This window comes from Pseudomonas sp. m6p (genome assembly GCF_055760375.1).
On the sequence record NZ_CM147084.1, the window covers coordinates 4997370 to 5109256 of the forward strand.

A 111887-nucleotide genomic window follows, 5' to 3' on the forward strand; every position below is an offset into this window, starting at 1 on the left:
TGACCCGGGAAGCTTCGCGGGCGGCGCGACCCAATCGGGTCATGTAGTCAAGAACGGACTCAGTCATGGTCTGTTGGGGTCTTGGCAAAGAGGAAAGCGGCAGATTATAGCTGTCGCGTCCCGGGACTAACAGCGGTGACAGGCGGATGGTCGAAATGGACTGCAATTTGCCGACGTTCAGCCGTAATTAAGCCGCGGATTGTTATCATCACGACCTCCTTCGCCTGGATAAACACCGTTTGCCATGTCCAACCTGACCGTTCGCGCCACCGCCGAGCGCCTGCCACTGGGCCTTCCGGACAATTTTTTCGACCGTGACGCGCAAGTGCTGGCCCGCGATCTGCTCGGCAAAGTCATCCGCCACCGGGTCGGCGATCTGTGGCTCAGCGCCCGGATCATCGAAACCGAAGCCTATTACTGCGCGGAAAAAGGCAGTCACGCGTCTCTCGGCTACACGGAAAAGCGTAAGGCTTTGTTTCTGGATGGTGGACACATTTATATGTATTACGCCCGTGGCGGCGATTCGCTGAACTTCAGCGCTCAGGGGCCCGGCAATGCGGTGTTGATCAAATCCGCCTACCCGTGGGTCGATGAAATCAGCGGACCGGCGAGCCTGGCGCAAATGCTGCTGAACAATCCCGATGCCCAAGGCCGGCCGCGTCCTTCGCAAAAGCTGTGCGCCGGGCAGACACTGCTGTGCAAGGCGCTTGGGCTGAAAGTGCCGATGTGGGACGCCAAGCGTTTCGACCATGAACTGCTGCTGGTGGAAGACACCGGCCCGGCGCCGACGCAGATCATTCAGACCACCCGCCTGGGCATCCCCCATGGCCGCGACGAACACCTGATGTACCGCTTCGTCGACGCCGCGTATGCCCAGTGGTGCACGCGGAACCCGTTGCGCCGGGGTCAGGTCGAAGGGCGCGATTATTTCCTGTTGTAAACACGTAACCCTGTAGGAGCTGCCGCAGGCTGCGATCTTTGCTGTTAAAAGATCAAAAGATCGCAGCCTGCGGCAGCTCCTACAGGGATCATCAATGGTTTGGAGTTTTTTGGTATGGGCCCATGGCTCGATAGCGTAACCGGATGGCTGGCGGCCAATCCGCAGTGGCTGGCCGCTGCGGTGTTTATCGTCGCATTCGTGGAGTGTCTGGCCATTGCCGGAATAATCGTGCCCGGCACCGTGCTGTTGTTTGCCGTGGCCGTACTGGCCGGCAGCGGTGCACTGTCATTGAGTGAAACCCTGCTGCTGGGCTTTCTGGGCGGGCTTCTGGGCGATGCGGTGTCGTATTACCTGGGCCGCCATTTCCACCAGAACATCCGCCGCCTGCCGGGTCTGCGCCACCATCCGGAATGGATGGCCGGGGCCGAAACCTACTTCCAGCGTTACGGCATCGCCAGCCTGCTGGTCGGGCGCTTCATTGGCCCGCTGCGGCCGATGTTGCCGATGGTCGCCGGGATGTGCGACATGCCCTTCCCGCGTTTCGCCGCCGTCAGCCTGCTGGCCGCCGCTGGCTGGAGCGTCGCCTACCTGCTGCCGGGTTGGGCCACCGGCGCGGCGATCCGCTTGCCGCTGCCGGAAGGTTTCTGGCTGCAGGCCGGCATTGTTGCGGCCAGTATCGCAGTGATGGTCGGCCTGAGCGTCAACAGCAGCTTGCGCCAGCATCGCCGGGCGACAATCTGGATCAGCAGCATGAGCCTGTTGATTCTGATCGGCCTGTTTATTGGCTATCCGTATCTGCACGCCCTCGACCAGGGCGTGATGACCTTGGTGCAGGAACATCGGCAGTCGATGCTCGATGAAATCGCGGTGACCTTCACCCTGATCGGTGAATTCCGCAATATGTTGATGTTCAGCGCCCTGCTCACCGGTCTGTTGCTGCTGTGCCGGCAATGGCGCCAGGCAATCTTTGCCGGTGGCGTGCTGCTGTGCACCGCGCTCCTCAATACCGTCACCAAACAGTTTTTCGCCCGGGTCCGCCCGGAAGTGCTGACCGATCCGTTGACCAGCTACAGCATGCCCAGCGGTCATGCCTCCGGTTCGTTCGCGCTGTTTCTGGTGCTGGCGGTCCTCGCCGGTCGCGGCCAACCGCCGCGCATGCGCTTGACCTGGCTGCTGCTCGGCTGTATTCCGGCGCTGTCGATTGCTTTGTCACGAGTCTATCTGGGCGCGCATTGGCCGACAGATATTCTGGCGGGTGCGATGCTGGCGGCATGCGTGTGTGCAGCGGGCCTGTGGCTGAGTCAGCGCAAGGCGCCGCTCAACGCCATGCCGTTCAAGGTCTGGTGGCTGATTCTGCCGGCACTGCTGGTGCTGTTCAGCCTGTTCGTTCTGCGGCATCTACCGGACACGATGTTGCGTTACGCTTATTGAGAAGCAAAAGATCGCAGCCTGCGGCAGCTCCTACAGGGTTTTGATTTCACATGCGCACGATGGCGCGGGTATGAAATGAATCTCATGTAGGAGCTGCCGCAGGCTGCGATCTTTTTCGCTCAGGCGAACAGCTCGCCCTGCAGCTCATCGAGCAGCGCCTGGATCGCATCCAGTCGCTGCTGCGGATCGTCGAGTTGCAGCAGGTCGATCTTGTCTTCTTCGGCGAACGGCAACAGATACGCCAGTTGATTGGCCAGCGACTGCTGCCCCAGCGCTTCGGTGCCCATGTTCAGCGCCTCGACCATCGGGTGCTCGGCCAAGGCCTTGAGCAGCGCCACCAGATCGGCGTCTTCGTCCTGCAGCGGTTGCTCCGGTTCATCGTCCAGCCATTCGACGTCGGCGAGGATCAACTGATCGCGCTGCACTTCCGTGCGCAACACCTGAAAACGCCGCCCGCCCTGCACCCGGATCCCGAGCAGACCGTTGTCCTGTTGCTGAAAATCGGTGATCCGCGCCTCGCAGCCGACCAGGGCAAAGCCTTCGGGCGCGACGCCGACTTCGTGGCCGTCGAGGATGCACACTACGCCAAAGCCGCCACCCTGTTTCATGCAGCGGCCGATCATGTCCAGGTAGCGCGCCTCGAAGATCTGCAAGTCAAGGTTGCAGCCGGGAAACAGCACTGTGTTCAGCGGGAAAAGCGGCAGACTCATAGACATTTCCTTAGACCACCATCGACACCGCCAACGGCAGGAACACTGCCGTGGCCACGCCCATCAGACTCATCGCCAGCGCCGCGAAGGCGCCGCACTCATCGCTTTCCTGCAGCGCCACCGAGGTGCCGACCGCGTGTGCGGTCATGCCCAGCGCCATGCCCCGCGCTTCAGGACTGTGCACGCCGAGCCGGGTCAGCAACGCCGGGCCGAAGATCGCGCCAATCACCCCGGTGATCAACACGAACACCGCCGCCAGCGCCGCCACGCCACCGATCTGCTCGGCCACCAGCATCGCAATCGGCGAAGTCACCGACTTTGGCGCCATGGTCATCAAAATCATGTGCTCGGCGCCGAACCACCAGCCGAGCAACACGCCCATGCCCGTGGCGACTACCCCGCCTATCACCAGCGTAGTAAAAATCGGCCAGAACAATTGGCGGATGCGCTTGAGGTTCAGATACAACGGCACCGCCAACGCCACCGTCGCCGGGCCCAGCAGAATGCTGAGGATCTCGGTGCTCTTGCGGTACTCGGCATACGTCAGGCCGCAGCCGACCAGCACGCCGATCACCAACAGCATCGAGACCAGCACCGGTTGCAGAAAGATCCAGCGGGTTTTCTCGAACGCCGCCAGCACCAGTTGATAGGCACCGAGGGTGATGCCGATGCCGAACAGCGGATGATGAATCACCGAAGCCCAGGCACCTTGCCAATCGAAGAGCATCAAGCGTCCTCCGAGTTCGGTGCGTGACGCTTGACCAGCCGTTGCATCAGCACCCCGGCGAAGGCCATCGACAGGATCAACGACAGCACCAGCGCGCCGACAATCGCCCAGAAGTCCGCGGCAATGTCGCTCGCATACACCATCACGCCCACCGCCGGCGGCACCAGCAGCAACGGCAGATAACGTAACAGGCTGCCGGCGGCGAGGTTCAGCGGCTCGCCGACTTCACCACGCATGATCAGGAACACCAGCAACAGCAGCAGACCGATGATCGGCCCCGGCAGCACCGGCAACAGCAAATGGTTGAGTGCCGTGCCGAGCAGTTGAAACAGCACCAGCATGGTCAGGCCACGTAACAACATCAGACATCTCCCCCCGCAAGTCCTCGGCATTATAAGCACGGCGGCGCTATGGATCGGCATTCGCCAAAAGCATGGTCGGTTGACCGGAGCAAAACGCCATGATGATCTACAGTGGTTCGCAGGGCGGTCAAATCCCCCACCTGAAAAACTATAAAACCGATGAACCCAAGGAGAGTCTCAATGCCCTATGTTCCCGTTGCAGAGCTCAAAGATTATGTCGGCAAGGAACTCGGACGTTCCGAATGGCTCACCATCGATCAGGAGCGCATCAACCTGTTCGCCGAAGCCACCGGGGATTATCAGTTCATCCATGTCGACCCGGTCAAAGCCGCGCAAACGCCATTTGGCAGCACCATTGCACACGGTTTCCTGTCGTTGTCGCTGATCCCGAAACTGATGGAAGACATCCTCGTGCTGCCGCAAGGCCTGAAGATGGTGGTCAATTACGGTCTGGACAGCGTGCGTTTCATCCAGCCGGTGAAGGTCAATTCAAGAGTGCGCCTGAAAGTCGACCTGGCCGAAGTGACCGAGAAAAAACCCGGTCAATGGCTGCTCAAGGCCACCGCGACGCTTGAGATAGAAGGCTCGGACAAACCGGCCTATATCGCCGAACCGCTGTCGCTCTGCTTCGTTTGAGTCACCGGATGCGAAACAGCGCACGCTGTTTCGCATCCGCGCTGTTTTCCCGGCTGTATAAGGTCACATGGCTGCGGCATACTCGGTCGCCTAATTGCCCGGATCCCGCTATGCGCCCACTCGCTTCTCTTGCACCCCTTGCCCTGACCCTGATGCTCACCGCGTGCGGCGACGGCGAATCGCTGCTGCCCCCGGATGCACGCCTGCCGGACGGCGGACGCTATCGCGGTGAACTGGTCAACGGCTTGCTGCAAGGCCAGGGCCGCGTCGACTATCCCAACGGCAGTTGGTACGCCGGGCAGTTCGACAAGGGCCAATGGCATGGCCAGGGCGAATGGCACGGCAGCAACGGCGAGGTTTATCGCGGCCAGTTCCAGCAGGGCCTGTTCGACGGCCAAGGCAGTCTGACCACCAATGCCAGCAGTTACACCGGCGGTTTCAAGCAGGGCCGACGCGATGGCGAAGGCACGCTGAAAGAAAACGGCATGACCTACCGTGGCGAGTTCAAGGCTGACCAGTATTCCGGGCTGGGGCGTCTGGAAATGGACGACGGCAGCGCCTATCAGGGCCAATTCGCCCACGGCAAACCCAACGGCGAAGGCCAGCGCGGCGATGCCAGCGGCAACACCTTCAGCGGCCATTTCGTCAACGGCCAGCTCGAAGGCAATGGCACGTTCAACAGTGCCGATGGCGACATCTATGTCGGCGGTTTCAAGAACAGCCAACTGCACGGCAAAGGCCGCTATGAAAACGCCGACGGCGACGTGTGGCTCGGCCAGTTCAAGGAAGGCGCGCTGACCGGCAAGGGCGAATTGATCGGCGCCGACGGCAGCCACTACATCGGCTATTTCAATGACTGGCGCTTCAGCGGCCAGGGCCGTTTGAACCTGTCTGACGGCAGCTTCTACATCGGTGAGTTCGACAGCGACAGCTACGCCGGGCGCGGCACCCTGGTGCTGACCGACGGCACCGTGCTCAGCGGCACCTGGATCAACGGTCAGCGCGTGCGTGACGCCGACGGCAAGCTGCTGCCCGACACCCTCGAACTCGGTCTGCTGGCCCAGGGCCGCCTGCTCGAAAACGCGCTGGCCGCCGTGCCCGCCTCGACCCCGGCGGTGGAGCTGTACACCCTGACCCTCGGTGGCGACGGCAAGCAAAGCGTGTTCCTGCGCGAGTCCGACTACGTCGCCAACATGCTCACCACACGTTTCGGCGCTTTCGGCCAGATTCGTCTGGTCAACCACCGTGACCACCTCACCGACCGGCCAATGGCCACCCGCGAAAACCTGCGCCGCGCCGCGCAGACCCTCGCAGAGCGCAGCGGCCCGGAAGACCTGGTGTTCATCTACCTGACCAGCCACGGCACCGCCGAACACGAGCTGGTGCTCGACCAGCCGCGCATGGAGCTCGCCGACCTGCCCGCCGACGAACTCGCCACGGTGCTGGCGCCGCTGAAGAATCGCGACAAGGTGATCGTGATTTCATCGTGCTATTCCGGTGGTTTCATCCCCGCGCTGAAAGATGAGCGCACCCTGATCATGACCGCCTCGCGAGCCGACCGCGTGTCGTTCGGTTGCTCGGAAGAAGCCAACTTCACCTACTTCGGCGACGCCTTGTTCGCTCAGGCGCTGAACCAGACCGACGACCTCGAGCAAGCCTTCAAACTGGCCAAGGCCACCGTCGCAGAGCGCGAACTGGCGGACAACTTCGAAGCCTCGGAGCCGCAGATCTGGGCACCGAAAACCGTGCTGGCGCACTGGCAACTGCTGCGTAAGCAGCAGGCCAGAAAAGCGTTGCAGAGTGCTGCGTTGAACGACGGAGCCACAAACAGCAACTAAGCTGAACAGTATCAAGGGAGAAACACTATGTACTTGACGCCTCAGCACGTATTGCTTGCCGGAGCCACCGGACTGACCGGTGAGCACCTGCTCGACCGTTTGCTCAACGAGCCGACGATCACCCGCGTGCTCGCCCCGTCCCGCCGGCCACTGGCGGAACATCCGCACCTGGAAAACCCGGTGGGCGACCCGCAGGCGTTTCTGCCGCAACTCAGTGGTCGCGTCGATATCGCCTATTGCTGCCTCGGCACCACGATCAAACAGGCGGGTTCCGAAGCCGCGTTCCGCGCGGTGGATCTGGACATGGTCGTGGCGTTCGCCAAACGTGCGCGGGAGATGGGCGCGCGGCACCTGATCGTGATCAGCGCACTGGGCGCCGATCCGAAATCGTCGATTTTCTACAACCGGGTCAAAGGTGAGATGGAGCAGGCGTTGCGCGCGCAGGACTGGCCGCAACTGACCATCTGCCGACCATCGCTGTTGCTGGGCGATCGCACCGAGCCGCGCCTGGGCGAACAACTGGCCGCGCCGTTTTCCAAATTGATTCCCGGCAAATACCGCGGCATCGAAGCCTGCCAACTGGCCCGGGCGATGTGGCGTCTGGCGCTGGAAGAACAGGATGGGGTGCGGATCGTCGAGTCGGATGAGCTGCGCAAGCTCGGCAAATAATTCATAGCGCCTGGACGAAAGCTTTCGCGAGCAGGCTCGCTCCCACATGGGGACGCGGTGCAAATGTGGGAGCGAGCCTGCTCGCGAATGGAGTGCGCAGCACTCCCCTACAACCCACCAGTCGCCTGAAAGCTCACGCCAATCACGGTCAGCAAAGACAACGGCAACAGCAACGTATCGAGCAACGCACTCGCCGGCAGGTCCACCCCCGGATAGCTCGGCGCCTCGGCCCCGAAGCGATCCATCGCACAGCACCCGCCATTCATCGCATACAAATCCAGGCGCGTCCCGGAATACACCACTGGCGCGCCCGGTTTGGCTGCATCCAGCGTACGCGCGGTGGCGCAGCCGGCCAGTTGCAGCGCCAGCACAATCGTCAGCAGCTTATTCATCGCTGCTCAGATGATGCTCGCCCCAACGCGGCAGCATGTCCTGAGGAATGCCCAACAGATTGAGAATCCGCGCGACAACGAAATCGATCAGGTCGTCGATGGTCTGCGGCTGATGATAGAAGCCTGGCGACGCTGGCAGGATGGTCACGCCCATGTTCGACAGCTTGAGCATGTGTTCCAGATGAATGCTCGAATACGGCGCCTCGCGCGGCACCAGAATCAACTGGCGACGCTCCTTCAAGGTGACGTCCGCTGCGCGTTCGATCAGATTGTTGCAGGCACCGGTGGCAATCGCCGACAGGGTACCGGTGGAACACGGCACCACAACCATCGCCGCTGGCGCGCCGGAGCCCGAGGCCACCGGCGACATCCAGTCTTCCTTGCCGTACACGCGGATCTGCCCGGCGGCCGCCCCGGTGTATTCGGTAAGGAACGCCTGCATCATCTGCGGCTTGGGCGGCAGCGTGACATCGGTCTCGGTGGCCATCACCAGCTGCGCAGCCTTGGAGATCAGGAAGTGCACTTCACGATCTTCGCGCACCAGGCAATCGAGCAGGCGCAAACCGTACTGCGCGCCGGACGCGCCGGTCATCGCCAGCGTGATGCGCTCCGGACCGCCGCTCTGGGCGAACGTGTTCATTGCAGTGCCTCGGCGAGCTTGCCGTGCAGGCCGCCGAAGCCGCCGTTGCTCATGATCACCACGTGGGTGCCGGGTTGCGCCTGGCTCTTCACGCGTTCGATGATGCCTTCGAGCGAATCGCTGACAATCGACGGCACGCTGCACAGCGCCGCGGTGGCTGCCAGATCCCAACCGAGGTTGGCCGGGGCATACCAGATCACCTGATCGGCATCGACCACGCTGTCCGGCAGACCGTCACGGTGCGCGCCGAGCTTCATCGAGTTGGAGCGCGGTTCGATGATCGCGATCAGCGGTGCGTCGCCGATGCGCTTGCGCAAACCATCGAGGGTGGTGGCGATGGCCGTCGGGTGGTGGGCGAAGTCGTCGTAGATGGTGATGCCGCGCACTTCGGCGACCTTCTCCATTCGGCGTTTGACGTTCTTGAACGCGCTCAAGCCGGCGATGCCCATCGCAGGCACCACACCGACATGCCGCGCCGCTGCAAGAGCAGCCAAGGCGTTGGCCACGTTGTGCTGACCGGTCAATTCCCATTCAACGGTGCCTTGGGACTCACCTTCGAACAGCACTTCGAACGCCGAGCCATCGTCCTTGAGCAACTTGACCTGCCACTGACCGCCGGCACCGGTGGTTTGCACTGGAGTCCAGCAGCCCATTTCGATCACGCGCTGCAAGGCCGGTTCGGTGGTAGGGTGAATCACCAGACCTTCACTCGGAATAGTGCGCACCAAGTGGTGGAACTGCCGCTCGATGGCCGGCAGATCGGGGAAGATGTCGGCGTGATCGAACTCAAGGTTGTTAAGGATCGCAGTGCGCGGACGGTAGTGGACAAACTTCGAACGCTTGTCGAAGAAGGCGCTGTCGTACTCGTCAGCCTCGATCACGAAGAACGGCGTACCGCCTAGACGGGCCGACACCGAAAAATTCTGCGGCACGCCGCCAATCAGGAACCCCGGGCTCATGCCGGCGTGTTCCAGCACCCAGGCGAGCATGCTGCTGGTGGTGGTCTTGCCGTGCGTACCGGCGACCGCCAGCACCCAGCGCCCTTGCAGCACGTGATCGGCCAGCCATTGCGGGCCGGAGACGTACGGCAGGCCTTTGTTCAGCACATATTCCACCGCCGGGTTGCCGCGGGACATGGCGTTGCCGATCACCACCAGATCCGGCGCCGGATCGAGCTGGGCCGGGTCGTAGCCCTGGGTCAGTTGAATGCCCTGGGCCTCAAGCTGCGTGCTCATCGGCGGATAGACGTTGGCGTCGGAGCCGGTCACGTGATGGCCCAACTCTTTGGCCAGAACCGCCATCGAGCCCATGAAAGTCCCGCAGATACCCAGAATATGAATGTGCATAGTCGACCTCGTAAAACATGGCCGCAGGTTAGCGCAGGGAGGGGGAAATCGCACTCTTTAGCTGATCACCATCACTCCACCTGTAGGAGCTGACGAGTGCAACGAGGCTGCGATCTTTTGATCCTGTAAAGAACAAGATCAAAAGATCGCAGCCTTCGGCAGCTCCTGCGGGGGGATTTATGCGGTTCGGGCGATACCGTGTTTACGCAGCTTTCTGTAGAGGGTATTGCGGCTGACCCCGAGCTGCTGCGCGGTCTGGGTCATGTGCCAGCGCGTTTGCTCCAGCGCATCGAGCAACGCCAGACGTTCAGCGTCCTCCAGCGGATGCTCAGACTCAACCGACTTCAGCTCCAGCGGCGGCCGTACCTGCCGAATCATCGCCGGCAAATCGTCCAGCCCGATCCGCCCTTCATCGCACAACGCCGCCAGCGTGCGCAGAACATTGCGCAACTGCCGCACGTTGCCCGGCCAGTTGAACGCCAGCAACGCCTGACGGGCCGCCTCGTCAATCACGATTGTCTCGCCGCCGGCCTCCTCGGCCAGCAGGAAATCCAGCAACTGCGATTTATCACTGCGTTCGCGCAGCGCCGGCAGCGCAACTTCGAGGCCATTGAGCCGGTAATACAGATCTTCACGAAAACTGCCGTCTTCGACCCGCTCCAGCAAATTACGGTGGGTGGCGCTGATGATCCGCACGTTGACCGCTTCCGGCTCGCCGCCAATCGGCACCACCTGCCGGTCTTCCAGCACCCGCAACAACCGGGTTTGCAGCGCCAACGGCATGTCACCTATCTCATCGAGAAACAGCGTGCCGCCATCGGCCTGCTGCAGCTTGCCGCGCATGCCATCCTTGCGTGCGCCGGTGAAACTGCCGCCGCGATAACCGAACAGTTCGCTCTCGATCAGGCTTTCCGGGATCGCCGCGCAATTGAGGGCGACGAAGGCTTTGTTGGCGCGCTGGCTGGCGTGATGCACAGCCTTGGCGAAGGCTTCTTTGCCGGAGCCGGTTTCGCCATTGATGAGCAGCGGCACGTCGCGCTCGAACACCCGCAGCGCCTTGCGAAAATCCGCTTGCAGCGCGGCGTCACCGAGGCAGATGCCCGCCAGTGGCTGAGCTTTGGCCACGACCGGGGCCGGCATGATCTTCTCCGGTTTACGCGACTCGCCACGCAGCAAGGCAAACAGATGCCGCCCATCGCGGGTGCGCAGCGGCCAACTGGCGCTGGCATTGGCGCTGGCACGACCGAGCAGTTCATCCAGCGAGCAATCGAAAAACGCTTCCACCGGCTTGCCGAGCAAACCACCGCGAATATGCCCCAACAGGTTCAGCGCACTCTGGTTGACCGCGCTGATCCGCCCTTCGCCGTCAAACGCCAGCAGCCCTTCGCTGAACAAACCGACGGATTCGGCCTGAAGATGGAAACGCAGCAGCCACTGGTTATCGAAGCAGCGCAGGAAATAGCAGCTCTCGATCATCTTCGCCGACAGATTGACCAGCGCCATGGTGTGGAACTGGCTCTGGCGCGAAACGTCGTGGCGCGCCGAGGAGACGTCGAGCACCGCCAGCAATTCGCCGTGCGGGTCGAACACCGGGCTCGCCGAGCAGGTCAGGCCGGTGTGGCGACCGCGAAAGTGTTCGTCCTGGTGGATGGTCAGCGCCTGGCGCTCGACCAGGCAAGTGCCGATGCCGTTGGTGCCTTCGCAGGCTTCGCTCCAGTCGGCGCCGAGCCACAGGCCGGCACGTTCGAATATCTTGCGCTCGGCGGGTGCGGTGACGCAGTTGAGGATCACTCCTCGCGCATCGGTCAACAGCACCGCATGACCGGCGCCGGACAGTTGTTGATGCAGGCTGCTCATTTCGTTGCCGGCAATCTGCAACACCTGTTGCAGACGCTCGCGGCTTTCAAGCACGCGCCCGTGTTCGAGCACCGTAGGCGCCATGGTCAGGGCCGGATCGAGGTGGTAGTCCTCAAGACAGCGCAGCCACGAGCGGGCAATCGACGGATCGGCACCCGGCCCGTGCAGGTGCGGCTTGCCCTGACTGACGGTGAGAACCTGCTGGGCATGGCGACTCAAATGGTTGTCGTGCATTTCTTATTATTCTCCCCGAGATCAGTGCCGCCTCTTTATTGGCTGGCACATACCTTGTGGTGAGGGGATTTATCCCCGATCGGCTGCGCAGCAGTCGTAAATCCGGCATACGCGGTGAATCTGAGTCGCCACAATTTTTTTTGGGGCTGCTTCGCAACCCATCGGGGATAAATCCCCTCACCACAAGGGTGCATCTGGGCGATTGGCAGTCAGCATCCTCCAGCCATCGACGCATTGCAATGCTGGCAAGACCAGCCGGTCACAGGCTGTGCCAAAAGCGGTACAAACTGTCACCCCCTCTGTACCGAAACCAGCACAGGCTCCGTCCGCCCGTCCGACACAAACCACGCAAGGCCTTGATTTGCCTGCCCGGCGCGGCAATGGCCCGACCTTTGCTCTACGCTTATAGCAAGCGCACTTGCGCGTTTCTCTAATAAGTACAAAGCCAAGGAGAACAACATCATGCGTTACGCTCACCCCGGTACTGAAGGCGCCAAAGTCTCGTTCAAGAGCAAGTACGGTAACTACATCGGCGGCGAGTTCGTCGCGCCTGTCAAAGGTCAGTACTTCACCAATACCTCGCCAGTGAATGGCCAGCCGATTGCCGAATTCCCCCGCTCCACTGCCGAAGACATCGACAAGGCACTGGACGCCGCCCACGCTGCTGCCGATGCGTGGGGCGCGACCTCGGTGCAGGCGCGCTCGCTGATCCTGCTGAAAATCGCCGACCGCATCGAGCAGAACCTCGAAACCCTGGCGATCACCGAAACCTGGGACAACGGCAAAGCCATCCGCGAAACCCTCAACGCCGACATCCCGCTGGCGGCCGACCACTTCCGCTACTTCGCCGGGTGCCTGCGCGCTCAGGAAGGCAGCGCGGCCGAAATCGACGGCAACACCGTGGCCTATCACATCCACGAACCGCTGGGCGTGGTCGGCCAGATCATCCCGTGGAACTTCCCGCTGCTGATGGCCGCGTGGAAACTCGCTCCGGCACTGGCCGCCGGCAACTGCGTGGTACTCAAGCCTGCCGAGCAAACCCCGCTGGGCATCTGCGTGCTGATGGAGTTGATCGGTGATCTGCTGCCACCGGGCGTGCTCAACGTGGTGCAAGGCTTCGGCAAAGAAGCCGGCGAAGCACTGGCCACCAGCAAACGCATCGCCAAGATCGCCTTCACCGGCTCGACCCCGGTCGGCTCGCACATCATGAAATGCGCCGCCGAGAACATCATTCCTTCCACCGTGGAACTGGGCGGCAAGTCGCCGAACATCTTCTTCGAAGACATCATGCAGGCCGAGCCGAGCTTCATCGAGAAGGCTGCCGAAGGTCTGGTGCTGGCGTTCTTCAACCAGGGCGAAGTCTGCACCTGCCCGTCCCGTGCCCTGGTGCAGGAATCGATCTATGACGAATTCATGCAAGCGGTGATGAAGAAAGTCAGCCAGATCAAACGCGGCGACCCGCTGGACACCGACACCATGGTTGGCGCTCAGGCGTCCGAACAGCAATTCGACAAGATCCTCTCGTATCTGGAAATCGCCAAGGGCGAAGGCGCCGAGCTGCTGACCGGCGGCCAGGTGGAAAAACTCGAGGGCAATCTGGCGACCGGCTATTACATCCAGCCAACCTTGCTCAAGGGCACCAACAAAATGCGCGTGTTCCAGGAAGAAATCTTCGGCCCGGTGGTGAGCATCACCACATTCAAGGACGAAGCCGAAGCCCTGGCGATCGCCAACGACACCGAGTTCGGCCTCGGCGCCGGCCTGTGGACCCGCGACATCAACCGCGCCTATCGCATGGGCCGCGCGATCAAGGCCGGTCGCGTGTGGACCAACTGCTACCACCTGTACCCGGCGCACGCCGCGTTCGGCGGGTACAAGAAGTCTGGCGTCGGCCGTGAAACCCACAAGATGATGCTCGATCACTATCAGCAGACCAAAAACCTGCTGGTGAGCTACGACATCAATCCGTTGGGCTTCTTCTAAAACCCGGGGCAACACAGATGTTTCTGTGTTGCCCTCCCAATAGCTATCGCTGGCAAGCCAGCTCCCACAGGGATCTTTGCAGATCTCGATAACGGGCACACCACAGATACCTGTGGGAGCTGGCTTGCCAGCGATGGCGTCCTAAATGACACGACAAAAGGCCTGGCCGCTCTGGCACGGCCCTTGCGTACCCGTCATTCAGGTTTTGCAAAAAAACTGCCGCTGCGTGAACAGCTTCCATCCACCGCAACCGCTGCACCCGAAAGTCCAACAGATCGAACAATAAAAAACAGAGAGGACTTATGACTTCCACCACACAGCTCAAACCCACACTCGGCACCCTGCACCTCTGGGGCATTGCCGTCGGCCTGGTGATTTCCGGCGAATACTTCGGCTGGAGTTACGGCTGGGGCACGGCCGGCACCCTCGGATTTCTGGTCACGGCGCTGATGGTCGCGACCATGTACACCTGCTTTATCTTCAGCTTTACCGAACTGACCACCGCGATTCCCCACGCAGGCGGGCCGTTTGCCTACAGCCGCCGAGCGTTTGGCGAAAAAGGCGGACTGATCGCCGGCATCGCCACGCTGATCGAATTCGTCTTTGCCCCACCGGCGATTGCCATGGCCATCGGCGCCTACCTCAACGTGCAATATCCGGGACTCGACCCGAAAATCGCGGCGGTCGGCGCGTATTTCGTGTTCATGACCCTGAACATCCTCGGTGTCAGCATTGCCGCCACCTTTGAACTGGTGGTCACGGTGCTGGCGGTCGCTGAATTGCTGGTGTTCATGGGCGTGGTTGCGCCGGGCTTCAGCTTCAGTAACTTCGTGCTCAACGGCTGGTCGGGCGCCAACGAGTTCACACTGGGTTCGATCCCCGGGATCTTCGCAGCGATCCCGTTCGCCATCTGGTTCTTCCTCGCCATCGAAGGCGCGGCCATGGCCGCCGAAGAAGCCAAGGATCCGAAACGCACGATTCCCAGGGCTTATGTCAGCGGCATTCTGACTCTGGTATTCCTCGCCATCGGCGTGATGGTGATGGCCGGCGGTGTCGGCGACTGGCGCCAGCTGTCGAACATCAACGATCCACTGCCGCAGGCAATGAAAGCGGTAGTCGGCAACAACTCCTCGTGGATGCACATGCTGGTGTGGATCGGCCTGTTCGGCCTGGTGGCGAGTTTCCACGGGATCATCCTCGGCTACTCGCGACAGTTCTTTGCCCTCGCCCGCGCCGCTTACCTGCCGAAAAGCCTGGCCAAGCTGTCGCGCTTTCAGACCCCGCATCGGGCGATTCTGGCTGGCGGCGTGATCGGCATCGCGGCGATCTACAGCGACGGACTGGTCAACCTGCAAGGCATGACCCTGACCGCCGCGATGATCACCATGTCGGTGTTCGGCGCAATCGTGATGTACATCATCAGCATGCTCAGCCTGTTCAAACTGCGCAAAACCGAACCGAACCTGGAACGCACCTTCCGCGCCCCGGGCTACCCGGTGGTGCCGGCGATTGCGTTGTTTCTGGCGGTGGTGTGCCTGGTGGCGATGGCGTGGTTCAACACGCTGATCGGCTGCGTGTTCCTCGGCTTCATGGCCGCTGGCTACCTGTACTTCCAGCTGACCGCCAAACAACGCGCCGACGCCCCGGCAGACGCTATGCTCGAAGGTATCTGACTGCCATATAAAAGTGCACAGCGCCCATCCAGGCACTGTGCCGGAACCCTGTAAGAGCTGCCGGAGGCTGCGATCTTTTGATCTTGTTTTTAGAAAATCAAAGTCAAAAGATCGCAGCCTCCGGCAGCTCCTACAGGGGGTGTATCAATTACAGGAGGACAGCATGGCCGCATTTGCCCATTCCGTCGGCGCCCAGACCTATCGCTTCGACAGCCTCAAGGACGTCATGGCCAAAGCCAGCCCGGCGCGCTCGGGAGACTTCCTGGCTGGCGTTGCCGCGCTCAACGACGGTGAACGCGTGGCCGCGCAGATGGCGCTGGCCGACATCCCGCTCACGCATTTTCTGCAGGAAGCGTTGATTCCCTACGAAGCCGATGAAGTCACCCGACTGATCATCGACACCCACGACAAACAAGCATTCGCCGTGGTCAGCCACCTCACCGTCGGTGGTTTCCGTGACTGGCTGCTCAGCGATGCGGCGGACGAAACCAGCCTGCGCAAGCTCGCCCCCGGCCTGACCCCGGAAATGGTCGCCGCCGTGTCGAAAATCATGCGCGTGCAGGATCTGGTGCTGGTGGCGCAGAAGATCCGCGTGGTCACAAAATTTCGCGGCACCCTCGGCCTGCGCGGGCGCCTGTCGACCCGCCTGCAACCGAACCATCCGACCGACGAGCCGTCTGGCATCGCCGCGAGCATTCTCGACGGCCTGCTTTATGGCAACGGCGACGCGATGATCGGCATCAACCCGGCCACCGACAGCATCGCCTCGATCTGCGCGATGCTGGAGATGCTCGACGCGATCATCCAGCGCTACGACATCCCGACTCAGGCCTGTGTGCTGACCCACGTCACCACCTCGATCGAAGCGATCAATCGTGGTGTGCCGCTGGATCTGGTGTTCCAGTCGATCGCCGGCACCGAAGCGGCCAACGCCAGTTTCGGCATCAACCTCAATGTATTGCAGGAAGGCTATGACGCCGGGCTGAGCCTCAAACGCGGCACCCTCGGACAGAACCTGATGTATTTCGAGACCGGTCAGGGCAGCGCACTATCGGCCAACGCCCACCACGGTGTCGACCAGCAGACCTGCGAAACCCGGGCCTACGCCGTCGCGCGGCACTTCAAGCCGTTTCTGGTGAACACCGTGGTCGGCTTTATCGGCCCGGAATATCTGTACAACGGCAAGCAGATCATCCGCGCCGGCCTCGAAGATCATTTCTGCGGCAAGTTGCTCGGCGTGCCGATGGGTTGCGACATCTGCTACACCAACCACGCCGAAGCCGATCAGGATGATATGGACACCTTGCTGACGTTGCTCGGTGTCGCCGGGATCAACTTCATCATGGGCATTCCCGGTTCCGACGACATCATGCTCAACTACCAGACCACCTCGTTCCACGACGCGCTCTACGCCCGTCAGACTTTGGGCCTGAAACCGGCGCCGGAGTTCGAGCAATGGCTGGCGAACATGGGTATTTTCACCCAGGCGGACGGCAAGGTTCGCTTTGGCAACAACCTGCCGCCGGCCTTCCGCCAGGCGCTGGCGCAACTGGGATGAGTATGATGGAAAAACCGCCTGTGGACCCGCAAAACCCGTGGCTGGAGCTGCGTCGCCTGACCCCGGCGCGCATCGCTCTGGGCCGCACCGGTACCAGCCTGCCAACCCGTGCCCAGCTGGATTTCCAGTTCGCCCACGCTCAGGCGCGAGATGCGGTGCATCTGCCGTTCGATCATGCCGGGCTCAGCGCGCAACTGCGCGAACGCGGGCGCGACAGTTTGTTGCTGCACAGCGCGGCGACCGATCGCAACAGCTACCTGCAACGTCCGGATCTGGGGCGCAAGCTCAGCGACACCTCGGCTCAGGCCCTGCGTGAGCACGCGCAGGCCAATCCCGGCGGGGTCGACGTGGCGATTGTGGTGGCGGACGGTTTGTCGGCGCTGGCGGTGCATCGCCATACCTTGCCGTTTCTGACCCGTCTGGAGGAGCTGATGAGTACCGACGGCTGGTCACTTGCCCCCGTGGTGCTAGTGGAACAGGGTCGAGTGGCCATCGGTGACGAGATCGGTCAGTTGCTGGGCGCAAAAATGGTCGTGATGCTGATCGGCGAGCGTCCGGGCCTCAGCTCGCCCGACAGCCTCGGTGTGTATTTCACCTACAATCCAAAAGTCGGGCTGACCGATGCTTATCGCAATTGCATCTCCAACGTGCGGCTTGAGGGCTTGAGCTATGGCATGGCGGCGCATCGCTTGTTGTATCTGATGCGCGAAGCCTGTCGGCGGCAGCTGTCGGGGGTCAATCTGAAGGACGAGGCGCAAGTGCAGACGCTGGAGTCGGACACCGGTGCGGACATGAAGGGAAACTTCCTGCTTGATCCACCCGCAACCTGAACCGTTTCCGCATTGCGTTTCTGCGCTGCTTTAAGGCAGGATCGAAGCACGGCCGCAGGGTTTCCCATCGCCGTCAGAGCAGTTGAAGACAGCCACTTGAAGACGAGACCTATCATGCGGATTATTCAAGCGACCCTCGAACACCTGGATTTGCTGACCCCGTTGTTCGTCAAATATCGCGAGTTCTACGGTTCCCTGCCTTACCCGGATTCCTCCCGCGCGTTTCTCGAAAAACGCCTGCGACGCAAGGAATCGGTGATTTATCTGGCCCTGGCCGATGATGACGACAAGAAGTTGATGGGTTTCTGCCAGCTGTATCCGAGCTTTTCCTCGCTGTCGCTCAAGCGCGTGTGGATTCTCAACGATATCTACGTCGCCGAAGACGCCCGCCGCCAACTGGTGGCCGACAACCTGATCCGCACCGCGAAGAAAATGGCCAAGGAAACCCAGGCCGTGCGCATGCGCGTGTCCACCAGTGCGGACAATGAGGTGGCGCAGAAGACCTACGAATCCATTGGCTTCAAGGAAGACACCGAGTTCAAGAACTACGTGTTGCCGATCAGCGACGAGCTCTGAAATCAAAAGATCGCAGCCTTCGGCAGCTCCTACAGGGATAACGCATTCCAAAGGTAGGAGCTGCCGAAGGCTGCGATCTTTTTAGCCCCTCCCGTCATTCCTGACAATTCATCACACCCCGACATCCCTCGCTACAAAACCAACGCGCTTTTCACCTCTCAGACCGTATAATCCCGAGCTTTCCGGCTTGTAAGAAAAACTACACCCCGCTGTAGGCTTACACCCGAATCATCCGCACAGGCCTGCCGAGTCGGGCCGTCACCACAGGTGCCCCCATGGATTTCAACCCGCTTGACCTTATCCTGCATCTCGATGTGTACCTCGATTTGCTGGTCACCAACTACGGGCCGTGGATCTACGCGATTCTGTTCGCTGTCATCTTCTGTGAAACCGGTCTGGTGGTGATGCCGTTCCTGCCGGGTGATTCGCTGTTGTTCATCGCCGGTGCGGTGGCGGCGGGCGGTGGCATGGATCCGGTCCTGTTGGGCGGTCTGTTGATGCTCGCGGCGATCCTCGGCGACAGCACCAACTATGTGATCGGACGAACGGCGGGCGAAAAACTCTTCAGCAACCCGAATTCGAAAATCTTCCGTCGCGATTACCTGCAAAAAACCCACGATTTCTACGACAGGCACGGCGGCAAAACCGTTACCCTGGCGCGCTTCCTGCCGATCATCCGCTCGTTTGCACCGTTCGTCGCCGGCGTCGGGAAAATGCCTTATCCGCGTTTCTTCGCGTTCAGCGTGTTCGGCACCGTGCTGTGGGTCGGCGGTCTGGTGACCCTGGGTTATTTCTTCGGCAACGTACCGTTCATCAAAAAGAACCTGTCGCTGCTGGTGGTCGCCATCATCCTGCTGTCGCTGGTACCGATGATCATCGGTGTGGTGCGCAGCCGTTTCGGCGGCGCCAAAGTCGAAACCCACTGATCCGATGTGGTCACTGAGCGCCTGGCGTCGCCGGCGCATTCTGGCCAGGCACCCGATTGCCGACGACCTGTGGCAACGGGTGCGCCATCACCTGAGTTTTCTCGACGGCATCAGCGCCGCCGAAGACCAGTGGCTGCGTGAAGCCTGCGTGCTGTTCCTCGAAGAAAAACACCTGACCGCTCTGCCCGGCGTCGAACTGCATCAGGAACAACGCCTGCTGCTCGCCGCCCAGGCCCAGTTGCCGCTGCTCAATCTCGGCGACTTGAACTGGTATCAGGGTTTCCACGAAATCGTCCTTTATCCCGATGACTTTCTCAGCCCGCAACGGCATCGCGATGCCAGCGGTGTCGAGCACGAGTGGGACGGTGAACACAGCGGCGAAGCCTGGCAACAGGGCCCGATCATCCTCGCCTGGCCGGGGGTGATGGCCAGTGGTGGCTGGGAAGGCTACAACCTGGTGATCCACGAACTGGCGCACAAACTCGACATGCTCAATGGCGACGCCAACGGTCTGCCACCGCTGCACGCCGACATGCGCGTCAGCGACTGGGCCGAGGTCATGCAACACGCCTACGATGACCTCAACCGCCAGCTCGACCGCAACCCCGACGCCGAAACCGCCATCGACCCGTACGCCGCCGAAAACCCGGCGGAGTTCTTCGCGGTCACCAGCGAATACTTTTTCAGCGCCCCGGATCTGCTGCACGCGGCTTATCCACAGGTCTACTTGCAACTGCAGCTTTTCTACCGGCAGGATCCGTTGGGCAGGCTGCGGCAACTTCAGGCCACAGACCCGGTCTATCAGGCGCACGCGTAAGCGCTGCACGACTTCTGGTACGTGGCGTCGGCGTAGGAATATGCCTATAATCGCCGCCACTTTTTGGTCAATCCGGCCAAGTGTTTTTGGTCAACTACGGGGGCAACGCCCAATGAGCTACAGCAAGATTCCGGCTGGCAAAGACCTGCCGAACGACATCTACGTCGCGATCGAGATCCCGGCCAACCACGCGCCGATCAAATACGAAATCGACAAAGACAGCGATTGCCTGTTCGTTGACCGTTTCATGGCCACCCCAATGTTCTACCCGGCCAACTACGGTTACATCCCGAACACCCTGGCTGACGACGGTGATCCCCTCGACGTACTGGTTGTGACCCCTTACCCGGTTGCTCCAGGCTCGGTGATCCGCGCGCGTCCAGTCGGCATCCTGAACATGACCGACGACGGCGGCGGCGATGCCAAAGTCATCGCAGTGCCACACGACAAGCTGTCCCAGCTGTACGTCGACGTGAAGGAATACACCGACCTGCCACCGCTGCTGATCCAGCAGATCGAGCACTTCTTCGCGAACTACAAAGATCTCGAAAAAGGCAAGTGGGTCAAGATCGAAGGCTGGGCTGGCGCTGACGCCGCTCGCGATGCGATCACCAAGTCGGTTGCTGCCTACAAGGGCTAAGCACCGTCTGCTGGACGCCTGAAGAAAACCCCGGTTGATCCGGGGTTTTTTGTGCCTGAGAAAAGGCGATTTAAACAGCATGTTTATTGCGGACTACAGAAAAGTTTCGAAGTGAGTGTTTTCCCACAAGCACGTCTTACATCCAGTCGCAAAATACAGCCTTTTTTTGAACACCCGGTTTATTCAAACCGCTCTGGCACGGCCGTAGACTCGGTGTTTATGAGAAAGAACACTAGCGGTCCAAGATTCAAGGCACTCCTGGAAGCAGCGAACATCACCACCACGGGATTCGCAAAGTTCTGGGGCACGGAAGCCCAAAACATTCATAACTGGTACACCCGGGGCGTCCCGGCGTATCGCATGGAGGAAGTCTCACGCCTGCTTTCGGTCAACAGCGAGTGGCTGAAGACCGGTGAAGGCAGCAAAGAGTCACCGCGCCTGCAAACGCCTGCCAGCAACGGCGACACCTTTGATGCCGAGGCCATCCGCGGCGTCTACACCGTCATCGACCCCAGGGACATCGAACTGCCGTTTTTCAAGGAAACGCCGATCACCAACGGTGCTGGCAAAACTCACGTCATCCTCGACCCCGAACAAACCATCCGCCTGCCCCGCGCCCACCTCGACCAACTGGAAATCCGCCACACCGACGCCATCTGCGCACACATGATCGGCAACAGCATGGCCGAGCGCATCGAAGATGGCTCCATCGTCGGCATCGACCGCGGCCTGACCCAAGTGGTCGACGGCGAAATCTACGCCATCGAACACGACGGCATGCTGCGCATCAAATACCTGCACCGCATGCCCGGCAACGCCCTGCGCTTGCGCAGCCACAACAGCGCCGAACACCCGGACGAAATCTTTCGCGCCGCGCAAATCGATGAGCAGCGAATCCATATCCTGGGCTGGGTATTCTGGTGGTCGACTTTGGGCAAACGCCGGCCGGTGGTGCCGTTTCTCTGATCGGATACGGACCTTCGACCCTGCACCAACCCCTGTGGGAGCGAGCCTGCTCGCGAAGAGGCCCCGAAAATCAGTACAAAATACGAATTTTGCCCCCCCGCAGTGGCTCTATTCCGCACTTGAGACTGGGAATCCCCGACAAAACTCAGTATCCTGCGCCCCACATTTGCGCATCGACCCGCTCCCGCGGCCCAGATGACGCCCGACGCGGCAGACCAACGTCTGACCAAGTCCCACAGCCGGACGCAGATCCGGGTGTACGTTTTGAAGGCTGACGCGGTTTACCAAAAATAAACCAAGCCAGTCCCCGAGAAGCCGGCCACAAGCCGGCTTTTTAATGCCTGCTAAAAAATGTCCTATTCAGCCTTTCGGCATATAAATGAGCCGAGACACAGCGACTTACGCTTTTACCGCACCAGCGCTAACTCGTGAAGGCATCCTCAGCGAGCGTTAATTTATACTCGCCCGCCAGTCAGTTCAAAAACACCCCATCAGCACAGGGATGCGCCCATGTCCGTTCCAACCTACGATCAGTTCATTGAGCCGATCCTGCGTTTTCTCGCCACAAAGCCCGAGGGCGCTATTGCTCGGGACGCACACGAAGCGGCAGCCAAAATGCTGCAACTAACAGAAGCTCAGCGTGAAGAGCTGATCGCGAGTGGTCAGGCCACCTACAAGAACCGATCAGGCTGGGCGCACGACCGTCTCAAGCGTGCCGGTCTTTCCAGCAGTGCCAAACGCGGCTACTGGAAATTGACCGATGCAGGCGTGCAGTACGCCAAGGAGCATGCATTTCCGCTGTCGGCCAAGGATGTGGAGCATTTAGCAATCGGCTACATGAATGTGAAGCTGAAAGTCGCGCCTGATGCCGAGCCACTGGATGACCAACCAAATGTCGAGCCAGATCTGGCCTCCGCTACCGAAAGCCCCGACGACCGACTGGAACGAGCGCTTAAGGAGTTGCGCGATGCCACGGCGGCCGACCTTTTGGACAACTTGCTACAGGTCAGCCCCAACCGCTTTGAAGTGATCGTGCTGGATGTACTTCATCGACTGGGTTACGGCGCCAGTCGCAATGATTTGCAACGTGTAGGCGGCTCCGGTGACGCCGGCATCGACGGCATTATCTCGCTCGATAAATTGGGGCTGGAGAAGGTTTACGTTCAGGCCAAGCGCTGGCAGAACACGGTTGGCCGGCCTGAACTGCAGGCGTTCTATGGAGCACTCGCCGGGCAAAAAGCAAAGCGCGGCGTTTTCATCACTACCTCTGGCTTTACGGCGAACGCTGTCGACTTCGCCAAATCGGTGGACGGTATTGTGTTGGTAGACGGCACGCGGCTTGTGCACCTGATGATGGATCATGAGGTGGGCGTGACATCCCGTTTGTTACGGTTGCCGACGCTGGATCGCGATTACTTTGATGAGGAATGAGTTCAGTGGTGAGTCAATTTGGCCCGGCTATTCGATTCCTATATTGGGCTTGCCGTGAAAAGTGATGGCACACTAGAATCACGACAACTGTTCTACCAACCCCCACGGATCGAGGGTTACATCAGCACGGGGCAAGGCCGGGACTGAATTCAGTTTAGGTTGATGTGCAGGTCAAGGAGACCACTATGTCGGACGTTAAAAGCATCAAGGATCAGAAGCTTCTCTACCATCTCACTTCAGTTGAAAACCTGGATGGGATTTTCAGGGATGGCTTGAAACCTCGCGCCGGCCTCTCGGGTTTCAAAGACGTCGCAGATGCTGAAATCCTGAAAAAGCGGCAGGCTCTGCAGCTCGACAACTACGTCCCCTTCCACTGGTTTGCGAAGAATCCATTTGACGGAAGCGTTCAGCGCAATAGGCCAGAGGCACAATTTGTGTTGATCTCGGTCTACAGATCAACAGCCAAGCAATACGGCTGGAAAGTCATTCCACGCCACCCGTTAGCGGGCGACTCAATACAGCTACTTGATTACGAACAGGGTTTCGAAGCCATCGAGTGGGATGTCATGAGCAGTCGCGATTACCTGGACCCTCATTGCAAAAGCATCTGCATGGCAGAGTGTCTCGCACCGGGGATTGTTAAACCTGATGCCTTCTTCAAAATCTTCACCCCCAGCGAAGAAGTTGATGCACTTTGCGTAGCTAAATTACAGGCAGCCGATGTTAATGTGCAGACCAGCGTGAACCAGAGAATGTTTTATCAATGATCTATACCAACCTGAATCCAGAGAAAGCTCTGATTTGGCGTATCGTCCATCGCGATAACCTGCCCTGGATTCTGGACAACGGTCTGCATTGTGCAAACTCGGAGGTACAGGCACCTCAGTACGTGAATATCGGCAACGTCGAATTGATCGACAAGCGACGTACCCGTCAGGTACCTATTGCGCCCGAAGGCGTTCTGGCCGACTACGTGCCCTTCTATTTCACACCTTTCTCGGTGATGATGCAGAACATTCACTCTGGGTGGAGTGTTCAGCAACGCAGTAACGATGAGATCGTGATTCTGGTCTCAAGCCTCTATCGCGTTGAAGAGCTCGGCCTACCATTTGTGTTCACAAACGCACATGCCTACCCGAGTTGGACAAACTACTACAGCGATCTGGCGAATCTCGACCAGATCGATTGGTCTATCCTTCAACGGCGCGACTTCAAGCGCGATCCTGACGACCCTCGCAAAATGGAGCGTTATCAGGCTGAGGCGCTGATCCACCATCACTTACCGATTACGGGACTACTGGGCATCATGTGCCACACCGATGCAATGAAAGTACGCATAGAAGCAGACGTCGCCGCCAGAGGCCTGACGTTGCCGGTTCATGCGCGCCCCACATGGTATTTCCAATGATCAGATTCACCCAAGGCAACCTGCTGGAAGCCAAAACCGAAGCCCTCGTCAACACGGTGAATACCGTTGGCGTGATGGGTAAGGGCATCGCGCTGATGTTCAAAGAGCGCTTTGCGCAGAATTACCGCGTGTATGCAGCGGCATGTAAGGCCGGGGAAGTAGAAACCGGCAAGATGCATGTGACGGCCACCAACGAACTCGATGGGCCGCGCTGGATTGTGAATTTCCCCACCAAGCGCCACTGGCGGTATCCGTCGCAAATGGCGTGGATAACCGAAGGCTTGCATGATCTGCGACGGTTTCTGCTTGAAAACGATGTGAAGTCCGTTGCTGTTCCTCCGCTGGGCGCGGGTAACGGTGGTTTGAAGTGGCCTGAAGTGCGCGAGCAGATTGTAGAAGTGCTGGGTGACCTGGATGTCGATGTATTAGTGTTCGAACCCTCCAATCAGTATCTGAATGTCGCTAAGCGCGATGGCGTTGAGCAACTCACTCCGGCGCGCGCACTGATTGCTGAACTGGTCCGGCGTTATTGGGTTCTGGGCATGGAGTGCAGCCTGCTCGAAATTCAGAAACTGGCTTGGTTTCTTGAACGTGCAATCGAGAAAATTCCAGGTGCGGAGAATCCGCTAAACCTCAAATTTGTCGCTCATAAATTCGGCCCGTATGCCAATCGATTGGAGCATCTGCTCAACAATCTGGATGGCAGCTATCTACATTGCGACAAGCGCATCAGTGATGCAGGAATCACCGATGTCATTTGGTTTGATCAAGATCGCAAAGCCTTTTTGCAAACCTACCTCAAGACTGAAGCCAAGGAATACTCCCAAGCGTTAGAGCGAACGGCTGAATTGATCGACGGTTTTGAGTCACCTTTCGGCATGGAGTTGCTGGCGACCGTTGATTGGTTGCTGATTCGGGAAAGGATTGCTCCAACCGTTCCTGCGGTACGTAAAGCACTGATGAACTGGGACGGTGGGTCCAGAGCTGCGGTGCGTAAAAACAAATTATTCGATGATCAGGCACTAGGAATTGCGATCACGCGTCTGACATCCAGCAGTTTCCGCCCGGAAATAGCGGCCTGACATCGTTATGAAATGGGGCAAGAAGCACTTGCCCCCTTACCAGGCCCTGACTGAAACGGGCATCGCAATAAGCCATTAGCACATCCGCCCTAATTGCCCCGCGCCCAACCTCACCACTAAATTTCCATTCTGTTTTTGTGCATTACAAAAGCGCCAAGGAATGGAGCAACACCATGTCGTCGTTTTTCAAACTCAATCAATCCGTTGTTCTGCTGACCGCACTCCTGACCGCTACCACTTCAGCCTTGGCGGACGAGCCGAAGCTTGTTGGTGACTGGTGGATCATTTACGGCAACGGTATTCCCCACAAGAACATCATGTATGTCGCCGACAGCACGTCAGTCATGCCGTCGAAGCAGACCAAAGGGGCCAAGTTGGTCGCCGTGACACTGGTGTATGAGGAACCCGGCAAACCGATGATCGATGCCTACAACCTCGAGGTTCAGTGTTCAACGAACAAGGTCCGAGTGCTCAATGGCCAGTCGGTTGATCGCATCGCCTACATGATGCGCAACCTCAAAGTTAATGACCAATGGCAGCAGCCGAAGGAGTTCTGGGTGCAGCGCACCAGCGAGTTCGTTTGCTCACCTGCCAAAAAGGACATGATCGCGCTGGGCAAGATGGAGTACCTGCAGATGATTCAGGGTATGCAGCAGATGTTCTTCAAACTGGCGCCGATTCAGGAGAAAGGCCAGATGATGGACAACCTCGACTCGATCCTGGGCAACAAGTAAGCGGCGGGAATCACGATGAACCCATGGACTAAAACGTTATTGGCGCTGCTGATAACGCCCGCGGTTTTACTGACCAATGGTTGCCACCTGATTGCGCAGTCGCGCTGGGAAGGACGCGATGTACAGGAAGCGCTGGACCTGTTCGGCAAACCCGACTCGATGAAAAAGCAGACCGGCGCCAATGGCGAGAACCTCGCGGTGCTCACCTGGTATAAATCGTCCAGTTGGACCACCACGGAAGCGGCCGGTACTTCAATGAATCACACCGGTAACGGCATGGTTTACACAGAGTATTACCAGACGGTCGGCCACAGTTCCGATTGCAAACTCGAAGCCACCGTCAATAAGGCGAAAAAGATCGTGCTGTTCAGGATCGAGGACGGAAAGATCATTCACGGCAAGTGCATCAACGTGCCGTTCGTGCCTGGTTACATTCCGCCTGGTTTCTAGTGCAACCCTGAGCAGGCTGCTGCTCAGGGATAGCTGAACGACTTCACCAGCGTCAGTTCACCCACCGCTCGCATCGGCACCACAAACGTCTCCATCTTCTCGCTCGGCGTCCCCTCTTCGGTAATCACCGTCACCTGCGCCGTGGTCAGCGGCTGCACCGCCTCTTCCCCGCCCTCATCATCCCCGCGATAACCACCACCGAAGTAGTTCACATACACCAGATACTGGCCCTTGATCGGCGCCGGCATGGCGAAGATTTCCGGGCCATAGCCGGTGGTGACGTCGACGTCGAGCGCGGCGCCGTTGGGTGCGACGCGGTCGCCGTACCAGATGTGCGCGCCGTCGGGGGTGATCAGGTGCAGGTCGAGGTCGGTACCGTCGCTGTCCCACGACAGCAACACGCGCAGTTTGGCCGGGGTGGCGCCGCCGCTGGCGTTGAGGAACTGCGTGCGGTGGCGTTGCTGGCCGTCGGGGCTGCGCACTTCGACGCTGTTGCTGCCGTTGGGGAAGGAAAACGGGCGGTCGAAGCGGCCGCTGTCGTCGATTTTCAGCGGCATGCTGACGCCGTTGACGATCAGTCGCCCAGGCTCCTTGCTCTTGGGGGTGGCTTTGATTTCGCCGCTGATGCGTGCGGTGTTGGCCTGGCCGACAGGGGTGTTGACCGACGAGGCCGGGTAGTTGACGGTCTGGCGGAAGTTCTCGCCTTCGCCCTCGGGCGCGCCGGTGCGCCAGCCGCCGACCGGGGTATCGAGTTTGACGCTGTCAGCGGCCATTGCCATCGGCCATGCATTGAACGCGCAGAGCAACAGCAAGACCTGTGGATAACGGAGTGTCATGGTCTATTCCAGCAAGAGGTGACGGGCGAGCCCTTCGATGTAGGTTTCATCCTGGCCGTTGGGATGTGCTTCAAAGGCCAGGTGCAGGTATTCGTGAGTCAGGTCGAGGCGATCCTGTAGCGTGAGCACGCCGCGCACATAAATGCGCTGGCGTTCGCGATCGACAAACGGGCGGCCGAACGCCAGTTTGCACACGGCGAAGGTGCTGACTTCGTTGTAGCCGGTTTCGCTTTCCAGCGTGGGACGCCAGCCGCGACGCTGCTTTTGCAGCCAGTCTTGCGCGGCGGGCAACGCTTCGCAGGAGGCCACCGGGTTGTCCCAACGGCTGAGGCTGGCGCGCGGATAGGCGTGCAGCAGAATCGCGTCGTAGCGCTGACCGGCATTGGCCTGCTCGACGGCCTGTTGCCAGGCCAGTCTGTCCGGGCCGGGCTGGTCGGAGTGATAGGTGACGGTGCTGCCGGCCAGCACCAGATCCGCTGTCCATGCGGCGATGTTGCGCGACTCGGCGGAGGCCGGACGCGGAGCGACGCGCTGACGGTTGCTGCTGTCGTCGATGCTCAGGCAATCGCCGTTGCGCGTGGCGTTTTGCAACAGATAGGTGCGGATCGCCACGGCCAGCGCTTTGGCGGCTTCGGCGGGTTCCGGTTTGGCTTCACGCTCAAGGACGCGGGCGACGTATTCTTCGCTATCAAGTCTGGCGACCAGTTTGTCGTTGAGCAGAAACAGTTCGCCGGCACTGTGGATATCCAGCGCATTGCCGTTGGCGAATTCGACACGGTAGTCGCCCTGCAAAGGCCCAGAGCCAGCGACGCGCTCACCCGACAGGACTCGCGAAAGCGGATAACGCGAGAACAGTCCGACCTCAACACAACGCCCTGCTTCCGCCGGCCAGGAAGCAGGCAACAGCGTCGCCAACGCCTGCCCGTAATGGCGCAAAACCATCTGACTGGTGCCACGCCCACCGGCCCAGATCGGCGAGCCGTCCGCCGTCCAACCGGCGAAACCACCCTGGCGCGATTGCGGATCCTGATCGCCGAGCCAGCTCCAGGTTTTCACCCGCAGGCGCCCGCCCAGCTCACCGACGACATTGCCGTCCGCCGCGTTCAGCACGACGTCGAGCAGCACGCGGCGCATCTGCTCCTGTGCCGGCAGCAACGACAACACTTTCAGCAAATCAGCCACGGAAACCCGGGTAGCCGGTTGCACGCCTGGCAAATCCAGCAACCACGCCGGCGCCTGCCGCGCCTGCCAATACGTGCGCCAATCGGCAGCTGCGATGCCCAACCGCGCAGGCTCGAAGTACAAGCCGCAGGATTTCACCAACGCCTGATCACGCTCGATCCTGCCGCCCGCCGAACAGCAATAAACCTCGTCCTTCGACTGCCCGCGACATTCATACGCCGGCTCGCGCGCACCGGTATCCACCAGCCACGCGTAGACGAACAATTTCCACAGGCTGCCCAGCGGCGTATCCAGCGTCGGCGGCAACGGCTCGCGAGCGATCAGTTGCGTCTGATTCAACGCCAGCAACTCACCCTTGTACGCCAGACGCAGCGGCTCATCCTGCGCCGTCGCCAGCGCAGGCATCACACACATCAGCAGCCACAGCAGCGGCCGGTTCATGTCAGTTGACCGTGACCTGACCGAGGGCGGCTTTCGCTTCCTGGGCCTGATGCTGCGGCGCGTAGACCTGAGTGAAACGCACCGGCGGCAGGTTGAACTGGCCCTTCTGCGAGAACCGCACCAGATGGCGCAAACGCAATTCGCCGCTCAGCGCATCCACCGGCACCGCGTAGGCCAGTTGCCCCGGTTCGAAACGTGCTTTCTCCAGCGCGGTCGGTTCGGTACCGTCCTTGCCCTGCAACTTGATGCCCCAGGTAGTGCGCTCGACATCGGCACCCGGTGGCAGCGGCACTTCAAGCATGCCGTAGCGCAGCGGTTTCGGCGCCTTGCTGGTGAGGATCACTTCGTCCAGGTACAGGCTGTCGCTGGACAGCGGTTTAGCGCCGACCGGCTCCAGTTTGAAGGTGAACGCTTCGTCGCCCGGCACCAGTCGCGACAGACGCCGGGTGATGGTCACGGCCATTGGATCGACCGGCGGTTGCGCAGTCTGGAAGCTCAACGCCGCGCGCAGCGGACGCTCCTGAGTGCCGGACACCGACAACACGCTCGGCACCGGCGTCGCACCCTGCCAGGTCCAGTACATCTCGCCGGTGGTGCCGTAGTTTTTCTTCCAGCCTTCACCCGGCAGCAGCGCGATGGTCGGCGAGGCCTGCGCGATGCTGCGTTGCAACCAGCTCAGCGCCAGGGCGCGTTCGAGGGTCGATTGCTGCGGCAACAGACGTTGCAGCAACGCCGTCGCGCGGGCCTGATCGAACGCTTGCAGCGACAAATTCAGCGCTTCGGCAAACGGCTGCGAACTGACCGCCAGACGCTGTTGCGCCGCACCGACCTGTCGATTGAACGCCTCCGGCAACGCGACTTTCGACTGGGTCGCCAGCGCCGCAGTCAATACCCGCGCCGCCGCCAGCCCTAGCGCCGAATCCGGATCGCTCATCACCAGGCTCTCTTCACCGTCGTCCATCAGAGTTTCGGCGTTGCCCTCACCGGCCTTGGCCAGATCGTCCATCAAACCGCTGAGCAAGGTGTTCACCGGCAGGTGCATCTGCTTGGCGAACGACAGGATCAGCGCCCGCTGCAGCAATGGCGTGTTCGGCGCTTGCTTGGCGTAGACCTCCAGCACCCGCTGCCAATGCTCCGGCGGCAAGGTCAGTTCCAGCACCTGACTGGCGTTCCAGTCGGCGTAGTAGGCATACGCGGTGAGGAACGCGTCCGGCTCGCCGTCAAAGCCCCACCAGGTAAAGCTCGCCGACGGTCCGGCCATCTGCACCAGACGCAGACGGCTGTTCTGCATGATCAGGCGCAGGCGATCGCGGATCTGCGGGCTCGACGCCAGCGACGGATAAGCGATGCTCAGCGGCAGCAAGCGGCTGGCGGTCTGCTCGACGCCGCCGTACGGGTAGCTCAGCAGATCGTCGAGCGCGGAACGGAACAGCGCTTGCGGACTGTCATCCAGACGCAGGCGAATATCGGTGGCATCTGCTGGCAAACTCAACGGTGTGTCGCCGCTGGCCACGTCGAGGCTCTGGGTTTGCGTGACCTGCCAGCCGTCACCGGTCGCGCTCAGGCGCACGGCGAGGGCGTCAGCGGTTTTGCCGTCCTGCACCAACTCGGCGGTCCACTCACCCGAGGCCAGTGCGAACGCTGGCAGCGGCACGTAGTTGATGCCGTTGTTCAGGGTTACCGGCAGGCGTTGTTCGGCGCCAGCGTAATGGGTGACCAGCTCAGCCTTGACCGGTTTTTCGGCCTGGCTGAAGGCGAACACACCGAGTTGCGGCTGATCGCCTTTGCGGAATTTGCTCGGCCCGCTCCACTTCAGGTACAGCGGTTTTTCCGAACGGACAAACTGCTTCTTCTGCCCGACCTGGCCGTCATCGGCAATGGCCCGCGCGGTGATGCGCCAGCGGGTCAACGAGTCCGGCATCTTGAAGGTGAAACGGGCTTTGCCGTCGGCACCGGTCAACAACTCTGGCTGCCATGCGGCGGTGTCGACGTCTTCACGACGCGGACGCTCCAGCACTTTCACCCCGCGCTCACTGCGGTTGGCCTTGCCCGGTGCGCCGGGGCTGCCCGGCAGCGCGACGTCGTAACTGATGAACGACAGGCTGGCGCTGGTGCGCACGTTGTTGCGCCGTGGGTGATAGAAGAACTGGTCGATGGTCGGCGCGACTTCCGGTTGCAGCGCGTAGACCATTTCATCGACCACGCTGACGGTCAGGTGCGCCGGTACCGCTTTGCCGGCGAACTGCGTGGTCAGATCGACGGTGACGGTGTCGCCCGGCTGATACAGCGCTTTGTCGGTGCTGATCGCCACGTCGATTTGCGGTGCGACCACCTTGATCCCGGCGTTCTGGAAGCTGTACTGCCCGCCCTTGGTGTACAGCACCGAGAAGGTCAGGTTCGGCGCGAAATTGTCTTTCACCGGAATCCGCGCGCGGTATTGGGTGTCGCTGAGTTTTTCCAGCTTCAGCCAGTCGCCGCCCTTGGCCAGCAGCGCGGTGGCTTCGACTTTGTCGCGTTCCAGCGACAGCAGGGCGTCGCTGACCGGCTCCGGGAAGGTGATCAGCGCCAGTGCTTCATCGCCAGCCTTGTACTCAGGCTTGTCGAGGACGATTTCCACAGTGCCCGGCACCGCTTTGACGCCCTCCCCCGTAACCGAATGGCCGGTGGCGCCGAGGACACGACCGTGCTGATCTTTCAGCGTCAGGTTGTAAGTACCCGGACGTTCGAAGGCAATGCTGAAGCCCTTGTCGGTGGCCGCCAGTTTGCCTTCACCGGTGCTCTGGTCTTCCAGGCGCACCCAGTTGTAGCTGCTCGGGGTGACCGCTTTGCTCTGCTCGCTGCCGCCATCGTTGACGTAGCGGAACGCAACTTTGTCGTTGACCGCGCTGAAGCGTTGCGGCGCGCTCAGGCGGAAGCTCGCGGCGCCACGGTCGATGAGGATTTCCTTGGTGGTTTTGACCCGATACGCCGCGCCATCACTGGCAAACACGGTGAGCATGTAGCGGCTCGGTTTGTCGGCGGCCGGCAGGTCGAGGGTCGCGTTGCCCTTGCTGTCGGTGGTCAGTTCGGTGCTGGTCAGTTCCACCGGGAATTGCCCGAGGTATTGCAGCTCGTTGTCGACCATCGACAGTTGTTGGGCACGCAGGCTCAGGCTCAGTTTGGCGTTGGCCACCGGTTTGCCGTCCGGGTAGAGCAACACCAGACTGCCCTTCACTGGCTCACCAGTGCGGTAATCCTGCTTGGCCAGGTTCAGCGAGATTTCGAAGTGCGGCTTGATGTATTCGGCCACTCGGAAAGCGCTGCTGTAGGCCTGATCCTTGTAGTTGAAGCGGATCTCGTAACCACCGGCCACGGCGTTGTCCGGCAACTGGAACCGGCCTTGTGTACCGGCCTTGGAATCGAGTTTCAGGTCGAGGTGTTGCAGCTCGGTGCCAGTGGCATCAAGCACACTGACGTTGACGTCAGCCGCACCCGGCAATACCGAATCCCGCGCATTCTTGAACTCGCGACCGACGATTTTCAGCGACACCCAATCCCCCGGGCGATACAGCGGCCGGTCGGTGAACGCGTAGAGTTTGGTGTCGTAGATTTCGCTGTCGTAGTAGAAGTTTTCCGAGACGAACACCCCGCCCTCTTCATCCTCGCCAATGACGAACGAGCGCTCGGGGCTGACGTGTTTCAGGCGCAGCAAACCATCGGCATCGGTGGCACCGCTGCTCATCACGCCGAGGCCGTCAGTCCACAGCACATTGACCTTCGGCACCGAACTGCCTTCGTGTTTGCGCGCGGCCCAGACCAGCAATTCATCGCCGGCAATCTTGCTCACCGCCACGGTGTTGGAAACGAAGACCATGGTGGTCGCGCGGTACTTGCCGATCAGCGCCTCGACCAGGTACAGGCCCGGTTTCAGGTTGCCTAGCGGGATGTACACGTTACCCGGCGCAACGCTGACGAACTCGCTGGAAGACCCGGCCAGATTGACACCGGCCGGCGGCTGGATCGGTTTGGCCTGCCACAGCGGATAACGGAACTGGCTGACCACCGGCAGACCCGGAATCAGCGCGAATTGCGGCTGCGCGTCGTACGGGGTCGGCGCGGCGATGGCGTTGCCCATCTTCAATTCCGGCACTTCTTCGGTGACCTGCTTGCGCGACTCATAGGAGAACGCACGCTGCATCACCCGCCGCGACTTGCGGTACCAGTTGTCCCACAGGTACGCGAGGGTGTTGGACAGGCCTTCGCCCTTGAACTGACCGTCGCTGACCACGCGGTGCAGGTTCTTCTGGCGCTTGAGGAAATCCAGCGGTTTCTCGATGCGGTACACGCGAATGTCGGCGCCGCCATACGGCTCCATGCGGAAACGGCGGTAGTCGCGACCGGGTGCTTCGAGACGCACCATCGCCTGCTCGTCGGCGGCGAAACTGCTGTCGGCCAGCAGGAAGAAGCTTTCACCGGCGACCGGCGTGTAGCCACTCGGCTCCACCGAATCTTCAGCGTTGACGGTCGCCAATGGCAGCAACAGCGCCAGCAGCAGGGGAATTCGAGCGCAGAGTCGCAGCATGCGGGCACCGGTCATTGGGAGAGAAAGTTCAGTCGATAGACGCCGATGAAGTTGGGGTTGGCTGCGTCGGGTATCCATCGGGTGTCCTTCCATGTCATGAGTTGCTGCAGGCTTGCCGAACGCATGCCGTTGTCAGTGGGGGTGGTCGTGCCGGTGTGATAGGCGATGTAGCGGCCCATCCAGATCATCAGGTGCTGGTCGTCGCCCTGATCGAAAAACATCAGGTCGCCGGGGCGTGCCTGGGACACGTCGCGGCTGACCAGATGGCTGTTGAACTGAATCAGTTTGATCGCGTTGACGTACGGCCCGACCTTGCCGCCGCCCTGCTGCCATTGCTGGGCGAGCTTGCGCTGCTCGTCGCTGAGCGACAGTTCCGGCGGCAGGTAGCGATTGGACAGGCCATTGCTGCGCAGCCATTTGTCGTCGTGGACCTTCAGCGCTTCGTTGGCGGCAAAACGCACGAGGCCTGCGCAGTCCTGCTGATACCAGCGCGGGCTCGGGCCCTGGCTCAGTTGCTCCTGAGCGATGCGCACGAACCAGGCGCGGAACACCTGGGACTGCGCCGGATCCAGCGCCGGCGTTTCGACGGCTCGGGCGCCCGCGCTGAGCAGTAGCGCGAGCAGGCCGAGGCTGCGGATCAATGCCGTCACAGCGCTTTCCATTCCAGCGGCAACCATTGCCAGTGGCCATCCGGCTCACTGCCTTCAGGCAAGGTCAACGCGTATTTGCCGTAGCCGCCGAGGGTGCGCAGTTTAGGGATCAGGTAGGTTTGCGCGGCGTTGTAGAACACCGGTTCCATGTCCTGCGGCAGGCTGTCGAGGGTTTCCTGCTGCATCAGTTGCGCCATCGAATCCGGACCGAAGTAGATCGGCATCAGCACATCTTTCGGCAGCACGTCGGCCATTGGCGGGAAGCGCTTGTCGAGGGTGCCGAGGGCCTTGTCGACCAGTTTGTCGTCGAGGGAGAACAGCAGCGTCGAACCGTGACGCGCGAGGCTGACTTTCATGAAAGCGCGGCCGCTGATCGCGTCCGGGTTCTCGGCAGTCTTGGCGGCGTACGGGCCGAAATTGGAACTGACCTGACGCTGCCAGACATGACTCTGACCTTCCTGTTTCTCGACCACCGGGAATGCGTGTTCATCGACATTCGTCTCGTAGGCGCCGACCATCGAACCGAACAACGTGCCCAGGTCGCCATCGAGCTTGCTGCTGTCCTCGTCCTTCAGGCTCGCGACCAGCAACGGCGTGTACAACCGTGAATCGGCGTACCAGCACAGGCCCGCCGCACCGGCCACATGCTCGGTGAGTTTCTGCGCCACCGCCTCGTCGGCGCCGAGTTTCACCAGCAGCGGTTTCTGCGGTTCAGCCGCCACCGGCAAGGTCACGCAGGCACTGGCGCCCAGCGGCATGGCTTGCCACACCGGTTTGAAATCGAAGTCCGGCTGGTTATCCAGCTCATCCATGGCGAGATAGCTGTGCCAGCCTTTGTCGTCCATGTCGAAACGCAGCCCGGCAAAGTTCGGGATGAAGCGCTGATAGCCCATGGCAAGGACGCTGGAATTGACCGACAGACGCTGTTTGATCTCCGGCGCCTTGGCCGGCAGACCGAAGGCTTCGGGGAACAGTTTGTCGCCATTGAGCAAGGCTGCCAGCGCTTGCGGCGAGACATGTCCCGACTCCTCGGACTCGCCGTTGGCCGGGTCGTAATATTTGTTCGGGTTGGACAGCACCACCAGTTTGTCGCCGCGCGAAGCGAACAGCAGCGATTTACTGGCGTTGTAGCTGAGCTGGTAAAGCGGCACTTCGTCGCTGCCGACCTTGAGGCTGCCGAAGACGCTGAGCTGCGAATCGTCCAGCGCCACTTTCGCCAGCGGCTCGAGCAGCTTCGCCAAGCCGCCGCGATCCATCACCAACAGAAAATCCTTGAGCCGGCCATCGGCGCCACGCCACAGCGCGACGTCGGCCGGTTGATCGAAAAGCTGCTCGATCAGGCTGTCCTGCAGCTTCAGGTCGTGTTCGTAAATGATCCGGCGCAGGCTGCCGATCAACCCCAGGCGGTCGGCGTGGGTTTCGTAATAGAAGACGAAATCTTCGGTGAGCGTGGCCTTGAGGAACGGCACCGCCAGCAGGTCCTTGGGCAACTGGCTCAGGGAGCGGGTTTCCAGCAGTGCATCCGGACGACTCAGGCCGAGCTTGTCGCTGGCCAATGCCGCCGCCGGCACCTTGGGCTTGTGCAGCAGCCAGCCAAGACCACCGGCTGCTCCAGCCACCAGGGCCAGGCCGATCAGCAGCGCCGGCCAGCGCCGGGAAGGTTGGCCGGCAGGAGTCGGGACGGCCGGAGAAGCAGCGTTATCACTCATGTTCACAAAACCCGAAGTTCATCCGTGGAGCGGGATGCTTAATAGTTGAAAGTCTTGACCAGCAGCAGGTCACCGATCGCCCGCAGGGGCACGATGAATGTTTCGCGTTTTTCGTCGACCGTGTTTTCGTTGAGCACCAGCGTGATTTGCGAGGTGATGACCTCGTTCTGATTGCTGGCCTCCTCGAAGTTATAGCCGCCGTCGCCGAAGTTGCCCCAATAGTTGACGTAAACCAGATAGGTGCCATGCAGCGGCGCGGTCATGGTGAACATTTCCGGACCGGGGCCATCGACGCCATCCGGGTCCAGACCGCCACCATTGGTCAGCGCCGTGTGAGCGAAGAACGCATGCTGGCCGTCCGGGGTAATGATGTGCAGGTCGAGTTCGGCCTTGGGATCGTCCCAGCCGAGCACCACGCGAATCTTCGCCGGGGTACGCAGGTTGTTCGCTTCATAAAACTGCACGCGCTTGAGCGACTGGCCCTCGGCGCTGCGCACTTCGACACTGTTGGAACCGGCGCCGAACGCATAGGGCCGGGCGAATCGCCCGTCATCGTCGGTGTACAGATTCAATGGATTGCCGTTGACCGCCAGCGTGTGCGGCCCGCGCTGATTGCCGATGGCCTTGAGCTGGCCCTGGATCATCGTGCGATTGCGCTGAATGCCGCGATCGATCGGCGGCGTGGGATAGGCGACTTGCGGGTTTTCACTGCGATCAAGCAGGCCGTGATAACGCCAGCCACCGGACGGTTCTGACAGCTCGGCAGTCGGCGCCGCCAGCAGCGCAGGCGCGCAAGCCCAACCGATCAGCAGCCAAAGAAATGAACGCATGTAATGCCTCCTGCCATGCCTGAACGAAACCTTGCACCCGATCCTCGGTACTTCACAGCGGTGAAAACTGCGTTTCGTCTGAAAGACCCCGTGACTAGCGGGTCGTAGAAGGCGCGAAGATTAGCGATTCGGCAGTTTTTTAACAATCGGATACATCTGGATTTGCGGTAAGAATCACGTCCGCTTGGTGGACGATGAGCCGAATAGGCGTCATATTCGGCTCACGAAATGAGCCGAATAGCGTTTCTATTCGGCTCACGCACTCAGGAATGGCATTTCATGGCAACTCACTGGATCTGGCAGCAGCCCGACTGGCCCGACTTCAACTGGCAGGCAGAGCGTCTCACTGCGCTGTTGCGCGAATGCGTTCAGGCGCAGGGACAATTGATGGGCATGGCGGGATCAGTGGGCAATTCATTGAGCGCTCAGACTGAACTGGACGCGTTGCTGCAAAACATCGTGACCTCCTCGGCCATCGAGGGGGAACAATTGAATGTTGAATCCGTGCGTTCTTCACTGGCACGACGCCTGGGGCTGGAATCGCCTGATGGCGACAACGTCAGCAAGCGCAGCGAAGGGCTCGCGCAACTGATGCTCGATGCCACTCAACGCTTTGCCGAACCGCTGACACTGCAACGATTGCTGGAATGGCATTCATGGCTGTTTCCAGAACAGGAGAGTGGTTTCCTTTCGCGTGCAATCAATGTCGGCGCATTACGCGGCGATGAGCCGATGCAGGTGGTTTCAGGGCGAATCGACCGTCCGACCGTGCACTTCGAGGCGCCACCGCGACAAGGCCTTGAGCGGCAACTCGACAGTTTTCTCAAGTGGTTCGACGCCAGTCGGCAACAGGCAGGCCTCGATCCATTCTTGCGAGCTGGCATCGCACATTTCTGGTTCGTCACCTTGCATCCGTTCGACGACGGCAATGGACGCCTGACTCGCACCCTTACCGATCTGGCACTGGCTCAGAGCGAAGCGCAGGCGATTCGTTTTTATGCGATGTCCGCCAGCATCCTCGATGATCGTGCGGGCTATTACCGGATTCTCGAATCCAGTCAGAAAGCCACGCTGGACATTACCGACTGGCTCACATGGTTCCTGCAAACCTTACTGCGCAGTCTGCAACAGGCCATCGCGCGGATTGAAAGTGTGTTGGGAAAATCACGCTTCTGGCAGGCGCACCGCGAATCCGGGCTGTCGGCGGAGCAGATCAAAGTGCTCAATCGTTTGCTCGACGGTGGTGAGCGCGGTTTCGAGCACGGTATCAGTGCAGCGCAATACCAGAGTGTGGCCAAGGTCTCCAAAGCCACGGCCACCCGACATCTGGCGGAACTGCTGGAAAAAGGCTGCCTGCAACGTCTTCCGGGCGGGGGGCGGAGCACTCGGTATCAGATTCAATATCCGGGTGACTCGACCGACTGACACCCTTGTCCGTCGGCCCACTCATTTGCCCATAAACCCCCTATCTGCTAGTGTCGCGCCGGTTTAACGTCAACCGGAAATCGCCGCCATGGCCCGCAAAAAAGCTGCACTGGATTTCGAACAGTCCCTCGCCGACCTGCAAACACTGGTCGAGCGTCTGGAGAACGGTGAATTGTCGCTGGAAGACTCGCTGACCGCTTTCGAGCAGGGCATCGGTCTGACCCGTGACTGCCAGGCAGCGCTGGCCCAGGCCGAGCAGAAGGTGCAAGTGCTGCTGGAGCGCGATGGCGAACTCGCCGAGGAACCCTTCGACGCGGAACAGCCAGAATGATTGCGGCGTATTCGGCGACCAGCCAGGCGCGGGTCAATGCAGCACTGGAAATCCTCTTCAAGGCACCGCTGCCGGAGCTGTCGCGCCTGTATGAGGCAATGCACTACAGCGTGATGATCGGCGGTAAACGCGTGCGCCCGCTGCTGGCCTACGCCGCGTGCGAAGCGCTGGGCGGCAAGGCTGAACAAGCCAACGGCGCGGCCTGCGCAGTTGAGCTGATCCACGCTTATTCGCTGGTTCACGACGATTTGCCGGCGATGGACGACGACGATCTGCGTCGCGGCCAGCCCACCACCCACAAGAAATTCGACGAAGCCTGCGCGATCCTCGCCGGCGACGGCTTGCAGAGCCTGGCCTTCAGCGCCCTGCTCGATCCGCGCCTGAGCAATCTGGATGCCGACATCCGCCTGCAACAGGTCACGGCGCTGGCGCACGCGGCCGGCCCGGCAGGTATGGTCGGCGGTCAGGCCATCGACCTCGGTTCGGTCGGCCTGAAGCTCGATCAGCAAGCGCTGGAGCAGATGCACCGGCACAAGACCGGCGCGCTGATCGAAGTCAGCGTCAAGCTCGGCGCTCTGGCCAGCGGCCGTGCCGAGCCGGACGAACTCAAGGCTCTGCAGACTTATGCACAGGCCATCGGTCTGGCCTTTCAGGTGCAGGACGACATTCTCGACGTCGAAAGCGATACCGAAACCCTCGGCAAACGCCAGGGCGCCGACATCGCTCGCGACAAACCGACCTACCCGGCCCTGCTGGGACTGGACGTGGCCAAGGCCTATGCCCTTGAGCTGCGCGATCAAGCCCTGCACGCGCTGCGACCGTTTGACGCGGCCGCCGAGCCTTTGCGCGACCTGGCCCGGTATATCGTCGAGCGGCGCAACTGAACGCCAACTTGCCAAAAAAGACCAACGCGTGGGCAGGGGGCGATGCATCAGGTAAACTGCCGCATCTTTTATACCTATAACGATTCGCCTGATGCCCACGACGTTTCATGAGATTCCCCGCAAGCGCCCGACCACGCCCCTGCTCGATCGCGCGAACACGCCGGACGGCCTGCGCCGGTTAGGCGAAGCCGAGCTGGAAACCCTGGCCGATGAGTTGCGCCTGGAATTGCTCTACACGGTCGGCCAGACCGGTGGGCATTTCGGTGCCGGCCTGGGCGTCATCGAGCTGACCATCGCGTTGCATTACGTCTTCGACACCCCGGATGACCGGCTGGTATGGGACGTCGGTCATCAGGCGTATCCGCACAAGATCCTCACCGGTCGTCGCCAGCGCATGGAAACCTTGCGCCAGAAGGACGGCATCGCCGCCTTCCCGCGTCGCGCCGAGAGCGAGTACGACACCTTTGGCGTCGGCCACTCCAGCACCTCGATCAGCGCAGCGCTGGGCATGGCGATTGCCGCCCGCCTGCAAAACAGCGATCGCAAGGCGATTGCGGTGATCGGTGACGGCGCGCTGACCGCCGGCATGGCTTTCGAGGCGCTGAACCACGCGCCGGAAGTCAACGCCAACATGCTGGTGATCCTCAACGACAACGACATGTCGATCTCGCGCAACGTCGGTGGCCTGTCCAATTATCTGGCAAAGATTCTTTCCAGCCGTACTTACGCGAGCATGCGTGAAGGCAGCAAGAAAGTCCTGTCGCGCCTGCCCGGCGCCTGGGAAATCGCCCGTCGCACCGAAGAATACGCCAAAGGCATGCTGGTTCCCGGCACTCTGTTCGAAGAGCTGGGCTGGAACTACATCGGCCCGATCGACGGCCACGACCTGCCAACCCTGATCGCCACCCTGCGCAACATGCGCGATCTGAAAGGCCCGCAGTTCCTGCACATCGTCACCAAGAAAGGCAAAGGCTTCGCTCCGGCGGAAGTCGACCCGATCGGTTACCACGCGATCACCAAGCTCGAACCGCTCGACGCCCCGGCCGCTGCGCCGAAAAAGGCCGGCGGGCCGAAGTATTCGGCGGTGTTCGGCGAATGGCTGTGCGACATGGCCGCGGCTGACCCGCGTCTGGTCGGGATCACCCCGGCGATGAAGGAAGGCTCGGACCTGGTGGCGTTCAGCGAACGTTTCCCGCTGCGCTACTTCGACGTGGCGATTGCCGAACAGCACGCGGTGACGTTCGCCGCCGGCATGGCCTGCGAAGGCGCCAAACCGGTGGTGGCGATCTACTCGACGTTCCTGCAACGCGGCTACGACCAGTTGGTGCACGACGTCGCGGTGCAGAACCTCGACGTGCTGTTCGCCATCGACCGCGCCGGTCTGGTGGGCGAAGACGGCCCGACCCACGCCGGCAGCTTCGACCTGTCTTACCTGCGCTGCATTCCGGGCATGGTCATCATGACCCCGAGCGATGAAAACGAACTGCGCAAGATGCTCACCACCGGCCACCTGTACAACGGCCCGGCGGCAGTGCGTTATCCGCGCGGCACCGGCCCGAATGCGACCATCGACAAGGATCTCGAACTGATCGAAATCGGCAAGGGCATCGTCCGCCGCCAGGGCAGCAAAGTCGCCCTGCTGGTGTTCGGCGTGCAACTGACCGAAGCGCTGAAAATCGCCGAGAAGCTGGATGCGACCGTGGTCGACATGCGCTTCGTCAAGCCGCTGGATGAAGCGCTGGTACGCGAGATTGCCGGCAGCCACGAGTTGCTGGTGACCATTGAAGAGAACGCGATCATGGGCGGCGCCGGTGGTGCGGTCAGCGAATTCCTGGCGCGGGAGAACATCCTCAGGTCGATGCTGCACCTGGGCTTGCCGGACATTTACGTCGAGCACGCGAAACCGGCGCAGATGCTGGCCGAGTGCGGGCTGGATGAAGCGGGGATCGAAGCGGCGGTGCGTGAGCGCCTGTCTCTGCTCAACAAGTAATCACCATCCCTGTGGGAGCGGGCTTGCCCGCGATGAGGTCGGCACAGTCAACATTGATGTTGGATGTACCGACGCCATCGCGGGCAAGCCCGCTCCCACAGTGTTTTGTGTCGCTAGAAATTTTGTGCAAACCAGAAACACCAACGGAACACCGATGAAACTCGCGCGCCTCGCCCTGCCCCTCTTCCTGCTTCCCACCGCCAACACCCTCGCCGACACCTTCGAACGCGATCAGGCCCTGAAACTGCCGGACACGCTGATCAGCGCCAACCGCCAGGTCGAAGCGCGCAACGACAGCAGCGCCGCCAACACCGTGTTCACCCGCGAAGACATCGACCGCCTGCAACCGGGCAGCGTTACCGACCTGCTGCAACGGGTGCCGGGTGTGCAAGTGGCGCAGGCCGGCGGACGCGGCAGTCTGCCGGGGATCTATATTCGCGGCACCCAGTCAGCGCAGAGTCTGGTGCTGGTCGATGGCCAGCGCATCGGCAGCTCGACCTCTGGCGACAGCAATCTGCAGCACCTGAACATCGACCAGATCGAGCGCGTGGAAGTGTTGCGCGGTTCGCGCTCGGTGATTTACGGCAGCGATGCGATTGGCGGGGTGATTCAGATCTTCACCCGGCGCGGCAACGAGCAGGGCCTGCAACCACGTCTGCACGTCGGCTTCGGCAGCAACCAGACCTGGGAACGCAGCCTCGGCCTGTCCGGTGGCGATGACAAGACCCGCTTCAACCTGGGCGCCAGCCTCGATGACACCGCCGGTATCGACCGTACCCACGAGTCCTACCCGAGCGACAGCGATCATGATGCCTATCGCAATCAATCCGTCAGCCTGAGCCTCAGCCATGCGCTGACCGATGACATCGAAGTCGGCGCCAACCTGCTGGATAACCGTGGCAAGAGCGAGTTCGACAATCCGTTTGGCCGCTTTGACACGAGCACCTTCGAGTCGGTGCAGCAACAGCCCTACAGCGACTTCAACGTCAGCAGTGTCAGCAGCTACGTCGACGCGCGGGTCAACGACATCTGGAAAACCCGCGTCGAGTTCGGCCACAGCGAGAACCGCGAGAAAACCCTCGACAAGCTCAGTGACGAGCGCACGGTGTTCAATACCTATCGCGACTCGGTGAACTGGCAGAACGACCTGACGCTGGATGCGCGCAACAGCCTGATCCTCGGCGGCGACTGGTACGAGGACCGGGTCAACAGCAGCACCGCATTCAACGAAGACAGCCGTTGGAACCGCGCCGCATTCATCCAGCATCGCTATCAGGCCGACAGCTTCTCCACGGAGCTGGGTCTGCGTCACGACGACAATCAGCAGTTCGGCAGCCAGAACACCTGGAGCGGCACCTTTACCCTGCCGCTGAACCCGGACAACGACCTGCTGCTGAGCTACAGCGAAGGCTTCCGCGCGCCGACCTTCAACGACCTGTACTACCCGGACTTCAGCAACCCGGACCTGAAACCGGAAACCTCGAAAAGCTACGAACTGCAATGGCGCAGTCAGTTGAGCGATAGCAGCCGTCTGGAAGCGTCGATCTACCGCACGGATCTGCAAGACGCGATTATCTTCGGCAGCAACTCACGCCCGGAGAACGTGGCCGCGGCGCGGATCAATGGTTTCGAAGCCGCGCTGAAACAGGAACTGTTCGGCTGGCAGAGCAATCTCGGTGTGGCGATTATCGACCCGCGCGATCGTGATACCGGGCACACATTGGCGCGCCGTGCGCGGCGTACATTGAGCTGGGATTTGGATCGGCAGTTTGACCAGATCGGCGTCGGAGCGAGTTTGCAGGCTGTCAGCAGCAGTTATGACGACCTGAAAAATGAAAACCCGCTGGGTGGCTACGCCTTGTTCGGCTTGCGCAGCAGTTGGGCGCTGAACCGCGAGATCAAGCTGGATCTGAAGGTCGATAACGTTTTCGACAAAGGCTACAGCCGGGCGAACTACAGCTATGACGGCAGCCAGTATGGCTATCGCGAGGAGGGTCGAGTCTGGATGTTTGGGGTCACCTGGACTCCAGGACTTAACTGAACTCCCTGTAGGAGCTGCCGAAGGCTGCGATCTTTTGATCTTGCTTGTGGCTGACTAGGAGTCGCCGAAGATCAAAAGATCGCAGCCTTCGGCAGCTCCTACAGAGGTCAGCGGTGGGGCTGAATGAGTTGGCAGAGTTTGGCGGTCGCTTCGATCATCTGGCCGCTTGGGCGCTCCAGGCCTTTATCCGTGACCAATAGCAATTGTCCTCTCCTCACCGCCGCCACTTGCGGCCAGGCTTTCCACGCATCAAGCTGCGCCTGATCGCCAGCCAGAATCACCTGCGGATCGCGCTGTAACACCGCCTCGATACTCACCTGTGGCGCCGGCAAACTCAGGTCGGCAAACACGTTGCGAGCGCCACACACCTCAAGCGCATCGCTGATGATCTGCTCGCCACCGACGGTGTACAGCGGCTTGTCCCAGACTTGATAAAACACGTTCAGCGGCGTGTCCCGGCGGTAACGCTGGCGCAGGTCATCGAGTTTCTTGCGCAGGCCTGCCGCCAGTTTCACTCCGCGCTCAGGCCGGCCTAGTTGCGCGGCAATAGCTTCGATCTGTGCAGAAAGTTGTTCGAGACTGTGCGGCTCGGCGACGTAAGTCGGGATATTCAGGCGTTTGAGTTGATCGCGTTGCGCGGGGCCGACGCTGCCGGGCCACAGCAACAACAAATCAGGCTTCAGGCTGAGCAGGCGTTCCATGTCCAGCTGACCGTAGTGGCCCACTGACGGGATATCCTTGAGTTCCTCCGGACGCTCGCCAGCATCGAGTACGCCAACCAGCAAATCAGCCGACCCCAGCTCGATAACGATTTCTGACAAAGAAGGCGCGAGGCTGACCACCCGCAGACTCGCCAGCACCGGGCCGGCGCAGGCCAGCAGCAGAACCGCCAGCCACAGACGACGCATCAGCCGAGTTGACGCGGGATGCGATAGAGGTAGAACAGCACCGCCGTGGACAACGCCAGCAGCATCAGCGGTACGGCTTCGAGGCCGACGAACACCGCCAGCGCACCGATCCATGCCGGCAACGATGCCGCGAGCAATGCAATACGGCGCTGAGTGGCCAAAGCAATCCAGGCCGCCGGTTCATCAGGGGTATCGAGGGCTTTCTGCGTGGCGATCAACGCGTGTTTGTAGCGCCCGAAGAACTTCAGGCTGACAAACATCGACGCAACGCCGGCGATGAACAATGGCATGGTCAGCACCGGCAGAATGCCTTCGCCCTGGCCGAACAGGCCATTGAGGACAAACAGCGGCAGCAGCGCCAACGCCAGGTATTTCCACCAGTCGACCGCCAGGCGGCGGCGCACCTGACCGCGGGTCACGCGCGGTCGACCTCGCCCTGATGCTCGTTGCCCATCATGTGGTCGAGCTTGCTGGCCTTGGTCGCCAGGTACAGTTTGTTGTGCGGATTATGGCCGGTGTGCAGCGGCACGCGCTCGGCGACGACGATGCCCATGTCGGTCAGGGCTTTGACCTTGCGCGGGTTGTTGGTCATCAGGCGCAGCGACTTCACACCCAGATGCTCGAGCATCGGCAGGCACATCGCGTAGTCACGCTGATCGGCGGCAAAGCCCAGACGCTCGTTGGCTTCAACGGTGTCGGCGCCGCCGTCCTGCAACTCGTAGGCGCGGATCTTGTTCAGCAGACCGATGCCGCGACCTTCCTGACGCAGGTACAGCAGCACGCCACGGCCTTCACGGGCGATGGCCTTGAGCGCCGCTTCGAGTTGCGAGCCGCAGTCGCAGCGCTGACTGAACAGCGCGTCACCGGTCAGGCACTCGGAGTGCAACCGGCCGAGCACCGGGGCACCGTCGGCGAAATCACCCAGGCTCAGCACAACGTGCTCGCGGCCGGTGGCTTCATCGAGAAAACCGTGCATGGTGAATTGTGCAAAAGGCGTTGGCAGCTTGGAAGCGGCGACAAAAACGACAGGCACCGGTGTGCTCCTGATCTAAAAGTCTGAAGATTCGCAGGCCGGCATTGTAACAGCAGGTTCCTGCAGACGCTTAGGCTGAATTATCGGGCATAACGATCAAAAAGTTTGATAACACCCGGCCATTGCAGATCCCTGTGGGAGCGAGCCTGCTCGCGAAGGCGTCGGTAGATTCAATCTCTATGTTGCCTGACCCAGCGCTTTCGCGAGCAGGCTCGCTCCCACAGGGGGGGGGGGCAGTGCTGCACACAAGATCTGCACTCAGTTCGACTCAAATGGATACGGCTGCTTCCACTGCTCGAAAACCGGCTTCAGTTCCCCGCTCTTGACCAATTGCTCCATGCGCCTGTCGAACAGCGCCATCAGTGTGCGCGCTTGCGGCGTGTCGGCGAAGCACAGGTACAGCGGCAATTCGGCGATATGCGTCTTGCGAAACTGCGTCGGATCCTTGGCCCGGCCGATCACATAATCGATTTCGGTCTGCGCATCGATGTAATAGTCCGCGCGGTTGTGGGTGAGCATCGACAGGATGCCGGTGCGCCGCACGACCTCATTGTAGTTGCGCACATTGGGCAAATAATCCTGATAGTCGTAACCGCGTACCCACGCCAGGCGATAGTTGCCGAGGGTCTCCGGGGTCGGTGACGGATTGCTCGCCAGGCCCAGGGCGTAGATGTGATCGGTGTCGAAGTTCCAGCGCGGGTATAGCAGGTCGCTGGCCTCGTTTTTATACGAACCGACGCAGGCATCGACTTCGCCGCGCTCGGCCAGACCGACGGAGCGCGTATAGGGTTCAGTGCGGATATCGAGCTTCACCCCGGCCGGTTCGAACACCTTGCGCAGCACGTCCCAGCCCAGGCCATGGCCGTCGGCGGCGGTGTAATCTTCCCAGTCTTCGCTGGCCAGATGGATGACCGCAGGCGTCGGCGCAGCTTCCTGCGCACTGGCAACAGTGCCCAGCAAGGTCGAAAACACAAGCGCCAGCCAGCGTCGAGCCATCCCTCGTTTCCTCACTTAACCCTGACGATCCGGATCAGGCGAAAATCCACACCAGCCCCTGCATCGCCAGCCAGGCAAACACGCCGGCCAGCACGTCGTCGAGCATGATGCCGACGCCGCCGTGGACATGCCGGTCGATCCAGCGAATCGGCCATGGCTTGAGAATGTCGAAGAAGCGGAACACCAGGAACCCCGCGAGCAACCAGTACCAGCCTTCCGGCACCAGCCACAGGGTGATCCACATCCCGACCATTTCATCCCAGACGATGCCTTCGTGGTCGTGCACCCGCAGATCGTCGGCGACCTTGCCGCACAGCCAGAAGCCGAACAGCATGGTGATCCCGAGCATCAGCCAGTAACCCCAGTCGGGCAGCATCTGCCACAACGGGATAAAGGGTAGCGCAACTAACGAACCCCACGTGCCCGGCGCTTTCGGCAAGGTGCCGGAGCCAAAGCCGAACGCGAGGAAATGCCAGGGATTGCGCCAGACCGACGGCGGAACGAATTCGGCCGGAACCTGTTTCGGGTGATCTGTCACGGTGTCTCCTGAAAATGTTGATAACCGCGGATTTGCGGGGTGATGTCGTGTCCTTCGCGATCCAGCAGCACCACACCCTGGCCCTGCGCCACACGCCCAATCACATGGATCGGCCAACCATCGGCCAGCAGTGCCGGCAACTCGACGGACGGTAGCGTGAAGGCCAGCACATAGTCGTCGCCGCCGCTCAACGCTGCTCGTTCGGCACCGCGCTGGCCGAGAAACGCCACTAAAGCATCGGACAACGGTACGCGCTCGCGTTCAACTTCGAGTCGAACCCCCGAGGCCAGAGCGATATGCCCGCAATCGGCGAGCAGGCCGTCAGAGATGTCGAGGGCCGATGTGGCCTTGCCACGCAAGGCCTGACCGAGCGCCAGTTGCGGTTGCGGCGACCAGTAATGATCGAGCAACGGCTGGGCGATATCTGCTTCGGCCTCACGCTGACCAAGCACCAGCGGCAACGCCCCGGCGGCATTGCCCAGCTCGCCGCCGACGCAGAGCAGATCGCCCGGTTGTGCGCCGCTACGGGTCAAGGCCTGCCCGGCCGGAACGCGACCGAATACGGTCACCGTCAGGCTCAACGGCCCGCGCGTGGTGTCACCGCCGACCAGCGCGATGCCGCAGCTCTGCGCCATGCGGTTCAAACCGCGGGCGTAGGCTCGCAGCCAATCGGCAGTCACCGTCGGCACAGTCAGGGCAAGGGTAAAGGCAACGGGCGTAGCGCCCATGGCGGCCAGGTCGCTGACCGCAACGGCCAGCGAGCGCTGACCGAGCAGAAACGGATCGCAGGGATCGGCGAAATGCACGCCGGCCACCAGCGTATCGGTGGAAATCGCCAGCTGTTCCCCGGGGGGAACCGTCAGCAAGGCGCAGTCGTCGCCGATCCCCAAGGCAACGCCCTCGCCGCCCTGCGCACAAGGCGCGGCGGCGAAGAAATTGCGGATCAGCTCAAACTCGCCCATGAGGTCTCAAGCGCGTATCAGCGCTTGAATGCCTTCACTTCAGCTTCACGCAGGCGCGGAGCCAGCTTGTCGAGTACGCCGTTGACGAACTTGTGGCCATCGGTCGAACCGAAGACTTTCGCCAGCTCGATACCTTCGTTGATCACCACGCGGTACGGCACATCGACACGCTTGAGCAGTTCCCAGGTGGACAGGCGCAGAACCGCCAGTTCAACCGGGTCCAGCTCTTCGATTTCGATGTCCAGGCATGGCTTGAGCGCGGTGTCGATTTCGCTCTTGAACTGCGGAACCCCGTGCAGGATCTCGCGGAAGTAGGCGCCATCGACATCGGTGAAATCGTTATCAACGCGAAACTGCGCTTCGATCTCGTTCAGCGATTGCCGGGCCATGTGCCACTGATACAGGGCCTGAGTCGCGAGCTGACGGGCTTCGCGGCGCTTGGCGCTCTTCGATGGCTTGCCGGCATCCGCAGGTTTCGGATCGCGCGGGTTGAAACGATCGCTATCGTCGCTAATCACTTGGCCTCCAACTGCGCCAGCAGGCTGACCATTTCCAGAGCGGACAGGGCAGCTTCAGCACCTTTGTTGCCGGCCTTGGTGCCGGAACGTTCGATGGCTTGCTCGATGGAGTCAACGGTCAGGACGCCGAACGCGACCGGTACGCCGAATTCCATGGACACCTGGGCCAGACCCTTGGTGCACTCGCCTGCCACGTATTCGAAGTGCGGAGTGCCGCCACGAATGACCGCACCGAGGGCGATGATGGCTGCGAACTCGCCTTTCTGGGCGACTTTCTGCGCAACCAGCGGGATTTCGAAGGCGCCAGGTGCGCGGATGATGGTGATGTCGCTTTCGCTCACGCCGTGGCGAACCAGGGCATCAACTGCACCGCTGACCAGGCTTTCAACCACGAAGCTGTTGAAACGGCCCACTACCAGAGCGTAGCGGCCTTTAGGGGCGATGAAGGTACCTTCGATGGTCTTCAGGGTCATTCGTCAGATCTCTTAAAGAGCCGGGACGCGTCTCGTACGCATCCCTCAGTGATATTAGCTGTGGCGAGGGGATTTATCCCCGATGGACTGCGTAGCAGTCCCAAAACAGGGGCCGCTGCGCAGCCCGTCGGGGATGAATCCCCTCACCACAAGAATCCATGTCAACAATGCCGGAAAAACCGGGTCATTATTCGGAGGGCACGTATTCTACAACTTCCAGATCGAAACCGGATATCGCATTAAATTTCATTGGCGCCGACATCAGGCGCATTTTGCGCACACCGAGGTCACGCAGGATCTGCGAACCGGCACCGACGATGCTGTAGGTGGTCGGTTTTTTCACCGCCGCCTGATCAGCAGTTTCACGGATGTGCGCCAGCAACACGTCGCCATCAAGCGGGTGGCCGAGCAACAGCACCACACCGCTGCCGGCCTCGGCCACCGCAGCCATCGCGGCGCGCAGGCTCCAACGGCCCGGTTGCTTGACCATCAGCAGGTCGCGCAGCGGGTCCATGTTGTGCACGCGCACCAGGGTCGGCTCTTCGGCGCAGACGGTGCCCAAAGTGAGGGCCATGTGCACGTCGCCTTCCACCGAATCACGATAGGTCACCAGGTTGAATTGGCCCAGTTCGCTGTCCAGTGGCTGCTCGGCAATCCGCTGAACGGTACGTTCGTGGATCATCCGGTAGTGAATCAGGTCGGCGATGGTGCCGATCTTGATGTTGTGTTCAGCCGCGAAAGCTTCCAGTTCGGCGCGACGGGACATGGTGCCGTCGTCGTTCATCACTTCGCAGATCACCCCGCTCGGCTCGAAACCGGCCATGCGCGCCAGGTCGCAGGCGGCTTCGGTGTGGCCGGCACGCGCCAGCGTACCGCCGGCCTGGGCCATCAGCGGGAAGATGTGGCCCGGGCTGACGATGTCTTCAGCCTTGGCATCTTTGGCCGCAGCCGCTTGCACGGTACGCGCACGGTCGGCGGCGGAGATACCGGTGGTGACGCCTTCGGCGGCTTCGATCGATACGGTGAACTTGGTGCCGAAACCGGAACCGTTGCGCGGCGCCATCAATGGCAGCTTCAACAGCTCGCAGCGCTCGCGGCTCATTGGCATGCAGATCAGGCCACGGGCGTGCTTGGCCATGAAGTTGATGTGCTCGGCCTTGCAGCATTCGGCGGCCATGATCAGGTCACCTTCGTTCTCGCGGTCTTCGTCATCCATGAGGATGACCATCTTGCCTTGGCGGATGTCTTCAACCAGTTCTTCGATGCTATTGAGCGCCACAAGGCACCCCCTTCAGTCAGGATTTGAGGTAGCCGTTGGCGGCCAGAAAGCTTTCAGTGATACCACCGGACGTCGGCTCTGCAGCCTTGTCGCCCAACAGCAAACGCTCCAGATAACGCGCCAGCAAATCGACTTCCAGGTTCACCCGGCGGCCTGGCTTGTAGGAGGCCATGATGGTTTCGCTCAGGGTGTGCGGAATGATCGTCAGCAGGAATTCAGCGCCATCCACCGCGTTCACGGTCAGGCTGGTGCCGTCGACGGTGATCGAGCCTTTATGGGCGATGTACTTGGCCAGCTCTTTCGGCGCGCGAATGCGAAATTCCACGGCGCGGGCATTGTCGCTGCGCGACACCACTTCGCCGACACCGTCGACGTGACCGCTGACCAGATGCCCGCCGAGACGGGTGGTCGGGGTCAGGGCTTTTTCCAGATTGACCGGGCTGCCGCTTTTCAGGTCGTTCATCGCGGTGCAATCGAGGGTTTCGCGGCTGACGTCAGCAGCAAAACCGTTGCCCGGCAATTCAACCGCCGTCAGGCACACGCCGTTGACGGCGATGCTGTCGCCGAGTTTGACGTCGCTCAGGTCGAGCTTGCCGGTTTCGACATGCACCCGCACATCACCGCCCTTGGGGGTCAGTGCACGGATACTGCCGATGGATTCGATGATGCCGGTAAACATGGGGTTCTCCTTGAGAACGAAGCCAGCGCTAAGGCGATGGCCGGGAATTATACGCTCGCCGAAACGACTGGCGTCGCAATGACTCGCCAGTCATCGCCAACCGCGCGGATTTCAGTGATTTTCAACTCCGGAGCGTCCTTCATATAGGCCAGCGGCCAGTCCAGCAGCGGACGCGCCGTGGAGCCAAGAAACTTGCCGGCGATGAAGATCACGAACTCGTCGACCAGACCGCGCTGGGCAAACGCGCCGGCCAGACGCGGGCCGGCCTCGACCAGCACTTCGTTGACGCCACGATTGGCCAGCTCGATCAGCAATTGATGCAGATCGACCTGACCGTCATCGCCCGGCACGATCAGGCATTCCGGGCCATGGGCGTACTGTTCTTCGATGGCCACGCAGGTGGCGACCAGCGCCGGGCCGGCCTTGAAGAACGGTGCATCCAGCGGCACTCGCAGACGTCCATCGATCAGCACCCGCAGCGGCGGACGGCTCAAGGCCAGCGCGGTTTGTTCGGCATCCAGCCCCAGCTCATCGCCGCGCACGGTCAGGCGCGCACCGTCGGCCAGCACGGTGTCGGCCCCGGTCAGCACCACTGCAGCCTGCGCGCGCAGACGCTGCACGGCGGAACGCGCCGCTGGGCCGGTGATCCATTGGCTTTCGCCGCTTTCCATCGCCGTACGACCGTCGAGACTCATGGCCAACTTGACCCGCACGAACGGCAAGCCGTGTTCCATGCGTTTCAGAAAACCTTGATTGAGTTGACGTGCTTCGGCTTCCAGCACGCCGCTTTCGGTGGCGATGCCGGCATCGGCCAGGCGCTGCAAGCCACGTCCGGCGACCTGCGGATTCGGATCGCGCATCGCGGCGACCACCCGGGCAACTCCGGCATTTACCAGCGCATCGGCGCACGGCGGCGTGCGGCCATGGTGGCTGCACGGCTCAAGGGTCACGTAAGCCGTGGCGCCTCGGGCCAGCTCACCGGCTGCGCGCAAGGCGTGGACTTCAGCGTGGGGTTCGCCGGCACGCTCGTGAAAGCCTTCGCCGACAATCTGCCCGTCCTTGACGATCACGCAGCCAACCCGAGGATTGGGATGGGTGGTGTAGTGGCCCTTGCGCGCCAGCTCCAGCGCGCGTGCCATGAAACGGGCGTCGAGGATCGCCTGCTCGGCGGCGCTGGTCATTCTTTCACCGGTTCGCGGGCGAGGCGGTCGATCTCTTCGCGGAACTCGTTGAGGTCCTGGAAGCGGCGGTACACGGAAGCGAAACGGATATAGGCGACTTCATCGAGCTTTTGCAGCTCGGCCATCACCAGTTCGCCGACCACGAGGGATTTGACCTCGCGCTCGCCGGTGGCGCGCAGCTTGTGCTTGATGTGGACCAGGGAGGATTCGAGACGCTCGACGCTCACCGGACGTTTCTCCAGGGCGCGTTGCATGCCGGCGCGGAGTTTTTCTTCGTCGAACGGTTGGCGGCTGCCGTCGGTTTTGATCAGGCGCGGCAACACCAGTTCGGCCGTCTCGAATGTCGTGAAACGTTCGCCGCAGGCCAGGCATTCACGCCGGCGGCGCACCTGTTCGCCCTCGGCGACCAGACGCGAGTCGATGACCTTGGTGTCGTTGGCACCGCAGAAGGGACAGTGCATGGTGGCTGGCAACAAAAAAGTCGGGTGGGGACCGGCCATTGCTGGCCAATCCCCCCCTAAGAACCGTACGTGCGCCTTTCGGCGCATACGGCTCAAGCCGTCATTAAGCCCCTAGATGGAGCCGGTTTATCCACGTGCAGACCACGGGTGTGGAGCTGATGGTGGCAGTTGGGGTGCAAGAGTACCCGATTACCCAGCGAGTCACTACCGCCCTGAGTGCGGAAGGTCACGTGATGGTCGTGCCATCCCGTCTCTCTGGTGATGGGTTGCTTGCACAACAGGCACAGGCCTTTTTGGTTGGCGTATAAACTGCCGATTTGCTTCCGATACTTCAGCTTATTCAGCATCCGGTCCATCCGCAGCTTTTCGCCCATCGCCTCCATGGCAGGGTCGTAGGGGTTGTAATCCCCACTCACCTTCTTGTGCCGCTCGATCGGAGTATCCGCAAGGGAATACAGCCCGACCTCCCGCCTCTTGCCGTTCTCCTCCAGAACCATGGTGGCGAACATCCAGCTTTTCCCTGCAATGGTTCGGAAATACTTCTTCCGGACCCACTCAAGAGATTTGTTGGGATGCCGCCTTTTCGCCCAACGCCAGAGTTTCACAAAAACTCTGTGGTCCATCCAGCTATACACTTGCTTGGCCACTACTGGCTGATGGTAAAGCGCCCAACCCCTTAGCATCGGGTTCAGCAGTCGGATCAAATCTTCCTGCTTACTCGTCTTATGGGTGTCGATTGCTTCCCTGACCTTGCTATAGAACGCCTTGACGTTCTTTTTACTCGGCTTGATCAGTAACGTTCCGTCGTATTTCCGGAAATTCCATCCAAGGAAGTCGAAGCCTTCGTCGATATGGGCGATTCGCGTTTTCTTGGGTGACAGCCGTAGTCCCCGTGCTACGAGGAACTGCTCTACCCAAGGTTTCACTTCGTTTTCCAGTACCTCCGGGGAGGCTCCCGTGATCACGAAGTCGTCTGCGTATCGCACCACATTCACCTTCAGCTTTTTCGCCCTTGTCACTCCTAGGTGTTGCTTGAGGAGTGTTTCCAGACCATCTAGTGCCAGATTTGCCAACACGGGGGAAATGATCCCCCCTTGTGGCGTACCCGCATCCGTTGCGTGTAACTGCCCCTTGTGGATAACACCGGCCTTCAACCACTGCCGAAGCATCCGTACATCCGTAGGGGCATTCCTTAGCAGCCATTCATGGTTGATGTTGTCGAAGAACCCTTCGATGTCCGCGTCCAGTACCCATTGAGCGGAGACTTTCTGGGATAGGCATACGAACAACTGCGCCATCGCATCCGCCGTGGAACGTTCGATCCTGAAGCCGTAGCTATTTGGATCGCCTAGGGTTTCAGCAACGGGAGACAGAGCCAGCATGTACAGCGCTTGCATGGCTCTATCCGTCATGGTCGGTATGCCCAGCGGGCGTTCCCGTCCATCCGACTTCGGGATGTAGACTCGCCGTAGTGGCCGAGCCTTGTATCCCCGCGTTTTCAACAAACCAACCGCATTCCATTTCGCGTTAGGTGTATCCCAGAGTTGCTTATCGACTCCCGCCGTGCGGCGCCCCTGATTTTCCGTGACTCTCCGTACGGCCAAGTATCTGGCCGACTTCGAGCGGGTGAGCATCCGTTGCAGGGATTTAACCCTGCGCCATTTGCCCTCCCGACAAGCCTTCGCAATTCGCACCTGCATTCCCCGGACGTTCCGCTGAACCCGACACCAATCGACGTCGTGCCACTGCTGCGGAATGCCGGAAAGCGCAGGCTCACCATGCTGGCTGAGCTCTTTCATGCTGCTTTCCTCTCAAAGTGAAACCACCCGAACGGAAGGCGCACGTACCCCTATCGGGGTGCATGCACCCCGTCAGGGTAGGATTATCAAGGGCCGATGAAGCCAAACCCTGAAGTTGATGAGACGGTCTCAGTCAGAGTCATTGCGACAGAAGACCACGCAGAAGTCTGCCCGGTTTCCCGTGGGGTGATGTTCCAACCCCTATCCAGACCATTACAGCCTGGCGTTCGCTTTCTCTGCGATCCCATACCCGCACCGCCAACAGTGTTCCTTGCGGTTCACCTGCCCAAAGGGCAGCGATACGGGCTTACCACGTTCCCTATCTGTCACACGACTGGGTTAGGACCCGCCTTTTCGCCGGTGGTCTTGATGACGACGTATCTCCACTCCCTACAGGGATAACCGACCACATACCTTTTGGTTAGAGCCTGACAGCAGCTTTGGCTCCTTCATGCTCACGGCGTTTATCAACGGTTCACGTTAGTTGTCCCTACCAGTCAGCCTTGCGCCTCAACCCGGTACTGCTCCGAGTCTCTACAGGCTCCCTCACGGAAGAACCGTACCCTTTACGGGGGCTACGTTGTCGGGCGAGCTCCGAACAACACTGTTGCCAGTGATGCACGTCGCCCTAGGCTACCGTTGGTCGTACAACGAGTCCGCTACCATCCTGTGAAAGCAATGGTTGGACAATGACAGACAGAGCTTTCGCTCATGTCTCCGGGGAAATGGAAACGGGGACGACCGAATAGGTCGCTCGCTTCTGAATTGTAACCTCCTGTTTCAAACGAGCAGGAGGAGACCCCTGCGGGGGTCTGAGCTCCCACAAGGGTTGGATTTAAGAGGCTCTCCAAAACCGGGGTACCGGTTCTGCGGTCGTGCTACCGAGGGCTAAACGACCTTTGGGCTTGCCTGTCGCCGCAGCGATAAGTCCTTGAAGGCAATGGACTTCCGGGCTGGTTTTGTTTCCTGGGGATGGTTACCTAGGTATTCGATTTCCTTGCGGAAATCCCATCAAGCTGACCATACAGCTTGGTGCTGGAGACACGCTACGCGTGTCGCACAGGGAGGGCCATGGTAGCGCATCCCGGTGGCAAGACAAGCCATAGGGTTTGCGGTATACAGACTGCCATGATCGTTTGATCCACGGATTTCATTTTCTGGAGCTGCCAATGTCGCTACGACCGCTCGTTTTGCTCAGTCTTTTCGCCCTGCTGGTGGCCTGCGGTAGCGATAAACCCAAACCGCAACCGCCAACACCGGGCCCGGCACCACAACAGGCGCAGAAAAAAGCCAAGGAAGCCGCCGACCTGGGTCCGCTGCCTGCCTATCAACGGGAACTGAGCGGCACCCTGCAAGGCGTGCCGGCCGGGGCCGAAGTCGAACTGGCGCTGCTGGTGATCGATGAAAAATCGCGTCCGCAACAACTGCTCGCCAGTTCCAGCCTGATCGGCAACAACCAGATTCTGCCGTTTCGCCTGCGCTTCAATCCGGAGTCATTTCCGGCCGGCGCACGGGTTGAGCTGCGAGGTCGTGCCACGCAATCGGGCCAGTTGATCCTGCACCTGCCGTCACAAACCATCACCCAGCCGACCACACAGGCGCTGGGCCAGCTGCAATTTGTCAAAGCACCATGACCGTACCGCTCGACCTGCAACAGGCGCTGGGTGAATTGCTCGGTGATGCGCGGCTCAAGTCCTGCACATTGCCCGGCACCGATTTGCAGCTGTGGCTGATCGACGGCGAGAACATGGATCGTGAATTCAGCCCGGACGAAACCCGGCGCATCCTTCACGAGCCGCCCTATTGGAGTTTCTGCTGGGCCAGCGGCCTGGCGGTGGCGCGCTATCTCGCGGAGTTCCCCGAGTGGGTGCGCGGCAAGCGGGTGCTGGATTTCGGCGCCGGTTCCGGGATCGCCGCGATTGCTGCGGTGAAGGCCGGGGCGTTGGAGGTGGTGGTCTGTGATCTGGATCCGCTGGCGATTGCTGCGTGTCGGGCCAACGCTGAACTCAATGATGTGCAGATGAGTTATTCGACGGACTTCTTTGCCGAGGCTGATCGTTTCGATCTGATTCTGGTGGCGGACGTGCTCTACGACCGCGAGAACCTGCCGCTGCTCGATGCGTTTCTCAGCCGTGGCCGCGAGGCGCTGGTAGCAGATTCGCGGGTTCGGGATTTTCGTCATCCGTTGTATGAGCGCATTGAAATGCTTGAGGCGATGACGTTGCCGGATCTGGCGGAGCCGGAAGAGTTCAGACATGTCAGTCTTTACCATGCGCGGCGCTAACCAAAAGCATCGCGGGCAAGCCCGCTCCCACAGTGACCGAGTCGAACCAACATTTCTTCTACGACACAGAATCCTGTGGGAGCTGGCTTGCCAGCGATGGCGTCCTGCCTAGCGGTACACCTCTCAAATCTGCCCCGCTTCCGGCCACACCCCGCCAAGCCGTATAGTTGCCCCATCCACGCTTTTACGAGATCCCCCATGAGTCAGCAAACGCCGTACATCTTCGACGCCACGACTGCCGATTTCGACCAGTCGGTGATCGAAGCCTCCTTCAACAAACCGGTGCTGGTGGATTTCTGGGCCGAATGGTGTGCGCCGTGCAAGGCGCTGATGCCGATGCTGCAAGGCATTGCCGAGAGCTATCAGGGCGAACTGCTGCTGGCCAAGGTCAACTGCGACATCGAACAGGACATCGTCGCCCGCTTCGGCATTCGCAGCCTGCCGACCGTGGTGCTGTTCAAGGACGGCCAACCGGTCGACGGTTTTGCCGGTGCGCAGCCGGAGTCCGCCGTGCGCGCCCTGCTCGAACCGCATGTACAGATGCCACCGCCGGCCGCTGCCGATCCGTTCGAACAGGCGCAGGCACTGTTCGATGAAGGTCGTTACGCGGAAGCAGAAGCCGCGCTGGTAGTGATGCTCACCGAAGACAACAGCAACGCCAAAGCGCTGATCCTCTACGCCCGCTGCCTGACCGAACGCGGCGAACTGGGTGAGGCGCAAACCGTGCTCGACGCAGTCAAGAGCGATGAGCACAAGGCTGCACTGGCCGGCGCCAAAGCGCAGATCAAATTCCTTGGCCTGGCCCGCGATCTGCCGGATGCCGCCGACCTCAAGGCGCGTCTGGCCAAAGATCCGCAGGACGACGAAGCGGTGTATCAACTGGCGATCCAGCAACTGGCGCGTCAGCAATACGAAGCGGCGCTGGAAGCCTTGCTCAAGCTGTTCATCCGTAACCGCAGCTACGGTGAAGGCCTGCCGCACAAGACCTTGCTGCAGGTGTTCGAACTGTTGGGCAACGATCATCCGCTGGTGACCGCTTACCGCCGTAAGGTATTTGCTGCGCTTTATTAAGATCAAAAGATCGCAGCCTACGGCAGCTCCTACATTTGATCGTGTTCTTCCATATTTTGCGGATGAACCTGTAGGAGCTGCCGCAGGCTGCGATCTTTTGCGGCCTACTCGATCCAGCTATAGAGCGGCGTATCCCCGCCGCTCGCTACTTTCACCTGTGAACTGTGGCGTAGACGTACCAACAGCCGTTTGCCTGCAGCCGCGCTGCCAGTCAATCCCTCAAACTGCTCCAGCAAATCCGGCCCGCTGAGCTGCCCGGCCTTGCGCAACAGATCCTGCGCGACCTGCCACAACGCATCGTCCTGGTTAAGTGGTTTCGCTGCCGACGCGCTCAATGCCGCTTCAGGCTGATCACCCTGCGGCTGCGCGCCAAGGGCTGCGCCGAGCCTCACCCAATCGCTGTCATCCAGCTCCACCGTCAAATCCACCGGCGTCGCGCCAACGGTTCCGCGTATCCGCAACATCTGCTTCGCTCCTGCACATTTCTGACCTGCATGCTCCCACGGGACTTGTGCAACGCCAAGCGCACGGGCAAACTCTGCGCACTTTCGTTATAAGATTACATAACAATCTCTTCACTTTACTTTCCGGAGACCGCCATGCGTCGTCTGCTGCTCGCTTTGCCGTTTGCCCTGTTGCCGCTGGCCATCGCCCATGCCGCCGATGAGCACGATCATGATCACGACCACGAGCACGGCAGCCTCGGTGCCCACGAACATGGCGTCGGCCGACTGAACGCCGCACTCGACGGCCAGACTCTGGAGCTGGAACTGGAAAGCCCGGCGATGAACCTGGTGGGCTTCGAACATGCCGCCACCAGCGACGCCGACAAGGCCAAGGTCGCCGCCGCCCGCGCCAAACTGGAAAACCCGCTGGCGCTGTTCAGCCTGCCGGCCGCCGCCGGTTGCAAGGTCACCAGCCAGGAACTGGAAAGCCCGCTGTTCGGCGACAAGCCGGCTGCCGACGAGCATGACGATGATGACCACGACGAAGATGCCAAGGGTGGTGAAGCGCATCACCACGATCACAGCGAAATCCACGCACACTACCAATTCAGTTGCGCTGCACCAGGTGCCTTGAAGACCCTGGATCTGGCGAACCTCTTCAATACCTTCCCGGCCACACAGAAAATTCAGGTACAACTGATCGGCCCGAGCGGCCAGCAAGGCACCGAAGTGACCGCCAAGGCTGCCGCCCTGAAATTCTGATTGCCTGAAAAATCCCCTGTAGGAGCTGCCGAAGGCTGCGATCTTTTGATCTTGCCTTTAAAAACTGGATCAAAAGATCGCAGCCTCCGGCAGCTCCTGCACGGGCCCGTGATCAAACATGAAACTGGTGCCATGACCCAAGCACTCATCGAACTGTCCGACCTGGGCTTCAACTGGCCCGGCCACCCGCCGCTGCTGGACATCCCGACGTTTCGCCTGGAGCCCGGCGAAACCCTGTTCCTCAAAGGCCCCAGCGGCAGTGGCAAGACCACCCTGCTCGGCCTGCTCGGTGGCGTGCAGAAGCCCGGACGCGGCAGCATTCGCCTGCTCGGCCAGGAACTGACCGAACTGGGTGCCGGCGCCCGCGACCGCTTTCGCGTCGATCACACTGGCTACATCTTCCAGCAATTCAACCTGCTGCCGTTTCTTTCGGTACGCGAGAATGTCGAGTTGCCCTGCCACTTCTCCAAACTGCGTGCCGAGCGGGCGAAACAGCGCCACGGCAGCGTCGACCAGGCCGCCGCCACCCTGCTCGCTCACCTGGGTTTGAAGGACGAAAGCATCCTCGGCCGTCGCGCCGATTCGCTGTCGATCGGTCAGCAGCAACGGGTCGCCGCCGCCCGGGCCTTGATCGGCCAGCCGGAACTGGTGATCGCCGACGAACCGACCTCGGCGCTGGATTACGACGCCCGGGAAAACTTCATTCGTCTGTTGTTCGCCGAATGCCGCGAGGCCGGTTCCAGCCTGTTGTTCGTCAGTCACGACCAGAGCCTGGCGCCGCTGTTCGACCGTCACCTGTCCCTGGCCGAACTCAATCGCGCCGCCACGTCTGCCGAGGTCTGAGATGTATCTGTTTCGTCTGGCCATGGCCAGCCTGGCCAACCGCCGCTTCACCGCCCTGCTCACCGCGTTCGCCATTGCCCTTTCGGTGTGCCTGTTGCTCGCGGTCGAGCGCGTGCGCACCGAGGCCAAAGCCAGTTTCGCCAGCACCATCAGCGGCACCGACCTGATCGTCGGCGCTCGCTCCGGTTCGGTGAACCTGCTGCTGTACTCGGTGTTCCGCATCGGCAACGCGACCAACAACATTCGTTGGGACAGCTTCGAACACTTCGCCAGCAACCCGAAAGTGAAATGGGCAATCCCGATGTCCCTCGGCGACTCCCATCGCGGCTACCGGGTGATGGGCACCACCGAAGCCTATTTCGAGCATTACCAGTACGGTCGTCAGCAACATCTGGAACTGGCCGACGGCCGTGCCTTCGCCACCGATCCGTTCGAAGTGGTGCTCGGCGCCGAAGTCGCCGAGGCGCTGCATTACAAGCTCGGCGACCAACTGGTGCTGGCCCATGGTGTGGCGGCTATCAGTCTGGTCAAACACGACGACAAGCCGTTCACCGTGGTCGGCATTCTCAAGCGCACCGGCACGCCGGTAGATCGCACGTTGCACATCAGCCTCGGCGGCATGGAGGCGATTCACATCGACTGGCACAACGGCGTGCCGGCCCGGGGCAACGGCCGGATCACCGCAGATCAGGCACGCAACATGGACCTGACGCCACAGGCGATCACTGCGTTCATGCTCGGCCTCAACAGCAAGATTTCCACCTTCGCCCTGCAACGCGAGATCAATGAATACCGGGGCGAGCCAATGCTGGCGATCCTCCCGGGCGTGGCCTTGCAGGAGCTGTGGAGCCTGATGAGCACCGCTGAAAAGGCGCTGTTTGTGGTCTCGCTGTTTGTGGTGCTGACCGGGTTGATCGGCATGCTCACGGCGATTCTCACCAGCCTTAACGAGCGCCGCCGGGAGATGGCGATTTTGCGCTCGGTCGGCGCACGACCGTGGCACATCGCGAGTCTGCTGGTGCTGGAAGCTTTCGCGCTGGCACTGACCGGCGTAATCGCCGGACTGGCGTTGCTGTACCTCGGCATCGCCGCCGCGCAGGGTTACGTGCAGGCCAATTACGGGCTGTATCTGCCGCTGGCGTGGCCGAGCGAGTATGAATGGACGCTGCTCGGTGGCATTCTGGCGGCCGCGCTGCTGATGGGCAGCGTGCCGGCCTGGCGCGCGTATCGCCAATCCCTGGCCGATGGCCTGTCGATCCGTTTATGAGGATGTTCACCATGCCCCGCGCCGTGCTTGCGCTGCTGTTGCTGGTTGCCCTGCCTGTGTGGGCAGCGGCGCCGAAAGACCTGACCTGGTCGGAGATGATCCCGCCGGACGCCGCGCCGGAAGTGCCGAACATGACGCCGTTGCACGACCTGTCGAAGATGGGCGACGCGCTGTCCGCCGAGTCGGCGCCGGCGGCGAAACAGGACATGCCCAACGCGCCGGTGGTGCAGAGCCTGGACGGGCAGAACATCCGCCTGCCGGGCTACATCGTGCCGCTGGAAGTCAATGAAGAAGGACGCACTACGGAGTTTCTGCTGGTGCCTTACTTCGGCGCCTGCATCCACGTGCCGCCACCGCCGTCGAACCAGATCGTGCATGTGAAAAGCGAGCTGGGCGTGAAGCTCGACGAGCTGTATCAGCCGTACTGGGTCGAGGGACCGCTGCAGGTCAAGGCGTCCACCAGCGAACTGGCCGATGCCGGGTATCAGATGGCGGCGGACAAGATTTATGTGTATGAGCTGCCGGAGTAATTCCGGCACTTCTGTGATGTTTTTAATGGCCCCTTCGCTGGCAAGCCAGCTCCCACAGTGATCGAGTCGTTCACCCATTTTTTGAACACCAACGAAACCTGTGAGAGCGGGCTTGCCAGCGAAGGGGTCGGCAAAGGTTCCACAAAAAACCGGGGCATCACTGTTTCATTGAGCTGAGTCAAAAGACCGTATCAGTTGGCTTCATACCATAGGACATCAGACATTTTTAACGTCCTTTTGGAGCTCCCATGAACAAGTCCTTGCTCAGCGCCTCGCTGTTTGCAGTCGCGCTCGCAGCCCCGCTCGCCCACGCCCACGAAGCCGGTGACATCATCGTTCGCGCCGGTGCGATCACCGTCAACCCGAAGGCCGACAGCTCCAGCGTCAAAGTCGATCAGGGTCCTTTGAGCGGCACCAACCTGGGCGGCAAGGCGACCATGAGCAGCGACACCCAACTGGGTCTGAACTTCGCCTACATGCTGACCAACAACATCGGGATCGAGTTGCTGGCGGCCTCGCCGTTCGAGCATGACGTGAAGATCAAAGGCACCGCGCTGCCAGCGGCCAACGGCAAACTCGGCACCCTGAAACACCTGCCGCCCACCCTCAGCGTCGTGTACTACCCGCTGGATGCGAAATCGCCGTTCCAGCCTTACATCGGTGGCGGCATCAACTACACCTGGATCTACGACGAGCACGTCGGCAGCGAAGCCCAGTCCAACGGCTTCAGCAACTTCAAGGCGAAAAACTCCTGGGGCCTGGCCTGGCAGGTCGGCGCCGACTACATGCTGACCGACAACATCATGCTCAACGCCCAGGTGCGCTACATCGACATCGATACTCGTGCCACCGTCGAGAACAACGCCGTGGCACCGGGTACCCGTGCCAAGGTGAATGTTGATGTCGATCCGTTTGTGTACATGGTGGGTCTGGGCTACAAGTTCTAAGGCAGATTCAACCAGGAACGTTCACGTGGTGGTGAATGAGGCTTTGGGTGAGCAGGCTTAGAACTGACGACGATCACTTCGTGATCGATCGGGGATAAATCCCCTCGCCACAGGATTAGCGACACATTCCGGCCGTGAAAAAGGCGCCTGTCAAAAGGCGCCTTTTTCATGTCTGCGATAAACCTATTTGCCCAGCAACCGCGCCAGCCCCACACGCATCGGCGTCGGCTCTGGCAGCTTGAAACGTTGCAGCAAACGCGTGTTGTTCGCCCGCGAATGACGGATGTCGCCGGCGCGCGCCGGGCCATAGCTGACCGGTGGCAGTTCACCGACCACTTCCTGCAGCGTTTGCAACATCTGCTTGAGGTTCATCGCCTGATTCCAGCCGACGTTCATCGCGCCCACTTCCACTTCAGGCTTGTCGATTGCCTGCACCAGCACGTCGACCAGATCCTCGACATAGAGGAAATCGCGGGTCTGCTCACCATCGCCGAACACGGTGATCGGCAGACCTTTCTGCGCCCGCTCGCTGAAAATGCTGATGACCCCGGAATACGGCGAGGACGGATCCTGGCGTGGGCCGAAGATGTTGAAGAAGCGGAAGATCACCGGCTCCAGACCGTGCTGGCGACGGTAGAAATCGAAGTAGTGCTCGCCGGCCAGTTTGTCCGAGGCATACGGGGTCAGCGGGGCCTTTGGCGTGTCTTCGTCAATCGACTCGCCTTCGCCATTGTTGCCGTACACCGCTGCGCTCGACGCGTAGAGCACACGCTTGACCCCGGCCTGGCGCATGGCTTCGCAGACATTCAGGGTGCCGATGAAATTGCTCTGGTGCGTCTTCACCGGATCGTCCACCGACGCCTGCACCGAAGCGACTGCCGCCAAATGCGCAACGGCGCTGCAGCCTTGCATGGCCTGCGCGACCAGCGCGGCATCGGCGACGTCACCGACGATCAGTTCGACCTGTGGATTATCCAGCGGCAGATTGCTGCGTTTGCCAGTCGACAGATCATCGAGAATCCGCACCGAATGGCCGGTGGCGAGCAATGCATCCGTCAGGTGCGAGCCGATGAAACCGGCGCCGCCGGTGATTAAAACAGGGCCTTCAGCCATGACGATAAAACCTATCCAGTAAAGCCGGGAGTGCGGCGCGCCAGGCGCGGGGCTTGATCCCGAAAGTGTGCAGAATTTTCTTGCAGGCGAGGACCGCGTGCTGCGGTTCCTCGGCGGCATCCGGCCGCGCGGCATGGGCCTGGGCGGTCGGCGCTTCGATCGCCAGCGGATGCAGGCTGCGTGCTTCGGTCAGAATCGCCTGACCGAGCGCCAGCGGCGTGGTCGCCTCATGGCCGGCGTAATGGTAAGTGCCCCACAGCGGCGCCGCGCAATCGAGTTGCTTGAGCACCGAAATGATCACTCGCGCCGCATCGTCCACCGGGGTCGGATTGCCCCGGCGGTCATCGGCCATGAGCAATTCATCCGGCTGTTCGGCGCGGGCGAGGAAACGTCCGAGGGTGCCTTCAGGGCTGTCATCGAGCAGCCAGCCGAAGCGCAGCAACACGTGTTGCGGGCAGGTCGCGCGGACACTTTGCTCGATGCGCCACAGCGCCTGGCCGCGCAGGCCCAGCGGCACCGGCTCGTCTTTTTCGCTGTAGGCAGTCGCCCGCGAACCGTCGAATACCCGGTAACTGGACGGTTGCACAAGAATGATGTTGTGGTGCTGGCACAGTTCCGCCAGCCGTTCGATGGCGCGCTCCTGGCCGGCCAGACGGCTTTCGCTGACGGTCTCGGCCTGGAACCAGTCGAAATAGTAGGCGAGGTTGATCAACGCATCCGGACGGGTATCGTCGAGCAGTTGCGTCAGGCTCGCGGCATCCCAGCCGTCTTCTGGCGGGCGGGGGGCGAGGAAACCGATGTCTTCTTCCGCACCGAGGCGAATCAGCGCCTGCCCAAGGGCATTTCCGCCGCCCAGTAACATAAGGCGCATTCGCATAGAGTCAGCAGGCCCAGTCTGATTGGAACGATGGCTTTAGCGACGGTGCGGGTGACACCGTCATCGATAATTGCCGGAATCGTTGCATTTTGCGGGTTTAGTGCGCAACCGTCACCCGTAAAGTGTAGATCGCCGGGAATTGTGCTGAATCAACTGGCCCCATCGCTGGCAAGCCAGCGCCCACAGGGTTCAGTGTTGATTGCCAAACTGTTGAACAACAACAATCACTGTGGGAGCTGGCTTGCCAGCGATGAGGCCCTGATGAACAGCGCAGATCCCCAGCGGTACTTGCATCTTGCCGCCCCCACCCGCATAACTTGAGCATGAATCTGCCCATCCCCAAGGACGCCGCCCTGGCTGGCTTTCACCCCGCCGTCAGCGCCTGGTTCAGCAGCACCTTCCCGTCGGTCACCGCCGCCCAGGCCCGCGCATGGCCGTTGATCCGCCAGCGCCGCTCGACGCTGATCGCCGCGCCCACCGGCTCCGGCAAAACCCTCACCGCGTTTCTCGCGGTGCTCGACGACCTCGTCCACCGTGGCCTGGAAAACCCCGACGGCCTGCCCGACGAAACCCTGGTGGTCTACGTTTCACCGCTCAAGGCTTTATCCAACGACATCCGCATCAACCTGCAAAATCCGCTGGCCGGAATCACTGAGCAGCTGCGCCAGATGGGCCTGGCCGAATTACACATCACCACCGCCGTACGTACCGGCGACACGCCACAGAAAGACCGCGCCGCCATGCGCAAAAGTGCGCCGCACATTCTGGTGACCACGCCAGAATCGCTGTACGTGCTGCTCGGCTCCGAGTCCGGGCGCAAAATGCTCGGCAGCACGCGCACGGTGATCATCGACGAGATTCACTCCATCGCTGCCGGCAAACGTGGCAGTCATCTGGCGCTGAGCCTCGAACGCCTGCAGGCGCTGTGTGCCGAACCCTTGACCCGCATCGGCTTGTCCGCCACGCAAAAGCCGATTGATGCCGTGGCACGATTTCTGGTCGGCACCGATCGCCCCTGCGAGATCATCGACATCGGCCACGCCCGGCCACGGGATCTGGGCATCGAAGTGCCGCCAGTGCCGTTGTCGGCAGTGATGGCCAACGACGTTTGGGAACTGGTTTATGACCGGCTCGCCGAATTGGCCCGCGAACACCGCACCACGCTGATTTTCGTCAATACCCGGCGCCTCGCCGAACGCCTGAGCCGACACCTCAGCGAACGCCTGGGCAAGCACGCAGTGGCCGCGCACCACGGCAGCCTGGCCAAGGAATTCCGCCTCGACGCCGAACAGCGGCTCAAGCGCGGCGAGTTGCAAGTGCTGGTCGCCACCGCTTCGCTGGAATTGGGCATCGATATCGGCGAAGTCGATCTGGTCTGCCAAATATCCTCGCCACGTTCGATTGCCGGGTTTCTGCAAAGAGTCGGACGCTCCGGGCACCAGGTCGGCGGCACGCCCAAGGGCCGCTTGTTCGCCACCACCCGCGACGACCTGATCGAGTGCGCCGCCCTGCTCGACTGCGTGCGCCGTGGCGAACTCGACACCCTGCACATCCCCGAAGCGCCGCTCGATGTACTGGCGCAGCAGATCATCGCCGAAGTCAGTTGCCGGGAATGGGCGGAAGATGCGCTGCTCGCGCTGTTCCGCCAAGCATCGCCGTACCGCGGTCTCGACGAAAAACACTATCAGGCGCTGCTGACCATGCTCGCCGAAGGCTACAACGGCCGCCAAGGCATCCGCAGCGCCTACCTGCACCGCGACGCCGTCAGCCGCACGCTGCGCGGCCGCCGTGGCGCGCAGCTGACCGCCGTGACCAGTGGCGGCACCATTCCCGACAATGCCGACTACAGCGTGTTGCTCGAACCGCAGGGCCTGAACATCGGCAGCGTCAATGAAGACTTCGCCGTGGAAAGCATCGCCGGTGATGTGTTCCAGCTCGGCAATACCTCCTACCGCATCCTGCGGGTGGAAACCGGCAAGGTGCGCGTCGAGGATGCCCAGGGCCAGCCGCCGACCATTCCATTCTGGCTCGGCGAAGCCCCGGGGCGCAGCGATGAATTGTCTGCGGCGGTGGCGCGGCTGCAAGCGACTCTCGACCTGTTGCTCGGCGCCAGCCCCGGCGATCTGCAACCGGCGCTCGACTGGTTGACCGCAACCCTCGGCCTGAACCGTGCCAGCGCCGAACAACTGGTGGAGTATCTCGCCCGCGCTCGCCTGACCCTCGGCGCCCTGCCCTCGCAGGACACGCTGCTGATGGAGCGGTTTTTCGATGAGTCCGGCGGTACTCAGTTGATCATCCATTCACCGTTCGGCAGCCGCATCAACCGCGCCTGGGGCCTGGCCTTGCGCAAGCGTTTCTGCCGCACGTTCAACTTCGAGTTGCAGGCAGCTGCCAGCGAAGACGCGATCGTCCTGTCGCTGTCCACCAGCCACAGTTTCGAACTGGATGATGTCTGGCGGTACCTGCACAGCAACAGCGCCGAGCACATCCTGATTCAGGCGATTCTCGACGCGCCGCTGTTCGGCGTGCGCTGGCGCTGGAATGCCGGCGTGGCCCTGGCGTTGCCGCGTTTTACCGGCGGGCGCAAAGTCGCGCCGCAGTTGCAGCGGATGAAAAGCGAAGACCTGATCGCCAGCGTGTTCCCCGATCAGATCGCCTGCCTGGAAAACCTCGCCGGCGAGCGGGAGGTTCCCGAGCATCCGCTGGTGGAGCAGACCCTCGACGATTGCCTGCACGAGGCCATGGACAGCGACGGCTGGCTCACGCTGCTGCGGCGCATGGAGCGTGGCGAGGTGCGGTTGATCAGCCGCGATCTGCCGGCACCCTCGCCGCTGGCGGCGGAAATTCTCAGCGCGCGGCCGTACAGTTTTCTCGACGATGCGCCGCTGGAAGAACGCCGCACCCAAGCGGTGATCAACCGGCGCTGGAGCGATCCGCAATCCACCGATGATCTCGGTGCACTCGACGCCGACGCCATCAACGCGGTGCGCGAGCAAGCGTGGCCGACGCCGGCCAACGTCGATGAAATGCACGAGGCGCTGATGAGCCTGGCGTGCGTCAGCGACCTTGAAGTTCAGGCTGGCGAACACTGGCGCGAATGGCTTGACGCGCTGACTGCGAGCGGTCGCGCCTGCCGCTTGGCCGTTCCGCCAGTAACGGCAAAAGAAAAGCTTCGCGAGCAGGCTCGCTCCCACATTCAACCGGGTTCCGCCCGTTGGAACACCGTCAACTGTGGGAGCGAGCCTGCTCGCGAAGACGGCCTCACAGTCACTACACATCCACAGCCTGGCTCGTTGTGGCTGGCGCGAGAACGCCTGAAGTGTCTGCAAGCGCTTTATCCACAGGCCACGTTGCAACCGCCGCAAGCAGCGCTGCCCGGGTTCGATGATATCTGGACGGTCGATGACGCATTGATCGAAGTGATCCGCGCCCGACTCGGCGCCTTCGGTCCGCTGCCGTTAGCCGCCATTGCCGAACCACTCGCGTTACCGATACCGCAGGTCAATCAGGCCCTCGCGCAACTGGAGCGAGAAGGCTATGTGCTGCGCGGGCATTTCACTCCGGGTGTAGCCGTTGAAGAATGGTGCGAACGGCATCTGCTGGCGCGCATTCATCGCTACACCGTCAAGCGTTTGCGTCGGGAAATCGAGCCGGTAGCACTGCAGGATTTCATGCGTTTTCTGTTCGACTGGCAGCACCTGTCCCCTGCTACGCGCGGTCAGGGCCACGCGGTGCTGCCGGCAATTATCGGCCAGTTCGAAGGCTACCCGGCAGCGGCTTCGGCGTGGGACAGCGACCTTCTCCCGGCGCGCCTGAAAGACTATTCGCCGAGCTGGCTGGATGACCTGTGCCGCAACGGCAAGCTGGTGTGGACGCGCCTCAGCGCCCGACAAAAAGTCAGCGGCACGGCGTTGCGCAGTACGCCGATTGTGCTGCTGCCGCGCAGTCAGGTCGGGCTGTGGAGTGGACTGGCCGAGCAGACGCCGGCCAGCGAACTGTCGCCGAAAACGCAAAAGGTTTATGAGGCGCTGAGTCAGCACGGCGCGCTGTTTTTCGATGAGCTGATTCACGAGGCGCATCTGCTGCGCACCGAGCTGGAAATCGCCTTGCAGGAACTGGTCGGCGCCGGCCTGGTAAACGCCGACAGCTTCGCCGGGTTGCGCGCCTTGATCACCCCGGCGAGCAAGCGCCAGCAACGCAGCAGTCGTCGTGGGCGCGGTGCATTTGTCGGTGGCATGGACGATGCCGGACGCTGGGCATTGTTGCGCCGCGGGCCACGGCAGGAAAGCGCTGAGATAGCGTCACCGGAAACCCTCGAACATGTCGCCATGACGTTGCTGCGCCGCTATGGCGTGGTGTTCTGGCGCCTGCTGGAGCGCGAAGCGGAATGGCTGCCGAGCTGGCGCGAATTGCTGCGCACGTTTCATCGGCTGGAGGCCCGTGGCGAGATTCGTGGCGGGCGCTTTGTCAGTGGTCTGGCGGGGGAGCAGTTTGCCTTGCCCGAGGCGATTCCATTACTGCGCGAGGTTCGGCGCCGGGCGCATGACGGCAGTCTGGTTGCGGTGTGCGGGGTTGATCCGCTGAACCTGGCCGGGACGTTGTTGCCAGGGGCGAAAGTACCGGCGTTGGTGAGTAATCGGCTGGTGTATCGCGATGGGATGCCAGTTGCTGCCGAGATTGCTGGCAAGCAGGTTTTCTGGACTGAGCTGGATCAGGTGGCCATGGAGCAAGTGCGCAGCAAGCTGATCCAGCATTGATGTCGACAGTTCCGGCCCTTTCGCGAGCAAGCTCGCTCCCACAGTGATTTTTGGTGTGCCTACTATTTCAACATCACCCAGAACCCTGTGGGAGCGGGCTTGCCCGCGAAGAGGCCAGAAACCCCACTACACAATCCGCCCATCAAGTACTCGACTTTTGTGGCACCTCGCTCGCTACCCATTCCCCCTCACCCTGCCGCCTGGGCAACAAAACCTGCTGTGGATAAGTCTGCGCGAAATGCACCTCGGCGCTGTTATCCACAAGCTTTTTCAAACGCTGATTGAACGCCCGGCTCACCGCATATTGCCCGCCCGACACGGTACGGAATTGCGCGGTCAGCACCACGCCGTTCAAGTCCATCCTGTCCACGCCGAATACATCCAGCGGCCCTTGCAGGTTGTACTTGAGGAACGGGTCTTCGCGAATTGAATCACCGGTCTGGCGGATCAGTTCGATGGCCTTGTCGACATCGGTGTCGTAGGTGAACTGCACCGAGAAAAACGCGAAGGCAAACTGGCGTGACTGGTTGGTGACTGCCTTGATCTGACCGAACGGTACCGAGTGCACAAACCCCTTGCCGTCGCGCAGGCGCAGGGTGCGAATGGTCAGGCCTTCTACCGTGCCGGCATGCCCGGAATCGAGCACCACCCAGTCGCCGATCGACAGCGTGTCTTCGATGATGATGAACAGCCCGGTGATTACATCCTGCACCAGTTGTTGCGAGCCGAAACCGATGGCCAGACCGACCACCCCGGCACCCGCCAACAGTGGTGCGACGTTGATGCCGAGGTTAGCCATGGTGGTGATCGCGCAGATCACCACCAGGATGATTTTGATTGCGTTGCGCAGCAGCGGCAGGATGGTTTTCACCCGGGTGCTGGGCTGGCGCGACGAGCGTTTGCTGACCGGTGGTTTCAGCGCTTCCTGAATCGCCGTGTCGAGCACCACCCACAACAGCCAGGTGACGAGGAAGATCAGGCCGATGCTGCTCAACGCATTGCTGATCGCCCGGCCGACGGTGCTGCTCTGGGCAAAATCGAGCAGCGAAACGCCCCAGATCCGCCCGAGAATATCGATGAAGGCGATCGCAATGACGATCCGCAGCAAGGCGTGCAACAGGCTGAGAAAGCGTTCCTTGTAAGCGCTGCTGCGCTGGATCGCTTCGGCTTTGCGCGACTTGAACAGGTGCTGGAGGATGGTGCTGAGGAACACCGTGCCGATCAGCAAAACCGTGGTGAACAACGCGCAGCGCAGAGCCTTTTGATTGTCCTCGCCGATACCGATCAGATTGACCGCCGAGACCAGCACCATCAACACAATCGGCCAGTACCAGAGCCCGGAAAAAATCCGCAGTGACTCCTGCATCGACGGCTGCTTCAGGCGCTGGGCCAGCGGCCGGTTGCGAATCAGATGTGCCACCGGCCGGCGCAGGCGAATCACCAGCAGACCGAAGATGACCGAGGCGATCAGCCCGGTGAACACCGCGACGCTGCTGGTGATGTTGCCGCCCAACTGACGGGCGATCTGCGGGCTGGTCAACGCGTCACTGAGGGCCGCGAGGAAGCCGATCAGGAACAGCGGTTTCGGGCAGTAGTCGCGGATGATCCGCGCGGCAGGCCGTTTGTGCCCGACGTTGAACATCACCACCACGCACAACAACATTGAAGTGGAGAAAATACCGCTGCTGGTGGCGTACGCCAGACACAGCGCCAGCGCCCGTCCCACCGAGGCTTGCAGAAAGTGGCTGACGTACAGCGTCAGCGGCAGACAGATCAGCGCCGGCAGCGTGTACGGCAGCAGGTAGCCGACCAGGTCCTGACTGCGCTGGCGGGTCCGCAGCCAACGGCCCTGACTCAGCCGCTTGGCCAGCAGGCTGCCGAGCACGGTCAGCAGCGCAAACGCGCCGAGCCAGACGCCGGACAACATCAGGAAATCCCCGGCGACGCTCCAGCCGGACCGGTTCGACGGCTGGTTGACCAGTTTGTCGACTTCGTCCGCCGCGCGGTCGGCACGCAGGCGCCAGGCATCGACCAGATGTTCATTGAGGTCGAGTTTGTCCTGCACGTCGTCGATGCTCGAACTGATCGCGCCGAGCAGACCGCCCTGCACAATCGGCTCGGGTTTGGCCGGCTCTTCAGCGGCAGCCGGAACCCCCGGCAGCGCGGCGGCTTCGAGTTCGCTGGCGCCGAGAAACAGTAGCGCTCCCAGCAGAATGGCGATCCTGAACTTGATCAAAACTGCGATCCCTCTTGGCTGAACCTATAAGGAACTGATCGGTAATTGTCAGGCAAGTTCAAGAGCACCCTCACCCCAGCCCTCTCCCCGAGGGAGAGGGAGCCGACCGAGTTGTGCTCTCGAGCTACATCGACCTGAAATATCCAGCCGAACTCAATATTGAGTGCAACCGAGATCAGCTCCCTTCCCCCTCGCCCCTTTGGGGGAGAGGTTTGGGGTGAGGGGGAGCGCTTTTGACCTTTGCGTCCAAGGCAAATATCAAATGCCCAATCCCGTATTTTTCCGCACACATCAAACCCCGACACTGCGCTCCATTCAAACCTCTACCGGAGTGCTGTCATGCCCATTGCCTTGCTCGCGCTGACCCTCAGCGCCTTCGCCATCGGGACGACCGAGTTCGTCATCGTTGGCCTGCTACCCACCATCGGCGCCGACCTCGGCGTCAGCCTGCCGTCCGCCGGCCTGCTGGTCAGTCTGTATGCCCTGGGCGTTGCCATAGGCGCGCCGGTGCTGACCGCCCTGACCGGCAAAGTCCCGCGCAAACTGTTGCTGTTGTCGCTGATGGTGCTGTTCACCCTCGGCAACCTGCTGGCCTGGCTGGCGCCCAGTTATGAATCACTGGTGCTGGCGCGGATCGTCACGGGCCTGGCGCACGGGGTGTTCTTTTCCATCGGCTCGACCATCGCCACCAGCCTGGTGCCCAAGGAAAAAGCCGCCAGCGCGATTGCGATCATGTTCACCGGCCTCACCGTGGCGCTGGTCACCGGCGTACCGCTGGGCACGTTCATCGGCCAGCATTTCGGCTGGCGTGAAACCTTCCTCGCGGTCTCGGCGCTGGGTGTGATCGCCTTCATCGGCAGCCTGCTGTATGTGCCGAACAACATCGCCCACAGCAAACCGGCGTCGCTGTTGCAACAACTGCAAGTGCTGAAACAACCGCGCCTGCTGCTGGTGTACGCCATGACCGCGATCGGTTACGGCGGCTCGTTCATCGCCTTCACCTTCCTGGCGCCGATCCTGCAGGACATCTCCGGTTTCAGCGCCGGTACCGTCAGCCTGGTGCTGCTGGTGTACGGCGTCTCGGTGGCGGCCGGCAACATCTGGGGCGGCAAAATGGCGGACAAGCGTGGGCCGATCAGCGCCCTGAAAATCATCTTCGCCCTGCTCGCCGCCGTGCTGTTCGTACTGACCTTTACCGCCAGCAACCCATGGCTGGCGCTGGCCACGGTGCTGGTGTGGGGCGCGGTGGCGTTCGGCAATGTGCCGGGGCTGCAAGTGTACGTGGTGCGTCAGGCTGAACATCACACGCCGCAGGCGGTGGACGTGGCATCGGGGCTGAACATCGCGGCGTTCAACCTGGGGATTGCCGGTGGCGCATGGGGCGGCGGGCTGATCGTCGAACACCTTGGCCTGATTCACACAGCGTGGATCGGCGGGCTGGTGGTGTTGGTGGCGCTCGCGCTGACGGCCTGGAGCGGGCGACTGGATCGCCTTGGTCCGACCTATGCCGAAAGCACTACACGAGTCGTCACCGGTCACTGATCCCATGATCCCCTGTAGGAGCTGCCGCAGGCTGCGATCTTTTGATGTTGCTTTTCAAGATCAAAAGATCGCAGCCTGCGGCAGCTCCTACAGGGATGATGTTGTCTCCAGGCTACCGTCCGTAACGCCGTCGAAACTTTCCCGAACCGCCCACAGTCATCAACAAACACAGGCTGTATGAGGACTGACGACGGGAGGGGCGGCATGGCAACGATTCACATCGGTATTTCCGGCTGGCGCTACGCTCCGTGGCGCGGGGATTTCTACCCGAAGGGACTGACCCAGAAGCGCGAACTGCAATTCGCATCACGGGCGGTCAACAGCATCGAAATCAATGGATCGTTCTACGCCCTGCAACGGCCCGAACGTTATGCGCAGTGGTACAGCGAAACGCCGGACGACTTCGTCTTCAGCGTCAAGGCGCCGCGTTTCATCACTCACGTGCGCCGCTTGCGCGAGATCGAAAAACCGCTGGCGAATTTCTTCGCCTCCGGGGTGCTGGAGCTCAAGGAAAAGCTCGGGCCGATCCTCTGGCAGTTTCCGCCGAACTTCAAATTCGACCCCGAGCGCTTCGAACACTTCCTCTCATTGTTGCCCCACGATACCGAGGCGGCCGCCGCCCTCGCCCGTCAGCACGACGCGCACCTGCACGGCCACGCCAGCCTGAAAGCCTGGCGCAAAAAACCGCTGCGCCATGCCGTCGAAATTCGCAACGACAGCTTCATCGATCCCGACTTCGTGCGCTTGTTGAAACGCTACAACACCGCCCTGGTGATCGCCGACACCGCCGGCAAATGGCCGTATCGCGAAGACCTCACCAGCGACTTCATCTACCTGCGCCTGCACGGTGCCGAAGAACTCTACGCCAGCGGCTACAGCGAATCGGCGCTGCAGAACTGGGCCAAACGCATCGACGCCTGGCACCACGGTCAACAGCCCGGCGATGCGCACCTGATCGCGCCACGCCTCAAGCCCCGGGCGCGCAAGTCCCGCGAAGTGTTCTGCTATTTCGACAACGACATCAAAGTCCGCGCGCCCTACGACGCGCGCCGGTTGCTCCACTGTTTTGAGCTGGATAAAACACTCGCCACCGCCCCCGGCGAACCCGCTGCCGAAGGGGTGCTGACATGAGTATTCCAGAGCCGGTCGGGTTCACCGACGAGCAGACCAGCGTTGAAGTGTCGGTGCGTCGTTTCACCGTGCTGACGGTCAACACCCACAAGGGCTTCACTGCGCTCAACCGACGTTTCATCCTTCCGGAGTTGCGCGAAGCCGTGCGCAGCGTGGCCGCCGACGTGGTGTTTCTGCAGGAAGTCCACGGCACCCATGAGCATCATCCCAAGCGCTACAGCAACTGGCCGACGATGCCGCAGTACGAGTTCCTCGCCGACAGCCTGTGGCCGCAATTCGCCTATGGACGCAACGCGGTGTACCCGGAGGGCGATCACGGCAATGCGCTGCTGTCGAAATTCCAGATCATCCGCCACGACAACCTCGACGTTTCGATCAGCGGCCATGAGAACCGTGGCGTGTTGCATTGCGTGCTGCGCCTGCCGGGCGAAGGCGTCGAGGTGCATGCGATTTGCGTGCATCTGGGCCTGCGCGAAAGCCATCGCAATGCGCAACTGAAGCTGCTCGGCGAGCGCATCGCGCAACTGCCGGCTGATGCCCCCGTGATCGTCGCCGGTGACTTCAATGACTGGCGCCAGCGCGCCGATGCGCTGCTCGAACCCTGCGGCCTGCGCGAAGTGTTCGCCGAACATCACGGCAACCCGGCGCGCAGTTTTCCGGCACGTCTGCCGATCCTGCGTCTGGACCGCATCTACGTACGTAACCTCAAGGCCAGCCAGCCAAACGTGTTGACAACACGGCCCTGGTCGCACCTTTCCGACCACGCCCCGTTATCGGTGGAGATCGAACTATGAGCAGCGCACCGCTGGAGAAATCCGCCGTGGAACCGATCAGCATCAACCCGCCGGTACGCGAGCCCGGACCTGTCGATGTCGAGTACAACTGGCAGGGCAACAACCGTGTCGAGTTGCTGGAAAACGGCGAGGAATATTTCCCTCGGGTGTTCGACGCCATGCGTGCGGCGAAGAGTGAAATCCTGCTGGAGACCTTCATCGTTTTCGAAGACAAGGTCGGCGCAGAGTTACAGCAGATCCTGATCGACGCCGCCCGGCGCGGCGTGCGCACCACCGTCAGCCTCGACGGTTTCGGCTGTGGTGAGTTGACCACCGGTTATCTCGCGGCATTGAGCGACGCCGGCGTGCACTTGCAGATGTTTGACCCGGCGCCCAAGCACCTGGGTTTTCGCACCAACTGGTTCCGCCGTCTGCACCGCAAGATTGTGGTGGTCGACGGACTGATCGCGTTCATTGGCGGGATCAACTTTTCCGGCGATCACCTGGCCGACTTCGGCCCCGAAGCGAAACAGGATTACGCGGTGCAGGTTCAAGGGCCGGCGGTCGCTGACATCCATCATTTCGCCCTGCTGCAAAGTGGTCGGCCGGGCCGCGCACGCTTCTGGTGGCAACGTCGGCGCCAGCGTCGGGCAGACATGGCTTTCAACGATCACGACGGTCAGGTGCGCCTGGTGTTTCGTGATAACGATCAGCACCACACCGACATCGAAGACGTGTACTTGCACGCATTGCGCCGGGCCAAACGCCGGGTGGTGATCGCCAACGCCTACTTCTTCCCCGGCTACCGCCTGCTGCGCGAGCTCCGCAACGCGGCGCGCCGTGGCGTCGAGGTGCGCCTGATCCTGCAAGGTCAACCGGACATGCTGGTGGCCAAACTGGCGGCGCGCATGACCTACGACTATCTGCTCAAGGCCGGGGTGCAGATCCACGAATATTGCCAGCGCCCGCTGCACGGCAAAGTCGCCTTGGTGGATGAGGAATGGAGCACGGTCGGTTCGAGCAATCTCGACCCGCTGAGCCTGTCACTGAACCTGGAAGCCAACGTGCTGATCCGCGATCGCACGTTCAATCAGCACTTGTTCCAGCGTCTCGAAGACCTGAGCCACAACCACTGCAAGGCGATGGACCCGAGCAAGGTGCCACGCGGACGGATCTGGCACATGACCGTGGGGTTTCTGGTGTTCCACTTCCTGCGGCATTTTCCGGCGATGGCCGGTTGGCTGCCGGCGCACAAACCACGGCTCAAGCCGTTTCGGGGGCGCATGTCATGAGCCATTCCCCAGCGCAAGCAGCGCCCGCCGTGCATTCTCGATGGAGTCGCTGGAAACGCCCACTGACGCTGCTGTTCTTCCTCGCGTTGATCGTGTTGCTGACAATGTTTGCCACCCGCATCGAATGGGCGGAAGTGCTGCAGACCCTGGCCGACTTCAAGGTGCGCACACTGCTCATCGCCGCCGGCGTGACCCTGTTGAGCTTTCTCACCTACGCCAGCTTCGACCTGATCGGGCGCACCTACATCCGCCAGGACCTGACCTGGAAACAGATCCTCCCGGTGGGGATCATCAGCTATGCGTTCAACCTCAATCTCAGCGCCTGGGTCGGCGGGATCGCCATGCGCTATCGGCTGTATTCACGCCTGGGGGTGAGCAAAAGCAACATCGCCAAAATTCTCGGTCTGAGCCTGGCCACCAACTGGTTCGGCTACATGACGATTGCCGGCGTGGTGTTCAGCAGCGGCCTGGTGAGCATGCCGCCGGGCTGGAAAATCAGCAGCGATGCGTTGCAGGGCATTGGCGTGCTGTTGCTGCTGCTGAGTGCCGGTTACCTCGCCGCGTGCCAGTTCTCCAAGCGCCGCGAATGGTCGATTCGCGGGGTGGAAATCAACCTGCCGTCCCTGCGCATGGCCGTCCTGCAACTGCTGCTGGGTGCGCTGAACTGGTCGTTGATGGCGGCGGTGATTTTCACCTTGCTGCCGGGCAAGCTGGATTATCCGCTGGTGCTTGGCGTGCTGTTGATCAGTGCGATTGCCGGGGTCATCACCCACATTCCGGCGGGGCTCGGGGTTCTGGAAGCGGTATTCGTCGCGCTGCTGCAACACGAAATTTCGCGGGGCAGTCTGGTGGCGGGATTGCTGGCGTATCGGGCGATTTATTTTCTTTTGCCGTTGTTGATCACGGTGGTGATGTATCTGCTGGTCGAGGCCAAGGCGAAGGCGTTGCGGATCGAGAAGAAGCCCTAGTCATCCTTCGCCACAGGGGGATGTGTTCAAGTGGACTGAATAATGCTCAACCGCTCCCCGACCACCATCTCGGTAATCCAGTCCACCAGAATCGAGGTATAGGCCTGCTGCGAAACCGGGTCGCTCAGCGCATGGTCAGCACCGTCGATGATCCGGTGCGTCAGCGAATGCGTCTGCTGACACGCGGCGCGATAACTCATGATCGTGGCGTGGGGCACGTAGTCATCGGTTTCCGATTCCACCAACAACACATCCCCGGTGAACTGCGAACAGGCGTGCAAGGCGCGGTTACTGTCGGCACGCACCAGCGTCGCCCGATAGTCACGCAGATCAGCCTTGTCCAGATCACGCTTGGGCGTATGCCATTGCTCGTCGCGATACAGCGCCGGCACCCGCAACGCCAGCCAGCGCACCGGGCGCAGCGAGGTGAGAATCGACGCGAGATAGCCGCCATAACTGGTGCCGACTACCGCAATCGCCGAGGTGTCGAGCGCCGGATGCGCCAACAGGCGATCGTAGGCCGCGAGCAAGTCACGCAAGTTGTCTTCGCGCGTGACCCGGGTCAGCGGAATGCCGGTGCCACCGGTGTGTCCGCGCAGGTCGAAGGTCAGGCACACACAACCCAGCCCGGCGATGCCCTTGGCGCGTTCCAGATCACGCTCCTGGCTGCCACCCCAGCCGTGCACAAACAACACGCCGGGGACTTTCGATTTGGGACTGAGAAACGTCCCGCTCATCTGTTCGTCATCAATGTCGATCTGAATGCTTTCGCTTCTAGCCGTCATAGGATTTGACCGTTACGTATTTGAGGAGAAAGTCGCTGTTCTCGGCCGGGCCGCGATAGATTTCGATGGCGTCCGCCGGCAGGCTTTGATCACCGTAGGTTTCTACGGTCGACACACGGATCGCCCGCATCTGCGGAGCGTTGACGAAGCTCTGCAGCGCGGCCAGTTCAGCGCTGCTGGCACCGCCCATGCGCCAGGATTGTTCGAGCACACCGCTGCGCGGTTTGCCATCGCTGTCCAGGCCTTGAGCGATGTCGTAGTTGCGCCGCGAGGCATAGAAACCCGGGTAGGCTTCGTCTGCCGCCCGGTCAAACATTCGCGCCTGCTCGATGGCCATCCGCACGTCATCCGCTAAATCCAGCGCCAGCAACTGATCGTAACCGCCCTGCACCACCAGCAGATTCGAACCGCCGTAGACGTCCTCGCCATGGGCGTCCTGAGTCAAGTATTGATCACCGCAGTAGCTCAGCACCTTGCCGCCGATGAATGACTGACCGACGCTGTGGGTGACGACCTTGCTCAAGTCCTGCTCCAGCACCACGCCATCGCGGAACAACGCTGCTGCATCCACTCGAGCGAGGACCTCGTCGAACGCGTCGAGGCTGTTGATAACTTCCTGACCGCGACCGGCACAAGCGTGAATCGGCTTGAGGCGAATGGGGCCGCTGTACAGCAAGTGCTCGGCGGCGGGCCGCGCGTCTTCCAGGGCAAACACGGTCAAGCCATCGAGCACCACGTCGCGCACACGCTCACAGAACTGCGGCGCCCAGCCTTGCGGCGCGTGGGCCAGATGGCTGCGCAGGCCGTGACTGATGGCTTTGGTGCAGATGAAATCGTGTTCGACGAATCCGCCCCATAAATCATCCGCGCTTTTGATGCCCAAGGCCTGTGCCTGTCCGGCGCCGACAATGGTTTGCGTCGGCAGCCAGTACAGATCACGACCGCGGTGTTGTTCCGGGACGTAGCTGCCAGCAAATCTGAGCCCGAGAATCTGCGCCAGCCAACGGGCCAGCGCCTTGTTGGTCTGCACTTCATGGTGTGGCGCGCCAGCGCGCACCGAGTGCGCGACGACGATTTTTCTGCCTGGCGTCGGGGTCATGCGTCCCCCTTGCAGCGGATGGGTGAATGGAGTGATGAGCGGTGCAGAGATCAGGCCAATCGGGGGGCTGTGGAAAACTTCGGCAAATCAAATGCTTGCCGAAAACGTGATGGCATCAAGCCCGTTTCAATCTGCACGACCGGGCGCCAGGGCCCGGTAATTTGCACGATTTCAGCAGCCCCAGATTTCAATGTGGGTGGGGGCTTGCTCCCACAGGTCATGGCGTGTCTGGACTATCCCGAGACACCAAACCGCGCCCGATAATCACTTGGCGTCAGCCCGGTGATTTTCTTGAAGATCGCGCGAAACGCTCCCGGGTCCTGATAGCCCACCGTCCATGCAATGTGGTCGATGGTGCCATTGGTGAATTCGAGCAGTTCTCGCGCCTTGCCAACCCGCAGATGCTGGCAATATTCGGTGGGTTTCAACCCGGTCGCCGCACGGAAACGACGCAGAAACGTGCGCTCCTCCAGCCCCGCCCGCTCTGCCATCGAGGTCAGCGAAACATCAGTGGCGCCAGTGCTTTGCAGCCAATGCTGAACCTTGAGAATCGCCGCGTCGCCATGACTGAGGATCGGTGCAAAATTGCTCCCGCAGGCACTGGCGCTGTCGCTGTGTTCCATCACCAGAAAGCGCGCGGTGCCGCTGGCGATGCTCGGCCCGAGCAGCCGGTCGACCAGGCGCAAACCCAGCTCCGACCAAGCCATCAGCCCGGCAGTGGTGATCAAGTCGCCGTCATCGACAATCGGCGTATCCGCCTTGAGCCGGATGTTCGGATAACGCTCGGCAAACGCCTTGGCCGAGGTCCAGTGCGTGGTGGCGCTACGCCCGTCGAGCAGGCCGCTTTCGGCCAGCAGCATCGACCCCACACAGACACCGCCGAGGGTTGCACCACGGGCATGCTGATCACGCAGCCATTGCAACCATTGCGCTGAAACGCTGGCCGCAGAAAAACTGCCGAGGGACGGTGGAATCAGCACTGCCAGCAAATGACTGTCAGCGCCGGGATGACTGTCGTACACCCGCTGCGGCGTCTGCGCGGCGTCGGCTTTCCAGTGACTGACGCGCAGCACCGGTAACTGCGCCGCCTGACGCTCGGCAGCTATCCGGTTGGCGACCGCAAACAGATCGTTCAGCCCATGCACCGCCGCCAGTTGTACGCCGGGGTACATCAGTACGCCCAGTTCCACCGTGGCGGCCCTTTCTGCGCCCATGTCAGTTTTCCCCTGCTTATTGTCGGTCCGGCCAATCCTCGAAACGTCGGCCAGCGCCAATACTGAATCCACTTCCAGCCCATGCATCGAGGACACACCATGACCAGACAAGCGCTCATCGTAGTCGATATCCAGAACGACTACTTCCCCCAAGGCAAGTGGCCGCTGGTGGGGGCTGAAGCCGCCGCCGACAACGCCGCACGGCTGCTCGCCGCGTTCCGCGAAGCGGGCGATCCGGTGGTGCACATTCGCCACGAATTCACTTCGGCCGACGCACCGTTTTTCACCCCGGGCTCGGACGGCGCAAAACTGCATCCCAAAGTACTCAATCGTCCGGACGAACCGGTGGTGCTCAAGCACTTCGTCAATTCGTTCCGGGAGACCGAGCTGCAATCGATTCTCGATGAACAAGGCATCAGGGATCTGGTGATTGTCGGCAGCATGAGCCACATGTGCATCGACGGCATCAGCCGTGCGGCGGCCGACCTGGGCTACGGCGTCACGGTAATCCACGACGCCTGCGCCTGCCGTGACCTGGAGTTCAACGGGGTCACGGTGCCTGCCGCTCAGGTCCACGCGGCATTCATGTCGGCACTGGGTTTCGCTTACGCCAGCGTGGTCTCGGCCGAGGAGTTTCTGGGGCGCTGATCCATCACGACACACCCGGTAAAAACTTGCGCCCGCCACGTTGCGGGCGTTTTTTCGTCTGTCATGAAAATCTCACGCGTGAGCCATTGATGGCACTTTGAATTGGTTGTAGTGTGGCTCAGGCGTGAGATGTTCATAACGGAGTCATTGCCATGAAAAGCCGCTCCCCCACTGTTGCGTCAGAGAGCCCAAAGGGAGAGCGCTCGAAACCGTCCGCGAAAAAACCGTCGAGCTTCTACATGAAGCAGATGCGCGCGGGCCTGGCTGCCGCCGGTTATGTGAAACACGAAACTTGGGTGCTTCCGGAAAACCGAAGCTTGCTCAAGCAGATGGAGCAACAGCTACGCCAACCGATTCTGGCTGGCTCATTCATGTCGGAGAATTACATGAGCGCAGGCAACAACTGGAACATCGATAGCCTCTTCAACGCCCTCAAGGCACTGGACGAGGTGGCTTCGCACGAGATCACGCTGTCTCTGATCCAGAGCTCCGAACCCAGCATCAAGCTGGAAATGAACGAATTCGGCGGTCTGCCGATTCACATCGCCGTGGCCGGTCAGCAGATCATCGTCGACACCGTGCTGGTGGACATCGATTCGATCACTGACGTGCGCGCCTTCAACGATGCCGTGCTGCGCAGCCGGGAAATGTTCCCGCTGTCGTCGATCGGCATCGAGTCGATGCCCAACGGTCAGACCGTTTACAACATGTTTGGCGCTCTCAGCGCCGACTCGAGCCTGACCAACGTCGTCACCGAGGTGAAAACTCTGGTCGACAACGTGCAACGCGCGAGCGAAGCCTTCGAACACTTCTTCAAGTAATCAACAGGGAATATCCAATGACTCAGTCCATCTGGAGCAAGTTGTTCACCGCTCTGCGCGGCGGCGCCAATGAAGTCGGCGAAGCGATCGTCGACCAGCAGGCCCTGCGCATCCTCGATCAGGAAATCCGCGACGCCGACACCGCGCTGTCGAACGCCCGCCGCGAGCTGGTCACCATCATGGCCAAGCACAAGCTGGCCGCCGACCGCGTGAGCGAGTACGACGCGAAGATCAAGGACCTGGAAGCCAAGGCGGTTGCCGCGCTGAACGCCGGCCGCGAAGACCTGGCCATGGAAGTGGCCGAAGCGATTTCGACCCTGACCAACGACCTGACCGCCGAGAAAGCCCAGAGCGACGAGTTCGGCACCTACGCCGAAAACATGCGCAAGGACATCACCAAGGCCGAGTCGCGAATCAAGAGCCTGCGCCAGCAGGTGGACATGGCCAAGGCCCGTGAAAGCGTGCAGAAGGCGCAGGTCAGCGCGTCCATCGCCAGCGGCGGCGCCAACGGCAAACTGGAAACCGCCGTCGGCACCCTGAACCGTCTGCAGGCCAAGCAGCAGCAACGCGCTGCCGAGCTGAGCGCCGCCGACGAACTGGCCGACGCTTCGACCGGCAACGACCTGGAACGCAAACTGCGCGACGCCGGCATCACGCCGAACGAAGGCAGCGCCAATGCGATTCTTGAGCGTCTGAAACAGAAGTCCGCGCAGTAAAATCGCTCTCCTGTAGGAGCTGCCGCAGGCTGCGATCTTTTGATCTTCAATCCAGATCAAAAGATCGCAGCCTGCGGCAGCTCTTACAGGTTTTTTGCACCCAGAATATTTGCATTTTGCCTGCTCGTTCGCCGCCCGGCCCGGTACACTAGCGACGTTTTTTTTACCAACGAACACCTCCACCCGGCTCAAGGAATGTACCCATGGGATGGTTAAAAGATTTGCTGGGCACCAGCAACTGGCAGCCGGCTGCGCCCGCTCCGGTAGCCGGCGGCCCACTCGGAATGGCACAGGGCAAAGGCGTGCGATTCGATTCGACCCTGGCCTTACTGCTTGATGGCAGCACCTCGGTGCAGGTTCCGGCGGCAGAGGCAATCTGGAGCGCTGGCTGGATCGACCTTGGCCAATCCAACAAACTGCATCGCTACTACCTCAACAACGAGGATTTCTGGCTGCAGATCCACGTCACCGGTGACGACCAGATCGAGTCGGTCACCCTGTTCAACTATCTCAACTACGTGACCGTCAACAGTGACGCCGAGCTCCAGCGCCTGGCTGGTCCTGCAAGCCCGATCGGCCTGCCGACCTACACTCACGACGGCGTCCAGTACAGCCGCGAATGGGGCACCGAACTGGGCCAGACCGAACTGGTCCCGCTGACCGAACACGTGGTCAATCCGGACGAGAGTTACACCATCGAACACCACTCCATGCTTTATGCGCGCGAGACCGGTCTGACCGATCGCCGCGAATTGCTGCTGTTCTCCGTCGAACAAGACGAAGAAGGCACCGTCAGCCTGAGCACCTCGCTGGGTATTTCGCTGTACACGACTGATCTGAGCACCATTTAAAAAGGACGTTTTCCATGCTGGAAGTGCTGGCCGTTTCCCTGAACAAGACCGCGCTGGTCGGTTTCGTCGTCTACCTGATCGGCGCTGTGCTGCTGTTCATGCTGTTTCAGTTCGTCTACACGCGCATCACGCCCCACAAAGAATTTGAGCTGATCCGCTCCGGCAACATCGCTGCCGCGATCGCTTTGTCCGGCGCGATCATCGGTTTTGCGATTCCGGCCAGCAATGTCATCGCGTTTTCGGTCAACGTCCTCGATTTCGTGCTGTGGGCAGTGATTGCGGCGGTGGTGCAATTGCTCGCGTTCCTCGCCACCGGCCTGGTTCTCAAAGGCACCTCCAAGCGGATCGCCAACGGTGAAATCGCTTCGGGTATCTACGTGGCCGCAGTGGCTATCAGTGTCGGCATGCTCAATGCCGCGTGCATGACCCCGTCCAACTGATCGGCAGGAAGCCTTCGATGAAACGCAGCAAGTACGTTCAACTGTCCCTCGCCGCTTCGGTGGCGCTGGGGATTTCCGGCGAGGTTGCCGCGCAGGATCAGCAACGCTTCCAATCGGTCGAGGAGTGCGTCGGCGCCGAAGTGGCCGCCGATGTCTGCTCCAACGCCTACGTCGCGGCATTGACCGAGCACCGACGCATTGCCCCGGCCTACGCCGACAAGGCCACGTGCGACGCTGACTTCGCCGCCGACTGGTGCCAGAAGAACTCCGACGGCCGCTTCGTGCCCAAACTCGGCGGTTTCAAGGTACCGCAGAACGGCGAGTCCCCGCAGGACCTGAATGCGCTTGCCAACGCGCAGATGCCTGCCGGTGAAACAGCGGCTGCGCAGAACGCGCAAAGCACTTCCCACGCCTCTGGTGGCGGCAACGGTTGGCTCACGGGCTGGCTGATCGGCAATGCGATGAGCAACAACGCCAACCGCACGGTCTATCGCGATCGCGATACGCGCCAGACCTACAACACTTCGACGCAGTACCGCAGAATCGAATCGGCGCCGCGCAGTCAACCGGACTACGAGAGCAGCAAAAGCAAACCGGTGAACGTCGCCTCGTCGACCTCCCGTGGCGGCTTCGGCAGCCAGTCTTCCGCTCGCAGCGGTTGGGGTGGCTGGGGCAGCAGTTCCGGACGCTCGAGCAGCTGACCATGAAAAAGATCCACTGCGCCGAGCGCCCAGACTGGAAACAGACAGCCGAGAGCCTCGGCTTTCTGTTCCACACCATCGACGACGAGCCGTACTGGGACGAAAGCGCCTACTACCAGTTCACGCTCGCGCAGATCGAAAACGATCTGGAGGACCCGACCACCGAACTGCATGAGATGTGCATGGATCTGGTCGACCGCGTGGTGCACAGCGAAGAGCTGCTGGATCGCCTGAGCATCCCGGCGTCGTACTACGACATGATTCGTACTTCCTGGCTGGAAGGTCATCCGCATCTGTACGGACGCATGGACTTTTCCTACAGCGGCAATGGCCCTGCCAAACTGCTGGAGCTCAACTACGACACGCCGACCAGCCTCTATGAGGCGGCGGCGTTTCAGTGGGGTTGGCTGGAACAATGCATCGAGCGCGGAATGTTGCCGCGCCACGCCGACCAGTTCAACAGCATCGATACCAGGCTGCATCAGGCGTTTGCCGAGTTGCAACTCAAGCGTCCGTTCTACTTCGCCTCGATGAAAGACTCGGTCGAGGACAAAGGCACGACCGACTACCTGCGCCTGATCGCGGAAAAGGTCGGCATCGAATCCCGGCACATCGACATCGAAGACATCGGCCTGACCGCCGAGGGTCGCTTCGTTGACCTTGAGGATCGCTGGATCCCGCACCTGTTCAAACTGCACGCCTGGGAATTCATCTTCCACGAGCCGTTCGGTGCGGCGATTGCCAAGTGCGATACACAGTTTTTCGAACCGGCATGGAAATCCATTCTCTCCAACAAGGGCGCCCTGCCCCTGCTATGGGAGTTTCATAAAGGCCACCCGAATCTGCTCGCCGCGCACCTCGACCCGAATCCGGGCAGCGCGGTGCCCAAGGGCTGGGTACGCAAACCGTACTTCTCCCGGGAAGGCGCCAATATCGAACTGCACACGGCAGAAGGTCTGATCGTCAAAGAAGACGGGCCCTACACCGATGCGCCATTCATCCTGCAGGAATTTGCGCCATTGCCGAAGTTCGACGACAGCTACGCGCTGATCGGCTCTTGGGTGATTGGTGATCAGGCGGCTGGGATCGGCGTGCGGGAGGACAATAGTCTGATTACCAAGGATTCGAGCCGGTTTCTGCCGCACCTGATCCTCGACTGAGGCATGCATCCGCTCCCACAAAAAAGGCCCATCGTTTTGAACGACGGGCCTTTTTTATTCAGCGTGGATGCAGCATCCAATCAGAACGGGATGTCGTCATCGAAGCTGTCGAAATCCGGAGCCGGTTGCGGTGCGGCCTGCTGTGGAGCCGGGGCCGGACGCTGTTGCGGAGCCGATTGCTGCGGACGCGGAGCCTGTTGACGTGGCGCCTGCTGCTGGTAGTTGTTGCCACCGCCTTGTTGGTCGCCCTGTTGTGGACGGCCGCCGAGCAGTTGCATGGTGCCTTGCATGTCGACCACGATTTCAGTGGTGTAACGCTTGATACCGTCTTTTTCCCACTCGCGGGTCTGCAGCTTGCCTTCGATGTACACCTGCGAACCTTTACGCAGGTACTCGCCGGCGATTTCCGCAACCTTGCCGAACATCGAAACACGGTGCCATTCGGTCTTCTCGACCTTCTGACCGGTTTGCTTGTCGGTCCACTGTTCGCTGGTTGCCAGACTCAGGTTGGTCACGGCGTTACCGTTAGGCAGGTAGCGAACTTCGGGATCCTGGCCGCAAGTGCCGACCAATATGACTTTGTTAACCCCACGGGCCATAACGTTCTCCTAGGCTTCGCAAGCAGCCTCGGCCGGGTTGTTCACCAGGCGTTCGAGGGTGTCGCGATCCACTAATTCTTTGTCCAGTTTGATGTAAACAGCTGCTTCATCAGCAACTATCACTGCATCTGTTACCCCTACGAGGGCCTTGAGGCGCTCGACCAGACCCGCTTCGCGGATCGCCTCGGGCGATAACGGCAAGCGCAGGCTCGTCACATAGGGTGGTTCGCGCATGGTAACAGCAAAGGCCAGCCAGATGGCAGCCAGCCCGGCACATCCGAGGAAGACAACCGACAGACCGCCATGCTGAAACAGCCAGCCGCCGAGTATCCCGCCGAGTGCCGAACCGAGGAATTGGCTGGTGGAATACACGCCCATCGCCGTGCCCTTCCCGCCTGCCGGTGAAACCTTGCTGATCAGCGACGGCAACGAAGCCTCCAGCAGATTGAACGCGGTGAAGAATACCACCGTGCCGATCACCAGCGCCCGCAAGCTGTCACCGAACTGCCAGAAGAATAGCTCAGTGAGCATCAGCGTCAGGACGGCGCCAAGCAAAATTCGTTTCATTTTGCGTTTCTTCTCGCCGTAGATGATGAACGGAATCATGGCGAAGAAAGAGATCAGCAGCGCGGTGAGATAGACCCACCAGTGCTGCTCCTTGGGCAACCCGGCTTTTTCCACCAGTGCCAGCGGCAAGGCAACGAAGCTGGACATCAACATGGCATGTAACACAAAGATGCCGAGGTCCAGGCGCAACAGATCCGGATGCTTGAGTGTCGGCATCAAGGCCTGACGCGCCACGCCGGATTCACGATGGCTCAGCGGCCCGGTGGATTTCGGCACCATGAACATAATGATCAGGATGCCGACCAGCGCCATGCCGCCGGTGGCGAGAAACAGTCCGGACAGGCCGAAGGCCCGGGTCAACAACGGCCCGACCACCATCGCCACGGCGAACGACAGACCGATGGTCATGCCAATCATGGCCATGGCTTTGGTGCGGTGTTGTTCACGGGTCAGGTCGGAAAGCAACGCCATCACCGCCGCAGAAATCGCCCCGGCGCCCTGCAGGATGCGTCCGGCAATCACGCCCCAGATCGAATCGGCCTGAGCCGCCAGCACACTGCCGAGGGCGAAGACCACCAGCCCGAGGAAAATCACCGGACGCCGGCCGATGCGGTCGGAAATGATCCCGAACGGAATCTGGAAAATCGCCTGGGTCAGGCCGTAAGCGCCAATCGCCAGCCCGATCAGGGCCGGGGTCGCTCCCGCCAGGTCCATGCCGTAGGTCGCCAGGACCGGCAACACCATGAACATGCCAAGCATACGGAAGGCGAACACCAGGGCCAGACCGCTCGCTGCGCGGGTCTCGCTGCCACTCATGCGTTCGCTGTGGGGATCGTGCATGGAAAAACCTCGTGTGAACCGGCGGCGATTCTACCAGTCCCATCGAAAGACGGGGTATATCGCGACGCTATGACGCGTATAGATGAAACTCTCTTCATGCAAGGCAAAAAACCCTTCGTTTGATAGTGTGCATCCATCCAGTATTTGCCCGTATACTCCTACGTTTTCGACGCCCGCCGAGCGAGGCCACTTTGGACAAGATCCTGATACGTGGGGCCCGTACCCACAACCTGAAGAACATCGACCTGACCCTGCCACGGGACAAACTGATCGTCATCACCGGCCTGTCCGGATCCGGCAAGTCGTCCCTGGCCTTCGACACGCTGTACGCCGAAGGTCAGCGCCGCTATGTCGAATCCCTGTCGGCCTACGCCCGACAGTTCCTGTCGATGATGGAAAAACCCGACGTCGACACCATTGAAGGTTTGTCGCCGGCCATCTCCATCGAGCAGAAGTCGACCTCGCACAACCCGCGCTCCACGGTCGGCACCATCACCGAAATCTACGACTACCTGCGTTTGCTGTATGCACGCGTCGGTACGCCACGCTGCCCGGATCATGACATTCCGCTGGAAGCGCAGACCGTCAGCCAGATGGTTGACCTGGTGCTGGCGCAGCCGGAAGGCAGCAAGCTGATGTTGCTGGCGCCGGTTATTCGCGAACGCAAGGGCGAGCACCTGTCGGTTTTCGAAGAGCTGCGCGCCCAAGGCTTCGTTCGGGCGCGGGTCAATGGCCGCATCTGCGAGCTCGACGAGCTGCCGAAACTGGACAAACAGAAGAAGCACTCGATCGATGTCATCGTCGACCGTTTCAAGGTCCGTGCCGACCTGCAGCAGCGCCTGGCCGAATCGTTCGAAACCGCTCTAAAGCTGGCGGACGGCATTGCCTTGGTAGCGCCGATGGACGATGAACCGGGTGAAGAGATGATCTTCTCCGCGCGTTTTGCCTGCCCGATCTGCGGCCACGCGATCAGCGAACTGGAACCGAAGCTGTTCTCCTTCAACAACCCCGCCGGCGCCTGCCCGACCTGCGATGGTCTGGGCGTGAAGCAGTTCTTCGACATCAAGCGCCTGGTCAATGGTGAACTGACCCTGGCCGAGGGCGCGATTCGCGGCTGGGACCGGCGCAACGTCTACTACTTCCAGATGCTCGGCTCACTGGCCTCGCACTACAAGTTCAGCCTGGAGAAGCCATTCAACGAACTGACCGCCGAACAGCAGAAGCACATCCTGCACGGCAGCGGCTCACAGAATGTCGACTTCAAGTACCTCAACGACCGCGGCGACATCGTCAAACGTTCGCACCCGTTCGAAGGCATCGTGCCGAACCTTGAGCGTCGCTACCGCGAAACCGAATCGGCCAGCGTCCGCGAAGAGCTGGCCAAGTTTCTCAGCACCCAGGCTTGCCCGGATTGCCGAGGTACCCGTCTGCGTCGTGAAGCGCGGCACGTTTGGGTCGGCGAGAAAACCCTGCCGGCGGTGACCAACCTGCCGATCGGCGATGCCTGCGAGTACTTCGGCGAGCTGAAAATGACCGGGCGGCGTGGCGAGATCGCCGACAAGATCCTCAAGGAAATCCGCGAACGTCTGCAGTTTCTGGTCAACGTCGGCCTGGACTATCTGTCTCTCGACCGCAGCGCTGACACTTTGTCCGGCGGCGAGGCACAGCGGATTCGTCTGGCCAGCCAGATCGGCGCCGGGCTGGTCGGGGTGCTGTACATCCTCGACGAACCGTCCATTGGCCTGCACCAGCGCGATAACGACCGCTTGCTCGGCACCCTCAAGCACCTGCGCGATATCGGCAACACGGTGATTGTGGTCGAGCACGATGAAGACGCGATTCGCCTGGCCGACTATGTAGTGGATATCGGCCCGGGTGCCGGCGTGCATGGCGGGCAGATCGTGGCGGAAGGAACGCCCGCCGAAGTCATGGCGCACCCGGACTCGCTGACCGGTAAATACCTGTCGGGCCGGGTGAAGATCGAAGTGCCGGCCAAACGCACGCCGCGCAACAAGAAGCTGACGCTGTCGCTCAAAGGCGCGCGCGGCAACAACCTGCGCAATGTCGATCTGGAAATCCCGATCGGCCTGCTGACCTGCGTGACCGGCGTTTCCGGTTCCGGCAAATCCACGCTGATCAACAACACGCTGTTCCCGTTGAGCGCTACTGCGCTCAACGGTGCCACCACGCTGGAAGCGGCCGCGCATGACAGCATCAAGGGCCTGGAGCATCTCGACAAGGTCGTCGATATTGACCAGAGCCCGATCGGCCGCACGCCGCGCTCCAACCCGGCGACCTACACCGGGCTGTTCACCCCCATCCGCGAACTGTTTGCCGGTGTGCCCGAATCGCGCTCCCGTGGTTACGGCCCTGGGCGTTTCTCGTTCAACGTCAAGGGCGGGCGCTGCGAGGCCTGTCAGGGCGATGGTCTGATCAAGGTCGAAATGCACTTTCTGCCGGATATCTACGTGCCGTGCGATGTGTGCAAGAGCAAGCGCTACAACCGCGAAACCCTTGAGATCAAATACAAGGGCAAGAGCATCCACGAAACCCTCGAGATGACTATCGAGGAGGCACGGGAGTTCTTCGACGCGGTGCCTGCGCTGGCGCGCAAGCTGCAGACGTTGATGGATGTGGGCCTGTCGTACATCAAGCTCGGGCAGTCTGCGACCACGCTGTCCGGTGGTGAAGCGCAGCGGGTCAAGCTGTCTCGCGAGCTGTCCAAGCGTGACACCGGCAAGACCCTGTATATCCTCGACGAGCCGACCACCGGCCTGCATTTCGCGGATATCCAGCAATTGCTCGATGTGTTGCATCGCCTGCGCGACCACGGCAACACGGTGGTGGTGATCGAACACAACCTGGACGTGATCAAGACCGCCGACTGGCTGGTGGACCTGGGGCCGGAAGGCGGCTCCAAGGGTGGGCAGATCATCGCCACCGGCACGCCGGAGGAAGTGGCCGAGATGAAGCAATCTCACACCGGTCACTACCTCAAGCCATTGTTGATTCGCGATCGGGCCTGATCTGAGGGCATGAAAAAGCCCCTGTCACTTGTACAGTGACAGGGGCTTTATTTGTGTCTGCGCAATCAGGTGTGCGATTGCAGGTAATTCTCGAGACCGATGAGTTTGATCAGGCCCAACTGCTTTTCCAGCCAGTAGGTGTGATCTTCTTCGGTGTCGTTGAGCTGAACACGCAGGATCTCGCGACTGACGTAATCCTTGTGCTGCTCGCACAACTCAATGCCTTTGCATAGAGCGGCGCGAACTTTGTACTCGAGACGCAGATCGGCTTCGAGCATCTCCGGCACGGTGGTACCGACGTCGAGATCGTCCGGACGCATGCGCGGCGTGCCTTCGAGCATCAGGATCCGGCGCATCAGTGCGTCGGCGTGACCGGCTTCTTCTTCCATCTCATGGTTGATTCGTTCGTAGAGCTTGGTGAAACCCCAGTCCTCATACATCCGCGAGTGCACAAAATATTGGTCACGCGCGGCCAGTTCGCCGGTCAGCAACGTGTTGAGGTAATCGATAACGTCTGGGTGGCCTTGCATCGCCCTACATCTCCCTGCTTGAAAGTCTGTAGTTTGAACCAAGCTGACCGGAAGGTCACCCGTTTCGCGCAATAAAAGCGAAGAAGTTCTGAGAAAAGTTGGCTAAATAACGCAAAAACCGCCCTCAATGAGGGCGGTTCTGCTTCTCGTTTAGACTTCGTTAAGCTGTACGTCCAGCAGCTTTGCGATTGCTTCTCCATACGCCGGATCGGCTTTGAAGAAATGCTGCAACTGACGGTCAACCACGTCGGGTGAAACACCGCTCATGGCGCCGGCGATATTGCTGACCAGAAGCGCTTTCTGTTCGTCATTCATCAATCGGAACAACGCACCGGCGTGGCTGTAGTAATCGCTGTCCTCGCGATGATCGTAACGATCTGCCGGACCGCTCAAGGCCAACGAAGGCTCAGCATAACGCGGCGCCTGCTTCGGTGATTCCACGTAGCTGTTGGGCTCATAGTTAGGCGCTGCACCACCGTTGCTGCCGAACGCCATCGAGCCGTCGCGCTGGTACGTATTGACCGGGCTGCGCGGCGCATTGACCGGCAATTGCTGGTGGTTGGTGCCGACGCGGTAGCGGTGTGCATCGGCGTAAGCGAATACGCGACCTTGCAGCATGCGATCCGGCGACAGACCAACACCTGGCACCATATTGCTTGGACCGAATGCGGCTTGCTCGACTTCGGCGAAATAGTTGAGCGGGTTGCGGTTCAGCTCCAGTTCGCCGACTTCGATCAGCGGGAACTCCTTCTGCGACCAGGTCTTGGTCACGTCGAACGGGTTCTCATAGTGCGCTGCAGCCTGAGCCTCAGTCATGATCTGAATGCACACGCGCCATTTCGGGAAGTCACCACGCTCGATGGCCTCGAACAGGTCACGCTGAGCGTAATCCGGATCGGTACCCGCGAGACGCGCAGCCTCGGCCGGCGCGAGGTTCTTGATCCCTTGCTGGGTCTTGTAGTGCCATTTCACCCAGTGACGCTCGCCTCGAGCGTTGATCAGGCTGTAGGTGTGGCTGCCAAAGCCATGCATATGACGATAGCCGTCGGGAATCCCACGATCCGAAAACAGAATGGTCACCTGATGCAGCGCTTCAGGCGAATGCGACCAGAAGTCCCACATCATTTGCGCGCTTTTCAGGTTGCTCTGCGGCAGACGCTTCTGGGTGTGGATAAAGTCAGGAAACTTCAACGGATCACGGATGAAGAACACCGGAGTGTTGTTGCCAACGATGTCCCAGTTGCCTTCCTCGGTGTAGAACTTCAGGGCGAAACCACGTGGATCACGCTCGGTGTCGGCCGAGCCGCGCTCACCGCCTACAGTGGAGAAGCGCAGGAACGTCGGGGTTTGCTTGCCCACGGACTCAAACAGTCTGGCGCTGGTGTACTCAGTGATATCGCAGGTCACGGTGAATGTACCGTAAGCACCTGAACCCTTGGCGTGCACACGACGCTCAGGAATGTTTTCACGGTTGAAATGGGCAAGCTTCTCGATCAGGTGAAAATCGTCGAGCAGCAGCGGGCCACGAGGGCCGGCGGAGCGAGAATTCTGGTTATCAGCAACAGGTGCGCCACTGGCGGTCGTAAGCGTTTTGATCTGGCTCATACGGTCTTCTTCCTCTGTCAGTCTTGAAACTGCCGGCTAATCGGCTTGCTGGGAAGTATTGATCATCGGTGTAACACCTACAAATTCATTAACTTGTAGTCATCGATAGATAATTACTAATTATGTTTCCCAACACATAGTGACAACAGAACAATGTCAGAAGCTTGTACGAACAGCGCATTTTCTTGCGGGCACAAAAAACCGGGCACTAGGCCCGGTTTTTCGTTTCAGACTGACGTCTTACTCGGCGGATACAGCTTCGCCAGCAGTAGCACGATCAACCAACTCGACGTACGCCATAGGCGCGTTGTCGCCAGCGCGGAAACCGCACTTGAGGATGCGCAGGTAGCCACCCTCACGGGTAGCGTAACGCTTGCCCAGGTCGTTGAAGAGCTTACCAACGATAGCTTTCGAACGAGTACGGTCGAAAGCCAGACGGCGGTTAGCCAGGCTGTCTGTCTTGGCCAGAGTGATCAGCGGCTCGGCAACGCGGCGCAGTTCTTTGGCTTTTGGCAGAGTAGTCTTGATCAGCTCGTGCTCGAACAACGACACCGCCATGTTCTGGAACATGGCCTTGCGGTGCGAGCTGGTGCGGCTCAGGTGACGCCCACTTTTACGATGACGCATGGTTCATTCCTTACCAAACACTACGTTCGGTGATTACGACGATCAGGCAGTCGCCTTGTCGTCCTTCTTAAGACTTGCAGGCGGCCAGTTGTCGAGGCGCATGCCGAGGGACAGACCGCGGGAGGCCAGAACGTCCTTGATTTCAGTCAAGGATTTCTTACCCAGGTTCGGAGTCTTCAACAGCTCTACTTCGGTACGCTGAATCAGGTCGCCGATGTAGTAGATGTTTTCCGCCTTAAGGCAGTTAGCCGAACGTACAGTCAGTTCCAGATCGTCAACCGGGCGAAGCAGGATCGGATCGATCTCGTCTTCCTGCTCGACAACCACTGGCTCACTGTCACCTTTGAGGTCGACGAACGCAGCCAACTGCTGTTGCAGGATGGTTGCAGCGCGGCGGATAGCCTCTTCAGGATCCAGAGTACCGTTGGTTTCCAGATCAATAACCAGCTTGTCCAGGTTGGTACGCTGCTCGACACGGGCGTTTTCCACCACGTATGCGATACGGCGAACCGGGCTGAACGAAGAGTCGAGCTGCAAGCGACCAATGCTGCGGCTTTCGTCTTCATCGCTCTGACGCGAGTCGGCTGGTTCATAACCACGACCACGAGCTACGGTGAGCTTCATGTTCAGGGCGCCGTTAGACGCCAGGTTAGCGATTACGTGATCGGGGTTAACGATCTCGACATCATGATCCAGCTGAATATCGGCAGCGGTAACCACCCCCGAACCCTTCTTCGACAAGGTCAGCGTAACTTCGTCACGACCGTGCAGCTTGATGGCCAGACCTTTAAGGTTCAACAGGATTTCAATTACGTCTTCCTGTACACCTTCGATGGCGCTGTACTCGTGGAGCACACCGTCAATCTCGGCCTCGACTACTGCGCAGCCGGGCATTGAGGACAACAGGATGCGGCGCAGCGCGTTGCCCAGGGTGTGGCCAAAACCACGCTCGAGAGGCTCGAGAGTGATCTTGGCGCGGGTTGGACTGACAACCTGCACATCAATGTGGCGGGGTGTCAGGAACTCATTTACCGAAATCTGCATGGATGCACCTATTTTCTAGCCCTTACTTGGAGTAGAGCTCGACAATCAGGCTTTCGTTGATGTCGGCGGACAGATCACTGCGAGCAGGAACGTTCTTGAAAACGCCCGACTTCTTCTCAGTGTCTACTTCTACCCATTCTACGCGGCCACGTTGGGCACACAGATCGAGAGCTTGGACAATGCGAAGTTGGTTTTTTGCTTTCTCGCGAACTGCGACCACGTCACCAGCACGAACCTGATACGACGGAACGTTTACGGTCTGACCGTTAACGCTGATCGACTTGTGCGATACCAGCTGACGGGATTCGGCACGAGTCGAACCAAAGCCCATACGGTATACAACGTTGTCCAGACGGCATTCGAGCAGTTGCAGCAGGTTTTCACCGGTTGCACCTTTCTTGCCAGCAGCTTCTTTGTAGTAGCCGCTGAACTGACGCTCGAGAACGCCGTAGATACGACGGACCTTCTGCTTTTCACGCAGTTGGGTGCCGTAGTCGGACTGGCGACCGCGGCGTTGGCCGTGGATACCAGGTGCTGCTTCAATGTTGCACTTCGATTCGATCGCGCGCACGCCGCTCTTCAGGAAGAGATCGGTGCCTTCGCGACGAGCGAGTTTGCATTTTGGACCAATGTAACGAGCCATTCTTTACAATCTCCTGGATTACACGCGGCGCTTCTTCGGCGGACGGCACCCGTTGTGCGGGATTGGCGTCACGTCGGTGATGCTGGCGATCTTGTAGCCACAGCCGTTCAAAGCGCGGACTGCGGATTCACGACCTGGACCTGGACCCTTGACGTTAACGTCGAGGTTTTTCAGGCCGTATTCCAGCGCAGCTTGACCAGCACGCTCAGCGGCTACTTGAGCAGCGAACGGGGTGGACTTGCGGGAACCGCGGAAACCCGAACCACCGGAGGTAGCCCAGGAAAGAGCGTTACCTTGACGGTCGGTAATGGTCACGATGGTGTTGTTAAAAGAAGCATGGATGTGGGCGATGCCATCAACCACTGTCTTTTTAACTTTTTTACGAGGACGAGCAGCAGGTTTTGCCATGATTAAATTCCTGTCGATTCGCTGGGGCGATTACTTGCGGATCGGCTTACGCGGACCTTTACGGGTACGCGCGTTGGTCTTGGTACGCTGACCGCGTACTGGAAGACCGCGACGATGACGCAGACCGCGATAGCAACCGAGGTCCATCAAGCGCTTGATTTTCATGTTGATTTCGCGACGCAGGTCACCTTCAGTGGTGAACTTCGCCACTTCGCCACGCAGCTGTTCAATTTGCTCGTCGCTCAGATCTTTGATCTTTGCTGCTGGGTTTACCCCAGTGTCTGCACAGATTTTCTGCGCAGTAGTGCGACCGACACCATAGATGTAGGTCAGCGAGATAACAGTATGCTTGTTATCTGGAATGTTAACGCCTGCAATACGGGCCATTCAGTGGGACTCCAATTGACAGCTACCTACGCCCCGGAAGCCAAGAAATAGGGCGCGAGATAATATCGCTGTAATAACAAATAATCAACCCGGCAGCGCACTAGCTGCCGGGCTTGAAGCACAATCACACTCAGCCTTGGCGCTGTTTGTGACGCGGTTCCGCGCTGCAAATTACTCGAACAACACCTTCGCGGCGAATAATCTTGCAGTTACGGCACAGCTTTTTCACCGATGCACGAACTTTCATCACCAACTCCTCGAACCTTATGGGTACTCAGCGCAACATGCCGCTGCCGTAACCCTTCAGGTTGGCTTTCTTCATCAGGGATTCGTACTGGTGCGAAACGAGGTGCGATTGTACTTGGGACATGAAGTCCATCACAACCACGACCACGATCAGCAACGAGGTCCCGCCAAGGTAGAACGGAACGTTTGCTGCAACCACCAGGAACTGGGGCAACAGGCACACGGCCGTCATGTAAAGAGCACCGAACATGGTCAAGCGAGTCAGAACGCCATCAATATAGCGTGCAGACTGCTCACCTGGACGGATGCCCGGAATAAAGGCACCGGACTTCTTCAGGTTTTCCGCTACGTCTTTCGGATTGAACATCAACGCCGTATAGAAGAAGCAGAAGAAAATAATCCCTGCACTAAACAGCAGAATATTCAACGGCTGACCAGGAGCGATCGACTGCGAGATGTCCTGCAACCAGCCCATACCTTCAGACTGGCCAAACCAGGCACCCAACGAAGCCGGGAACAGCAGAATGCTGCTCGCGAAAATAGCCGGAATAACACCGGCCATGTTCACCTTCAGCGGCAAGTGGCTTGTCTGCGCAGCAAAAACCTTGCGGCCCTGCTGACGCTTGGCGTAGTGAACAGCGATACGACGCTGACCACGCTCAATGAACACCACGAAACCGATAATCGCTACTGCCAGCAAACCGATGGCAACCAGGGCGAAGATATTGATATCACCCTGACGCGCAGACTCGAAAGACTGCCCGATTGCTCTCGGAAGACCGGCGACGATACCCGAAAAAATCAACATCGAGATACCGTTGCCTACACCACGCTCAGTAATCTGCTCACCCAGCCACATCATGAACATCGCACCAGCCACAAAAGTGGATACCGCGACGAAATGGAAGCCAAAGTCACCAATGAACGCAACGCCCTGCCCCGCCAAGCCAATGGACATGCCAATAGCCTGAACGAGAGCGAGAACGACGGTGCCGTAGCGGGTGTACTGGCTGATCTTGCGACGGCCAGCTTCACCTTCCTTCTTCAACTGCTCCAGCTGCGGGCTGACGGCGGTCATCAGTTGCATGATGATCGATGCCGAAATGTACGGCATGATCCCCAGTGCAAAGATGCTCATCCGTTCCAGCGCGCCGCCGGAGAACATGTTGAACAAGCTAAGAATGGTCCCCTCATTCTGTCGAAACAGGTCTGCGAGTCGGTCCGGGTTGATACCTGGAACCGGGATGTGTGCGCCTATTCGGTAGACGATAATCGCCAGGAACAGAAAACGCAGACGAGCCCAGAGTTCAGACATACCGCCTTTGCCGAGCGCAGAGAGAGCACCTTGCTTAGCCATTTATTCCTCGAACTTGCCGCCAGCTGCTTCGATAGCCGCACGCGCACCTTTGGTGGCGCCGATTCCCTTGCCGATAGTGACAGCGCGAGTCACTTCACCGGACAGCATGATTTTCACACGCTGTACGTTGACGTTGATCACGTTGGCATCTTTCAGGGACTGCACGGTGACGATGTCGCCTTCCACTTTGGCCAGCTCGGACAGACGCACTTCTGCGCGGTCCATGGCTTTCAGGGAAACGAAACCGAACTTCGGCAGGCGACGATGCAGCGGCTGTTGACCGCCTTCAAAGCCTGGAGCAATAGTGCCACCGGAGCGGGAGGTTTGACCTTTGTGGCCACGGCCACCAGTCTTACCCAAACCGCTACCGATACCACGGCCCGGACGATGCTTTTCGCGACGGGAACCCGGCGCTGGACTCAGATCATTGAGTTTCATCGATTAACCCTCGACACGCAGCATGTAGTAAGCCTTGTTGATCATCCCGCGATTCTCGGGAGTATCCTGGACTTCTACAGTGTGACCGATGCGACGCAGACCCAGACCCTTAACGCACAGTTTGTGGTTAGGGATGCGGCCGGTCATGCTTTTGATCAGCGTAACTTTAACGGTAGCCATGATCAGAAGATCTCCTTGACAGTCAGGCCACGCTTGGCAGCAATGGACTCAGGAGATTGCATAGCCTTCAGACCCTTGAAAGTGGCGTGAACCACGTTTACCGGGTTAGTCGAGCCGTAGCACTTGGCCAGAACGTTCTGAACGCCAGCAACTTCGAGGACAGCACGCATAGCGCCGCCAGCGATGATACCGGTACCTTCAGAAGCAGGCTGCATGTACACCTTCGAAGCGCCGTGAGCGGACTTCATTGCGTACTGCAGGGTGGTGCCGTTCAGGTCAACTTGAATCATGTTGCGGCGAGCAGCTTCCATTGCCTTCTGGATCGCAGCAGGCACTTCACGCGACTTGCCACGGCCGAAGCCAACACGCCCTTTACCATCACCAACCACGGTCAACGCGGTGAAAGTGAAGATACGGCCGCCTTTAACGGTTTTGGCTACGCGGTTAACTTGAACCAGCTTCTCGATGTAGCCTTCGTCGCGCTTTTGGTCGTTATTTGACATAACTTAGAACTCCAGCCCAGCTTCACGAGCAGCATCAGCCAGCGCTTTAACGCGGCCATGGTACTTGAAGCCAGAGCGGTCGAAAGCCACTTGCGAGACGCCAGCGGCCTTAGCACGCGTAGCGACCAGCTGGCCAACCTTTGTGGCCGCGTCGATGTTGCCAGTGGCGCCATCACGCAGTTCTTTATCCAAAGTCGAGGCACTTGCCAGGACTTTGTTGCCGTCGGCCGAGATGACCTGGGCGTAGATGTGCTGCGACGAGCGGAACACGCAGAGACGCACGACTTCGAGTTCGTGCATTTTCAGGCGTGCTTTGCGAGCGCGACGCAGTCGAGTAACTTTTTTGTCGGTCATTTGCTATGCCCTACTTCTTCTTGGCTTCTTTACGACGGACGACTTCGTCCGCGTAGCGCACACCTTTGCCTTTGTACGGCTCTGGTGGACGGAAGTCGCGGATCTCAGCGGCCACTTGACCTACCAGCTGCTTGTCGATGCCCTTGATCAGGATATCGGTCTGGCTAGGAGTCTCAGCGGTGATGCCTTGCGGCAGTTCGTAATCCACTGGGTGCGAGAAGCCAAGAGCCAGGTTCAGCACCTGACCTTTTGCTTGCGCCTTGTAACCAACACCGACCAGCTGGAGCTTGCGCTCGAAGCCTTGGCTTACGCCTTGGACCATGTTGTTTACCAACGCACGCGTGGTACCGGCCATTGCGCGAGTCTGTTGATCGCCATTGCGAGCAGCGAAACGCAGCTCACCAGCTTCTTCAACGATCTCAACGGACGAATGGATGTTCAGTTCAAGAGTACCCTTGGCACCCTTCACCGAAAGCTGTTGGCCTGCGAATTTGACTTCGACACCGGCTGGCAGCTTAACGGGGTTCTTAGCGACGCGAGACATGCTTATCCCCCCTTAGAACACAGTGCAAAGAACTTCGCCGCCGACACCGGCAGCGCGCGCAGCACGATCCGTCATCACACCTTTGTTGGTGGAGACGATAGACACGCCAAGACCGCCACGAACTTTCGGCAGATCTTCAACGGACTTGTACTGACGCAGGCCTGGACGACTAACGCGCTTGACTTCCTCGATGACCGGACGGCCTTCGAAGTATTTCAGCGAGATGGACAACGACGGCTTAGCGTCGGTGGTGATCTGAAAATCCGCGATGTAACCTTCGTCCTTCAGGACTTTTGCTACAGCCACCTTCAACGTGGAAGACGGCATGCTTACGACAGACTTTTCAGCCATCTGGGCATTACGGATTCGAGTTAGCATGTCCGCTAACGGGTCCTGCATACTCATGGGCTAGACGCTCCTAATACAGAAAAATTAGCCTTGCGGCTACTACTTGTCGCCGAGAAATTCCGGGCACGAAAAACACGGGCTCAGGCGAGCCGGTCATTCTAGACACACCCCAGAAATGAATCAAGCCCCAAAAGGGGCTTGATTCAAATTCAAGGCCACCGATGGTCAGGTTCTTGCGACCCCGACCATCAAGGCTTTGACAGCGATTACCAGCTGGCTTTAACCAGACCTGGAACGTCACCGCGCATTGCCGCTTCACGCAGTTTGTTACGGCCCAGGCCGAACTTGCGGTAAACGCCGTGCGGACGACCAGTCAGGCGGCAACGGTTACGCATGCGCGAAGCGCTTGCGTCACGTGGTTGCTTCTGCAGAGCTACGGTCGCTTCCCAACGCGCTTCTGGACTTGCGTTCAGATCAACGATGATAGCTTTCAGCGCTGCACGCTTGACGGCGTACTTGGCAACAGTGAGCTGACGCTTCAGCTCACGGTTTTTCATGCTCTTCTTGGCCATTTTCCTACTCCAATCAGTTGCGGAACGGGAATTTGAAAGCACGCAGCAAAGCGCGGCCTTCATCATCGTTCTTGGCAGTGGTGGTCAGGGTAATGTCCAGACCGCGGAGAGCATCGATCTTGTCGTAGTCGATTTCCGGGAAAATGATCTGCTCTTTCACGCCCATGCTGTAGTTGCCACGACCATCGAAGGACTTGGCATTCAGGCCGCGGAAGTCGCGAACCCGAGGCAGGGAGATCGACAGCAGACGATCCAGGAACTCGTACATACGCTCACGGCGCAGAGTCACTTTGACGCCGATCGGCCATCCTTCACGGACTTTAAAGCCAGCGATGGATTTACGAGCGTAGGTCACAACGACTTTTTGGCCGGTGATCTTTTCCAGGTCAGCAACAGCGTGCTCGATGACTTTTTTGTCGCCGATCGCTTCGCCCAGACCCATGTTCAGGGTGATTTTGGTAACGCGCGGAACTTCCATCACGTTCGAAAGCTTAAGTTCTTCCTTAAGTTTCGGAGCGATTTCCTTCCGGTAAATCTCTTTTAGTCGTGCCATGGTCTTCTACCTAGCAGTGTTCAAGCATCAACCGCTTTTTGGGTCGACTTGAAGACACGAATTTTCTTACCGTCTTCTACTTTGAAACCAACGCGGTCAGCCTTGTTGGTTTCGCCGTTGAAGATGGCGACGTTGGAAGCGTGCAGTGGCGCTTCTTTCTCGACGATACCGCCCTGTACGCCCGACATCGGGTTAGGCTTGGTATGACGCTTGACCAGGTTCAGACCACCAACAACCAGACGGTTGTCAGCAAGAACCTTCAGCACCTTACCGCGCTTACCTTTGTCTTTGCCGGCGATCACGATGATCTCGTCGTCACGACGAATCTTTTGCATGTCGGATCTCCTTACAGCACTTCTGGGGCGAGCGAGACGATCTTCATGAACTTCTCAGTACGAAGTTCACGGGTCACTGGCCCAAAGATACGGGTGCCGATCGGCTCTTGCTTGTTGTTCAGAAGAACAGCAGCGTTGCCATCAAAGCGGATAATGGAGCCATCAGCACGACGTACGCCGTGACGAGTGCGGACTACAACAGCAGTCATCACTTGGCCTTTTTTCACTTTACCGCGAGGAATTGCTTCCTTCACGGTAACTTTGATGATGTCACCGATACCAGCGTAACGACGATGGGAGCCACCCAGCACCTTGATGCACATAACACGGCGAGCGCCGCTGTTATCGGCCACATCGAGCATGGATTGAGTCTGAATCATATAATTTCTCCGACCCCTAGCCCTTAGACTTCCACAGCGCGTTCGAGAACATCAACCAGCGCCCAAGACTTGGTCTTGGCCATCGGACGAGTTTCACGAATAGTGACTTTGTCGCCGATGTGGCACTGATTGGTTTCGTCGTGCGCGTGCAGCTTAGTCGAACGCTTAACGTATTTACCGTAGATCGGGTGCTTAACGCGACGCTCGATCAGAACGGTGATGGTTTTGTCCATCTTGTCGCTGACAACACGGCCAGTCAGCGTACGGACAGTTTTTTCGGCTTCAGCCATGATCACTTACCTGCCTGCTGGTTGAGCACAGTCTTCACGCGAGCGATGTCACGCTTAACTTGCGAGAGCAGATGAGACTGCCCCAACTGGCCAGTTGCTTTCTGCATGCGCAGATTGAACTGGTCGCGCAGCAAGCCGAGCAGTTGCTCGTTCAGCTGCTGTGCGGATTTTTCACGAAGTTCATTCGCTTTCATCACATCACCGTCCGTTTAACAAAGGAGGTGGCGAGCGGCAGCTTTGCAGCAGCCAGGGCGAAAGCCTCACGCGCCAGCTCTTCAGAAACACCCTCGATTTCATACAGGACTTTGCCTGGCTGAATCTGGGCAACCCAGTATTCCACGTTACCCTTACCTTTACCCATACGAACCTCGAGAGGCTTTTTGGAGATCGGCTTGTCCGGGAATACACGGATCCAGATCTTGCCGCCACGTTTTACGTGACGGGTCAGAGCACGACGCGCTGACTCGATCTGACGAGCGGTGAGACGACCACGAGCAACAGACTTCAGCGCGAACTCGCCGAAGCTGACTTTGCTACCGCGCAGTGCCAGACCACGGTTGTGGCCGGTCATCTGCTTGCGGAACTTCGTACGCTTAGGTTGCAACATTTGGCGTACCCCTTACTTAGCAGCTTTTTTACGAGGCGCTGGTGCTTGTGGCTTCAGCTCTTCTTGGCGACCACCAATTACTTCGCCTTTGAAGATCCAAACCTTTACACCGATCACACCGTAAGTGGTGTGAGCTTCGTAGTTGGCATAGTCGATGTCGGCACGCAGGGTGTGCAGTGGCACACGACCTTCGCGATACCATTCAGTACGTGCGATTTCAGCACCGCCGAGACGACCGCTCACTTGGATTTTGATGCCTTTGGCACCAATGCGCATGGCGTTCTGTACTGCGCGCTTCATAGCACGACGGAACATTACACGACGCTCCAGCTGCTGAGCTACGCTCTGCGCAACCAGCATACCGTCGAGCTCCGGCTTGCGGATCTCTTCGATATTGATGTGCACAGGCACACCCATTTGCTTGGTCAGGTCCTGACGCAGTTTCTCAACATCTTCACCCTTCTTCCCGATAACGATACCTGGACGAGCGGTGTGGATGGTGATGCGTGCAGTTTGAGCCGGACGATGGATATCGATACGGCTTACGGACGCGCTTTTTAGTTTGTCTTGGAGATACTCACGCACCTTCAGATCTGCGAACAAGTAGTCCGCATAAGTCCGACCGTCTGCGTACCAGACGGAGGTGTGCTCCTTGACGATTCCCAGGCGAATGCCAATGGGATGTACTTTCTGACCCATCTCTTCGACTCCGTTACTTGTCAGCAACCTTGACAGTGATATGGCAAGACCGCTTGACGATGCGATCAGCACGGCCTTTGGCACGTGGCATGATGCGCTTCAGCGAACGCCCTTCGTTGACGAAAACGGTGCTGACCTTCAGGTCATCAACGTCTGCGCCTTCGTTATGCTCGGCGTTGGCTACGGCCGACTCCAGCACTTTTTTCATGATCTCGGCGGCTTTCTTACTGCTGAAAGCCAACAGGTTGAGCGCTTCGCCCACCTTCTTCCCGCGGATCTGGTCGGCGACCAAGCGGGCTTTCTGGGCGGAGATTCGAGCGCCCGACAACTTAGCGGCTACTTCCATTTCCTTACCCCTTAACGCTTGGCTTTCTTGTCAGCCACGTGCCCACGATAAGTGCGGGTACCGGCGAACTCGCCCAGTTTATGGCCAACCATGTCTTCGTTCACGAGAACTGGGACGTGCTGACGGCCGTTGTGTACAGCAATGGTCAGACCGACCATTTGTGGCAGGATCATCGAACGACGCGACCAAGTCTTAATTGGTTTGCGATCGTTCTTTTCCGCCGCCACTTCGATCTTCTTCAGTAGGTGAAGATCAATAAAAGGACCTTTTTTCAGAGAACGTGGCACTGTCGTATCCCTCTATTTACTTGCGACGACGGACGATCATTTTGTCGGTACGCTTATTACCACGAGTCTTCGCGCCCTTAGTCGGGAAGCCCCATGGCGATACCGGATGACGACCACCAGAGGTACGACCTTCACCACCACCATGTGGGTGGTCAACCGGGTTCATGGCAACACCACGAACGGTTGGGCGAACGCCACGCCAGCGCTTGGCACCAGCTTTACCCAGCGAACGCAGGCTGTGCTCGGAGTTCGAGACTTCGCCCAGGGTCGCACGGCATTCAGCCAGGACTTTACGCATTTCACCGGAACGCAGACGCAGGGTAACGTACACGCCTTCACGAGCGATCAGCTGAGCCGAAGCACCAGCGGAACGAGCGATCTGTGCGCCTTTACCTGGCTTCAGTTCGATGCCGTGTACGGTAGAACCGACTGGAATGTTGCGCAGTTGCAGAGCATTGCCTGGCTTGATTGGAGCCAGAGCGCCTGCGATCAGCTGGTCGCCAGCACTCACGCCTTTAGGGGCGATAATGTAGCGACGCTCGCCGTCTGCGTAGCAGAGCAGTGCGATGTGAGCGGTACGGTTTGGATCGTATTCGATACGCTCGACAGTGGCGACGATGCCATCTTTGTCGTTGCGACGGAAATCGACCATACGGTAATGCTGCTTATGACCACCACCGATGTGACGAGTGGTAATACGGCCATTGTTGTTACGACCACCAGTCTTCGATTTTTTCTCGAGCAGCGGTGCGTGAGGAGCGCCTTTATGCAGCTCCTGGTTGACCACCTTGACCACAAAACGGCGGCCAGGGGAAGTCGGTTTGCATTTAACGATTGCCATGATGCACCCCTTCCTTACTCAGCACTGCTGCTGAAATCGAGATCTTGGCCTGGCTGAAGGGAGATAACTGCCTTCTTCCAGTCATTACGCTTGCCCAGACCGCGAGCAGTGCGCTTGCTCTTACCCAGAACGTTCAGGGTAGTGACGCGCTCTACTTTCACGCTGAACAGGCTTTCGACGGCCTTCTTGATTTCCAGCTTGGTTGCATCAGTAGCAACCTTGAAAACGAACTGGCCTTTCTTGTCTGCCAGAACCGTAGCCTTCTCGGAAACGTGCGGGCCAAGCAGAACTTTAAATACGCGTTCCTGGTTCATCCCAGCAGCTCCTCGAATTTCTTCACGGCCGACACGGTGATCAACACCTTGTCGTATGCGATCAGACTAACTGGATCGGAACCTTGCACGTCACGTACATCTACGTGTGGCAGGTTACGAGCAGCCAGGTACAGGTTCTGATCAACAGCGTCCGACACGATCAGAACGTCGGTCAGGCTCATGTTGTTCAGTTTGCCCAGCAGATCTTTGGTTTTCGGAGTTTCAACAGCGAAATCCTGAACCACGACCAGACGATCAGTACGCACCAGCTCAGCAAGGATGGAACGCATTGCTGCGCGATACATCTTCTTGTTCAGCTTCTGGGAGTGATCTTGTGGACGAGCTGCGAAAGTGGTACCGCCGCCACGCCAGATTGGGCTACGGATAGTACCGGCACGAGCACGGCCAGTACCTTTCTGACGCCATGGGCGCTTGCCGCCACCACGAACGTCGGAACGGGTCTTCTGCTGCTTGCTACCTTGACGGCCGCCGGCCATGTAGGCCACGACTGCTTGGTGAACCAGCGTCTCGTTGAATTCGCCGCCAAATGTCAGTTCGGAAACTTCGATCGCTTGAGCGTCATTTACATTTAATTGCATGTCAGCTTCCCCTTAACCGCGAGCCTTGGCTGCTGGACGTACAACCAGGTTGCCGCCAGTAGCGCCAGGAACAGCGCCCTTGACCAACAACAGATTGCGTTCAGCGTCCACGCGCACTACTTCCAGGGACTGCACGGTCACGCGCTCAGCGCCCATATGACCGGACATTTTTTTGCCCTTGAATACACGACCAGGAGTCTGGCACTGGCCGATAGAGCCTGGGACGCGGTGGGATACGGAGTTACCGTGGGTGTTATCTTGCCCGCGGAAATTCCAACGCTTGATCGTACCCTGGAAGCCTTTACCCTTGGACTGACCGGTTACATCAACCAGTTGACCAGCGGCGAAGATTTCAGCGTTGATCAGATCGCCAGCCTGGTACTCGCCTTCTTCAAGGCGGAATTCCATGGTGGTGCGACCAGCGGCAACGTTCGCTTTAGCGAAGTGGCCAGCCTGAGCTGCTGTTACACGCGAAGCGCGACGCTCGCCGACAGTGACTTGCACTGCACGATAGCCATCGGTCTCTTCAGTTTTGAACTGGGTGACGCGATTCGGCTCGATCTCAATGACCGTGACCGGAATGGAGACACCTTCTTCGGTGAAAATACGGGTCATACCGCATTTACGACCGACTACACCAATAGTCATGTTGTAAACCTCATGAGTGTACGGGGCTTTCACCCGCTATGGCCGCCCATTTCAGAGCGTTACACGACCAAGACCGAGTCTTAGCCGAGGCTGATCTGCACTTCCACACCGGCCGCAAGATCAAGCTTCATAAGTGCATCAACGGTTTTATCCGTTGGCTGGACGATGTCCAGAACGCGCTTATGAGTGCGGATTTCGTACTGGTCACGCGCGTCTTTGTTGACGTGCGGGGAAACCAGAACGGTGAACCGCTCCTTACGGGTAGGCAGTGGAATTGGACCACGCACTTGAGCACCAGTACGTTTCGCGGTTTCCACGATTTCCTGGGTTGATTGGTCGATCAGGCGATGGTCGAAAGCCTTCAACCTGATACGGATTTGCTGATTTTGCATTGGATTTCAGACTCCGGCTGCTATTCCCACCGGGCGCAATACGCCCGTCAAAAGGAGGCGCAATTCTATAGACGCCCCAGATAGGTGTCAACCCAATAAAAAAGCCCCCGCTGAGCGGGGGCTTTTTCAATTCATCAAGCAGACTCTATAAAAGAGAATTACTCGATGATTTTAGCTACGACGCCAGCGCCGACGGTACGACCGCCTTCACGGATAGCGAAACGCAGACCGTCTTCCATCGCGATGGTTTTGATCAGGGTAACAGTCATCTGAATGTTGTCACCTGGCATTACCATTTCAACGCCTTCTGGCAGCTCGCAGTTACCAGTCACGTCAGTAGTACGGAAGTAGAACTGTGGACGGTAGCCTTTGAAGAACGGAGTGTGACGACCGCCTTCTTCCTTGCTCAGAACGTAAACTTCTGCAGTGAACTTGGTGTGCGGCTTAACCGAACCTGGCTTGACCAGAACCTGACCACGCTCAACGTCGTCACGCTTGGTACCACGCAGCAGAACGCCGCAGTTCTCACCAGCACGACCTTCGTCGAGCAGCTTGCGGAACATCTCAACACCGGTGCAGGTGGTGGTGGTGGTGTCACGCAGACCAACGATTTCCAGTGCATCTTGAACGCGAACGATACCGCGCTCGATACGACCAGTCACAACAGTACCGCGACCCGAGATCGAGAACACGTCTTCGATTGGCATCAGGAATGGCTTGTCGATCATACGAACTGGCTCTGGGATGTAGCTGTCCAGAGTTTCAACCAGCTTCTTGACGGCAGTGGTGCCCATCTCGTTGTCGTCTTTGCCTTCCAGCGCCATACGAGCCGAACCGATGATGATTGGAGTGTCATCGCCCGGGAAGTCGTAGGTGGACAGCAGGTCGCGAACTTCCATCTCAACCAGTTCCAGCAGCTCAGCGTCGTCTACCAGGTCAGCCTTGTTCAGGAAAACCACGATGTACGGAACGCCTACCTGACGGGACAGCAGGATGTGCTCACGGGTTTGTGGCATCGGACCATCAGCGGCCGAGCAAACCAGGATAGCGCCGTCCATTTGAGCAGCACCGGTGATCATGTTCTTCACATAGTCAGCGTGACCTGGGCAGTCAACGTGAGCGTAGTGACGAATGTTCGAGTTGTACTCAACGTGCGCGGTGTTGATGGTGATACCGCGAGCTTTTTCTTCTGGAGCGCTGTCGATCTTGTCGAATTCAACTACGGCCGAACCGAAAACTTCGGAGCAGACGCGAGTCAGAGCAGCGGTCAGAGTGGTTTTACCGTGGTCAACGTGACCAATGGTGCCAACGTTGACGTGCGGTAGGGAACGATCAAATTTTTCTTTAGCCACGACAATTAACTCCTAGCCTAAAGGGGCTGAATCAGCCTTGTTTTTTGGTTACGGATTCGACGATGTGCGACGGAGCCGTATCGTATTTTTTGAATTCCATAGAGTAGCTTGCGCGACCCTGGGACATGGAACGAACGTCGGTCGCATAACCGAACATCTCACCCAGTGGAACCTCGGCACGGATAACCTTGCCGGACACTGTGTCTTCCATACCCTGGATCATGCCGCGACGACGGTTAAGGTCGCCCATCACATCACCCATATAGTCTTCAGGCGTAACAACCTCTACCGCCATGATCGGCTCGAGCAACTCACCACCACCCTTCTGGGCCAGTTGCTTGGTCGCCATGGAAGCAGCCACTTTAAACGCCATCTCGTTGGAGTCGACGTCGTGGTAAGAACCATCGAACACGGTAGCCTTCAGGCCGATAAGCGGATAGCCGGCAACAACGCCGTTCTTCATCTGCTCTTCGATACCCTTCTGGATAGCCGGGATGTATTCCTTAGGAACCACACCACCTACTACTTCGTTCAGGAATTGCAGACCTTCCTGACCTTCGTCAGCAGGAGCAAAACGGATCCAGCAGTGACCGAACTGGCCGCGACCGCCGGACTGGCGAACGAACTTGCCTTCGATTTCGCAGTTCTTCGTGATGCGCTCACGGTACGAAACTTGAGGCTTGCCGATGTTGGCTTCGACGTTGAACTCACGGCGCATCCGGTCAACCAAGATGTCCAGGTGCAACTCGCCCATGCCGGAGATGATCGTCTGACCAGTCTCTTCATCAGTCTTAACGCGGAAAGACGGGTCTTCCTGAGCCAGTTTGCCCAGTGCGATACCCATTTTTTCCTGGTCATCCTTGGTCTTAGGCTCTACGGCAACCGAAATAACCGGCTCCGGGAAGTCCATACGAACCAGGATGATTGGCTTGTCAGCGTTGCAGAGGGTTTCACCAGTGGTGACGTCCTTCATGCCGATCAGGGCCGCGATGTCTCCAGCGCGCACCTCCTTGATCTCTTCACGGGCGTTTGCGTGCATTTGCACCATACGACCCACGCGCTCTTTCTTGCCTTTAACCGAGTTGATCACGCCGTCGCCGGAGTTCAACACGCCCGAGTAAACACGGACGAAGGTCAAGGTACCCACGAATGGGTCAGTAGCGATTTTGAACGCCAGTGCCGCGAACGGCTCGTCGTCACTTGCGTGACGCTCCATTTCCTCTTCCTCGTTATCAGGGTTGGAACCCTTGATCGCAGGAATGTCGGTTGGAGCAGGCAGGAAGTCGATAACGGCGTCGAGAACCAGGGGAACGCCCTTGTTCTTGAACGAAGAACCGCACACAGCCAGAACGATTTCGCCAGCGATAGTGCGCTGACGCAGAGCAGCCTTGATCTCTTCGATCGACAGCTCTTCGCCTTCCAGGTACTTGTTCATCAGCTCTTCACTGGCTTCGGCCGCAGCCTCAACCATGTTGCTGCGCCACTCAGTAGCCAGCTCGAGCATGTCCGCAGGGATTTCCTTGCGAACAGGAACCATACCCTTGTCAGAGTCGTTCCAGTAAACAGCCTGCATGTTGATCAGGTCGATCTGGCCCTGGAAGTTGTCTTCCGAACCGATAGCCAGCTGAATCGGCACTGGAGTGTGACCCAGACGCTGTTTGATCTGACCGATCACGCGCAGGAAGTTGGCACCAGCACGGTCCATCTTGTTTACGTAAACAAGACGTGGAACACCGTATTTGTTGGCTTGACGCCATACGGTTTCCGACTGAGGCTCAACACCCGAAGTACCGCAGAATACAACGACAGCGCCGTCGAGTACGCGCAGGGAACGTTCAACTTCAATGGTGAAGTCTACGTGGCCCGGGGTATCGATGACGTTGAAGCGGTGTTCGTGAGGATACTGCTTCTCGGAACCTTTCCAGAAGGCGGTGATGGCAGCAGAAGTAATGGTAATACCACGCTCCTGCTCCTGCACCATCCAGTCTGTGGTCGCGGCGCCGTCATGCACCTCGCCCATTTTGTGACTTTTGCCAGTGTAAAAAAGGACGCGCTCGGTGGTGGTGGTTTTACCAGCATCCACGTGAGCGACGATACCGATGTTACGGTAGCGACTAATCGGAGTAGTACGAGCCATAAAGCCCTCGCAAAATTAGTGAAGCTAAAATTAGAAGCGGTAGTGCGAGAAAGCTTTGTTGGCTTCGGCCATACGGTGCACGTCTTCACGCTTCTTAACAGCAGCACCTTTACCTTCAGCAGCATCCAGCAGTTCGCCAGCCAAGCGCAGAGCCATAGACTTCTCGCCACGCTTACGGGCGAAGTCTACCAACCAGCGCATTGCCAGAGCGTTACGGCGGGAAGGACGAACCTCGACCGGAACCTGGTAAGTAGCACCACCAACGCGGCGCGACTTCACTTCGACCAGCGGAGCGATGGCGTCGAGTGCTTTTTCGAAGAGTTCCAGGGGATCGGTGCCGGCCTTACGAGCCTTCACGGTTTCCAGGGCACCATAAACGATACGCTCGGCAACGGCTTTCTTGCCGCTTTCCATAACGTGGTTCATGAATTTAGCGAGGATCTGGCTTCCGTATTTCGGATCGTCCAGAATCTCACGCTTTGCTGCTACGCGACGTCTTGGCATGATAAGCCCTCAAGCGGTCTTCAGGTTAGTTCGGGACAGATCCAGTGGATGCAAGCCCGACCTTACTCTTATCGACTCAATAAAATGAAAATCTGCAAAACGGCCGATTACTTCGGACGCTTGGTACCGTACTTCGAACGACCCTGGTTACGGCCTTTAACGCCGGAAGTATCCAAGGAGCCGCGAACGGTGTGGTAACGAACACCTGGCAAGTCTTTTACACGACCGCCGCGGATCAGTACCACGCTGTGCTCTTGCAGGTTGTGGCCTTCACCACCGATGTACGAGGAAACCTCGAAACCGTTGGTCAGACGCACACGGCATACTTTACGCAGTGCCGAGTTAGGTTTTTTCGGCGTAGTGGTGTACACACGGGTGCACACGCCACGACGTTGCGGGCAGTTCTGCAGCGCAGGTACGTCGGATTTCTCGACGATACGCTTACGCGGCTGACGTACCAGCTGGTTGATAGTTGCCATCTACTAGCTCCACTGTTGTCTTGCGACGCTATTGTCTTGCAAGAAAAGCAAAATGACAGGAACGGATTCCCGCCAAATTTAGGGGATCAAGAGTCTAAAGAGGATCTTGCCCCCAGTCAAGGCAAGGCCCCGACCTCCCCGCCCGTCGAACCTTGACAATTTGTCTCGATTCGACGAACGGAGCGATCAGGGCCTCAGCTCATTTACCGCAGAACTCAGTTACCGCTCGAGTTCAGCGCTTCGGTCAGTGCAGCTTCCACTTCACTGGCGCTTACGCGCAACGGTTTGTCCGCATCACGGCGACGCTTGCGCTCGCTGTGATATGCCAGACCGGTACCGGCCGGGATCAGACGACCCACGACCACGTTTTCTTTCAGGCCGCGCAGGTAGTCGCGCTTGCCGGTGACTGCCGCTTCGGTCAGTACGCGGGTGGTTTCCTGGAAGGAAGCCGCCGAGATGAACGATTCGG

General features: G+C 60.0%; 118 protein-coding genes and 1 tRNA gene (2 of these 119 cut by a window edge). 48 read left to right on the top strand and 71 right to left on the bottom strand.

Going from position 1 to position 111887, the window contains the following annotated elements; all coding sequences use genetic code 11:
* Positions 1–67 carry the 5' portion of a glutamate-5-semialdehyde dehydrogenase gene (locus ACYZUM_RS22790; protein WP_108183910.1) on the bottom strand. 1205 nt of this gene lie to the left of the window's left edge, so only the first 67 of its 1272 coding nucleotides appear in the window; the start codon lies at positions 65–67; its stop codon lies beyond the left edge, outside the window.
* Between the two features lie 177 nt (positions 68–244).
* Between ACYZUM_RS22790 and ACYZUM_RS22795 the strand changes: the two genes are divergently transcribed.
* On the top strand, positions 245–940 hold the full coding sequence (locus ACYZUM_RS22795; RefSeq protein WP_108183911.1) for a DNA-3-methyladenine glycosylase: 696 nt from the start codon (positions 245–247) through the stop codon (positions 938–940).
* Between the two features lie 114 nt (positions 941–1054).
* A complete protein-coding gene (locus ACYZUM_RS22800; RefSeq protein WP_473061186.1) occupies positions 1055–2371 on the top strand; it encodes a bifunctional DedA family/phosphatase PAP2 family protein in 1317 nt (438 codons plus the stop codon).
* 119 nt (positions 2372–2490) lie between these two features.
* Here ACYZUM_RS22800 and ACYZUM_RS22805 read toward each other — a convergent pair whose 3' ends face one another.
* The 3 genes from ACYZUM_RS22805 to ACYZUM_RS22815 are packed head-to-tail and all read right to left on the bottom strand — an operon-like array spanning position 2491 to position 4170.
* Complete coding sequence (locus tag ACYZUM_RS22805; protein WP_007960613.1) at positions 2491–3081, bottom strand: LON peptidase substrate-binding domain-containing protein; 591 nt, start codon at positions 3079–3081, stop codon at positions 2491–2493.
* 10 nt (positions 3082–3091) lie between these two features.
* Positions 3092–3808 (bottom strand): LrgB family protein, encoded by a 717-nt coding sequence (locus ACYZUM_RS22810; protein ID WP_007960614.1) that lies wholly within the window; start codon positions 3806–3808, stop codon positions 3092–3094.
* Positions 3808–4170: a CidA/LrgA family protein gene (locus tag ACYZUM_RS22815; protein WP_047296821.1), complete on the bottom strand. Its 363-nt coding sequence runs from the start codon at positions 4168–4170 to the stop codon at positions 3808–3810. The genes ACYZUM_RS22810 and ACYZUM_RS22815 overlap by 1 nt, the downstream gene beginning before the upstream one ends.
* Before the next feature lie 180 nt (positions 4171–4350).
* Between ACYZUM_RS22815 and ACYZUM_RS22820 the strand changes: the two genes are divergently transcribed.
* The 3 genes from ACYZUM_RS22820 (at position 4351) to ACYZUM_RS22830 (ending at position 7313) form a co-directional block, all read left to right on the top strand.
* Positions 4351–4806: a MaoC family dehydratase gene (locus ACYZUM_RS22820; protein ID WP_108183913.1), complete on the top strand. Its 456-nt coding sequence runs from the start codon at positions 4351–4353 to the stop codon at positions 4804–4806.
* Positions 4807–4916: 110 nt separating this feature from the next.
* Positions 4917–6644, top strand: a complete 1728-nt coding sequence (locus ACYZUM_RS22825) for a C13 family peptidase (protein WP_108183914.1) — start codon at positions 4917–4919, stop codon at positions 6642–6644.
* Between the two features lie 27 nt (positions 6645–6671).
* The gene (locus ACYZUM_RS22830) at positions 6672–7313 is read left to right on the top strand and encodes an oxidoreductase (RefSeq protein ID WP_007968134.1); all 642 of its coding nucleotides are present in this window, start codon (positions 6672–6674) and stop codon (positions 7311–7313) included.
* Between the two features lie 107 nt (positions 7314–7420).
* On the opposite strand, the gene ACYZUM_RS22835 is transcribed toward ACYZUM_RS22830, so the two are convergent.
* The 4 genes from ACYZUM_RS22835 to ACYZUM_RS22850 all read right to left on the bottom strand — a co-directional run bounded on the left by ACYZUM_RS22835 (position 7421) and on the right by ACYZUM_RS22850 (position 11782).
* Complete coding sequence (locus tag ACYZUM_RS22835) at positions 7421–7705, bottom strand: YceK/YidQ family lipoprotein (RefSeq protein WP_090325509.1); 285 nt, start codon at positions 7703–7705, stop codon at positions 7421–7423.
* A complete protein-coding gene (ubiX, locus tag ACYZUM_RS22840; protein WP_007968137.1) occupies positions 7698–8345 on the bottom strand; it encodes a flavin prenyltransferase UbiX in 648 nt (215 codons plus the stop codon). The genes ACYZUM_RS22835 and ubiX overlap by 8 nt, the downstream gene beginning before the upstream one ends.
* Entirely contained in the window at positions 8342–9691 is a 1350-nt protein-coding gene (gene mpl / locus ACYZUM_RS22845) for a UDP-N-acetylmuramate:L-alanyl-gamma-D-glutamyl-meso-diaminopimelate ligase (protein ID WP_047296827.1), read from the bottom strand. Before mpl ends, ubiX begins: the two co-directional genes overlap by 4 nt.
* Before the next feature lie 177 nt (positions 9692–9868).
* Positions 9869–11782, bottom strand: a complete 1914-nt coding sequence (locus ACYZUM_RS22850) for a sigma-54-dependent Fis family transcriptional regulator (protein WP_108183915.1) — start codon at positions 11780–11782, stop codon at positions 9869–9871.
* A gap of 462 nt (positions 11783–12244) precedes the next feature.
* Between ACYZUM_RS22850 and exaC the strand changes: the two genes are divergently transcribed.
* From exaC to ACYZUM_RS22925, 15 genes are all read left to right on the top strand, one after another.
* Positions 12245–13765 carry an acetaldehyde dehydrogenase ExaC gene (gene exaC, locus ACYZUM_RS22855; protein WP_047296830.1) on the top strand — a complete coding sequence of 507 codons (1521 nt, stop codon included), beginning with the start codon at positions 12245–12247 and terminating at the stop codon, positions 13763–13765.
* A gap of 302 nt (positions 13766–14067) precedes the next feature.
* A complete protein-coding gene (gene eat / locus ACYZUM_RS22860) occupies positions 14068–15438 on the top strand; it encodes an ethanolamine permease (RefSeq protein ID WP_142579879.1) in 1371 nt (456 codons plus the stop codon).
* A gap of 163 nt (positions 15439–15601) precedes the next feature.
* Positions 15602–16996, top strand: a complete 1395-nt coding sequence (locus ACYZUM_RS22865; protein WP_095668214.1) for an ethanolamine ammonia-lyase subunit EutB — start codon at positions 15602–15604, stop codon at positions 16994–16996.
* Positions 16997–17001: 5 nt separating this feature from the next.
* Entirely contained in the window at positions 17002–17826 is an 825-nt protein-coding gene (eutC, locus tag ACYZUM_RS22870; RefSeq protein ID WP_142579878.1) for an ethanolamine ammonia-lyase subunit EutC, read from the top strand.
* A gap of 114 nt (positions 17827–17940) precedes the next feature.
* Positions 17941–18402: a GNAT family N-acetyltransferase gene (locus ACYZUM_RS22875; protein WP_007958617.1), complete on the top strand. Its 462-nt coding sequence runs from the start codon at positions 17941–17943 to the stop codon at positions 18400–18402.
* Between the two features lie 275 nt (positions 18403–18677).
* Positions 18678–19328 carry a DedA family protein gene (locus ACYZUM_RS22880; RefSeq protein ID WP_473061187.1) on the top strand — a complete coding sequence of 217 codons (651 nt, stop codon included), beginning with the start codon at positions 18678–18680 and terminating at the stop codon, positions 19326–19328.
* A 4-nt stretch (positions 19329–19332) separates the two neighbouring features.
* Complete coding sequence (locus ACYZUM_RS22885; protein WP_108183917.1) at positions 19333–20145, top strand: M90 family metallopeptidase; 813 nt, start codon at positions 19333–19335, stop codon at positions 20143–20145.
* 112 nt (positions 20146–20257) lie between these two features.
* Positions 20258–20785 (top strand): inorganic diphosphatase, encoded by a 528-nt coding sequence (gene ppa, locus ACYZUM_RS22890; protein ID WP_008052339.1) that lies wholly within the window; start codon positions 20258–20260, stop codon positions 20783–20785.
* A 219-nt stretch (positions 20786–21004) separates the two neighbouring features.
* Positions 21005–21751, top strand: coding sequence for a S24 family peptidase (locus ACYZUM_RS22895; protein ID WP_108183918.1), 747 nt, complete (start codon positions 21005–21007; stop codon positions 21749–21751).
* A gap of 510 nt (positions 21752–22261) precedes the next feature.
* Positions 22262–23182, top strand: coding sequence for a restriction endonuclease (locus ACYZUM_RS22900; protein WP_108183919.1), 921 nt, complete (start codon positions 22262–22264; stop codon positions 23180–23182).
* A 185-nt stretch (positions 23183–23367) separates the two neighbouring features.
* A complete protein-coding gene (locus ACYZUM_RS22905; RefSeq protein ID WP_098965796.1) occupies positions 23368–23949 on the top strand; it encodes a DarT ssDNA thymidine ADP-ribosyltransferase family protein in 582 nt (193 codons plus the stop codon).
* The gene (gene darT, locus ACYZUM_RS22910) at positions 23946–24590 is read left to right on the top strand and encodes a type II toxin-antitoxin system toxin DNA ADP-ribosyl transferase DarT (protein ID WP_108183920.1); all 645 of its coding nucleotides are present in this window, start codon (positions 23946–23948) and stop codon (positions 24588–24590) included. The genes ACYZUM_RS22905 and darT overlap by 4 nt, the downstream gene beginning before the upstream one ends.
* Positions 24587–25672, top strand: a complete 1086-nt coding sequence (gene darG, locus ACYZUM_RS22915; RefSeq protein WP_108183921.1) for a type II toxin-antitoxin system antitoxin DNA ADP-ribosyl glycohydrolase DarG — start codon at positions 24587–24589, stop codon at positions 25670–25672. Before darT ends, darG begins: the two co-directional genes overlap by 4 nt.
* 173 nt (positions 25673–25845) lie before the next feature.
* On the top strand, positions 25846–26406 hold the full coding sequence (locus ACYZUM_RS22920; RefSeq protein ID WP_108183922.1) for a hypothetical protein: 561 nt from the start codon (positions 25846–25848) through the stop codon (positions 26404–26406).
* 15 nt (positions 26407–26421) lie between these two features.
* Positions 26422–26856, top strand: coding sequence for a hypothetical protein (locus tag ACYZUM_RS22925; protein ID WP_108183923.1), 435 nt, complete (start codon positions 26422–26424; stop codon positions 26854–26856).
* 23 nt (positions 26857–26879) lie between these two features.
* On the opposite strand, the gene ACYZUM_RS22930 is transcribed toward ACYZUM_RS22925, so the two are convergent.
* From ACYZUM_RS22930 to ACYZUM_RS22950, 5 genes are read right to left on the bottom strand one after another with little or no spacing between them, the layout of a single operon-like run.
* Positions 26880–27692, bottom strand: coding sequence for a YfaP family protein (locus ACYZUM_RS22930; RefSeq protein ID WP_108183924.1), 813 nt, complete (start codon positions 27690–27692; stop codon positions 26880–26882).
* Between the two features lie 3 nt (positions 27693–27695).
* Complete coding sequence (locus ACYZUM_RS22935) at positions 27696–29315, bottom strand: DUF2300 domain-containing protein (RefSeq protein ID WP_108183925.1); 1620 nt, start codon at positions 29313–29315, stop codon at positions 27696–27698.
* A gap of 1 nt (position 29316) precedes the next feature.
* Positions 29317–33891, bottom strand: coding sequence for an alpha-2-macroglobulin family protein (locus ACYZUM_RS22940; protein WP_108183926.1), 4575 nt, complete (start codon positions 33889–33891; stop codon positions 29317–29319).
* A complete protein-coding gene (locus ACYZUM_RS22945) occupies positions 33888–34538 on the bottom strand; it encodes a DUF1175 domain-containing protein (protein WP_108183927.1) in 651 nt (216 codons plus the stop codon). Before ACYZUM_RS22945 ends, ACYZUM_RS22940 begins: the two co-directional genes overlap by 4 nt.
* Positions 34523–35677: a DUF2138 family protein gene (locus ACYZUM_RS22950; protein WP_262948141.1), complete on the bottom strand. Its 1155-nt coding sequence runs from the start codon at positions 35675–35677 to the stop codon at positions 34523–34525. Before ACYZUM_RS22950 ends, ACYZUM_RS22945 begins: the two co-directional genes overlap by 16 nt.
* Here ACYZUM_RS22950 and ACYZUM_RS22955 point away from each other — a divergent pair.
* Positions 35648–35736, top strand: a tRNA-OTHER gene (locus ACYZUM_RS22955). The genes ACYZUM_RS22950 and ACYZUM_RS22955 overlap by 30 nt on opposite strands.
* Positions 35737–36273: 537 nt before the next feature.
* On the opposite strand, the gene ACYZUM_RS22960 is transcribed toward ACYZUM_RS22955, so the two are convergent.
* The gene (locus tag ACYZUM_RS22960; protein WP_086793070.1) at positions 36274–37065 is read right to left on the bottom strand and encodes a YfaP family protein; all 792 of its coding nucleotides are present in this window, start codon (positions 37063–37065) and stop codon (positions 36274–36276) included.
* 279 nt (positions 37066–37344) lie between these two features.
* On the opposite strand from ACYZUM_RS22960, the gene ACYZUM_RS22965 reads away from it, so the two are divergent.
* From ACYZUM_RS22965 to ACYZUM_RS22985, 5 genes are all read left to right on the top strand, one after another.
* A complete protein-coding gene (locus tag ACYZUM_RS22965) occupies positions 37345–38490 on the top strand; it encodes a Fic family protein (protein ID WP_027612924.1) in 1146 nt (381 codons plus the stop codon).
* A gap of 88 nt (positions 38491–38578) precedes the next feature.
* Positions 38579–38821, top strand: a complete 243-nt coding sequence (locus tag ACYZUM_RS22970; RefSeq protein WP_003228627.1) for an exodeoxyribonuclease VII small subunit — start codon at positions 38579–38581, stop codon at positions 38819–38821.
* On the top strand, positions 38818–39705 hold the full coding sequence (gene ispA / locus ACYZUM_RS22975; protein WP_108183929.1) for a (2E,6E)-farnesyl diphosphate synthase: 888 nt from the start codon (positions 38818–38820) through the stop codon (positions 39703–39705). The genes ACYZUM_RS22970 and ispA overlap by 4 nt, the downstream gene beginning before the upstream one ends.
* 91 nt (positions 39706–39796) lie before the next feature.
* Complete coding sequence (gene dxs, locus ACYZUM_RS22980) at positions 39797–41695, top strand: 1-deoxy-D-xylulose-5-phosphate synthase (RefSeq protein ID WP_108183930.1); 1899 nt, start codon at positions 39797–39799, stop codon at positions 41693–41695.
* 154 nt (positions 41696–41849) lie between these two features.
* Positions 41850–43736 (top strand): TonB-dependent receptor, encoded by a 1887-nt coding sequence (locus ACYZUM_RS22985; protein WP_142580168.1) that lies wholly within the window; start codon positions 41850–41852, stop codon positions 43734–43736.
* Between the two features lie 107 nt (positions 43737–43843).
* On the opposite strand, the gene ACYZUM_RS22990 is transcribed toward ACYZUM_RS22985, so the two are convergent.
* The 13 genes from ACYZUM_RS22990 to ltrA all read right to left on the bottom strand — a co-directional run bounded on the left by ACYZUM_RS22990 (position 43844) and on the right by ltrA (position 54563).
* A complete protein-coding gene (locus ACYZUM_RS22990; RefSeq protein ID WP_108183932.1) occupies positions 43844–44644 on the bottom strand; it encodes a cobalamin-binding protein in 801 nt (266 codons plus the stop codon).
* On the bottom strand, positions 44644–45063 hold the full coding sequence (locus ACYZUM_RS22995) for an MFS transporter (RefSeq protein ID WP_108183933.1): 420 nt from the start codon (positions 45061–45063) through the stop codon (positions 44644–44646). Before ACYZUM_RS22995 ends, ACYZUM_RS22990 begins: the two co-directional genes overlap by 1 nt.
* On the bottom strand, positions 45060–45677 hold the full coding sequence (gene ribA / locus ACYZUM_RS23000; RefSeq protein ID WP_027612931.1) for a GTP cyclohydrolase II: 618 nt from the start codon (positions 45675–45677) through the stop codon (positions 45060–45062). Before ribA ends, ACYZUM_RS22995 begins: the two co-directional genes overlap by 4 nt.
* Positions 45678–45935: 258 nt before the next feature.
* Positions 45936–46673, bottom strand: coding sequence for a substrate-binding periplasmic protein (locus tag ACYZUM_RS23005; protein ID WP_108183935.1), 738 nt, complete (start codon positions 46671–46673; stop codon positions 45936–45938).
* A gap of 34 nt (positions 46674–46707) precedes the next feature.
* The gene (locus ACYZUM_RS23010) at positions 46708–47211 is read right to left on the bottom strand and encodes a phosphatidylglycerophosphatase A family protein (protein WP_007910933.1); all 504 of its coding nucleotides are present in this window, start codon (positions 47209–47211) and stop codon (positions 46708–46710) included.
* Entirely contained in the window at positions 47208–48173 is a 966-nt protein-coding gene (gene thiL / locus ACYZUM_RS23015; RefSeq protein WP_108183936.1) for a thiamine-phosphate kinase, read from the bottom strand. Before thiL ends, ACYZUM_RS23010 begins: the two co-directional genes overlap by 4 nt.
* 17 nt (positions 48174–48190) lie before the next feature.
* Positions 48191–48691, bottom strand: coding sequence for a transcription antitermination factor NusB (gene nusB / locus ACYZUM_RS23020; protein ID WP_041074513.1), 501 nt, complete (start codon positions 48689–48691; stop codon positions 48191–48193).
* Positions 48688–49164 (bottom strand): 6,7-dimethyl-8-ribityllumazine synthase, encoded by a 477-nt coding sequence (gene ribH / locus ACYZUM_RS23025; protein WP_003228649.1) that lies wholly within the window; start codon positions 49162–49164, stop codon positions 48688–48690. The genes nusB and ribH overlap by 4 nt, the downstream gene beginning before the upstream one ends.
* 187 nt (positions 49165–49351) lie before the next feature.
* Positions 49352–50443, bottom strand: coding sequence for a bifunctional 3,4-dihydroxy-2-butanone-4-phosphate synthase/GTP cyclohydrolase II (gene ribBA / locus ACYZUM_RS23030; protein WP_007966103.1), 1092 nt, complete (start codon positions 50441–50443; stop codon positions 49352–49354).
* Positions 50444–50459: 16 nt separating this feature from the next.
* Positions 50460–51122, bottom strand: a complete 663-nt coding sequence (locus ACYZUM_RS23035) for a riboflavin synthase (RefSeq protein WP_007955571.1) — start codon at positions 51120–51122, stop codon at positions 50460–50462.
* 47 nt (positions 51123–51169) lie between these two features.
* Complete coding sequence (gene ribD / locus ACYZUM_RS23040) at positions 51170–52303, bottom strand: bifunctional diaminohydroxyphosphoribosylaminopyrimidine deaminase/5-amino-6-(5-phosphoribosylamino)uracil reductase RibD (protein ID WP_108183937.1); 1134 nt, start codon at positions 52301–52303, stop codon at positions 51170–51172.
* Complete coding sequence (gene nrdR, locus ACYZUM_RS23045; protein ID WP_003228656.1) at positions 52300–52764, bottom strand: transcriptional regulator NrdR; 465 nt, start codon at positions 52762–52764, stop codon at positions 52300–52302. Before nrdR ends, ribD begins: the two co-directional genes overlap by 4 nt.
* A 92-nt stretch (positions 52765–52856) precedes the next feature.
* Complete coding sequence (gene ltrA, locus ACYZUM_RS23050) at positions 52857–54563, bottom strand: group II intron reverse transcriptase/maturase (protein WP_046482543.1); 1707 nt, start codon at positions 54561–54563, stop codon at positions 52857–52859.
* A gap of 1169 nt (positions 54564–55732) precedes the next feature.
* On the opposite strand from ltrA, the gene ACYZUM_RS23055 reads away from it, so the two are divergent.
* The 3 genes from ACYZUM_RS23055 (at position 55733) to trxA (ending at position 57918) form a co-directional block, all read left to right on the top strand.
* Entirely contained in the window at positions 55733–56197 is a 465-nt protein-coding gene (locus ACYZUM_RS23055) for a YbaY family lipoprotein (protein WP_108183938.1), read from the top strand.
* Positions 56194–56847 (top strand): class I SAM-dependent methyltransferase, encoded by a 654-nt coding sequence (locus ACYZUM_RS23060; RefSeq protein WP_108183939.1) that lies wholly within the window; start codon positions 56194–56196, stop codon positions 56845–56847. Before ACYZUM_RS23055 ends, ACYZUM_RS23060 begins: the two co-directional genes overlap by 4 nt.
* A 198-nt stretch (positions 56848–57045) precedes the next feature.
* Positions 57046–57918, top strand: coding sequence for a thioredoxin (gene trxA / locus ACYZUM_RS23065; protein ID WP_047602506.1), 873 nt, complete (start codon positions 57046–57048; stop codon positions 57916–57918).
* A gap of 104 nt (positions 57919–58022) precedes the next feature.
* Here trxA and ACYZUM_RS23070 read toward each other — a convergent pair whose 3' ends face one another.
* Positions 58023–58382 (bottom strand): hypothetical protein, encoded by a 360-nt coding sequence (locus tag ACYZUM_RS23070; RefSeq protein WP_108183940.1) that lies wholly within the window; start codon positions 58380–58382, stop codon positions 58023–58025.
* A 135-nt stretch (positions 58383–58517) separates the two neighbouring features.
* Here ACYZUM_RS23070 and ACYZUM_RS23075 point away from each other — a divergent pair, with 135 nt between their 5' ends.
* The 5 genes from ACYZUM_RS23075 to ACYZUM_RS23095 all read left to right on the top strand — a co-directional run bounded on the left by ACYZUM_RS23075 (position 58518) and on the right by ACYZUM_RS23095 (position 62713).
* The gene (locus tag ACYZUM_RS23075) at positions 58518–59126 is read left to right on the top strand and encodes a DUF2796 domain-containing protein (RefSeq protein WP_108183941.1); all 609 of its coding nucleotides are present in this window, start codon (positions 58518–58520) and stop codon (positions 59124–59126) included.
* A gap of 132 nt (positions 59127–59258) precedes the next feature.
* Positions 59259–59969 carry an ABC transporter ATP-binding protein gene (locus ACYZUM_RS23080; protein WP_108183942.1) on the top strand — a complete coding sequence of 237 codons (711 nt, stop codon included), beginning with the start codon at positions 59259–59261 and terminating at the stop codon, positions 59967–59969.
* 1 nt (position 59970) lies between these two features.
* A complete protein-coding gene (locus ACYZUM_RS23085; RefSeq protein WP_108183943.1) occupies positions 59971–61236 on the top strand; it encodes an ABC transporter permease in 1266 nt (421 codons plus the stop codon).
* Between the two features lie 11 nt (positions 61237–61247).
* Positions 61248–61766 carry a DUF3299 domain-containing protein gene (locus tag ACYZUM_RS23090; RefSeq protein ID WP_123588906.1) on the top strand — a complete coding sequence of 173 codons (519 nt, stop codon included), beginning with the start codon at positions 61248–61250 and terminating at the stop codon, positions 61764–61766.
* A gap of 248 nt (positions 61767–62014) precedes the next feature.
* Positions 62015–62713, top strand: coding sequence for an OmpW/AlkL family protein (locus tag ACYZUM_RS23095; RefSeq protein WP_041074487.1), 699 nt, complete (start codon positions 62015–62017; stop codon positions 62711–62713).
* Positions 62714–62896: 183 nt separating this feature from the next.
* Here the strand turns inward: ACYZUM_RS23095 and ACYZUM_RS23100 are convergent, their stop codons facing one another.
* Positions 62897–63826: an NAD-dependent epimerase/dehydratase family protein gene (locus ACYZUM_RS23100; protein ID WP_108183944.1), complete on the bottom strand. Its 930-nt coding sequence runs from the start codon at positions 63824–63826 to the stop codon at positions 62897–62899.
* On the bottom strand, positions 63819–64703 hold the full coding sequence (locus tag ACYZUM_RS23105) for a sugar nucleotide-binding protein (protein ID WP_041074483.1): 885 nt from the start codon (positions 64701–64703) through the stop codon (positions 63819–63821). Before ACYZUM_RS23105 ends, ACYZUM_RS23100 begins: the two co-directional genes overlap by 8 nt.
* A 323-nt stretch (positions 64704–65026) precedes the next feature.
* Between ACYZUM_RS23105 and ACYZUM_RS23110 the strand changes: the two genes are divergently transcribed.
* Positions 65027–69460 carry a DEAD/DEAH box helicase gene (locus tag ACYZUM_RS23110; protein WP_108183946.1) on the top strand — a complete coding sequence of 1478 codons (4434 nt, stop codon included), beginning with the start codon at positions 65027–65029 and terminating at the stop codon, positions 69458–69460.
* A 142-nt stretch (positions 69461–69602) separates the two neighbouring features.
* Here the strand turns inward: ACYZUM_RS23110 and ACYZUM_RS23115 are convergent, their stop codons facing one another.
* Positions 69603–71696 (bottom strand): mechanosensitive ion channel family protein, encoded by a 2094-nt coding sequence (locus ACYZUM_RS23115; protein ID WP_108183947.1) that lies wholly within the window; start codon positions 71694–71696, stop codon positions 69603–69605.
* A gap of 339 nt (positions 71697–72035) precedes the next feature.
* On the opposite strand from ACYZUM_RS23115, the gene ACYZUM_RS23120 reads away from it, so the two are divergent.
* The 5 genes from ACYZUM_RS23120 to ACYZUM_RS23140 all read left to right on the top strand — a co-directional run bounded on the left by ACYZUM_RS23120 (position 72036) and on the right by ACYZUM_RS23140 (position 77402).
* A complete protein-coding gene (locus ACYZUM_RS23120) occupies positions 72036–73238 on the top strand; it encodes an MFS transporter (RefSeq protein ID WP_108183948.1) in 1203 nt (400 codons plus the stop codon).
* Positions 73239–73442: 204 nt separating this feature from the next.
* Complete coding sequence (locus ACYZUM_RS23125; RefSeq protein WP_108183950.1) at positions 73443–74369, top strand: DUF72 domain-containing protein; 927 nt, start codon at positions 73443–73445, stop codon at positions 74367–74369.
* Positions 74366–75163 (top strand): endonuclease/exonuclease/phosphatase family protein, encoded by a 798-nt coding sequence (locus ACYZUM_RS23130; RefSeq protein ID WP_108183951.1) that lies wholly within the window; start codon positions 74366–74368, stop codon positions 75161–75163. The genes ACYZUM_RS23125 and ACYZUM_RS23130 overlap by 4 nt, the downstream gene beginning before the upstream one ends.
* Positions 75160–76434, top strand: coding sequence for a cardiolipin synthase ClsB (clsB, locus tag ACYZUM_RS23135; RefSeq protein ID WP_108183952.1), 1275 nt, complete (start codon positions 75160–75162; stop codon positions 76432–76434). Before ACYZUM_RS23130 ends, clsB begins: the two co-directional genes overlap by 4 nt.
* On the top strand, positions 76431–77402 hold the full coding sequence (locus ACYZUM_RS23140; protein WP_108183953.1) for a lysylphosphatidylglycerol synthase domain-containing protein: 972 nt from the start codon (positions 76431–76433) through the stop codon (positions 77400–77402). Before clsB ends, ACYZUM_RS23140 begins: the two co-directional genes overlap by 4 nt.
* 26 nt (positions 77403–77428) lie before the next feature.
* On the opposite strand, the gene ACYZUM_RS23145 is transcribed toward ACYZUM_RS23140, so the two are convergent.
* The 3 genes from ACYZUM_RS23145 to ACYZUM_RS23155 all read right to left on the bottom strand — a co-directional run bounded on the left by ACYZUM_RS23145 (position 77429) and on the right by ACYZUM_RS23155 (position 80500).
* On the bottom strand, positions 77429–78187 hold the full coding sequence (locus ACYZUM_RS23145; protein WP_047296890.1) for an alpha/beta hydrolase family protein: 759 nt from the start codon (positions 78185–78187) through the stop codon (positions 77429–77431).
* On the bottom strand, positions 78177–79286 hold the full coding sequence (locus ACYZUM_RS23150; protein ID WP_108183954.1) for a DUF3182 family protein: 1110 nt from the start codon (positions 79284–79286) through the stop codon (positions 78177–78179). Before ACYZUM_RS23150 ends, ACYZUM_RS23145 begins: the two co-directional genes overlap by 11 nt.
* Positions 79287–79519: 233 nt before the next feature.
* Positions 79520–80500, bottom strand: coding sequence for a GlxA family transcriptional regulator (locus ACYZUM_RS23155; protein WP_108184440.1), 981 nt, complete (start codon positions 80498–80500; stop codon positions 79520–79522).
* 99 nt (positions 80501–80599) lie between these two features.
* Between ACYZUM_RS23155 and ACYZUM_RS23160 the strand changes: the two genes are divergently transcribed.
* The 7 genes from ACYZUM_RS23160 (at position 80600) to ACYZUM_RS23190 (ending at position 85837) form a co-directional block, all read left to right on the top strand.
* Positions 80600–81148 carry a cysteine hydrolase family protein gene (locus ACYZUM_RS23160; protein ID WP_108183955.1) on the top strand — a complete coding sequence of 183 codons (549 nt, stop codon included), beginning with the start codon at positions 80600–80602 and terminating at the stop codon, positions 81146–81148.
* A gap of 152 nt (positions 81149–81300) precedes the next feature.
* Positions 81301–81969 (top strand): YjfI family protein, encoded by a 669-nt coding sequence (locus ACYZUM_RS23165; RefSeq protein ID WP_041074461.1) that lies wholly within the window; start codon positions 81301–81303, stop codon positions 81967–81969.
* Between the two features lie 17 nt (positions 81970–81986).
* Complete coding sequence (locus tag ACYZUM_RS23170; RefSeq protein WP_041074459.1) at positions 81987–82685, top strand: PspA/IM30 family protein; 699 nt, start codon at positions 81987–81989, stop codon at positions 82683–82685.
* A 203-nt stretch (positions 82686–82888) separates the two neighbouring features.
* The gene (locus tag ACYZUM_RS23175; RefSeq protein WP_041074457.1) at positions 82889–83536 is read left to right on the top strand and encodes a DUF2491 family protein; all 648 of its coding nucleotides are present in this window, start codon (positions 82889–82891) and stop codon (positions 83534–83536) included.
* 14 nt (positions 83537–83550) lie between these two features.
* Positions 83551–83976 (top strand): DUF350 domain-containing protein, encoded by a 426-nt coding sequence (locus tag ACYZUM_RS23180; protein WP_041074455.1) that lies wholly within the window; start codon positions 83551–83553, stop codon positions 83974–83976.
* A 17-nt stretch (positions 83977–83993) separates the two neighbouring features.
* On the top strand, positions 83994–84677 hold the full coding sequence (locus ACYZUM_RS23185) for a DUF1190 domain-containing protein (protein ID WP_108183956.1): 684 nt from the start codon (positions 83994–83996) through the stop codon (positions 84675–84677).
* A gap of 2 nt (positions 84678–84679) precedes the next feature.
* Complete coding sequence (locus tag ACYZUM_RS23190) at positions 84680–85837, top strand: glutathionylspermidine synthase family protein (protein ID WP_108183957.1); 1158 nt, start codon at positions 84680–84682, stop codon at positions 85835–85837.
* A gap of 80 nt (positions 85838–85917) precedes the next feature.
* Here the strand turns inward: ACYZUM_RS23190 and ACYZUM_RS23195 are convergent, their stop codons facing one another.
* Both ACYZUM_RS23195 and ACYZUM_RS23200 read right to left on the bottom strand, forming a co-directional pair.
* Entirely contained in the window at positions 85918–86436 is a 519-nt protein-coding gene (locus ACYZUM_RS23195; protein WP_007966163.1) for a single-stranded DNA-binding protein, read from the bottom strand.
* Between the two features lie 9 nt (positions 86437–86445).
* Complete coding sequence (locus ACYZUM_RS23200; protein ID WP_086794949.1) at positions 86446–87843, bottom strand: MFS transporter; 1398 nt, start codon at positions 87841–87843, stop codon at positions 86446–86448.
* A 191-nt stretch (positions 87844–88034) separates the two neighbouring features.
* On the opposite strand from ACYZUM_RS23200, the gene uvrA reads away from it, so the two are divergent.
* Complete coding sequence (gene uvrA, locus ACYZUM_RS23205; protein ID WP_003228713.1) at positions 88035–90869, top strand: excinuclease ABC subunit UvrA; 2835 nt, start codon at positions 88035–88037, stop codon at positions 90867–90869.
* Between the two features lie 65 nt (positions 90870–90934).
* Here the strand turns inward: uvrA and bfr are convergent, their stop codons facing one another.
* The 35 genes from bfr to rpoC form a co-directional block, all read right to left on the bottom strand.
* Positions 90935–91399 (bottom strand): bacterioferritin, encoded by a 465-nt coding sequence (bfr, locus tag ACYZUM_RS23210; protein ID WP_003228714.1) that lies wholly within the window; start codon positions 91397–91399, stop codon positions 90935–90937.
* A 150-nt stretch (positions 91400–91549) separates the two neighbouring features.
* The gene (locus tag ACYZUM_RS23215) at positions 91550–93004 is read right to left on the bottom strand and encodes a catalase (protein WP_108183963.1); all 1455 of its coding nucleotides are present in this window, start codon (positions 93002–93004) and stop codon (positions 91550–91552) included.
* 240 nt (positions 93005–93244) lie between these two features.
* Positions 93245–93631: a 50S ribosomal protein L17 gene (gene rplQ, locus ACYZUM_RS23220; protein WP_003176402.1), complete on the bottom strand. Its 387-nt coding sequence runs from the start codon at positions 93629–93631 to the stop codon at positions 93245–93247.
* Positions 93632–93673: 42 nt separating this feature from the next.
* Entirely contained in the window at positions 93674–94675 is a 1002-nt protein-coding gene (locus ACYZUM_RS23225) for a DNA-directed RNA polymerase subunit alpha (protein ID WP_003186012.1), read from the bottom strand.
* Between the two features lie 22 nt (positions 94676–94697).
* A complete protein-coding gene (gene rpsD, locus ACYZUM_RS23230; RefSeq protein ID WP_003176404.1) occupies positions 94698–95318 on the bottom strand; it encodes a 30S ribosomal protein S4 in 621 nt (206 codons plus the stop codon).
* An 18-nt stretch (positions 95319–95336) separates the two neighbouring features.
* On the bottom strand, positions 95337–95726 hold the full coding sequence (rpsK, locus tag ACYZUM_RS23235) for a 30S ribosomal protein S11 (RefSeq protein ID WP_002555466.1): 390 nt from the start codon (positions 95724–95726) through the stop codon (positions 95337–95339).
* A gap of 30 nt (positions 95727–95756) precedes the next feature.
* On the bottom strand, positions 95757–96113 hold the full coding sequence (gene rpsM, locus ACYZUM_RS23240; RefSeq protein WP_008374135.1) for a 30S ribosomal protein S13: 357 nt from the start codon (positions 96111–96113) through the stop codon (positions 95757–95759).
* A gap of 130 nt (positions 96114–96243) precedes the next feature.
* The gene (gene rpmJ, locus ACYZUM_RS23245) at positions 96244–96360 is read right to left on the bottom strand and encodes a 50S ribosomal protein L36 (RefSeq protein WP_002555468.1); all 117 of its coding nucleotides are present in this window, start codon (positions 96358–96360) and stop codon (positions 96244–96246) included.
* Between the two features lie 27 nt (positions 96361–96387).
* Positions 96388–97716: a preprotein translocase subunit SecY gene (gene secY / locus ACYZUM_RS23250; protein WP_142580037.1), complete on the bottom strand. Its 1329-nt coding sequence runs from the start codon at positions 97714–97716 to the stop codon at positions 96388–96390.
* A complete protein-coding gene (rplO, locus tag ACYZUM_RS23255) occupies positions 97717–98154 on the bottom strand; it encodes a 50S ribosomal protein L15 (RefSeq protein ID WP_003228720.1) in 438 nt (145 codons plus the stop codon).
* 3 nt (positions 98155–98157) lie between these two features.
* Positions 98158–98334, bottom strand: coding sequence for a 50S ribosomal protein L30 (gene rpmD / locus ACYZUM_RS23260; protein ID WP_003176408.1), 177 nt, complete (start codon positions 98332–98334; stop codon positions 98158–98160).
* Between the two features lie 2 nt (positions 98335–98336).
* A complete protein-coding gene (gene rpsE, locus ACYZUM_RS23265; protein WP_003176409.1) occupies positions 98337–98837 on the bottom strand; it encodes a 30S ribosomal protein S5 in 501 nt (166 codons plus the stop codon).
* A 3-nt stretch (positions 98838–98840) separates the two neighbouring features.
* Positions 98841–99191, bottom strand: a complete 351-nt coding sequence (rplR, locus tag ACYZUM_RS23270) for a 50S ribosomal protein L18 (RefSeq protein WP_003186037.1) — start codon at positions 99189–99191, stop codon at positions 98841–98843.
* A 10-nt stretch (positions 99192–99201) separates the two neighbouring features.
* Positions 99202–99735 (bottom strand): 50S ribosomal protein L6, encoded by a 534-nt coding sequence (gene rplF / locus ACYZUM_RS23275; protein WP_007966176.1) that lies wholly within the window; start codon positions 99733–99735, stop codon positions 99202–99204.
* Positions 99736–99747: 12 nt separating this feature from the next.
* Positions 99748–100140, bottom strand: a complete 393-nt coding sequence (gene rpsH / locus ACYZUM_RS23280) for a 30S ribosomal protein S8 (RefSeq protein WP_007966178.1) — start codon at positions 100138–100140, stop codon at positions 99748–99750.
* Positions 100141–100349: 209 nt separating this feature from the next.
* Positions 100350–100655, bottom strand: a complete 306-nt coding sequence (rpsN, locus tag ACYZUM_RS23285) for a 30S ribosomal protein S14 (protein ID WP_007955639.1) — start codon at positions 100653–100655, stop codon at positions 100350–100352.
* A 13-nt stretch (positions 100656–100668) separates the two neighbouring features.
* Entirely contained in the window at positions 100669–101208 is a 540-nt protein-coding gene (gene rplE, locus ACYZUM_RS23290) for a 50S ribosomal protein L5 (protein WP_003210069.1), read from the bottom strand.
* 20 nt (positions 101209–101228) lie between these two features.
* Positions 101229–101543 (bottom strand): 50S ribosomal protein L24, encoded by a 315-nt coding sequence (gene rplX, locus ACYZUM_RS23295; protein ID WP_003186046.1) that lies wholly within the window; start codon positions 101541–101543, stop codon positions 101229–101231.
* Positions 101544–101554: 11 nt separating this feature from the next.
* Positions 101555–101923 carry a 50S ribosomal protein L14 gene (gene rplN, locus ACYZUM_RS23300; protein WP_002555479.1) on the bottom strand — a complete coding sequence of 123 codons (369 nt, stop codon included), beginning with the start codon at positions 101921–101923 and terminating at the stop codon, positions 101555–101557.
* A 23-nt stretch (positions 101924–101946) separates the two neighbouring features.
* Complete coding sequence (gene rpsQ / locus ACYZUM_RS23305; protein WP_003194644.1) at positions 101947–102213, bottom strand: 30S ribosomal protein S17; 267 nt, start codon at positions 102211–102213, stop codon at positions 101947–101949.
* A gap of 2 nt (positions 102214–102215) precedes the next feature.
* Entirely contained in the window at positions 102216–102407 is a 192-nt protein-coding gene (rpmC, locus tag ACYZUM_RS23310; protein WP_002555481.1) for a 50S ribosomal protein L29, read from the bottom strand.
* A complete protein-coding gene (rplP, locus tag ACYZUM_RS23315; RefSeq protein ID WP_003228729.1) occupies positions 102407–102820 on the bottom strand; it encodes a 50S ribosomal protein L16 in 414 nt (137 codons plus the stop codon). The genes rpmC and rplP overlap by 1 nt, the downstream gene beginning before the upstream one ends.
* A 12-nt stretch (positions 102821–102832) precedes the next feature.
* Positions 102833–103519, bottom strand: coding sequence for a 30S ribosomal protein S3 (gene rpsC / locus ACYZUM_RS23320; protein ID WP_003176422.1), 687 nt, complete (start codon positions 103517–103519; stop codon positions 102833–102835).
* Positions 103520–103532: 13 nt separating this feature from the next.
* Positions 103533–103865, bottom strand: a complete 333-nt coding sequence (gene rplV, locus ACYZUM_RS23325; protein WP_003103908.1) for a 50S ribosomal protein L22 — start codon at positions 103863–103865, stop codon at positions 103533–103535.
* Between the two features lie 11 nt (positions 103866–103876).
* A complete protein-coding gene (rpsS, locus tag ACYZUM_RS23330) occupies positions 103877–104152 on the bottom strand; it encodes a 30S ribosomal protein S19 (RefSeq protein WP_003228731.1) in 276 nt (91 codons plus the stop codon).
* A gap of 16 nt (positions 104153–104168) precedes the next feature.
* The gene (gene rplB, locus ACYZUM_RS23335) at positions 104169–104993 is read right to left on the bottom strand and encodes a 50S ribosomal protein L2 (RefSeq protein ID WP_003228734.1); all 825 of its coding nucleotides are present in this window, start codon (positions 104991–104993) and stop codon (positions 104169–104171) included.
* Positions 104994–105007: 14 nt separating this feature from the next.
* Positions 105008–105307, bottom strand: a complete 300-nt coding sequence (gene rplW, locus ACYZUM_RS23340; RefSeq protein WP_002555488.1) for a 50S ribosomal protein L23 — start codon at positions 105305–105307, stop codon at positions 105008–105010.
* On the bottom strand, positions 105304–105906 hold the full coding sequence (gene rplD, locus ACYZUM_RS23345) for a 50S ribosomal protein L4 (RefSeq protein WP_003228735.1): 603 nt from the start codon (positions 105904–105906) through the stop codon (positions 105304–105306). Before rplD ends, rplW begins: the two co-directional genes overlap by 4 nt.
* A gap of 12 nt (positions 105907–105918) precedes the next feature.
* Positions 105919–106554 carry a 50S ribosomal protein L3 gene (gene rplC / locus ACYZUM_RS23350; protein ID WP_003228738.1) on the bottom strand — a complete coding sequence of 212 codons (636 nt, stop codon included), beginning with the start codon at positions 106552–106554 and terminating at the stop codon, positions 105919–105921.
* Positions 106555–106634: 80 nt separating this feature from the next.
* Positions 106635–106946, bottom strand: coding sequence for a 30S ribosomal protein S10 (gene rpsJ / locus ACYZUM_RS23355; protein ID WP_003186070.1), 312 nt, complete (start codon positions 106944–106946; stop codon positions 106635–106637).
* Positions 106947–107104: 158 nt separating this feature from the next.
* On the bottom strand, positions 107105–108298 hold the full coding sequence (gene tuf, locus ACYZUM_RS23360; protein ID WP_095668187.1) for an elongation factor Tu: 1194 nt from the start codon (positions 108296–108298) through the stop codon (positions 107105–107107).
* Between the two features lie 31 nt (positions 108299–108329).
* Positions 108330–110435 carry an elongation factor G gene (fusA, locus tag ACYZUM_RS23365; RefSeq protein ID WP_047296931.1) on the bottom strand — a complete coding sequence of 702 codons (2106 nt, stop codon included), beginning with the start codon at positions 110433–110435 and terminating at the stop codon, positions 108330–108332.
* Between the two features lie 30 nt (positions 110436–110465).
* A complete protein-coding gene (gene rpsG, locus ACYZUM_RS23370; protein ID WP_003228745.1) occupies positions 110466–110939 on the bottom strand; it encodes a 30S ribosomal protein S7 in 474 nt (157 codons plus the stop codon).
* Between the two features lie 107 nt (positions 110940–111046).
* The gene (gene rpsL / locus ACYZUM_RS23375; RefSeq protein ID WP_003186084.1) at positions 111047–111418 is read right to left on the bottom strand and encodes a 30S ribosomal protein S12; all 372 of its coding nucleotides are present in this window, start codon (positions 111416–111418) and stop codon (positions 111047–111049) included.
* Between the two features lie 215 nt (positions 111419–111633).
* Positions 111634–111887, bottom strand: the end of a protein-coding gene (gene rpoC, locus ACYZUM_RS23380) for a DNA-directed RNA polymerase subunit beta' (RefSeq protein ID WP_041074962.1). Its footprint extends 3946 nt past the window's final position; the window shows 254 of its 4200 coding nt (coding positions 3947–4200); its start codon lies beyond the right edge, outside the window; its stop codon occupies positions 111634–111636.

Excerpts from the sequence above, each read along its gene's own strand:
- ACYZUM_RS23100 (WP_108183944.1), bottom strand. The coding sequence starts at position 63,826 with ATGGCTGAAGGCCCTGTTTTAATCACCGGCGGCGCCGGTTTCATCGGC.
- ACYZUM_RS22920 (WP_108183922.1), top strand. The coding sequence starts at position 25,846 with ATGTCGTCGTTTTTCAAACTCAATCAATCCGTTGTTCTGCTGACCGCA.
- rplN (WP_002555479.1), bottom strand. The coding sequence starts at position 101,923 with ATGATTCAGACTCAATCCATGCTCGATGTGGCCGATAACAGCGGCGCT.
- trxA (WP_047602506.1), top strand. The coding sequence starts at position 57,046 with ATGAGTCAGCAAACGCCGTACATCTTCGACGCCACGACTGCCGATTTC.
- ppa (WP_008052339.1), top strand. The coding sequence starts at position 20,258 with ATGAGCTACAGCAAGATTCCGGCTGGCAAAGACCTGCCGAACGACATC.
- ACYZUM_RS23005 (WP_108183935.1), bottom strand. The coding sequence starts at position 46,673 with ATGGCTCGACGCTGGCTGGCGCTTGTGTTTTCGACCTTGCTGGGCACT.
- eutC (WP_142579878.1), top strand. The coding sequence starts at position 17,002 with ATGGAAAAACCGCCTGTGGACCCGCAAAACCCGTGGCTGGAGCTGCGT.
- bfr (WP_003228714.1), bottom strand. The coding sequence starts at position 91,399 with ATGCAAGGCCACCCAGACGTTATCGATTACCTCAACACGTTGCTGACC.
- dxs (WP_108183930.1), top strand. The coding sequence starts at position 39,797 with ATGCCCACGACGTTTCATGAGATTCCCCGCAAGCGCCCGACCACGCCC.
- rpsG (WP_003228745.1), bottom strand. The coding sequence starts at position 110,939 with ATGCCAAGACGTCGCGTAGCAGCAAAGCGTGAGATTCTGGACGATCCG.
- ACYZUM_RS22815 (WP_047296821.1), bottom strand. The coding sequence starts at position 4,170 with ATGTTGTTACGTGGCCTGACCATGCTGGTGCTGTTTCAACTGCTCGGC.
- ACYZUM_RS22880 (WP_473061187.1), top strand. The coding sequence starts at position 18,678 with ATGGATTTCAACCCGCTTGACCTTATCCTGCATCTCGATGTGTACCTC.
- ACYZUM_RS23055 (WP_108183938.1), top strand. The coding sequence starts at position 55,733 with ATGTCGCTACGACCGCTCGTTTTGCTCAGTCTTTTCGCCCTGCTGGTG.
- rpsQ (WP_003194644.1), bottom strand. The coding sequence starts at position 102,213 with ATGGCTGAAGCCGAAAAAACTGTCCGTACGCTGACTGGCCGTGTTGTC.
- ACYZUM_RS23195 (WP_007966163.1), bottom strand. The coding sequence starts at position 86,436 with ATGGCCCGTGGGGTTAACAAAGTCATATTGGTCGGCACTTGCGGCCAG.
- rpsD (WP_003176404.1), bottom strand. The coding sequence starts at position 95,318 with ATGGCTCGTTACATTGGTCCAAAATGCAAACTCGCTCGTCGCGAAGGC.
- ACYZUM_RS23125 (WP_108183950.1), top strand. The coding sequence starts at position 73,443 with ATGGCAACGATTCACATCGGTATTTCCGGCTGGCGCTACGCTCCGTGG.
- ACYZUM_RS23095 (WP_041074487.1), top strand. The coding sequence starts at position 62,015 with ATGAACAAGTCCTTGCTCAGCGCCTCGCTGTTTGCAGTCGCGCTCGCA.
- rpsE (WP_003176409.1), bottom strand. The coding sequence starts at position 98,837 with ATGTCAAATAACGACCAAAAGCGCGACGAAGGCTACATCGAGAAGCTG.
- ubiX (WP_007968137.1), bottom strand. The coding sequence starts at position 8,345 with ATGAACACGTTCGCCCAGAGCGGCGGTCCGGAGCGCATCACGCTGGCG.
- rpmJ (WP_002555468.1), bottom strand. The coding sequence starts at position 96,360 with ATGAAAGTTCGTGCATCGGTGAAAAAGCTGTGCCGTAACTGCAAGATT.
- rplQ (WP_003176402.1), bottom strand. The coding sequence starts at position 93,631 with ATGCGTCATCGTAAAAGTGGGCGTCACCTGAGCCGCACCAGCTCGCAC.
- ACYZUM_RS23170 (WP_041074459.1), top strand. The coding sequence starts at position 81,987 with ATGACTCAGTCCATCTGGAGCAAGTTGTTCACCGCTCTGCGCGGCGGC.
- ACYZUM_RS22940 (WP_108183926.1), bottom strand. The coding sequence starts at position 33,891 with ATGACCGGTGCCCGCATGCTGCGACTCTGCGCTCGAATTCCCCTGCTG.
- ACYZUM_RS23060 (WP_108183939.1), top strand. The coding sequence starts at position 56,194 with ATGACCGTACCGCTCGACCTGCAACAGGCGCTGGGTGAATTGCTCGGT.
- mpl (WP_047296827.1), bottom strand. The coding sequence starts at position 9,691 with ATGCACATTCATATTCTGGGTATCTGCGGGACTTTCATGGGCTCGATG.
- ACYZUM_RS23120 (WP_108183948.1), top strand. The coding sequence starts at position 72,036 with ATGCCCATTGCCTTGCTCGCGCTGACCCTCAGCGCCTTCGCCATCGGG.
- ACYZUM_RS23075 (WP_108183941.1), top strand. The coding sequence starts at position 58,518 with ATGCGTCGTCTGCTGCTCGCTTTGCCGTTTGCCCTGTTGCCGCTGGCC.
- eat (WP_142579879.1), top strand. The coding sequence starts at position 14,068 with ATGACTTCCACCACACAGCTCAAACCCACACTCGGCACCCTGCACCTC.
- ACYZUM_RS22850 (WP_108183915.1), bottom strand. The coding sequence starts at position 11,782 with ATGCACGACAACCATTTGAGTCGCCATGCCCAGCAGGTTCTCACCGTC.
- clsB (WP_108183952.1), top strand. The coding sequence starts at position 75,160 with ATGAGCAGCGCACCGCTGGAGAAATCCGCCGTGGAACCGATCAGCATC.
- ACYZUM_RS22925 (WP_108183923.1), top strand. The coding sequence starts at position 26,422 with ATGAACCCATGGACTAAAACGTTATTGGCGCTGCTGATAACGCCCGCG.
- ACYZUM_RS23200 (WP_086794949.1), bottom strand. The coding sequence starts at position 87,843 with ATGCACGATCCCCACAGCGAACGCATGAGTGGCAGCGAGACCCGCGCA.
- ACYZUM_RS22885 (WP_108183917.1), top strand. The coding sequence starts at position 19,333 with ATGTGGTCACTGAGCGCCTGGCGTCGCCGGCGCATTCTGGCCAGGCAC.
- rpsN (WP_007955639.1), bottom strand. The coding sequence starts at position 100,655 with ATGGCCAAGAAGAGCATGAAAAACCGTGAGCTGAAGCGTCAGCTCACT.
- thiL (WP_108183936.1), bottom strand. The coding sequence starts at position 48,173 with ATGGGCGAGTTTGAGCTGATCCGCAATTTCTTCGCCGCCGCGCCTTGT.
- ACYZUM_RS23090 (WP_123588906.1), top strand. The coding sequence starts at position 61,248 with ATGCCCCGCGCCGTGCTTGCGCTGCTGTTGCTGGTTGCCCTGCCTGTG.
- ribH (WP_003228649.1), bottom strand. The coding sequence starts at position 49,164 with ATGACCCTGAAGACCATCGAAGGTACCTTCATCGCCCCTAAAGGCCGC.
- rplV (WP_003103908.1), bottom strand. The coding sequence starts at position 103,865 with ATGGAAGTAGCCGCTAAGTTGTCGGGCGCTCGAATCTCCGCCCAGAAA.
- ACYZUM_RS22810 (WP_007960614.1), bottom strand. The coding sequence starts at position 3,808 with ATGCTCTTCGATTGGCAAGGTGCCTGGGCTTCGGTGATTCATCATCCG.
- ACYZUM_RS22875 (WP_007958617.1), top strand. The coding sequence starts at position 17,941 with ATGCGGATTATTCAAGCGACCCTCGAACACCTGGATTTGCTGACCCCG.
- ACYZUM_RS22800 (WP_473061186.1), top strand. The coding sequence starts at position 1,055 with ATGGGCCCATGGCTCGATAGCGTAACCGGATGGCTGGCGGCCAATCCG.
- ACYZUM_RS23085 (WP_108183943.1), top strand. The coding sequence starts at position 59,971 with ATGTATCTGTTTCGTCTGGCCATGGCCAGCCTGGCCAACCGCCGCTTC.
- ACYZUM_RS22945 (WP_108183927.1), bottom strand. The coding sequence starts at position 34,538 with ATGGAAAGCGCTGTGACGGCATTGATCCGCAGCCTCGGCCTGCTCGCG.
- rpsH (WP_007966178.1), bottom strand. The coding sequence starts at position 100,140 with ATGAGTATGCAGGACCCGTTAGCGGACATGCTAACTCGAATCCGTAAT.
- secY (WP_142580037.1), bottom strand. The coding sequence starts at position 97,716 with ATGGCTAAGCAAGGTGCTCTCTCTGCGCTCGGCAAAGGCGGTATGTCT.
- ACYZUM_RS23180 (WP_041074455.1), top strand. The coding sequence starts at position 83,551 with ATGCTGGAAGTGCTGGCCGTTTCCCTGAACAAGACCGCGCTGGTCGGT.
- rplD (WP_003228735.1), bottom strand. The coding sequence starts at position 105,906 with ATGCAATTAAATGTAAATGACGCTCAAGCGATCGAAGTTTCCGAACTG.
- ACYZUM_RS22935 (WP_108183925.1), bottom strand. The coding sequence starts at position 29,315 with ATGAACCGGCCGCTGCTGTGGCTGCTGATGTGTGTGATGCCTGCGCTG.
- ACYZUM_RS23155 (WP_108184440.1), bottom strand. The coding sequence starts at position 80,500 with ATGGGCGCAGAAAGGGCCGCCACGGTGGAACTGGGCGTACTGATGTAC.
- ACYZUM_RS22930 (WP_108183924.1), bottom strand. The coding sequence starts at position 27,692 with ATGACACTCCGTTATCCACAGGTCTTGCTGTTGCTCTGCGCGTTCAAT.
- ACYZUM_RS22820 (WP_108183913.1), top strand. The coding sequence starts at position 4,351 with ATGCCCTATGTTCCCGTTGCAGAGCTCAAAGATTATGTCGGCAAGGAA.
- rpmC (WP_002555481.1), bottom strand. The coding sequence starts at position 102,407 with ATGAAAGCGAATGAACTTCGTGAAAAATCCGCACAGCAGCTGAACGAG.
- rplP (WP_003228729.1), bottom strand. The coding sequence starts at position 102,820 with ATGTTGCAACCTAAGCGTACGAAGTTCCGCAAGCAGATGACCGGCCAC.
- rpsM (WP_008374135.1), bottom strand. The coding sequence starts at position 96,113 with ATGGCCCGTATTGCAGGCGTTAACATTCCAGATAACAAGCATACTGTT.
- ACYZUM_RS23160 (WP_108183955.1), top strand. The coding sequence starts at position 80,600 with ATGACCAGACAAGCGCTCATCGTAGTCGATATCCAGAACGACTACTTC.
- rpmD (WP_003176408.1), bottom strand. The coding sequence starts at position 98,334 with ATGGCTACCGTTAAAGTTACGCTGATCAAAAGCATGACCGGCCGCATC.
- ACYZUM_RS22830 (WP_007968134.1), top strand. The coding sequence starts at position 6,672 with ATGTACTTGACGCCTCAGCACGTATTGCTTGCCGGAGCCACCGGACTG.
- ACYZUM_RS23150 (WP_108183954.1), bottom strand. The coding sequence starts at position 79,286 with ATGACCCCGACGCCAGGCAGAAAAATCGTCGTCGCGCACTCGGTGCGC.
- fusA (WP_047296931.1), bottom strand. The coding sequence starts at position 110,435 with ATGGCTCGTACTACTCCGATTAGTCGCTACCGTAACATCGGTATCGTC.
- ACYZUM_RS22795 (WP_108183911.1), top strand. The coding sequence starts at position 245 with ATGTCCAACCTGACCGTTCGCGCCACCGCCGAGCGCCTGCCACTGGGC.
- ACYZUM_RS23225 (WP_003186012.1), bottom strand. The coding sequence starts at position 94,675 with ATGCAGATTTCGGTAAATGAGTTCCTGACACCCCGCCACATTGATGTG.
- ltrA (WP_046482543.1), bottom strand. The coding sequence starts at position 54,563 with ATGAAAGAGCTCAGCCAGCATGGTGAGCCTGCGCTTTCCGGCATTCCG.
- ACYZUM_RS22990 (WP_108183932.1), bottom strand. The coding sequence starts at position 44,644 with ATGCGTCGTCTGTGGCTGGCGGTTCTGCTGCTGGCCTGCGCCGGCCCG.
- rplC (WP_003228738.1), bottom strand. The coding sequence starts at position 106,554 with ATGACTATTGGTGTAGTCGGTCGTAAATGCGGTATGACCCGTATTTTC.
- ACYZUM_RS22900 (WP_108183919.1), top strand. The coding sequence starts at position 22,262 with ATGTCCGTTCCAACCTACGATCAGTTCATTGAGCCGATCCTGCGTTTT.
- ACYZUM_RS23215 (WP_108183963.1), bottom strand. The coding sequence starts at position 93,004 with ATGAGCCAGATCAAAACGCTTACGACCGCCAGTGGCGCACCTGTTGCT.
- ACYZUM_RS22895 (WP_108183918.1), top strand. The coding sequence starts at position 21,005 with ATGAGAAAGAACACTAGCGGTCCAAGATTCAAGGCACTCCTGGAAGCA.
- rplO (WP_003228720.1), bottom strand. The coding sequence starts at position 98,154 with ATGAAACTCAATGATCTGAGTCCAGCGCCGGGTTCCCGTCGCGAAAAG.
- ispA (WP_108183929.1), top strand. The coding sequence starts at position 38,818 with ATGATTGCGGCGTATTCGGCGACCAGCCAGGCGCGGGTCAATGCAGCA.
- rpsC (WP_003176422.1), bottom strand. The coding sequence starts at position 103,519 with ATGGGTCAGAAAGTACATCCCATTGGCATTCGCCTGGGAATCGTCAAG.
- rplB (WP_003228734.1), bottom strand. The coding sequence starts at position 104,993 with ATGGCAATCGTTAAATGCAAACCGACTTCCCCTGGCCGCCGTTTTGTG.
- ACYZUM_RS23140 (WP_108183953.1), top strand. The coding sequence starts at position 76,431 with ATGAGCCATTCCCCAGCGCAAGCAGCGCCCGCCGTGCATTCTCGATGG.
- rplW (WP_002555488.1), bottom strand. The coding sequence starts at position 105,307 with ATGAACCAGGAACGCGTATTTAAAGTTCTGCTTGGCCCGCACGTTTCC.
- ACYZUM_RS23130 (WP_108183951.1), top strand. The coding sequence starts at position 74,366 with ATGAGTATTCCAGAGCCGGTCGGGTTCACCGACGAGCAGACCAGCGTT.
- rpsL (WP_003186084.1), bottom strand. The coding sequence starts at position 111,418 with ATGGCAACTATCAACCAGCTGGTACGTCAGCCGCGTAAGCGTATCGTC.
- ACYZUM_RS22825 (WP_108183914.1), top strand. The coding sequence starts at position 4,917 with ATGCGCCCACTCGCTTCTCTTGCACCCCTTGCCCTGACCCTGATGCTC.
- ACYZUM_RS23165 (WP_041074461.1), top strand. The coding sequence starts at position 81,301 with ATGAAAAGCCGCTCCCCCACTGTTGCGTCAGAGAGCCCAAAGGGAGAG.
- nrdR (WP_003228656.1), bottom strand. The coding sequence starts at position 52,764 with ATGCACTGTCCCTTCTGCGGTGCCAACGACACCAAGGTCATCGACTCG.
- ACYZUM_RS23035 (WP_007955571.1), bottom strand. The coding sequence starts at position 51,122 with ATGTTTACCGGCATCATCGAATCCATCGGCAGTATCCGTGCACTGACC.
- rplE (WP_003210069.1), bottom strand. The coding sequence starts at position 101,208 with ATGGCACGACTAAAAGAGATTTACCGGAAGGAAATCGCTCCGAAACTT.
- ACYZUM_RS23080 (WP_108183942.1), top strand. The coding sequence starts at position 59,259 with ATGACCCAAGCACTCATCGAACTGTCCGACCTGGGCTTCAACTGGCCC.
- ACYZUM_RS23145 (WP_047296890.1), bottom strand. The coding sequence starts at position 78,187 with ATGACGGCTAGAAGCGAAAGCATTCAGATCGACATTGATGACGAACAG.
- ACYZUM_RS22805 (WP_007960613.1), bottom strand. The coding sequence starts at position 3,081 with ATGAGTCTGCCGCTTTTCCCGCTGAACACAGTGCTGTTTCCCGGCTGC.
- rpsJ (WP_003186070.1), bottom strand. The coding sequence starts at position 106,946 with ATGCAAAATCAGCAAATCCGTATCAGGTTGAAGGCTTTCGACCATCGC.
- ACYZUM_RS22960 (WP_086793070.1), bottom strand. The coding sequence starts at position 37,065 with ATGCGTTCATTTCTTTGGCTGCTGATCGGTTGGGCTTGCGCGCCTGCG.
- exaC (WP_047296830.1), top strand. The coding sequence starts at position 12,245 with ATGCGTTACGCTCACCCCGGTACTGAAGGCGCCAAAGTCTCGTTCAAG.
- rplX (WP_003186046.1), bottom strand. The coding sequence starts at position 101,543 with ATGCAAAAGATTCGTCGTGACGACGAGATCATCGTGATCGCCGGCAAA.
- ACYZUM_RS23110 (WP_108183946.1), top strand. The coding sequence starts at position 65,027 with ATGAATCTGCCCATCCCCAAGGACGCCGCCCTGGCTGGCTTTCACCCC.
- ACYZUM_RS23175 (WP_041074457.1), top strand. The coding sequence starts at position 82,889 with ATGGGATGGTTAAAAGATTTGCTGGGCACCAGCAACTGGCAGCCGGCT.
- ACYZUM_RS23105 (WP_041074483.1), bottom strand. The coding sequence starts at position 64,703 with ATGCGAATGCGCCTTATGTTACTGGGCGGCGGAAATGCCCTTGGGCAG.
- ACYZUM_RS22905 (WP_098965796.1), top strand. The coding sequence starts at position 23,368 with ATGTCGGACGTTAAAAGCATCAAGGATCAGAAGCTTCTCTACCATCTC.
- ACYZUM_RS22965 (WP_027612924.1), top strand. The coding sequence starts at position 37,345 with ATGGCAACTCACTGGATCTGGCAGCAGCCCGACTGGCCCGACTTCAAC.
- rpsK (WP_002555466.1), bottom strand. The coding sequence starts at position 95,726 with ATGGCAAAACCTGCTGCTCGTCCTCGTAAAAAAGTTAAAAAGACAGTG.
- darG (WP_108183921.1), top strand. The coding sequence starts at position 24,587 with ATGATCAGATTCACCCAAGGCAACCTGCTGGAAGCCAAAACCGAAGCC.
- ACYZUM_RS23185 (WP_108183956.1), top strand. The coding sequence starts at position 83,994 with ATGAAACGCAGCAAGTACGTTCAACTGTCCCTCGCCGCTTCGGTGGCG.
- ACYZUM_RS22835 (WP_090325509.1), bottom strand. The coding sequence starts at position 7,705 with ATGAATAAGCTGCTGACGATTGTGCTGGCGCTGCAACTGGCCGGCTGC.
- darT (WP_108183920.1), top strand. The coding sequence starts at position 23,946 with ATGATCTATACCAACCTGAATCCAGAGAAAGCTCTGATTTGGCGTATC.
- ribD (WP_108183937.1), bottom strand. The coding sequence starts at position 52,303 with ATGACCAGCGCCGCCGAGCAGGCGATCCTCGACGCCCGTTTCATGGCA.
- rplF (WP_007966176.1), bottom strand. The coding sequence starts at position 99,735 with ATGTCTCGCGTCGCTAAGAACCCCGTTAAGCTGCCAGCCGGTGTCGAA.
- ACYZUM_RS23070 (WP_108183940.1), bottom strand. The coding sequence starts at position 58,382 with ATGTTGCGGATACGCGGAACCGTTGGCGCGACGCCGGTGGATTTGACG.
- ACYZUM_RS22970 (WP_003228627.1), top strand. The coding sequence starts at position 38,579 with ATGGCCCGCAAAAAAGCTGCACTGGATTTCGAACAGTCCCTCGCCGAC.
- rplR (WP_003186037.1), bottom strand. The coding sequence starts at position 99,191 with ATGACCGACAAAAAAGTTACTCGACTGCGTCGCGCTCGCAAAGCACGC.
- ACYZUM_RS23190 (WP_108183957.1), top strand. The coding sequence starts at position 84,680 with ATGAAAAAGATCCACTGCGCCGAGCGCCCAGACTGGAAACAGACAGCC.
- ACYZUM_RS22865 (WP_095668214.1), top strand. The coding sequence starts at position 15,602 with ATGGCCGCATTTGCCCATTCCGTCGGCGCCCAGACCTATCGCTTCGAC.
- ACYZUM_RS22985 (WP_142580168.1), top strand. The coding sequence starts at position 41,850 with ATGAAACTCGCGCGCCTCGCCCTGCCCCTCTTCCTGCTTCCCACCGCC.